The 94904-nt window shown below is 58.9% G+C and carries 88 protein-coding genes and 2 pseudogenes (1 of these 90 cut by a window edge); 40 read left to right on the forward strand and 50 right to left on the reverse strand.

Annotation, left to right across the window (positions count from 1 at the left end):
* Positions 1-29, forward strand: partial view of a helix-turn-helix domain-containing protein gene (locus tag HU755_RS03045; protein ID WP_186630561.1) — the final stretch only. It extends 760 nt beyond the left edge of the window; only the last 29 of its 789 coding nucleotides appear in the window; the start codon falls outside the window, past its left edge; its stop codon occupies positions 27-29.
* 256 nt (positions 30-285) lie between these two features.
* Positions 286-1260, forward strand: coding sequence for a TerC family protein (locus HU755_RS03050; protein ID WP_186630562.1), 975 nt, complete (start codon positions 286-288; stop codon positions 1258-1260).
* A gap of 123 nt (positions 1261-1383) precedes the next feature.
* Here the strand turns inward: HU755_RS03050 and HU755_RS03055 are convergent, their stop codons facing one another.
* Entirely contained in the window at positions 1384-2484 is a 1101-nt protein-coding gene (locus HU755_RS03055; protein ID WP_186630563.1) for a polyamine ABC transporter substrate-binding protein, read from the reverse strand.
* Between the two features lie 331 nt (positions 2485-2815).
* On the reverse strand, positions 2816-4222 hold the full coding sequence (locus HU755_RS03060; RefSeq protein ID WP_186630564.1) for a cytosine permease: 1407 nt from the start codon (positions 4220-4222) through the stop codon (positions 2816-2818).
* A 324-nt stretch (positions 4223-4546) separates the two neighbouring features.
* On the opposite strand from HU755_RS03060, the gene HU755_RS03065 reads away from it, so the two are divergent.
* Together HU755_RS03065 and HU755_RS03070 are read left to right on the forward strand one after the other, a co-directional pair.
* Positions 4547-5032, forward strand: a complete 486-nt coding sequence (locus tag HU755_RS03065; protein ID WP_186630565.1) for a flavin reductase family protein — start codon at positions 4547-4549, stop codon at positions 5030-5032.
* Positions 5033-5181: 149 nt separating this feature from the next.
* Positions 5182-6225: an LLM class flavin-dependent oxidoreductase gene (locus HU755_RS03070; protein ID WP_186630566.1), complete on the forward strand. Its 1044-nt coding sequence runs from the start codon at positions 5182-5184 to the stop codon at positions 6223-6225.
* Positions 6226-6541: 316 nt separating this feature from the next.
* Here the strand turns inward: HU755_RS03070 and HU755_RS03075 are convergent, their stop codons facing one another.
* The 10 genes and pseudogenes from HU755_RS03075 to HU755_RS03120 all read right to left on the reverse strand — a co-directional run bounded on the left by HU755_RS03075 (position 6542) and on the right by HU755_RS03120 (position 25146).
* Positions 6542-7189: a hypothetical protein gene (locus HU755_RS03075; protein ID WP_186630567.1), complete on the reverse strand. Its 648-nt coding sequence runs from the start codon at positions 7187-7189 to the stop codon at positions 6542-6544.
* On the reverse strand, positions 7179-7283 hold the full coding sequence (locus HU755_RS27830; protein ID WP_369408042.1) for an HNH/endonuclease VII fold putative polymorphic toxin: 105 nt from the start codon (positions 7281-7283) through the stop codon (positions 7179-7181). The genes HU755_RS03075 and HU755_RS27830 overlap by 11 nt, the downstream gene beginning before the upstream one ends.
* A gap of 338 nt (positions 7284-7621) precedes the next feature.
* On the reverse strand, positions 7622-7807 hold the full coding sequence (locus HU755_RS03085) for a hypothetical protein (protein ID WP_186630568.1): 186 nt from the start codon (positions 7805-7807) through the stop codon (positions 7622-7624).
* A gap of 134 nt (positions 7808-7941) precedes the next feature.
* Positions 7942-8256 (reverse strand): hypothetical protein, encoded by a 315-nt coding sequence (locus HU755_RS03090; RefSeq protein ID WP_186630569.1) that lies wholly within the window; start codon positions 8254-8256, stop codon positions 7942-7944.
* A 468-nt stretch (positions 8257-8724) separates the two neighbouring features.
* Positions 8725-9039 carry a hypothetical protein gene (locus HU755_RS03095; RefSeq protein ID WP_186630570.1) on the reverse strand — a complete coding sequence of 105 codons (315 nt, stop codon included), beginning with the start codon at positions 9037-9039 and terminating at the stop codon, positions 8725-8727.
* A gap of 580 nt (positions 9040-9619) precedes the next feature.
* Positions 9620-10114 (reverse strand): hypothetical protein, encoded by a 495-nt coding sequence (locus tag HU755_RS03100; RefSeq protein ID WP_186630571.1) that lies wholly within the window; start codon positions 10112-10114, stop codon positions 9620-9622.
* A 132-nt stretch (positions 10115-10246) separates the two neighbouring features.
* Positions 10247-10912: pseudogene (locus HU755_RS03105) on the reverse strand (transposase); the annotation flags it as partial.
* A gap of 664 nt (positions 10913-11576) precedes the next feature.
* Positions 11577-12038, reverse strand: coding sequence for a hypothetical protein (locus tag HU755_RS03110; protein ID WP_186630572.1), 462 nt, complete (start codon positions 12036-12038; stop codon positions 11577-11579).
* Entirely contained in the window at positions 12035-23413 is an 11379-nt protein-coding gene (locus tag HU755_RS03115; RefSeq protein WP_186630573.1) for a filamentous hemagglutinin N-terminal domain-containing protein, read from the reverse strand. The genes HU755_RS03110 and HU755_RS03115 overlap by 4 nt, the downstream gene beginning before the upstream one ends.
* 26 nt (positions 23414-23439) lie before the next feature.
* On the reverse strand, positions 23440-25146 hold the full coding sequence (locus HU755_RS03120; RefSeq protein WP_186630574.1) for a ShlB/FhaC/HecB family hemolysin secretion/activation protein: 1707 nt from the start codon (positions 25144-25146) through the stop codon (positions 23440-23442).
* A gap of 224 nt (positions 25147-25370) precedes the next feature.
* Here HU755_RS03120 and HU755_RS03125 point away from each other — a divergent pair, with 224 nt between their 5' ends.
* A complete protein-coding gene (locus HU755_RS03125) occupies positions 25371-26189 on the forward strand; it encodes an alpha/beta fold hydrolase (protein WP_186547721.1) in 819 nt (272 codons plus the stop codon).
* Between the two features lie 114 nt (positions 26190-26303).
* Positions 26304-26927, forward strand: a complete 624-nt coding sequence (locus tag HU755_RS03130) for a glutathione S-transferase family protein (protein ID WP_186630575.1) — start codon at positions 26304-26306, stop codon at positions 26925-26927.
* Between the two features lies 1 nt (position 26928).
* Here HU755_RS03130 and HU755_RS03135 read toward each other — a convergent pair whose 3' ends face one another.
* Positions 26929-27426, reverse strand: coding sequence for a helix-turn-helix domain-containing protein (locus tag HU755_RS03135; RefSeq protein ID WP_186630576.1), 498 nt, complete (start codon positions 27424-27426; stop codon positions 26929-26931).
* Positions 27427-27525: 99 nt separating this feature from the next.
* Between HU755_RS03135 and HU755_RS03140 the strand changes: the two genes are divergently transcribed.
* Entirely contained in the window at positions 27526-28161 is a 636-nt protein-coding gene (locus tag HU755_RS03140) for an isochorismatase family cysteine hydrolase (RefSeq protein ID WP_186547727.1), read from the forward strand.
* On the opposite strand, the gene HU755_RS03145 is transcribed toward HU755_RS03140, so the two are convergent.
* Positions 28139-29056: a LysR substrate-binding domain-containing protein gene (locus HU755_RS03145; RefSeq protein ID WP_186630642.1), complete on the reverse strand. Its 918-nt coding sequence runs from the start codon at positions 29054-29056 to the stop codon at positions 28139-28141. The two genes, HU755_RS03140 and HU755_RS03145, sit on opposite strands and share 23 nt — an antisense overlap.
* Before the next feature lie 103 nt (positions 29057-29159).
* On the opposite strand from HU755_RS03145, the gene HU755_RS03150 reads away from it, so the two are divergent.
* Positions 29160-30551 carry an aldehyde dehydrogenase family protein gene (locus HU755_RS03150; protein ID WP_186630577.1) on the forward strand — a complete coding sequence of 464 codons (1392 nt, stop codon included), beginning with the start codon at positions 29160-29162 and terminating at the stop codon, positions 30549-30551.
* A 252-nt stretch (positions 30552-30803) separates the two neighbouring features.
* On the opposite strand, the gene HU755_RS03155 is transcribed toward HU755_RS03150, so the two are convergent.
* Positions 30804-31973: a DUF1624 domain-containing protein gene (locus tag HU755_RS03155; RefSeq protein ID WP_186630578.1), complete on the reverse strand. Its 1170-nt coding sequence runs from the start codon at positions 31971-31973 to the stop codon at positions 30804-30806.
* 209 nt (positions 31974-32182) lie between these two features.
* Here HU755_RS03155 and HU755_RS03160 point away from each other — a divergent pair, with 209 nt between their 5' ends.
* On the forward strand, positions 32183-32779 hold the full coding sequence (locus HU755_RS03160) for a paraquat-inducible protein A (protein WP_186630579.1): 597 nt from the start codon (positions 32183-32185) through the stop codon (positions 32777-32779).
* The gene (locus HU755_RS03165) at positions 32776-33462 is read left to right on the forward strand and encodes a paraquat-inducible protein A (protein WP_186630580.1); all 687 of its coding nucleotides are present in this window, start codon (positions 32776-32778) and stop codon (positions 33460-33462) included. The genes HU755_RS03160 and HU755_RS03165 overlap by 4 nt, the downstream gene beginning before the upstream one ends.
* On the opposite strand, the gene HU755_RS03170 is transcribed toward HU755_RS03165, so the two are convergent.
* Complete coding sequence (locus tag HU755_RS03170) at positions 33395-36421, reverse strand: FAD-binding and (Fe-S)-binding domain-containing protein (RefSeq protein ID WP_186630581.1); 3027 nt, start codon at positions 36419-36421, stop codon at positions 33395-33397. The two genes, HU755_RS03165 and HU755_RS03170, sit on opposite strands and share 68 nt — an antisense overlap.
* 157 nt (positions 36422-36578) lie before the next feature.
* Between HU755_RS03170 and HU755_RS03175 the strand changes: the two genes are divergently transcribed.
* Positions 36579-37463, forward strand: coding sequence for a LysR substrate-binding domain-containing protein (locus HU755_RS03175; protein ID WP_186630582.1), 885 nt, complete (start codon positions 36579-36581; stop codon positions 37461-37463).
* A gap of 96 nt (positions 37464-37559) precedes the next feature.
* On the opposite strand, the gene HU755_RS03180 is transcribed toward HU755_RS03175, so the two are convergent.
* Both HU755_RS03180 and HU755_RS03185 read right to left on the reverse strand, forming a co-directional pair.
* Positions 37560-38834, reverse strand: coding sequence for a glucarate dehydratase family protein (locus tag HU755_RS03180; protein WP_186630583.1), 1275 nt, complete (start codon positions 38832-38834; stop codon positions 37560-37562).
* Positions 38835-38864: 30 nt separating this feature from the next.
* Entirely contained in the window at positions 38865-40232 is a 1368-nt protein-coding gene (locus HU755_RS03185; RefSeq protein ID WP_186630584.1) for an MFS transporter, read from the reverse strand.
* Between the two features lie 119 nt (positions 40233-40351).
* On the opposite strand from HU755_RS03185, the gene HU755_RS03190 reads away from it, so the two are divergent.
* Positions 40352-41251 carry a LysR family transcriptional regulator gene (locus tag HU755_RS03190; protein WP_186630585.1) on the forward strand — a complete coding sequence of 300 codons (900 nt, stop codon included), beginning with the start codon at positions 40352-40354 and terminating at the stop codon, positions 41249-41251.
* Positions 41252-41255: 4 nt separating this feature from the next.
* Here HU755_RS03190 and HU755_RS03195 read toward each other — a convergent pair whose 3' ends face one another.
* The 3 genes from HU755_RS03195 to HU755_RS03205 all read right to left on the reverse strand — a co-directional run bounded on the left by HU755_RS03195 (position 41256) and on the right by HU755_RS03205 (position 42662).
* Complete coding sequence (locus HU755_RS03195) at positions 41256-41396, reverse strand: hypothetical protein (RefSeq protein WP_186630586.1); 141 nt, start codon at positions 41394-41396, stop codon at positions 41256-41258.
* Complete coding sequence (locus HU755_RS03200; protein ID WP_186630587.1) at positions 41393-41998, reverse strand: DUF6338 family protein; 606 nt, start codon at positions 41996-41998, stop codon at positions 41393-41395. The genes HU755_RS03195 and HU755_RS03200 overlap by 4 nt, the downstream gene beginning before the upstream one ends.
* A gap of 328 nt (positions 41999-42326) precedes the next feature.
* Complete coding sequence (locus HU755_RS03205; protein WP_186547750.1) at positions 42327-42662, reverse strand: hypothetical protein; 336 nt, start codon at positions 42660-42662, stop codon at positions 42327-42329.
* A gap of 184 nt (positions 42663-42846) precedes the next feature.
* Here HU755_RS03205 and HU755_RS03210 point away from each other — a divergent pair, with 184 nt between their 5' ends.
* Positions 42847-43086: a hypothetical protein gene (locus HU755_RS03210; protein WP_186630588.1), complete on the forward strand. Its 240-nt coding sequence runs from the start codon at positions 42847-42849 to the stop codon at positions 43084-43086.
* A 62-nt stretch (positions 43087-43148) separates the two neighbouring features.
* On the opposite strand, the gene HU755_RS03215 is transcribed toward HU755_RS03210, so the two are convergent.
* Positions 43149-43346 carry a DUF2188 domain-containing protein gene (locus HU755_RS03215; RefSeq protein ID WP_186630589.1) on the reverse strand — a complete coding sequence of 66 codons (198 nt, stop codon included), beginning with the start codon at positions 43344-43346 and terminating at the stop codon, positions 43149-43151.
* A 222-nt stretch (positions 43347-43568) separates the two neighbouring features.
* On the opposite strand from HU755_RS03215, the gene HU755_RS03220 reads away from it, so the two are divergent.
* Positions 43569-43931 carry an NUDIX hydrolase gene (locus HU755_RS03220; protein ID WP_186621348.1) on the forward strand — a complete coding sequence of 121 codons (363 nt, stop codon included), beginning with the start codon at positions 43569-43571 and terminating at the stop codon, positions 43929-43931.
* Positions 43932-43935: 4 nt separating this feature from the next.
* Here the strand turns inward: HU755_RS03220 and HU755_RS03225 are convergent, their stop codons facing one another.
* The 3 genes from HU755_RS03225 to HU755_RS03235 form a co-directional block, all read right to left on the reverse strand.
* On the reverse strand, positions 43936-44178 hold the full coding sequence (locus HU755_RS03225) for a DUF1652 domain-containing protein (protein ID WP_186621350.1): 243 nt from the start codon (positions 44176-44178) through the stop codon (positions 43936-43938).
* 103 nt (positions 44179-44281) lie between these two features.
* A complete protein-coding gene (locus tag HU755_RS03230; RefSeq protein ID WP_186630590.1) occupies positions 44282-45181 on the reverse strand; it encodes a polysaccharide deacetylase family protein in 900 nt (299 codons plus the stop codon).
* Positions 45182-45311: 130 nt separating this feature from the next.
* On the reverse strand, positions 45312-46259 hold the full coding sequence (locus tag HU755_RS03235) for an ABC transporter substrate-binding protein (RefSeq protein ID WP_186630591.1): 948 nt from the start codon (positions 46257-46259) through the stop codon (positions 45312-45314).
* A gap of 382 nt (positions 46260-46641) precedes the next feature.
* Between HU755_RS03235 and HU755_RS03240 the strand changes: the two genes are divergently transcribed.
* Positions 46642-46914, forward strand: coding sequence for a hypothetical protein (locus HU755_RS03240; RefSeq protein ID WP_186630592.1), 273 nt, complete (start codon positions 46642-46644; stop codon positions 46912-46914).
* A gap of 46 nt (positions 46915-46960) precedes the next feature.
* Here HU755_RS03240 and HU755_RS03245 read toward each other — a convergent pair whose 3' ends face one another.
* Positions 46961-47107 (reverse strand): hypothetical protein, encoded by a 147-nt coding sequence (locus tag HU755_RS03245; RefSeq protein ID WP_186621358.1) that lies wholly within the window; start codon positions 47105-47107, stop codon positions 46961-46963.
* Between the two features lie 109 nt (positions 47108-47216).
* On the opposite strand from HU755_RS03245, the gene HU755_RS03250 reads away from it, so the two are divergent.
* Entirely contained in the window at positions 47217-47603 is a 387-nt protein-coding gene (locus HU755_RS03250; protein ID WP_186547768.1) for a DUF2784 domain-containing protein, read from the forward strand.
* On the opposite strand, the gene HU755_RS03255 is transcribed toward HU755_RS03250, so the two are convergent.
* On the reverse strand, positions 47600-48127 hold the full coding sequence (locus HU755_RS03255) for a DUF3087 family protein (protein WP_186630593.1): 528 nt from the start codon (positions 48125-48127) through the stop codon (positions 47600-47602). The genes HU755_RS03250 and HU755_RS03255 overlap by 4 nt on opposite strands.
* A gap of 223 nt (positions 48128-48350) precedes the next feature.
* Between HU755_RS03255 and ppnN the strand changes: the two genes are divergently transcribed.
* The gene (ppnN, locus tag HU755_RS03260) at positions 48351-49724 is read left to right on the forward strand and encodes a nucleotide 5'-monophosphate nucleosidase PpnN (protein ID WP_186621363.1); all 1374 of its coding nucleotides are present in this window, start codon (positions 48351-48353) and stop codon (positions 49722-49724) included.
* Positions 49725-49924: 200 nt separating this feature from the next.
* Here the strand turns inward: ppnN and HU755_RS03265 are convergent, their stop codons facing one another.
* Complete coding sequence (locus HU755_RS03265) at positions 49925-51328, reverse strand: FAD/NAD(P)-binding protein (RefSeq protein WP_186630594.1); 1404 nt, start codon at positions 51326-51328, stop codon at positions 49925-49927.
* Complete coding sequence (locus tag HU755_RS03270) at positions 51329-51892, reverse strand: helix-turn-helix domain-containing protein (RefSeq protein WP_186630595.1); 564 nt, start codon at positions 51890-51892, stop codon at positions 51329-51331.
* Between the two features lie 85 nt (positions 51893-51977).
* On the opposite strand from HU755_RS03270, the gene HU755_RS03275 reads away from it, so the two are divergent.
* From HU755_RS03275 to HU755_RS03305, 7 genes are all read left to right on the forward strand, one after another.
* Positions 51978-52913, forward strand: coding sequence for a DMT family transporter (locus HU755_RS03275; protein ID WP_186630596.1), 936 nt, complete (start codon positions 51978-51980; stop codon positions 52911-52913).
* A 236-nt stretch (positions 52914-53149) separates the two neighbouring features.
* Positions 53150-56068 (forward strand): monovalent cation/H+ antiporter subunit A, encoded by a 2919-nt coding sequence (locus HU755_RS03280; RefSeq protein WP_186630597.1) that lies wholly within the window; start codon positions 53150-53152, stop codon positions 56066-56068.
* The gene (locus HU755_RS03285; protein WP_150647313.1) at positions 56068-56412 is read left to right on the forward strand and encodes a Na+/H+ antiporter subunit C; all 345 of its coding nucleotides are present in this window, start codon (positions 56068-56070) and stop codon (positions 56410-56412) included. Before HU755_RS03280 ends, HU755_RS03285 begins: the two co-directional genes overlap by 1 nt.
* On the forward strand, positions 56409-58088 hold the full coding sequence (locus tag HU755_RS03290) for a monovalent cation/H+ antiporter subunit D (protein ID WP_186630598.1): 1680 nt from the start codon (positions 56409-56411) through the stop codon (positions 58086-58088). Before HU755_RS03285 ends, HU755_RS03290 begins: the two co-directional genes overlap by 4 nt.
* Positions 58085-58573 (forward strand): Na+/H+ antiporter subunit E, encoded by a 489-nt coding sequence (locus tag HU755_RS03295; RefSeq protein ID WP_186630599.1) that lies wholly within the window; start codon positions 58085-58087, stop codon positions 58571-58573. Before HU755_RS03290 ends, HU755_RS03295 begins: the two co-directional genes overlap by 4 nt.
* Positions 58570-58848, forward strand: coding sequence for a K+/H+ antiporter subunit F (locus tag HU755_RS03300; protein WP_003225959.1), 279 nt, complete (start codon positions 58570-58572; stop codon positions 58846-58848). The genes HU755_RS03295 and HU755_RS03300 overlap by 4 nt, the downstream gene beginning before the upstream one ends.
* Entirely contained in the window at positions 58845-59207 is a 363-nt protein-coding gene (locus HU755_RS03305; protein ID WP_186621373.1) for a Na+/H+ antiporter subunit G, read from the forward strand. Before HU755_RS03300 ends, HU755_RS03305 begins: the two co-directional genes overlap by 4 nt.
* A gap of 159 nt (positions 59208-59366) precedes the next feature.
* Here HU755_RS03305 and HU755_RS03310 read toward each other — a convergent pair whose 3' ends face one another.
* From HU755_RS03310 to HU755_RS03325, 4 genes are all read right to left on the reverse strand, one after another.
* Positions 59367-59807, reverse strand: coding sequence for a DUF3995 domain-containing protein (locus HU755_RS03310; protein ID WP_186630600.1), 441 nt, complete (start codon positions 59805-59807; stop codon positions 59367-59369).
* Positions 59808-59951: 144 nt separating this feature from the next.
* Positions 59952-60968 (reverse strand): ABC transporter substrate-binding protein, encoded by a 1017-nt coding sequence (locus HU755_RS03315; RefSeq protein ID WP_186547791.1) that lies wholly within the window; start codon positions 60966-60968, stop codon positions 59952-59954.
* A gap of 124 nt (positions 60969-61092) precedes the next feature.
* The gene (locus HU755_RS03320; RefSeq protein ID WP_186547793.1) at positions 61093-61290 is read right to left on the reverse strand and encodes a hypothetical protein; all 198 of its coding nucleotides are present in this window, start codon (positions 61288-61290) and stop codon (positions 61093-61095) included.
* Positions 61287-61736, reverse strand: coding sequence for a hypothetical protein (locus tag HU755_RS03325; RefSeq protein ID WP_186630643.1), 450 nt, complete (start codon positions 61734-61736; stop codon positions 61287-61289). Before HU755_RS03325 ends, HU755_RS03320 begins: the two co-directional genes overlap by 4 nt.
* Before the next feature lie 475 nt (positions 61737-62211).
* Here HU755_RS03325 and HU755_RS03330 point away from each other — a divergent pair, with 475 nt between their 5' ends.
* Entirely contained in the window at positions 62212-62433 is a 222-nt protein-coding gene (locus tag HU755_RS03330; RefSeq protein ID WP_238344709.1) for a hypothetical protein, read from the forward strand.
* A gap of 44 nt (positions 62434-62477) precedes the next feature.
* Positions 62478-62717, forward strand: a complete 240-nt coding sequence (locus HU755_RS03335; RefSeq protein WP_090284218.1) for a DUF2789 family protein — start codon at positions 62478-62480, stop codon at positions 62715-62717.
* A gap of 5 nt (positions 62718-62722) precedes the next feature.
* Here HU755_RS03335 and HU755_RS03340 read toward each other — a convergent pair whose 3' ends face one another.
* From HU755_RS03340 to HU755_RS03350, 3 genes are all read right to left on the reverse strand, one after another.
* The gene (locus HU755_RS03340; RefSeq protein WP_186547799.1) at positions 62723-62926 is read right to left on the reverse strand and encodes a hypothetical protein; all 204 of its coding nucleotides are present in this window, start codon (positions 62924-62926) and stop codon (positions 62723-62725) included.
* A gap of 114 nt (positions 62927-63040) precedes the next feature.
* Positions 63041-64645: a methyl-accepting chemotaxis protein gene (locus HU755_RS03345; protein ID WP_186630644.1), complete on the reverse strand. Its 1605-nt coding sequence runs from the start codon at positions 64643-64645 to the stop codon at positions 63041-63043.
* A gap of 225 nt (positions 64646-64870) precedes the next feature.
* Complete coding sequence (locus HU755_RS03350) at positions 64871-65275, reverse strand: TraR/DksA family transcriptional regulator (RefSeq protein WP_016775095.1); 405 nt, start codon at positions 65273-65275, stop codon at positions 64871-64873.
* A 403-nt stretch (positions 65276-65678) separates the two neighbouring features.
* Between HU755_RS03350 and HU755_RS03355 the strand changes: the two genes are divergently transcribed.
* The 3 genes from HU755_RS03355 to HU755_RS03365 are packed head-to-tail and all read left to right on the forward strand — an operon-like array spanning position 65679 to position 68359.
* Entirely contained in the window at positions 65679-66587 is a 909-nt protein-coding gene (locus HU755_RS03355) for a MurR/RpiR family transcriptional regulator (protein ID WP_186630601.1), read from the forward strand.
* Positions 66588-66647: 60 nt separating this feature from the next.
* Positions 66648-67253 (forward strand): glutathione S-transferase, encoded by a 606-nt coding sequence (locus tag HU755_RS03360; RefSeq protein WP_186630602.1) that lies wholly within the window; start codon positions 66648-66650, stop codon positions 67251-67253.
* Positions 67254-67255: 2 nt separating this feature from the next.
* The gene (locus HU755_RS03365; protein WP_186630603.1) at positions 67256-68359 is read left to right on the forward strand and encodes a DNA alkylation repair protein; all 1104 of its coding nucleotides are present in this window, start codon (positions 67256-67258) and stop codon (positions 68357-68359) included.
* A 44-nt stretch (positions 68360-68403) separates the two neighbouring features.
* On the opposite strand, the gene HU755_RS03370 is transcribed toward HU755_RS03365, so the two are convergent.
* On the reverse strand, positions 68404-69570 hold the full coding sequence (locus tag HU755_RS03370; RefSeq protein WP_186630604.1) for an MFS transporter: 1167 nt from the start codon (positions 69568-69570) through the stop codon (positions 68404-68406).
* A gap of 94 nt (positions 69571-69664) precedes the next feature.
* On the opposite strand from HU755_RS03370, the gene HU755_RS03375 reads away from it, so the two are divergent.
* Positions 69665-70558 carry a LysR family transcriptional regulator gene (locus tag HU755_RS03375; RefSeq protein WP_186630605.1) on the forward strand — a complete coding sequence of 298 codons (894 nt, stop codon included), beginning with the start codon at positions 69665-69667 and terminating at the stop codon, positions 70556-70558.
* A gap of 53 nt (positions 70559-70611) precedes the next feature.
* Here the strand turns inward: HU755_RS03375 and HU755_RS03380 are convergent, their stop codons facing one another.
* Complete coding sequence (locus HU755_RS03380) at positions 70612-71079, reverse strand: GNAT family N-acetyltransferase (protein ID WP_186630606.1); 468 nt, start codon at positions 71077-71079, stop codon at positions 70612-70614.
* Positions 71080-71245: 166 nt separating this feature from the next.
* Here HU755_RS03380 and HU755_RS03385 point away from each other — a divergent pair, with 166 nt between their 5' ends.
* On the forward strand, positions 71246-71659 hold the full coding sequence (locus tag HU755_RS03385; protein WP_186621390.1) for a PaaI family thioesterase: 414 nt from the start codon (positions 71246-71248) through the stop codon (positions 71657-71659).
* A gap of 70 nt (positions 71660-71729) precedes the next feature.
* Here the strand turns inward: HU755_RS03385 and HU755_RS03390 are convergent, their stop codons facing one another.
* From HU755_RS03390 to HU755_RS03420, 7 genes and pseudogenes are all read right to left on the reverse strand, one after another.
* Positions 71730-72383 (reverse strand): DUF2931 family protein, encoded by a 654-nt coding sequence (locus HU755_RS03390; RefSeq protein WP_186630607.1) that lies wholly within the window; start codon positions 72381-72383, stop codon positions 71730-71732.
* Positions 72383-73923: pseudogene (locus tag HU755_RS03395) on the reverse strand (DUF2235 domain-containing protein). Before HU755_RS03395 ends, HU755_RS03390 begins: the two are co-directional and overlap by 1 nt.
* Positions 73924-74061: 138 nt before the next feature.
* Positions 74062-74421: a DUF6124 family protein gene (locus tag HU755_RS03400; RefSeq protein WP_186630608.1), complete on the reverse strand. Its 360-nt coding sequence runs from the start codon at positions 74419-74421 to the stop codon at positions 74062-74064.
* 437 nt (positions 74422-74858) lie between these two features.
* Positions 74859-75557 carry an arsenical resistance protein ArsH gene (gene arsH, locus HU755_RS03405; protein ID WP_186630609.1) on the reverse strand — a complete coding sequence of 233 codons (699 nt, stop codon included), beginning with the start codon at positions 75555-75557 and terminating at the stop codon, positions 74859-74861.
* 9 nt (positions 75558-75566) lie between these two features.
* On the reverse strand, positions 75567-76037 hold the full coding sequence (locus HU755_RS03410) for an arsenate reductase ArsC (protein ID WP_186621398.1): 471 nt from the start codon (positions 76035-76037) through the stop codon (positions 75567-75569).
* Positions 76038-76063: 26 nt separating this feature from the next.
* Entirely contained in the window at positions 76064-76411 is a 348-nt protein-coding gene (locus tag HU755_RS03415; protein ID WP_186630610.1) for a metalloregulator ArsR/SmtB family transcription factor, read from the reverse strand.
* 198 nt (positions 76412-76609) lie between these two features.
* Complete coding sequence (locus HU755_RS03420; RefSeq protein WP_186547830.1) at positions 76610-77494, reverse strand: LysR family transcriptional regulator; 885 nt, start codon at positions 77492-77494, stop codon at positions 76610-76612.
* A 132-nt stretch (positions 77495-77626) separates the two neighbouring features.
* On the opposite strand from HU755_RS03420, the gene HU755_RS03425 reads away from it, so the two are divergent.
* Together HU755_RS03425 and HU755_RS03430 are read left to right on the forward strand one after the other, a co-directional pair.
* Positions 77627-79294 (forward strand): GMC family oxidoreductase, encoded by a 1668-nt coding sequence (locus tag HU755_RS03425; protein ID WP_186630611.1) that lies wholly within the window; start codon positions 77627-77629, stop codon positions 79292-79294.
* Between the two features lie 124 nt (positions 79295-79418).
* Positions 79419-81041 (forward strand): MFS transporter, encoded by a 1623-nt coding sequence (locus HU755_RS03430; RefSeq protein ID WP_186547835.1) that lies wholly within the window; start codon positions 79419-79421, stop codon positions 81039-81041.
* Between the two features lie 57 nt (positions 81042-81098).
* On the opposite strand, the gene HU755_RS03435 is transcribed toward HU755_RS03430, so the two are convergent.
* Positions 81099-81467, reverse strand: coding sequence for a DUF427 domain-containing protein (locus tag HU755_RS03435; RefSeq protein ID WP_186630612.1), 369 nt, complete (start codon positions 81465-81467; stop codon positions 81099-81101).
* 186 nt (positions 81468-81653) lie between these two features.
* Here HU755_RS03435 and HU755_RS03440 point away from each other — a divergent pair, with 186 nt between their 5' ends.
* A complete protein-coding gene (locus HU755_RS03440; protein ID WP_186630613.1) occupies positions 81654-83597 on the forward strand; it encodes a DNA topoisomerase III in 1944 nt (647 codons plus the stop codon).
* Positions 83598-84139: 542 nt separating this feature from the next.
* Positions 84140-84469 carry a hypothetical protein gene (locus HU755_RS03445; protein WP_186547845.1) on the forward strand — a complete coding sequence of 110 codons (330 nt, stop codon included), beginning with the start codon at positions 84140-84142 and terminating at the stop codon, positions 84467-84469.
* Between the two features lie 191 nt (positions 84470-84660).
* Here HU755_RS03445 and cynR read toward each other — a convergent pair whose 3' ends face one another.
* Positions 84661-85533, reverse strand: coding sequence for a transcriptional regulator CynR (gene cynR / locus HU755_RS03450; protein WP_186630614.1), 873 nt, complete (start codon positions 85531-85533; stop codon positions 84661-84663).
* 120 nt (positions 85534-85653) lie between these two features.
* Here cynR and cynS point away from each other — a divergent pair, with 120 nt between their 5' ends.
* Together cynS and HU755_RS03460 are read left to right on the forward strand one after the other, a co-directional pair.
* Positions 85654-86121 (forward strand): cyanase, encoded by a 468-nt coding sequence (gene cynS / locus HU755_RS03455; protein ID WP_186547849.1) that lies wholly within the window; start codon positions 85654-85656, stop codon positions 86119-86121.
* 64 nt (positions 86122-86185) lie between these two features.
* Positions 86186-86845 (forward strand): carbonic anhydrase, encoded by a 660-nt coding sequence (locus HU755_RS03460; protein ID WP_186630615.1) that lies wholly within the window; start codon positions 86186-86188, stop codon positions 86843-86845.
* Positions 86846-86972: 127 nt separating this feature from the next.
* Here HU755_RS03460 and HU755_RS03465 read toward each other — a convergent pair whose 3' ends face one another.
* From HU755_RS03465 to ppk2, 3 genes are all read right to left on the reverse strand, one after another.
* Complete coding sequence (locus HU755_RS03465) at positions 86973-88475, reverse strand: aldehyde dehydrogenase family protein (RefSeq protein ID WP_186630616.1); 1503 nt, start codon at positions 88473-88475, stop codon at positions 86973-86975.
* Positions 88476-88652: 177 nt separating this feature from the next.
* Positions 88653-89561, reverse strand: a complete 909-nt coding sequence (gene glsB, locus HU755_RS03470) for a glutaminase B (protein WP_186630617.1) — start codon at positions 89559-89561, stop codon at positions 88653-88655.
* A 160-nt stretch (positions 89562-89721) separates the two neighbouring features.
* Entirely contained in the window at positions 89722-90537 is an 816-nt protein-coding gene (gene ppk2, locus HU755_RS03475; RefSeq protein WP_186630618.1) for a polyphosphate kinase 2, read from the reverse strand.
* Between the two features lie 188 nt (positions 90538-90725).
* On the opposite strand from ppk2, the gene HU755_RS03480 reads away from it, so the two are divergent.
* The 3 genes from HU755_RS03480 (at position 90726) to msrA (ending at position 94571) form a co-directional block, all read left to right on the forward strand.
* Complete coding sequence (locus HU755_RS03480) at positions 90726-92852, forward strand: TonB-dependent receptor (RefSeq protein WP_186630619.1); 2127 nt, start codon at positions 90726-90728, stop codon at positions 92850-92852.
* A 69-nt stretch (positions 92853-92921) separates the two neighbouring features.
* A complete protein-coding gene (locus tag HU755_RS03485) occupies positions 92922-93974 on the forward strand; it encodes an alpha/beta fold hydrolase (RefSeq protein WP_186630620.1) in 1053 nt (350 codons plus the stop codon).
* 90 nt (positions 93975-94064) lie between these two features.
* A complete protein-coding gene (gene msrA, locus HU755_RS03490; protein WP_186630621.1) occupies positions 94065-94571 on the forward strand; it encodes a peptide-methionine (S)-S-oxide reductase MsrA in 507 nt (168 codons plus the stop codon).
* Positions 94572-94904 lie beyond the last annotated feature (333 nt).

The raw sequence follows: 94904 nt of genomic DNA on the forward strand, positions 1-94904 counted from the left end.
GCGAAACACCGGGGGAGTTTTTCCGCTGAAACTTCGGTTCTGCCGAACTATCAGTCAGAAATAAACGATTTTTCTTTCCGGTAAGCCCGTCGTTAGCATGGCCCTGTCTGACTTGATCCAGAGGCAACGGTGATCCCTGTGGGAGCGGGCTTGCTCGCGAATGCGGTGGAACAGTGACGTTGAGGTTGCCTGACACACCGCATTCGCGAGCAAGCCCGCTCCCACAGGGGAATTTGCTTGCCGTTGGATCAGCGATAACGCAGCCACTAAGACAGGGAGCGTGCCATGCCTGCCACGAACCTCAATATCGGCGAACCCTGGATGTGGGGCGCCTTCATCGTCTTTGTTCTGTCCATGCTGGCTCTGGACTTGTTTGTCTTCGGCGGGCGCAAGGTGCACCGGGTATCAGTGCGAGAAGCGCTGGCCTGGGTGATTGCCTGGTGTCTGTTGGCCCTGAGCTTCGCCGGTTTGCTCTGGTGGTATCTGCACGGCGAATTCGGCGGCGAAATCGCCCGGCAGAAATCCCTGGAATTCCTCACCGGTTATCTCATCGAGCAGTCGCTGTCGATCGACAACATGTTCGTCTTCGTCATGATCTTCAGTTACTTCGCCGTGCCGCCAGAATTGCAACGGCGAGTGCTGTTGTACGGTGTACTCGGGGCGATCGTGATGCGCGCGGTGATGATCTTCGCCGGCGTGTGGCTGGTCTCGCAGTTCGAGTGGCTACTGTATGCGTTCGGGGTGTTCCTGATCTTCACCGGGATCAAAATGCTGGTGTTCGCCGATCAGCAACCTGATCTCGACAACAACCCGTTGCTACGCTGGGTGCGCGGGCATCTGCGGATTACCAGCGGTTTTCATGGCGAGAAGTTTTTCATCCTGCAGAACGGCGTGCGCTGGGCGACGCCGATGTTCCTGGTGCTGGTGCTGATCGAGGCCAGCGACTTGATGTTCGCCGTCGACAGCATCCCGGCGATCTTCGCCGTGACCACCGACCCGTTTATTGTGTTCACCTCGAACATCTTCGCGATCATGGGCCTGCGCGCGCTGTACTTCCTGCTGGCGGACATGGCCGACCGCTTCCACCTGCTCAAGTATGGCTTGGCGATTGTGCTGGTATTTATCGGCGGCAAGATGGTCGCGATGCCGTGGTTCCACATGCCGGTGGATTGGTCGCTGGTGATAGTCGGGTCAGTGATTCTGGGGTCGGTGCTGTTGAGTCTGGTGACGACGCGCGAGGCTGAACGCAGCCCTGAATGACACCACACACCCCAACTGTGGGAGCGGGCTTGCTCGCGAAAGCGCCGGGTCAGCCAACATTCACGTCGACTGAGACACCGCTTTCGCGAGCAGGCTCGCTCCCACATTGGATATGCGGTGTTCTTATTTATCGGATTTGATACTGGTCCACACTCGCGTGCGCACGCGCTCCATCTTCTGCGGCAATGGCTGCACCACATACAGGGTCTTCAGCGCCTCGCTGGTCGGCGTCAGGTTGGGGTTGTCGGTAATCTCCTTGTTGACCAGCGGCATCGAGTCCTTGTTGGCATTCGGGTAACCGAGGAAATCGCTGATCGGCGCGATCACTTTCGGCTCAAGCAGATGGTTGAGAAATTCGTGGGCCTCGGCGACGTTCTTCGCGCTCTTTGGGATGGCGAACGTATCGAACCAGATCGGCGCGCCCTCCTTCGGCAAGCGCCAGTCGACCACCACGCCGTTGCCTGCCTCTTTGGCGCGATTGCCGAATTGGTAGAAGCTGCCGGAGTAACCGATGGCCACGCAGATGTCGCCGTTGGCGATGTCGGTCATGTACTTGGCCGAGTTGAAGTAGGTCACGTAAGGGCGGATCTTCATCATCAAGGCCTTGGCCTTTTCATAGTCCGCCGGGTTCTGGCTATTCGGATCGAGACCGAGGTAATGCAGGGCCAGCGGCAGAATCTCCGAAGGCGAATCGAGCATCGCCACGCCACAGGCCTTGAGCTTTTCCATGTTCTCGGGCTTGAACACCAGGTCCCAACTGTCCACCGGCGCGTTGTCACCCAGTGCTGCCTTGACCTTGGCCGGGTTGAAGCCGATCAGCACCGTGCCGTACATGTAAGGCATGCCGTACTGGTTGCCGGGGTCGTTGGCATCAAGCAGCTTCAGCAACGCCGGATCCTGATGCTGCCAGTTCGGCAGTTTCGATTTGTCGAGTTTCTGAAACACGCCTGCCTTGATCTGAGTTTCGAGGAACTGGTTGGACGGCACCACCAGGTCGTAACCGGAGTTGCCGGTGAGCAGTTTGGCTTCCAGCGACTCGTTGGTGTCGAAGGTGTCCCAGGTCACTTTGATCTTGCTTTGCTCGGCGAAGTTTTTGGGCACCGCAGGCAGGATGTAATCCGCCCAGTTGTACACCCGCAGTTCGCGCTGCTCGGCCTGGACCGCGCTGGCCAGCAGCGTCAGCCCACACACGGTGGCACCCAGAATACCTTTCATCGTGACCATGGTTGTTTCCCCATAATGCGGCGTGAGTCGATGGTTTTTATGTTCTGTACACGGCAGCGGCTGTAACGACAGCCAAGGGCAAAGAAAATCGAGCGTCTGGTTATGGCCTCGATTCTTGCTGACAGCGTAGCGGGATCACAGTGGCGGATCGGCCAAAAGGGGATCGATATGGCCAATTTGAGTGACCGCTGAAATACGCAGGAATCACAAAATCAAGTATGGCGAGGGAGCTTGCGCCCGCTGGGGCGCGCAGCAACCCCGCTCTTCGCTTGTAAAAGCGGGGCCTGCTGCGCAGTCCAGCGGGAGCAAGCTCCCTCGCCACAGAAATCGGTTACGAGCGATAGCTCAGTTTTGCCGCCCTGCTCTGCTGCGCCTGATCACGGGTCGCCAGGCAGTAATACAGCGGAACCGTTATCACCAGGCCCACCAGCCATGACAAATCGGCTCCCTCCACAAGGTTGGCGTAAGGCCCGACGTACAGCGAGGTGTTGGCAAACGGCAGCTGCACGATGATGCCAATGAAGTAAGCGATGATCGCGTGCAGGTTGAAGCGTCCGTAAATCCCGCCATCGGCGCGGAAGATCGAGGTGATGTCGTAGTGGCCGCGCTTGATCAGGTAAAAGTCGATCAGGTTGATCGAGGCCCACGGTACAAGCACCAACAACAACGCGAGAATCAGGCCGATGAACTCGGCGATGAAGTCTTCCGACGCGCCGAGCGCCACCACGCAGCAACCCGCCAGAATCACGCTCGACAACACCACGCGCACCCTGATGCTCGGCGTCCATTGGCTGGCGAAGGTCTGGATCGAGGTGATGGTCGACAGCACCGCGCCATACAGATTCAGCGCGTTGTGGCTGATGATATTGAGCAGAAACAGCACCATCAGAATCGGCCCCAGCCAACCGGTCGATTGCTTGACCGCCGCCATGGCTTCGGTGCCTTCCGGAGTTGCCAGCACCGCAACGGCGCCGAAGGTGAACGACAGAATCGTGCCCAGCGTCGCGCCCAGGTAAGTCGCCCAGAACGGCTTGGCAATGCCGATGTCTGCCGGCAGATAACGCGAGTAATCGGACACGTAGGGCGAAAAGCTGATCTGCCAGATGATCCCCAGCGACACCGTCGCCAGCCATCCGGATAGATTGAAACTGCCGCGAGTGAAGAAGTCCGCCGGCAAGTCATGGGCGAAGATGTAAAGGAAGCCGGCGAGCAACGCGCCGCCCATCACCCAGGTGCCGATGCGGTTGAGCGTGTGGATGAAGTTGTAGCCGATCACGCCAATCGCCGTGGCCGCCAGGGCGCCGATCAGAATGCTCAGCGGCGCCGGCACCGACGGCGCAATGCCAACGATGGATTTGCCGGCCAGCACGATGTTGGAAATGAAGAAACCGATGTAGATGATCGCCGCGAAGAACACGATCAGCAGCGCGCCATAACGGCCGAACTGACCGCGACTCTGGACCATTTGCGGAATGCCCATGCGCGGGCCCTGGGCCGACGCCAGCGCAATCACCACGCCGCCGATCATGTGCCCCAGCGCAATCGCCAGCAGCCCCCAAAACAGATCGAGATGGAACACCTGGACCACCATGGCGCCGGTGACAATGGGCAGTGGCGCGATGTTAGTGCTGAACCAAAGGGTAAACAGGTCGCGGGCCTTCCCGTGGCGTTCCGCGAGTGGGACGTAGTCGACCGTATGATTCTCGATCAACGGATCTTGCCGGGACATCTGGGACATATGCATGAACTCGAGTTGGTCTGTTTTTATCGTTGTATGAAGCCAAACCGGGAGGACTCTCTGGTCGCCCCTCAGATGCAGACCATATTATGGTATTCCAAACTTTTCACAAGACTGATCCGTTGTTTGCAGCGCTATCTGATACGCCATCCTCGCTGATAGCGCGGCTGCTGGACCAGCCGTAAGCCCCGTAAATGCTGAGTTTCCGACGAACGCAGCACGTTTATCGGTTCAGCTTAAAAGCCCTTGCAAAGATTGAATACTGGTATACCATCAGACCAATAAACACATAAAAACAGCGTCACAACACCCGAGGACCGTCCAATGATCGATGCCACCCTCTACAAACAAGTCATGGGCTCGTTCCCGTCTGGCGTCACCGTCATTACCACCCTGGATGACGACGGCCAAATCGTCGGCCTGACCGCCAGCGCGTTCAGTTCGCTGTCGATGGATCCGGCGCTGGTGCTGTTCTGCCCCAACTACAGCTCCGACTCCTATCCCGTTCTGATCAAGAACAAGCGCTTTGCGATTCATCTGTTGTCCAGCGGCCAGCAAAGCGAAGCCTATGCCTTCGCCCGCAAAGGCAAGGACAAGGCGCAGGGCATCGAATGGACCTTGAGCGAACGGGGCAACCCGATCCTCGCCAACGCGACGGCTATCATCGAATGTGAACTGTGGCGCGAATACGAAGGCGGCGACCACGCCATCATGGTCGGCGCCGTACAGAACCTGATCGTCCCCGAGCAAGTCGCCGGGCCGCTGGTGTACTGCCACGGCAAGATGGGCGCCCTGCCCGTTCCGGCCTGAGCAAAATTTCAGCCCCCCACACACTGTGGGAGGGGGCTTGCTCCCGAATGCGATGTGTCAACCACCAGAGGTTTCAATTGACCGAGCGCCTTCGCGAGCAAGCTCGCTCCCACATGTAGCCACAACAACAAAAGATCCGAGGAAGCGTCATGAAATTTTCCCTGTTCATTCACATGGAACGCTGGGACGAAAGCGTCAGCCACCGCCAACTGTTCGAAGACCTCACCGAACTGACCCTGATGGCCGAGGCTGGCGGTTTCAGCACCGTGTGGATCGGCGAACACCACGCCATGGAATACACCATTTCCCCAAGCCCGATGCCACTGCTGGCCTACCTCGCGGCGAAAACCACCACCATTCACCTCGGCGCCGGCACCATCATCGCGCCGTTCTGGCACCCGCTGCGCGTCGCCGGTGAATGCGCATTGCTCGACGTGATCAGCAACGGCCGCATGGAAGTCGGCCTCGCCCGTGGCGCCTATCAGGTCGAGTTCGACCGCATGGCCGGCGGCATGCGCGCCTCCAGCGGCGGCCAGGCCCTGCGCGAAATGGTCCCGGTGGTTCGCGCCCTGTGGCAAGGCGACTACGCCCATGACGGCGACATCTGGAAATTCCCCACCTCCACCAGCGTGCCAAAACCGATCCAGAAGCCCAACCCACCGATGTGGATCGCCGCCCGCGACCCCGACTCGCACAACTTCGCCGTGGCCAACGGCTGCAACGTGATGGTCACGCCATTGATGAAAGGCGACGAAGAAGTCGTCGACCTGAAGAACAAATTCCAGACCGCGCTGGATAACAACCCGGATGTACCGCGCCCGCAATTGATGGTGCTGCGTCATACGCATGTGCACACCGCCGACGATCCGGATGGCTGGAAGGTCGGCGCCAAAGCCATTTCGCGTTTCTATCGCACGTTCGACGCGTGGTTTGGTAACAAGCAAACGCCGGTCAATGGCTTTCTTGCGCCGAGTCCTGAAGAGAAATTTGCCGGGCGTCCTGAGTTTGAGCTGGAGAGCCTGCACAAGACCGCGATGATTGGTACGCCGGAAGAGATCATTCCGCGGATCAAGTACTACCAGGAACTGGGCGTGGATGAGTTCAGTTTCTGGTGTGATAACAGCTTGCCCCATGCGGAGAAGAAGAAGTCGCTGGAGCTATTTATCAAGCATGTGGTGCCAGCGTTTCGCTGATAGCACGTTGGCCTGATGCTCAGCAAGCAAGAAAGGGGCGAATTCATTGACGTGAATTCGCCCCTTTTTTTAATTGGCAAAAAAAAGGGGACAGTCCCCTTTTGTCCCTTTTGTCCCTTTTGTCCTTTTGTCCTTTTGTCCTTTTGTCCTTTTGTCCTTTTGTCCTTTAAAAGATCATAAAACTCCTTCGCAACATCTTCTTCGGGCATTGAGTCCGGAAGCAAGCGATAATAAGAAATATTCTTCATTATTTAAAGTTCACCGTGGGTCAGCGCCCTGCGCGGATGTCAGAGGGAGAAGGGGGAAATCCCCTTTACTAATCATTTAAGGCTAATAAAAGATTGTCCAGTACCTGTCGTCCTCCAACACCGACAACTCCATTATCAAGATCATCAAATTCACCAAATTTCGCCATTAATAACCCGTTCCCTTCCGCCACGTACTCGCACAGGACCAGATCCTCCGAAAGCATTCCAGACCAGCCAATGAACAACGCTTTTTCCATATCTAAATCTATGGGCACAATGGCTACATAAGAACATCGCTCAGATAAGATAGCTTCTAAGATTGTCCCGTCTGACAGGTCCGATAGGCGAACACCTCCAAAAAACTTTAACTTCCCATCGTGTTCCACGGTATGCATTATCGAATGAATTCCCCGAGGGACCTCAATTCCCCGAGATTTTAACCCACCCCATAGCCCTAGGTATTTGACGATCTTCGTGCCTGGCTGCCAAGCCGAATTACTCAAAAGAAACCAGACTGCATATCCCGGCATATTTCTGACAACGCATTGATGTATGAAATCGAATATTATTCTTAATGACTCATAAGGCTCCGCCGACGCGACAAAACTAGCTGCCGATAATTTTAACCTGCAATTTCCGTTGCCCCCATTCAGATTGAGTATTTGATTGGAAACTGATACGTCATTTTCTCTCAAAATTTTGATTTCAGTAGTCATAATGATTTCCCGCTTCGTCGTTAAAATGCGCCCCCCGATTTTGCGGATCACCCTCGCCGTAATCATGTCCCGCTATATCGTCACGAATTCTCACTGTCCGCGTACCGCCACCTGAAGCAGGAACTTCAAACTCATAAATAAAAAAGGGGACAGCCCCCTTTTACCCCAAACCTTAAATATCAATCTTTTCCAAATCATATAAATCTATGGAATTTTTTGGCGAGAATGGTGCTTTACTAATAATATTCCGAACCCTTTCAGGGAGCTCCGAAAACACTAGCGGCGCCACAGGCCTTGCTATTAATTTATACTTTTTGTCTTGTGAAAAATCGTAACTAAAAACACCTTTTCGAGCCACATCGCAAAAAGTCCGCAAATAGCGCTCCCGCTCCACCTCACCAATTAATAGAAGCAAGTTACTTTCAACAATTTCTACATCAGAGTCAGCAACTCTGGAAAAAAAATAATCGTAATCACTTCGTAATCTTCGATCGACCGTCTTATTGCTTCGGGAACGAACCCTTTTCCCGCCGTAGCAAAATGCAACACCACATCTCCTCGGCACGACGTAAACCAATCAAGATCGTTGAGCTCTAAAAACTCTTCATCCATATTCATATTCCAACTTCAGATACATTAGTGCAGTTTTCACAGCGAGGGACTACTTCCCCGTTCTGGGTCGGATTGCAGCAAAAAAGGGGACAGTCCCCTTTTTACCTGAAGTGAATTCGCCCTTGTTTGTTTTCTTCCAATTAATCAAAGATTTCTTTCCGACGATATACAACCCTATCGGCTTCCGAGTTAACAGGTAGCTCGCCATCTCCAAACAAGATTTCCCACTTGCACTTTAAGCTAGAGTCCTGATACGCGGAATACTGACAGATAATGTCATTAACCTCCTCTACATCCTCTTCAACATCATGTTGAAGGTAAAACTTTATCACCCATACTTCACTATCTCGAGAGAGCACCACCATCCTAAAATTTGGAGTAATGGCACCTAGCATCGACTGCACTAGCATCAACACTTGAAAATTCCAGTCTTTCAACTCCGCATCAGCATTCATCTTTGCGTCCAATTAGGATTTGTAAGAAGAAAGGGGACAGTCCGCTTTGGCACGTCCACTTTTGCCCTCCCGCCCCTTTCGTCCAGCAACAAACTTCGGCGAGTTGCCAGGCAATAGCATTTTCTCGGTAAAACAAGCCTTAGATTATCGTTTCAACCCCACCAAATATTTAAACGGTCCGACACCCCCATCAAACCCTAGAGCCGATATCAACTTTAACGTCTCTAAATACTCTTCTTCCGATATCAAAAAAGGGCAAAAAAGGGGACAGTCCCCTTTTGTCATAGCAAGAAACTGCTCTCATCTCTGAATTCTCAAAGTTCCCACCCACCGCATAGAAAGGGGAACAGCGAATACCGGGAAAAATCGGCGAAAGCTTGACGCGATGAGGTGCATCATCAGGCGCAGGGCCTGGAGTAGATTTATGGGGCAACTCAGGATCTGTCCCATGCCCCCTCATTTGCCCCATCAAACGGTGACTAAAATAAATTCTAAAAATATATCTTTGTTTGAAATCGTATCAAGAAAGTGCCTAGCGGATCTTCTAGACAAAGCGGCGAACTCCTCACCAGCAGTCGTCAGCTTAGAAAAATCCGCTATACAATCCAAGTCAGGAATTCTTTTATCTGCGATAATTTTAAACCCTTCAACTCCGAGTACGACCGCATCGTGCTCGTCGCAATAGTCCAGCAACTTACGGCCATCGATCAAATTAAATAAAGGCGTACTGCCCCAGACCCTAGTAGGCTCAGGACCGCCACCTAAAGGTACGAATTCTTTCATTGCATTACTTCCATGGTGCAAACCAGCTTTTAAAAAATGACCGCAATCCTCTTCGCTCCAGGATGCGCAGACTTTGCCAACTTCATCAACAAGTCGTAACCGGAAAGCCCAGCTTCTGAATTCAGATGAAGACTTTACACATAAACGTATTCACGTAGACAGCCGTTCAGTGCTTGGACATTGCTCAATGGTTGATCCTCGTTTGCTGTAAACCCCAGACACTTCACCTAACAACTTACCCTGATTTTTATTTACACCTTATTATCGGCAGCTCTCATCAGGATACGTACAACTTCATCAAACTGTTGATCCGGCATACCTCTCAACGATCTGAAACCTTGCCAATGCCAAATTGCGGGCAAGATCCTACTATCCAAACGATCAAATTTTGCCTGAAACACATTAGCTACAGAATATTTATCCAACTCAGGGTCCCGCTCCAGTCATATTCAAAACTATACTAGGAGGTTTCCCATCCAGAATCCCGTCCAGCAAATGTTCATTTTCCGAAGGTGACATAAGTAATCCCGTCAAGAAAGAAAAGTGAAAAAGGGGAACGTCTCCTTTTGTCCACAGATTACTACTGAAAGATCGCACCGTTATTTTCTATCTGCGTCAGAAGCTCAATTAGGTCCGCACTATCTGACCTGGCGAGCAATACTGGGTCGTCGTATTCATCCAAATTTTCCCGCAACCAGGATTCGCCAGCCCGAATAACATGAGCTTTCACCATAGCGCCGAATTCATCGCAAGAGACAATGACTTGCAATACTTCGGGACTGGAGCGAGCTGACCAATGCTCGATCAGCCTATTAGCGAATAGCAAAGCCTCACCTAACCAGTTTAAATCAACATAGTCATCGATATGAATTGAATTGACGTAGCATTCATAGCCCGTGCGATCTTGAAGATAATCCAAACCAACTGCAGTACTTGAAGACTTGAAAAAATTTAACAGTTCACAGCCATTACGCTGAAAGAAACCTTCTTCAGCAATTGAAGCCAAGTCATCAGAAAGCTTATCAGGCAGGCGTAGCATCGATAAGGCTGCAGTCATCACCGCATTGCATTTCATGGTCGCTCTCCTAGATATTTTGTCATGCCTTTCACTACGGTTTTCTTGAAATCAGGTCTCTTCAATAGTTTGTTTACGGACTTCGGAGCCCCCACAAAAGTATTGGCAACAGGATCATAAAGATATTTGGCGTTATCTACACCTTGATAGAGGGGGGGACAGGGGACAGACCACGTTTTCCACTAAATCGTCGGCTTTTTTTGGCCGTCCCGGGGTCCCTCGCTGCACACGACGACCGATCATTTCCTCGACATCAACGGCAAACTTTGAACCGCCAAAAACATTATTTCCATTGGTCGCGTCACGAATCTGGTCAACCAATTCTGACTCTAAGTCATTTTTGAATAGTTCGCGGTAAGCATCTGCCGGTTGTCCGCCCTGTCCTCCAAGCGCCAAATACTCAGCATGAGGGGTAACAATGTGTGATCGCTCTGATTGCACGTTAACACGGTAGCTTGACCAGCGATATTCTGCCGGATGATTTACCATTTTAGCTCTGACGGGATTCATTTCGATGTATCGATAACAGCACAACAAGTATCGTTCTTTTTCAACAAGGCATGAACGATACCTGCCGCCCCACAAACTCCCGCTGCGACTATACGTACGATTTATATATTGGGCATACCTCTGTCCGACACCTTTCATCAGCAGGCTTGCGCTATTGGAATTATGAGGACTGACTAACAAATGAATGTGATTGGTCATTAAGCACCACGCATGAATATCACAATCATTTTTAGAAGCCTGCTCGACCAAAAGCTCCAAATAAAAAAGGTAATCTTCCTCAGTAAAAAAACAGACAGATCTATTGTTTCCTCGCTAAATCAAGTGGAGTGGTACGCCTGGTATCAAAACTCGGGCTCTACGCGGCATCGATGAATCCTTTCAATTGGTCGAACTGAAAGCTTAGCGGGCCGCAAGGTAAATATGACGGCAAATTTTTACGTATTGTTGCAGTCAATTACATCAAACGTGGTCTGTCCCCCTCCCCCCTTTACTCCGTTCAACTCACGCATTTCATTCAAAACAATCAGAAGCCTCGAATAAATCAGTAGCGGAACCTCGACTACAACCTCATCACCCGACGCCTCTATACCTAACGGAAGTAATATATCAAAATTTCTTTCCTGAGAAGTCGCTGAGAATACCGACGCATCTAGATGACTCCTTATACTTATAACGCTTTTAAAATAAACGTTTTTTTCCAACTCTTTTGACGAAATCGAAAATCCACATTGAAAAACCCTGAAAATATCGATCCCAAATGTTAACTGATAAATCCCAACACCTAAAAATTCATGATTAATACCGGGGATAAAACATCCGTATCCGGACGAGTTAATACTATTTATTTGTTTCATAACCTTGATCAATGCAGCCCTCTCAAATATCGGGAACAGGCAGCAATGGGGAGAAACCACGTTTTTTGGAGCGCTTTCTAAACGTGGTCTGTCCTCATTTATCTTTCGGCAATCACCGAATCAATCTTTTTTAGCTCACCTACATCCATGAAAATCGTTGGTGATAACGGCGCCTTACTAATGATTCTCCGAACTCTTTCAGGAAGCTTCGAAAACACTAGCGGCGTAACAGGCCTTGCTATTAGTTTATATTTTTCGCCTTGCGAAAAGTCATAACTATAAACACCTTTTCTAGCCATATCACAAAAACATTGCAAATATCGGTCCCGCTCGAGCTGACCAGTGAAAAGAGGCAAGTTATTTTCGATTACTTCGACATCAGAGTCGGCCACCCTAGAGAAAAAATAATCGTAAATCTCTTCGTAATTTTCGATTGAAGCCCTTATCACTTGGGGTATGAAACCTTTTCCTGCCGTAGCAAAATGCAACACCCCACCTTCTTGGCATGACGTAAACCAATCAAGATCGTTGAGTTCTAAAAACTCTTCATCCATATTCATTTTTCAACTCCAAATATATTGATACAATTTTCACAGCGAGGGACTACCTCCCCGGTTCTGGGTCGAATTGCAGGAGTAAAAGCGATATCCTTTAGCCGCAGTTTTGGATTGTTCAAGAGCAGTTCGTTAGCTGCCCGGAATTCTGCACAGCGTCCAAGCGTATTGCCACATGCTGTCTTCACACCCAAGCCGCCTAAGCTGTCTGCATATGCCTTCAGTTCGGGAGCAATTGTAGTCGGCACCGTTCCGCTTGACGACGTGACAATTTTCCCCGTCCAAGGGTCAACCGCTCCGATCACGGTCGGTGGTTTGTACTTACCGAAGGTTCCAATGAACACGTCCAGTTGACTTCTAGCATCATCTAAAAGCCTCGACAATGGAGCGATGGCGGATTCGGTCTTACCAACTACACTTCCCGCTCCTCCCAAGCCCCCAGTAAGAACAGTCCCAGCGATCTCCGCATGATCACCAAGCATCGTCTTGTGGCCAGAGTTCAACTCGTCAGTGTGATTGGAATCTTGGAAATCCTGAACGATTCCCCGCTCATCAGGGTTCAGCCCGCCATTGGCGTCATAGTCCTCCAGTGCGAGCGTCCCGCCTTCAGCTGCTGTCGTTTGAGCATTACATTCAGCGAATCCTTCGCATTTGAATAGCTCAGAGCCACTGGTCTTGGCGCTAAGCTCGGCATAATGATCCTTGACTTTCTGTCGGCAGAATTCTGGGCTTTCACTCGTTCTACAGCCCTTCAACTCCTTGACGAGATCATCCGCTTGCTGGTGGTTCAGGAAGTTGAACTGCGTAGCATTGTTGGCAATCCACGAGGCCACCTCCAGCGATTCCTGATCTGTGTCGCCAAGCGCCGTCGCGGACAGCACTCCAACAATCTGTGACCCCATGAGCAACAGTTCGGGGTTGCCCTCGAACCATTTATTCATTTCCCCGACAAGAGCTTCATTCGCCCCAGCCGCCAATGCACCCGTCGCGAAATCTCCACCAGTCATTTCGGACAGCAGCCCACCAACCGCAGCGTGAATAATGACTTTCGTCGCAGAGCCATCATCCACAACACCCTTCGTAAGGTCACCGACCATGTTGAAGCTGAACGCTGCGACGGTGTTGAAAAGTGCGGTTTGCAGCAAATTGCCAAGGTCAGCATCGCCTCCCACTGCCTTGCTGATCAACGCAGACGTACTGCCTTGGATAATCTGGCTTCCTGCGAACTTACTCACTCCCTCCCACGTGGCCAATGACGGTCCGGCATATTTGCCATTGGGGTCAAATTTCACGCCAGTCAGCTTATTCAGATACTCCGACATCAAACCGGCCGTCAGCCCGGAAACCACATAACCCTGCAGCGCATCAGATGAAGTAACGTCCGCGAAAACCGCTCCAAGGTCCCCACCGTTATTAATAAAACTGGTCGTCGCATTCGTCGCTGCGCCGGTAGCCACTGCCGCGAAAGTTGCGGCCCAGAACGTGCCCATCCCACTCAATGCCGTCAACGCTGCCGGTCCAACAACCGCAGCCATCACGATCGCAATGATCATCTGCGAGGCTGGACCAAGCCCCGAATTGTTGTACTTGAACGATTCGTGAATTTCCTTCACGAGCCGCCAGTCGACGTCCCCGCGGGCCTCGGCTTCCTTCAACCACGCCAACTGCGGGTCAGCCTTGACCATGCTGTCGATGGTCTGGCTGACGGACTGCTGGTTCACATCCTTGATATCGATCTTCAAGCCATCGACGGCTTTGATAACGATGTTGCCCTTGGCAATCATCTGGGTCTGACGCAGAGTTTCGTCCGTGTTGCCCTTGCCCTTGGAGGACACCCACGCAGCGTTGTTGTCGGTTTTGGTGTGGCTTTCGTTGTGAAGGTCTTTCACTGCTTCAAAAGTGATCGAGCCACCGCTGTCCAGTGTGATGTTGTTGCCACTTTCAAGTTTCGCGACCTGATAAAGCTGGTCGCCTCCGCTCTTGAGCGTCAGATCGCCGCCAGACTTGATTTCGGAGCCGACGTACTTGTTGTCAGTGACCTCGTCGTGCTGCATTTTCAGCTTGCCGAAGCCACCCTTTTTCTTCATGTCATACAGCGAGTAATCAGTGTCCTGCAGCGCCAGGATCTGCAACTTGTCGCCCGCCGCCAAATACGCCTCATCCCCCGCCGTCACCCGGCTGGAAATCACACTCAGGTCTTTGCCCGCATCCAACCTGACGTCGCCGCCCGCGGTAATACCTGACATGACCTGGGTGACATGGTCCTCCTGGCGTTTCTCGTTCTTGTTTTTCGAGTTCGAGTGTTCTTCATCCGCCGCCGAGGTGATGACCAGGTTTTCAGTCGCCTTCATCGATATATCGCGCTTGGCGTCGATCTGGCTGGCGATGACGTTGATGTCGCGCTTGGCATCCGCCTTGAAGTCACGCCCTGCATCAATGTCAGCGCCCAGCTGAGTGATGTCACTGGCGCTCGCCCTGTCACCCAGTGACACACTGTTGCTGACCTGCACGGATGCCACGTTGACGTCGCGACCGGCGTTCAGCGTCATGTCCTGCCCGCTTTTCAGAACGCCGCCGATGACGTTGATGTCCTTCGCCGCTTTGATGGTCAGGTCATTCACGGCTTCGATGCGTGCTGCGTTGTCGGCAAAATCCTGATGACGAGTGACGGAGCCGTACTGGTCGTCCATCGAGGTGATGGTCCGCTCGTTGATCACATCGCCGGTGCGCGTGGTCAGGCTGACATCTTTGCCGGTGATGATGCCGCCGGCCTTGTTGATGATGTTGTTGGTCGCCAGCAGGTCCAGACGATTGCCCGCCTCGATCGAACCGCTGTTGACTAGGTCTTTGCCGGCTGTAGCGGAGAGGTTGTTGGTAGCCTTGAGCGTGCCGACGTTGTCGAGATTTTCCCCGGCGATCAGCGTCACGTCATTACCTGCAATCAACGCCCCGGTCGGGCCGAGGCGGCCATTGGCTTGCGCCAGATACACCACCGGCACCAGCACTTTTTCGCCGTTCACTTCGTGCTCTTCGAGCCAGACGATGTCGTGGGTCAGCGCTGCGACTTGCTGCGAGGTGAGGCCGACGCCCACCGACAAGTTGAGCGCGTCCTTGCTGGCGATGGCGTTGTTCATCAGGTACTTGAACATGCCCTCGTTGGAGGTCTGGCCGTCGAGGAACGCCTGGCCGGTGCGCGCGGTGACGGCTTGCTGGATCAGGCGTTGTTCGTAGAGGCCATCGCCCAGGCGTTTGGCGCTTTGGTCGGGGTCGTAGCCGAGTTTGTCGAGCAGGTAATCGGAGCTCATGAACGATTTGAGGTTGGTGAGCGCCGGGTTGGTTTCGATCAGGTATTTATGCGGGTTGGACGGTGCCTGGGTGTCGGGCAGGCCAGTCACGCGGGTGACCGGACGAGTGTCGATCGACTCCTTCATGTCGTTGCCACGGTCGTGCAGACCCGGCCCTGCAGAATCCACCGGAACTTTGGCGTCGACGCTGCTGGCAGCTGTTTTCATTACGCTCGGTTTGCGGTCGAAGGTGTCGACCACGCGCGTACTGTCGGAGACCGCAGCCGGCGCATCGATGAAGAGATTGCGCGGTCCACCGCTGGTGGCAGCGACTGCGTGCTCTTGGGTATCGACTGTCTCACTGCCAACCGTCCAGGTCGGTGCTGGCCCGATGTTGCCGGCGACAGCGTCGCTGCTGCCCTGCCCGCTCAAACGGAACAGACCGTTCTCACCCGTCGGCAAGGAAAACCCGGGCAGGCTCAGCGGATTGAGCTGCTGTTGAGCCAAGTCCGGCGGCAATTGACTGTTGATGCGCACCACGGTGGTGTTGCTGGTACCGACGCTGGTATCGGCGACTTTGTTGGTGCCGCCGGTTGCGCTGTAGTCCTGCTGGATAACGCTGTTTTCAATTTCCTTGGTGGCATTGATCGAGACCTTGCCACCGGCCTGAATCACCGCGTTGCGTCCGGTCGTTGTGCCGGGCGCACCCGCGCCATCGACGCTCACTTCAACCGAGTCGCCCTTCTGAAACTGCGTCAGTTCGGTCGGTATGGCCATCAGGTTATTCGGGTCGTACAACGATGGCGTCGACGTCTCGAACCCAGCGCTGTAACCCGACATGGCTCGGCCATATTTGCTGTTACCGACGTTGGCGCCGGTCTCGGCGTCAACGATGACAACGCTGTTGCCCACGGTTTTGGCAATCGCTTTACGGATCAGACCTTCAGGCGCGATCACGTAATACATGAACGGGAAATCAGGGTTGTTGCGCTGGTTGTACGGCATCATCACGTTGGCCATGAATTGCGCCGTGGTGCCAGTGCCCATTTCGAAGTTGTACTGACGGGTAACCTCGATGGTCCCGCTTTGGGTGCCTATGTTCTTCAGGCTGACCGCGGTGATGTCAATGCCACCACCCGCCGCTATCGTGCTTTTGCTGTTGAGGAACGTACCGCCGTGGAAGACGAAATCCTTACCAACGTTGAGGACGGCAGACGCGCTGTTATCGGTATCGATGAACTGGTACGTCTCGCGAGTCGCAAGGAAGTTGTTGAACGTACTGCCCACGCAGTCACCGCAGGTGGCCGCGATAAAACCAGAAATCAACTTGCGTTCAGCCGACGCCGTCGGGCCTTCGGTGCGGTTCTCGAACACATCGGCATCCAGCGTGAACCCGCCGCCGCTCTCCATCGAACCGGAAATGTTGTACACCCCCGCCGCTCGTGTGCCGCCGCTATAGCCGGCGATCACCACGTTGCCCAGACCGTAGAAATCGCCGTTCTGGTTGGTCAGCGTACCGACGCCGAGCGTCATGTCGTTGCCGCTGAAAATCAGTCCACGGTCGTTCAGCAAGACAGGCGCCTTGACGATCAGGTTTTGCGCCGCACCGAGGGTGCCGCGGTTGGTGAGGTTGCCAGCGTCGACGGTCAGGTCTTCGCCGGAAGTGATGCGACCGGCATTGACCAGTTGCCCGTCAATCTTGATGGTCGACGTCGCACCTGCGGCAAAACTGCCGGCTGCGCCGAGGTTCATCGAAGCCGCAGACAGATAGGTGTCGCGCAGGCTGGTCAAGCGCCCGTTGCCGCCATAGTTGCCGGACAAACGCATGTCGATCGATCCATCACTGGCGATCAAGCCATCGTTGGCCCAGTTGCCCCCGCGGATCTGCAACGAATCGGAAGCCAGCAATTTGCCGCTGGCGGTCTGGCTGAACTCGCGCACGTTGACGTTGAGGCGGCCGGCCTGAATGACGTTGGAGTTGCTCCACGTATCAGCGTTGAGTTCCAGCAGTCCACCGGTGACGATGCTGCCGCCAGCACCGATGACATTGGCGGTGGAGATGTCGAACTTGCCGCGCCCGACATGGTTGAGTTGCCCGCCGCCGTTGAGGAAGCCACCGAGGGCGAGGGTCATGTCGACGTTGGCGGTTTCCAATACGCCATTGCGGTTGTCGAGCAAACCACCAACCTGGAACAGGGTCTTGCCAGTGTTGCCCAGCGAACGCAGACGACCATTCTGGTTGTCGACACTGGCGGCTTTTACGCTCAATTGGGTGTCACTTTCGATGACGCCCGCGCCGTTGCGCAACGCACCGGTGAGGCCGAAATCAATGCGATTCGCGGCGATCTGTCCACTGGCGTTTTCCAGGTTTGAACCGGTGACGCCCAGCAATCCTTTCGCATACAGCACCCCACTGCTGTTATCCAGCGCTGTCGTGGTGATGCTGCTGTCAGCCGACTGCGCGGAAATCCGCCCGCCGTTGTTGCTCAGCCCGGCCAGTGCCGACAGGGTCAGGCCCTGCGCCTGAATGATGCCGCCCTGACGATTATTGTTGAGGTCGAAGCCGTTGCGCAGCACGCCGACCGTGCGTGCTTCCAGTGCGCCTTTGATGCTGGACAGCGTGCCGCCACGGTTGTCGATGTTGGCCGCTTTGACGAAAACATTGCCGTTTTGCGCGATGACCTTGCCGCTCTGGTTATCGAAATCGCCGCTGACGTCGAGTGTCAGTGCGCCTTCGCTCTGGATCGAACCTTTGCCGTTGCGCAGGCTCGCCGCTGCCAGTTGAACGCCGGCCTTCTGGCTGTAGATCAGACCATCGGCGCTGTTGTCGACGGCGCCCGTTGCGGTGATCTGCAACTGATCATTGGCAGCGACCGTGCCCTTGTTGCTGTTGTCCAGCGAACCGGTGTGCGCTTCCAGGGTTTTCTGACTGGCGATCTGGCCGTTCTGGTTGCGCAGAGCGGTCACGCCCTTGATGACCAGCGGCCCTGCGGAGGCCAGTTTGCCGGAGCCGTTGTTCAGCTCCCCGCTCAGGTTGAGAGTGACCGCCTCGTTACTGGCGATCTGTCCGCCGCTGTTGTCCAGACGGGTTGCTGTGGCAGTGAAAGCCTGTTTGGCATTGACTGAGCCGCTGGCATTGGTGAACGCCGTGCTGACCACATCCAGTGCCGCGCCGCTGAAAATCAGGCCCAGATTGTTATCCAGCGCACCGCCCAGCGTCAGGGTCTGCCCAGCGCCGCTGCTGAGATTGCCCTTGTTGCTATTGTCGAGACTTCCCGCTTTGACGATCAGGTTACCTTCGGCGACCAGCGCACCGCTGCCGCTGTTGAGCAGCGCCCCCTTGAGGTCAACGGTGACGTCGGCGAACTTGCTTGAGACCGTGCCGCTGTTGCGGTTATCCAGGCTGTCGCCGTTGACGGTGAGTCCTTGCCAGCCCGAAATCAGGCCGTTCTGGTTGTTCAACGTGGTGCCACGCAACAGTAGTTTTTCGCCGCTGATGATCTTGCCGGAAGTGTTGTTCAGCGCTTGTGCAATGAGATCAAAACCTGCGTTGCTGGAAATCTCGCCGCTCTGGTTGTTGAGGTCATGCAGACGTTTGAGCGTCAATGGACCTTTGGCGGTCAGCAATCCGCCCTGGTTGCTCAGATCTCCGCCGGCCAGATCCACGGAAACGCCTTGTTCACCCCGCAGGCGTCCGCCGTTCTGGGTCAAGGACGTCAGTTTCAGATCCATGTCACCACTGGCAGAGACTTCGCCGCCGTCGCTGGAGTCCAGGCCGGTGGCGGTCAGGGTCAGGTTGCCTTGGCTGTTGATCAGTCCACTGTCGCGGTTGTTCAACTCGGCACTGTTAATCTCCATGGATTGCGCCGAACTGATCAATCCTTTCGCATCGTTGCGCAGCAAACCGTCGACGGTCAGGTCGAGACCGCCACGGCTGACGATGTTGCCGGCGCTGTTGTTCAGGCTTGCCGCGCGTACATCAATCGACGCCGCGCCAATCAGGCCCTTGACGTTGTTCAGCGCCGCCGCAATACGCAAGGTCAGGCCCTGAGTGCCCAAGAGCCTGCCGTTGCTGTTATCCAGGCTTTGCGCGGTGAGGGTAAACGCCTCGGCGCTGGAAATCGTACCGCCCTGGTTGTTGACGCCGTTGAGCTGCTTGAGCAGCAGCGTACCCGGAGCGTTGATCAAACCACCGATGTTGTTCAGTTGGCCGTGGTTCAAATCCAGGCTCAGTTGCGTGTTGCTGAACAGCTTGCCGCCCTGTTGATCGAGTCCGCTGACCGACGCCGTCAGGGCGTTTTGACTGCCAATGCTGCCGTTGCCGCCATTGGTGACCTGACCGGCAGTCAGGTTCAACGTGTCGGCGCTGCTGAGCCGGCCATTGCTGTTATCGAATGCACCCGTGCTGATGCTGACGGCGCCTTTAGCGCTGAGGATGCCCTGCGAGCGGTTGTCGAGGCTGGCGCTGTTGAGCACAAGGGCGCCGTCGGTGACGATCTGGCCGCCCTGGTTGTCGACGCTACCGTCACTGTTGACGGTCAGATCGCCGGCGCTGGACAGACTGCCGCCGGTGTTGGTCAATTGCGCTGTTTTGACGGTCAGCGCCTGTTCGCTGCTGACCTTGCCCTGACTGTTATCGAAAGCGCCCGTGAGGGTCAGTTGCATGCCGTGCTGACTGAGCAATGATCCGCCATTGACCAGGGTGCGTCCGCGCAGATCCAACGACGTACCGGCGTCGATCAGGCCTTTGCTGCGGTTGATCACCTCATCGACGATCAGGGTCAGCGCCTTGCCGGTGAAGACCTTGCCGCCCTCGCTGTTGTCGAGTTTTGTAGCGCTGATGTGCAGATCACCGTTGGTACTGATTTCACCGCCACGGTTATCCAGATCAGCGATCGTCAGGGTCATGTCCTGGCTTGAACCGAGCAGACCGTTCTGCCGGTTATCGACTTGATCGGCGTCCAGTTTGAGTACGCCAGTGGCGATCAACTGACCTTTCTGGTTGTTGAAGGCGCGTGCCTCAACACTGACGTCCGCTTTACCGGCAATGCTGCCTTGGCCATTGACCAACTCATCGGCGGTAACCGTCAGTTGACCGTCAGCGATGACCGTGCCGAGTTGGTTGTTCAGAGCCTTGTCGGTGGTCAACAGCAATGCGCCGCGGCTGCTGATCAAGCCCTGCCCGTTGTCGAGGCTGGCGCTGTGGCTGTCCAGCGAAGCACCGGAGATTACACCTTTGACGTTGTTCAGCGCCGCTGCAATGCGCAGGGTCAAACCCTGTTGGCTGAGCAGTTTGCCGTTGCTGTTATCGAGGTTTTGCGCCGCGAGCGCGAACGCTAGCTGACTGGAAATCTCCCCGCCCTGGTTGTTTACGCCGTTGAGGTTTTTCAGCAGCAGCGTGCCGGGGGCATTGATCAAACCGTTCTGGTTGGTCAGCTGGCCGTTGTGCAGATCGAGGGTCAGAGCGGACTTGCTGAACAGTTCGCCGCCCTGCTGATCCAGCCCGGTCAGCGAAACGTCCAGCGCCTGTTGGCTGGCGATGCGTCCGCTGGCGTTGTTGACCTGCCCGGCCTTGAGCGTCATTGCCGCACCGCTGGTGAGCTTGCCGCCATCGCTGTTGTCGAACGCGCCGGTTTCGACGCGGCTGATGCCCTGGCCGAAGATCACGCCTTTGTGGCTGTTATCCAGGCTGGCGCTGTTGAGGGTCAGCGCGGAGTCAGTGCTGATCGAACCGCCCCAATTGAGCAACGCGCCAGTGCTCGTCAGTTTCAGGTTACCGGCACTGCCGAGGCTGCCGCTGCGGTTGTCGATACGCGCGGCGTTGACGCTCAGCGCGCCCTCGGTGCTGATGACCCCGGCGTTGATCAGCGCATCGTCCAGCGTAATCACCAGACCGTTGAGGCTGTTGAGCGTGCCGCCGCTGTTGTCCAGCGTCGTGCCACTGATGGTCGCCGCGCCTTTGACGGCGGAGATCAAGCCCTTGTTCTGGTTGATCAGTCTGGCGACGCTCAGCCCGAGATCGGTACCGGCAAGAATTTTGCCGCCGTCGCTGTTGTCCAGACGCAGGCCTTTGACGTTCAGCAACAGGCTGCTGGAGATCTCGCCGCTGCGGTTGTCGATGTCGTCAACGCTGAGTGTCAGCGCTTTAGTGGTGCCCACCAGACCGCCGTTACGGTTGTCGAGGGTTTTACCGCTGAGGGTCAGATTGCCTTGGGCGACCAGTTCGCCGCCCTGCTGTTGCAGCAGACCGATAGTCGCCAGAAGGTCGCCCTGACTGGAAATCCGCCCGGCAGCGTTTTGAATCTCGGCGGCAGTAAGATTGAAAGGCCCCGCTGCGCTGACCAGACCGCCGCTGTTGTCCAGACGGTTGCCGACGTAAGTCAGGCCGGCCTTGCCGCTGATCACGCCTTTGTCGCGGTTATCCATTTGCGCGATATTCACGCTCAACTGCTGATCAGCCTGAACCACCCCGGCCCGGTTATCGGCCACATCGCCGCGCAACGCCAGCGTGCTTTTGCCAATGATTTTGCCGTCGCGGTTGTCCAGCGTACCGGCCTGCACATCGATGGCACCTTTGGCCGAGATATCGCCCTTGTTGCGGTTGTCGAGCGTGCCGCTGATGCGTGCGGTCAGGCTGCCATCGCTGACCAGCGCACCGCCCTGGCGGTTATCCAGACTCGCGGCTTTAACGAACACCGCAGCGCCGGAACCGAGCACACCGTCACGGTTGTCCAGCGCACCGCGCAGATCGATCGACAGTCCCAGATCACCGAGAACCTGGCCGCTGAGATTGTTCAGCGCCCCGCCTGTTACGGTGATGTTTTTCGCGCTGAGCATGCCGCTCTGGTTGTTCAGGGTTTGCGTGGCGTTGACGCTCAGGTTGCGGCTGGCGGCAAGGCTGTTGCCGGCGTTATCAACGATCTGTGCGCTCAGGCTCAGATCGCCGCTGGCATTGCGGCTGCCGTCAGCATTGACGCCGGCCTCGATGGTGCCAGCGTTGGTCAATTGACCGCCGGCGCTGAGGCTGATGCTGTCGCGCGCGGCGAGGGTCTGGCGGTTGGTCAGGTTGCCCTGGGTTTGCACGGTGAGTGCGCTGCCAGCGTAAACCGTGCCACGTGCATCGAGGCTGGCGGCCTTGACGTTGACCGCGCCGGCCGCCGATGTATCGGCCAGGCTCAGCTGGCCGTTGGCATCGAGCTGAATATCACCGCCGCTGGCAATCAGTTTGCCGTCGAGTTTCACCCCGACGCCGGCTTCGGTGCCGACCAGTTTGATCGCCCCGGCATACATGCCGCCGAGCGCCGAGGAATCGATCGCCAGTTGCGGCTTGGCGCTGCCGTCATCGGCGCGGGCCGTCGCATTCAGGCTGTCTGCATTGACGTCGTTGCGACCGGCAACGATGGTCAGGTTCTGCGCCTGAATCTGCGCGTTGATCTTCGCGCTGCGGGTGATGATCTCGAAGCGATCGACATTGCTGGCGTTGATGCCCGCGCCTTCGATGGCCACCGAACCCTGATCGACTTGAAAGCGATCCAGTCGGCCGTTTTCGATCACCGGTTTGCCGGTGGTCAGGGTGACGCGCGGCGAGTTGATGAAACCGCAACCGTTGCAAGTAATGCCATACGGGTTGGCGACAATCACGCGCGCCGACTGCCCCGCCACTTCGGTGTAACCGCGCAGCTGACTCGGGTTACCGCTGATGACTTCGTTGAGAATCGCCTGCGCCGAACCGCTGTTCTTCAGGTTCGGGTTGCCAATGACGTGGCCGCCCAATTGCGTACTGGAGGTCTGGGTTGCTCCGTTGTTGAGGATAACGCCCTGCGCACCAACGTTGTAATCGTGAAATTGGTTATGCGACAGCCCGCTGGCATTGGGCGTAGCGATGTTGACGATCGGCACACCGTTGCCGGCGCGATCCAGTGTGGTGTTCGGGTTGGCGACGACAATGCCGTCGGCCTGCGCCCACATCGGTTGCCAGAACATGACGTTCGCCAGCAGAAAGGCCAGCCCGCGCTTGGGCATGCCAAGAAACGTTTCTTGGTTGTTTGCGGCTGCGCGGGGCTGGTCGGCGAGCGAGACGGGGTGACGAACGTCCATGTGGGCGGTTCTCTAAAAAGTCGTTATCAGATGAAAAAGTCGAGGCGGAAATAGATCGGTGCTTCGCGCTCGGGCAGCGCGTCCGGTCGTTCCAGGGAGTGCGCGAACGTCACGCTCGCGGCGACGTGCTGGCCGCGGGCGAACAGCTCCAGCGAGTTGCTCGACATGCGCCCATGCTGATCGCCGTTGTAGCGATCGCCACGAATCACGCCCTGGTCGTAGCCGAGACTGGTGCCGTATTCGGCGAACACCGGTTGCAGCCAGTCGGCGGTCACCGGACGGCTCCAGCGCAAATCGTTGCGCCAGTAACCACCGCTGTCGCCGGACAGCGACTGGTCCTTGTAGCCACGAATCGATGACGATCCGCCGAGGCTGGTGCGCTGTGAGCTGAACAGCACATCTTCACTGCGCTGACCGGTCATCAGGCTGCTGAAGCTGAACGACTCGCCCCACAGCTTGAACGGCTGCAGGTAGCTCAGGGTTGCGCCGTATTTGCGGTAGCGCGCTTCGGGTTCACCGGGGCCCGGATCGTGACTGCCCTGCGCATCGAAAGCGCCGATGCCTTCCTGCATGCCCGCGTCGAAGTTGACGAACGCGCTGCCGACACGACGGCCATGGTTGAAGCCGAACTGCGCTTCGCTGATGCGGTTGCTGCTCAGTTTGAGCTTGCTGTCTTCGATGAAGTTGTTGGTGCGCAGGTAGGACAGACCGGCATTCAGGGAGGTCTTGCTGACCGAGTCGCGATGGATCACGCGTTCGGCGCGCAGCTGATGGTTTTCGCTATCGCCGGTTTGCTTGAAGTTGTAGCCGTTGGCGGCGATCTGCGATCGGTATTCGCTCTGGCTGTAGGTGTAGCTGAACGTCCACCAGCCCCACGGCAGGTTGTAATTGAGCATGGCGTTGTTGGAGGTGTGCTGATGGTCGGTCATCGCATCGTGACCGCCGCGCAGGCTCAACTGATCGGCGAGGCCCAGCGGGCTGTCCCAATCGAAGGATGTGCCCCACTGTTGCTCGCCGGTGCTGCGCTGACCATCATTGCTGCGCGAAAGACCGGCGCGCCAGGGTTTCTGCGGGTTGTTGGTGACGCGCACTTCACTGCCGCCGACATTCTGCCCCGGTGCCAGCTCCATTTTTGCCTGGTTCGAAGGCAGGCGATTGAGCTGATCGACCATTTGCTCGATCTCGCGCAGGTTCACCAGCTCACCACTTTTGCCGGGAAAAGCCATGGCCAGTTCGCGATCCGAGAGCCGGCTGTTTTCCGCGCCTTTCATGCCTTCAAGCTTGCCTTCGACCACCAGCACTTTCAGGTGCCCGGCGGACAGATCCTGCTGCGGCAAGTAAGCGCGACTGGTGACCAGACCTTTCTCGATGTAGTGATCGGTGATGACTTTGAGCAGTTCGTTGAGCTGCGGCACGCCGAGGCATTCGCCGATATACGGTTTGAGCAGACGCGCCTTCTCGCGCTCCGACAGGCTGTCGGCGCCCTTGAGTTCGATGTCGTTGATGGTGAAGCAGCGCGTATCGGCGGGGGCCGTCGGTTGCGCCGGCCTGGCATCTTTGCCGGGCAGATCCTTGAGCTCTTCGAGACGCCGCTGCTGCTCTTCGAGCAGGCGGTTCTGGCGCTCGCGGATCAGATCGGTTTCACCGGGGGTGGGTGCAGCAAGGGCAGATTGAAGTGCAGAAAGACAGAGCAGAGCCAGGCACAACCTCGCCGTAAAGGCGGGTGAAAACATCTTCGATCCCTCGACATAAAAAGTGACATCAAAATAGTGGCGCGATATTAGATGGCCATCATTTTGACGTCAAACTTATGTTTCGACCGTTCATCGGGGTCTGCGGCGCTATTCACACGCATGAAACCAGCACTTGCGTACAAGTGCCCTGCGCGGTTTGCGCGGATAGTGGCCGTTGCCCATTCGGCATCCATGCATCCCACCAGCGATCACAAGGAGTTTTCATGAGCACCTTCAAAACCCAAGACGGCACCGAGATCTATTACAAGGACTGGGGCAGTGGCAAACCCGTGCTGTTCAGCCACGGCTGGCCGCTGGATGCCGACATGTGGGAATACCAGATGGAATATCTGAGCAGCCGCGGCTACCGCACCATCGCGTTCGACCGCCGTGGTTTCGGCCGCTCCGATCAGCCGTGGACCGGTTACGATTACGACACCTTTGCCGACGACATCGCCGGGCTGATCAACCACCTGGACCTGCGCGACGTAACCCTGGTCGGCTTTTCCATGGGTGGCGGTGACGTCAGCCGCTACATCGCCCGCCATGGTAGCGAGCGTGTTGCCGGTCTGGTGTTGCTGGGCGCGGTGACGCCGGTGTTCGGCAAGCAAGCCGATTTTGCCGAAGGCGTCGACAAGTCGGTGTTCGACGGGATCAAGGCCGGTCTGCTGAAAGATCGCGCGCAGTTTATCGCTGACTTCAATACGCCGTTCTTCGGTATCAATCAGGGCCAGAAAGTCTCTGACGGCGTACTCACGCAAACCCTCAACATTGCGCTGCTGGCCTCGCTCAAGGGCACCGTCGATTGCGTCACTGCGTTCTCGGAAACCGATTTCCGTCCCGACATGGCCGTGATTGATGTACCGACGCTGGTGATTCACGGCGACGGCGACCAGATCGTGCCGTTCGAAACCACTGGCAAGCAGGCGGCCGCGCAAATCAAGGGCGCCGAGTTGAAGGTTTACGCGGGCGCGCCGCACGGGTTTGCCGTGACCCACGCGCAGGCGCTGAACGAAGATCTGTTGGCGTTTCTTAATCGATAAATTGCGCACCAGCCGTCTTTAAATGCCGATGCACCAAGGCCCGCGCAATGCGGGCCTTGTGTTTTGCGCTATGGTATTTCTCTGCGTTCGAGACCACCAAGACAGGGAGACCCCATGCTGCGAATACTCGGAAAAGCCTCGTCGATCAACGTGCGCAAAGTGCTGTGGGCCTGTGCTGAGCTGGACATTCCATTTACGCGCGAAGACTGGGGTTCCGGCTTCAAATCACCCAACACCCCGGAATTTCTCGCGCTCAATCCCTGCGCCATGGTGCCGGTGATTCAGGACGGCGATTTCACTCTCTGGGAATCCAACACGATCATCCGTTACCTGGCGACACGTTACGCGGGCGTCCATCTGTACCCGCCTGAGCCGATCGCCCGGGCGCGGGTCGATCAGTGGATCGACTGGCAGGCTTCGGAGCTGAACCGATCGTGGTCGTATCCGTTGATGGCGCTGGTGCGCAAATCGCCGGATTACCAGGACCGCGACGCCCTCGCGCAGGGTTGCCGCGACTGGGCGCGGAACATGGAAATTCTCGACCGGCAGTTGGACAAGACCGGTGCTTACGTCAGTGGTGAGCAGTTTTCGCTGGCGGACATCCCCATCGGGCTGTCGGTGAATCGCTGGTTCGAAACGCCGCTCGAGCATGCGAATTTTGCTGCGGTGCGCGCCTACTATGATCGCTTGGATCAGCGCGACGGTTATCGTCTGTACGGGCGCAACGGCACGCCATGACTCACTTGCTCCGGAAGGCTTCGTGCCGCGCCTGTCGTTCGGCTGCGTAAGCCTCTTGTGGGTGGCTGCTCAAGTCCTCGCGGCGCAACGGTTCGCCGCAGTGCTCGCACAGCGGCCCGAGGCCGGCCGCATGGTTACAGCGTTTGTGCGTGAGGACCACCGCCAGACCTTCCTCAGGCGCCTTGCACCAGGTTTCGCCCCATGCCCGCAACGCCATGATCACCGGATAGAACGCCTGGCCCTTTGCCGTGAGGTGGTATTCGTAGCGCTTCGGTCGCTCGTTGTACAAACGACGCTCGACCAGTCCATCGGCCTCCAGGGTTTTGAGACGGGTCGCGATCATTTGCGGCGTACCGCCGGTCTGCGCCTGAATCTCGTCATAACGATGGCTACCCATGAACAACTCGCGCAGCACCAGCACTGTCCAGCGATCGCCAACGACCTCCTCGGCCCGGGAAATCGGACATAAGGTCTTCGCAGAACTATCGTTTACAGCCATCAACACTTGCCTCTTTTGTAGTTGCTATGATTATCATATTAACAAGTTTGCAGGACAAGCCCTGCACAACGATTCCATTTCCTGACCGGAGTTAACGTGATGTCGAAGCCCCTGTATCCGCTGGACAGAACCGCCTATCTGCTCGTCGACCCGTACAACGATTTCCTGTCCGAGGGCGGCAAGGTTTTCCCGATGATCCAACCGATGGCTGAGCAGAACGGCTTGCTCGACAACCTGCGCAAACTCGATCGCGCCGTGCGCAGCCTGAAAATTCCGGTAGTGATCGTACCCCATCACCGTTGGGAAAAAGGCGACTACGAAGGCTGGGATCATCCCACGCCCACTCAGTGCAAGATCATGCACATGCACCATTTCGCCCGGGGTGAATGGGGCGGCGACTGGCATCCGGACTTTGCCCCGCAAGAGGGCGACATCGTGGTGCAGGAGCACTGGGGTTCCAGCGGGTTCGCCAACACTGATCTGGATTTTCGTTTGAAGCAGCAAGGCATCACCCATGTGATCATCGTCGGCCTGCTCGCCAATACCTGCATCGAAGCCACCGCCCGCTACGCCTCGGAACTGGGCTACCACGTCACCTTGGTACGCGATGCGACAGCCGCCTTCAAAGCGGAAATGATGCACGCCGCCCATGAACTCAACGGACCGACCTTTGCGCATGCAATTGTCAGCACACAGGAGTTGATCGACAGCCTCAACCGGCAACCTGTCGCGTAGATCCGTTTGCGGCAGACTCGGCTTCCGCACGCACCACGCCGCGCTCCTCGAGCAACCGTACGAACATGCTCAAACTGCGCGACACCGTGCCCCGCCGCCACACTAGCCAGGTGGTCAGATAGCGGAAATCCGCGGCCAGCGGCCAGACGCTGACGGTCGCGCTGCCGGGCATGCTTTGCAGCATTTTGCGCGGCATCAGTGCCAGACCGGCACCGGCGCTGACGCAAGCGAGCATGCCGTGGTACGACTCCATTTCGAAGATCTTGCCCGGGACGGCGGCGTCAGCGCTGAACCATTTTTCGAAATGGTGACGGTAGGAACAGTTGGAACGAAAGGCATAGATATTCTCGCCGTTCACATCCGCCGCACGCTCGACCGACGCGTGATTGAGCGGTGCGATGATGACCATTTCCTCTTCGAACGCCGGCACGCCTTCCAGCGCCGGATGCAGCACCGGGCCGTCGACAAACGCCGCGGCCAGACGCCCGGAGAGCACACCGTCGATCATCGTCCCCGAAGGCCCGGTGGACAGGTCCAGGTCGACCTTGGGATGCTGCTGGTTGTACGCAGCCAGCAATTCGGGAATGCGCACCGCCGCGGTACTTTCCAGCGACCCCAAGGGAAATGCACCTTGCGGCTCCTCACCCGCGACGGTGGCGCGGGCTTCCTGCACCAGATCGAGAATACGCCGCGCGTACTCAAGAAAACTCCAACCCGCCGGCGACAGACGCAAACGGCTTTTCTCGCGGATGAACAGATCGACGCCGAGGTCCTGTTCGAGCTGCTTGATCCGCGTGGTCAGGTTCGACGGCACGCGGTGAATCTGCGCGGCGGCGGCGCTGATGCTGCCGTGTTCGGCCACGGCTTTGAACATTTCCAGTTGCACCAGATCCACAGTCATTCTCCAATCGTGAAAGAAACGCTCTGTATTATTCAGTTTCCATAAAATAAACGCCACCCTACTCTAGGCCCAATCCACCGAACAGCAGGACGACGCCATGAGCCAGATTTCCAGCCAGACCCACGCTATTTCGATCAACCCCGCCACTGGCGAGCAGATCGGCCACTATGCTTTTGAATCCGCCGCCGACCTCGACGCGGCGCTGACTCGCGCGGCCTTCGGTTTCAACAAATGGAAACGCCAGCCGCTGCAGGATCGCTCCCGCTTGTTGACCGCCCTGGCGGGTGCCCTGCGCGACGGCGCTGAAGCCATGGCAACGATGATCACTCAGGAAATGGGCAAGCCGATCGCCCAGGCCCGTGGCGAAGTCGAAAAATGCGCCCGACTCTGCGAGTGGTACGCCGAACACGGTCCGGCCATGCTTGATGCCGAAACCACTCAGGTCGAAGGCGGCAAGGCGCGCATCGAATACCGTCCGCTCGGGCCGATCCTCGCCGTGATGCCGTGGAATTTCCCGATCTGGCAAGTGCTGCGCGGCGCCGTCCCGACCCTGATCGCCGGCAACACCTACGTGCTCAAGCATGCGCCTAACGTCATGGGCAGCGCCTATCTGCTGCGCGATGCCTTCACCCGTGCCGGTTTCGCCGATGGTGTGTTTGAAGTAATCAACGTCACCCCCGAAGGCGTATCCACAGCCATCGCCGATCCGCGCATTGCTGCCGTGACACTGACTGGCAGTGTCCGTGCCGGGATGGCTATCGGTGCGCAGGCCGGTGCAGCCTTGAAGAAGTGCGTACTGGAACTGGGCGGTTCCGATCCGTTCATTGTGCTCAATGACGCCGATCTGGATGAGGCCGTGCAAGCGGCAGTGATCGGCCGCTATCAGAATTCCGGCCAGGTCTGCGCGGCCGCCAAACGTTTGATCATCGAACAGGGCGTGGTCGAGGAATTCACTCGCAAATTCGTTGAAGCGACACGTCAACTGAAGATGGGCGATCCACTGAACGCCGACACTTATATCGGGCCGATGGCACGTTTCGATCTGCGTGATGAACTCGATCAGCAAGTGCGCGACACCCTTGAAGAAGGCGCGACGCTGCTGCTGGGTGGCGGCAAGGTTGATGGAGCGGGTAACTACTACGAACCGACCGTGCTGGCCAACGTCACCGACCGCATGACCTCGTTCAAACAGGAGCTGTTCGGCCCGGTAGCGTCGATCATCACCGCCCGCGATTGCGCCCATGCTGTGGCGCTGGCGAACGACAGCGAGTTCGGCCTGACCGCCACGATCTACACCGCCAATGTGCCCTTGGCCCAGCAACTGACCAGTGAGCTGGAAACCGGCGGCGTGTTCATCAACGGCTACTCCGCCAGCGACCCACGGGTGACCTTCGGCGGTGTGAAGAAAAGCGGTTTCGGCCGCGAACTGTCGCACTTCGGCGTGCGTGAATTCTGCAATGCGCAGACCGTGTGGCTGGATCGCAAATAATCCAGGCAGTGTGAAACCTGTGGGAGCGAGCCTGCTCGCGAAAGCGGTGTGTCAGCTACAGACAAATCAGTTGACCCGACGCCTTCGTGAGCAAGCTCACTCCCACAGGGAATGCCGGCGCGTGCGATTCGGGGGCACAACACCTGTCCACTGTGGGAGCGAGCCTGCTCGCGAAAGCGGTGTGTCAGCTACAGACAAATCAGTTGACCCGACGCCTTCGTGAGCAGGCTCATTCCCACAAGTCCCCGCAATTTACAGATATTTCAGCCAGCTGATGTCGCGGCGCCGCGATTTCAGTGCCGAGAACCAGCGCACCGCCGGGAACAGCACTACGGCCAGAACCACTGCCGCCAGCCACACCGCCGCCACCGTCGAAAAGCCGAAATAGCTGCCGTGATTCAGCCCGAACAACGCCACGGCAATCAGGTACAAGACTTTCAGCACATACAGATGCAACAGGTAAAAGAACATCGGCGCCGAACCAAAAACGGTCAGCCAACGGATCCAGCGGCGATCCTGAACACGCTCGAAAGCCAGTAGCAGCAACAGCCCGAGGCTGACGGTCAGCGCTAGAAACAGCAGCGACGGCGGGTATTTGGTGATATTGAAAAAACTCATCAGGGTCTGCACCAGCGAATCGCTGACGGTCCAGGTTTTTTCGCCGTAGCCATTGAGCAAGCGCAGCCCCACAAACCCCAGCAGTCCACCCACGCCGGCAACCAGCAAACGTTGCTGGCGCACAGCCGCGTCCATTCCCCGGGCAAACCACGGCCCCAGCGCATAGCCCAGACCGATCACGCCAATCCACGGCAACAGCGGATAGGAGGTGCGCAGCCGAAGGGTTTCGCTGATCTCGATCCAGCCACGGTCATGCAGAATTGCCCAAGGCACGTGCATGGCTGATTCGACCGGGAAATGCACTGCGTCGAGCAGGTTGTGCCCGGCGATGATCGCCACGCTCAGAGCGAGCAGTACGGCGCGCGGCAACCAGACCAGCAGCGACAAAGCGATCATGCTCAGGCCGATGGCCCAAATCACTTGCAGGTAGATCACGCTCGGTGGCAACTGGAACGTCCAGGCGAAATTGACCAGAGTGAATTCCAGCACCACCAGGAACAATCCGCGCTTGAACAGAAACGCGCTGACATCGGTTCTGCCGGCGTATTTTTCTCCATACAACCACGCAGACAACCCGGTCAGAAGTACAAACACCGGCGCACACAAATGCGCGAGGGTGCGGCTGAAAAACAACGCTGGCTCGGTGCTGGCGATGTCCATCGGATCGCTGACCTGACGGTGCAGCAAAAAAGTTTCGCGGACGTGATCAAGCAGCATGAACAGGATGACCAAGCCTCTGAGGGCATCGATGGACAACAGCCGGCCAGTCGTCAACGGGGCAGAACGGGGGAGCGCAATCGTCATGGGCATTTCGCAATCGAAGGGAAAAGCCAGGCTTCCTAACAAAGGCCCGGCAAAAAATTTGCGTTACCTTATAACAATATAAACACCGAATCGAGAGTAATTCTCAAAAAAATGCACGATCCGGCGGCTTCGCCGAGTTGCCCAATAGCGTCAGGCTTCTATAGTGATCAAGTCCCCCTGCCCTTGTGGCCAGCAGTCGAGCGTTGTCCATGGTCAACACCGAACACCTGATCATCTGCGAACACTGTGACTGCGTGTACGAAAAAGTCGCACTCGCCAAACATCAAAAAAACCTGTGCGTGCGCTGCAACGGCGTGCTTCAGCGCTACAACGGACTGACTATCGAACAGCGCCTGGCGCTGACGTTCACGGCGACGATGTTGTGGCTGTTCGCCAATTTCTATCCGGTGATGAGCATCAGCCTCAAAGGCCTGAAAAACAGTGCGACGCTGTGGGACTCGGTGCTGGCCTTGAGTCAGGGGCCGATCACGTTTATCGCGCTGGTCGCAGCAATCTCGATCATCATCGCCCCGGCGTTTCAACTGGTGCTGCTGACCTGGGTGCTGAGCTTCGCCCTAGGCGGACGCCGCGCACCGGGGTTCAAGTTATGCATGCGCTGGCTGGAAACCCTGCGGCCGTGGAGCATGCTTGAAGTGTGTCTGCTGGGAGCCATGGTGGCGGTGTTCAAGCTCGCCGGGCTACTCGATGTCTTGCCCGGCATCGGCCTGTTCGCGCTGGCGGTGCTGAGCCTGATGATGATCCGCATTGCCGGCCGCGACATCCGTGAACTCTGGGACATCCTATGAAGCGACCACCCACCGCCAGCGAGCTGAACCTGTGCCTGTGCCACAGCTGCGGCCTGGCCTGCGACATGACAGACGAGCCGCACCAATGCCCGCGCTGCGACGCGCCGCTGCACCGACGCAAAATCAATTCGCTGGCCCGCACCTGGGCCTACATGCTGGCGGCGCTGGCATTTTACGTGCCGGCCAATCTGCTGCCGGTGATGAACACCACCATGCTCGGCAGCGGCGCCGACAGCACGATCATGAGCGGCGTGCTGGAATTCTGGGAGGCCGGAGCGTGGGACATTGCCCTGATCATCTTCATCGCCAGCATCGCGGTGCCGGGGATCAAGTTTGTCGCCCTCACCTTGCTGCTGTTGACCGTGCAGCGCGACAGCGACTGGGCGCGCAAGGAGCGTTCGAAGCTGTACCGGTTCGTCGAGCTGATCGGCTACTGGTCGATGCTCGACGTGCTGGTCGTCGCGCTGGTCGCGGCCCTGGTGAAGTTTCAGGCCTTGGGTGATATCGAGCCACGACCGGGCATCCTGTTTTTTGGCCTGGTCGTGGTGTTTACCATGCTCGCGGCGATGAGTTTCGACCCGCGCCTGATCTGGGACAGCGACGCCGACGAGCGCCTCAGCGACGCAGCACCTCAAGCACCACCTGCAATGGATGGCGTAGCGCCTGATCCGACTGGCGCTTGACCTGACTGCGGCAGGAATAACCGGTGGCCAAGACCTCGCCCTGCTCCGCCGGCGCCTGCACCTGCCGCGCCCACGATTGCTCGTAAATCAGCGCCGACGTCTCGCGGTTGCGCGCCTCGTGGCCGTAAGTCCCTGACATGCCACAGCAACCGGTGGCCTGGGTGGCGAGGTTCAGGCCAGCGCGCTCAAACACCTGCTCCCATTGCCGGGTCGCGGCGCCAACGTTGGTTTTTTCGGTGCAGTGGGCGAGCAGTCGGTACTTTGCAGGTGCGTCCTGAGGCGCCTGCTGCGGCATGACCTTAAGCAGCCACTCTTGCACCAGCGCCACTTCCGGGCAGTGCTGCATGCCGGGAACCTTGAGGTACTCCTGGCGATAAACCAAAGTCATCGCCGGATCGAGCCCCAACAGCGGCACACCGACATCGGCCAGTTCGCGCAACTGCCGGGCGTTGCGCAGCGCCGCGCGATTGAACGCCGACAGAAATCCCTGCACGTGCAACGGCTTGCCGTTGGCACTGAACGGGGCCAGATAGACCTGATAACCCAAACGCGAAATCAGCTCGACCAGATCAGCCAGCAACGGCGCCTCGAAGTAGCGGGTAAAGGCGTCCTGAACGATCACCACGCTGCGCTCACGTTGCGCCGGCGTCAGCGCCGACAAGGCCGCGACCGTTGCCGACTGCACCTGCCAACGGCGCATCGCTGCGTGGAAATCAAAGCGGCTGAGCAGCGGCACATCGACCATACCCCCCAAGCGCTGCAACAGGCGGCGAACGAACGCAGCGCCCATCAATCCGTTATACAGCGTCGGAATCCGCGCCATGTAGGGGATGCTGTATTCCAGCGAAGCGATCAGATAATCCCGCGCCGGACGCAGGTAACGGCTGTGGTACAGCTCCAGAAACCGCGAACGGAACTCCGGCACATTGACCTTCACCGGGCACTGCCCTGCGCACGACTTGCACGCCAGGCAACCGGCCATGGCGTCGTAGACCTCATGGGAAAAGTCCTGGACCTTAGCGCGACTGTTGCGCCAACGCTGCCACAGCGTGCTGAAAAAAGCCGGGGTGCGCACGGCATCGGACAACACGTCGACGCCCGCCTCGCCCTGCAAACGCAGCCACTCGCGAATCAGCGAGGCGCGGCCCTTGGGCGACTGCGCGCGCTCGCGGGTGGCCTTCCACGACGGGCACATCGCATCGTCAGGATCGAAGTTGTAGCAGGCACCGTTGCCGTTGCAATGCATCGCCGCGCCGTAGTCCTGCCAGACTTTTTCGTCGATCTGCCGGTCGAGTTCGCCACGCAGCGTGACGCCATCGATTTTCAGCAACGCCGCCTCGCTGTTGGCCGGCGTGGCGATCTTGCCCGGGTTGAACTGGTTGAATGGGTCGAACGCAGCTTTCAGCGCTTGCAGCGCCGGATACAGTTCGCCGAAAAACTTTGGGGCATATTCCGAGCGCAACCCCTTGCCATGCTCGCCCCACAACAGGCCGCCGTAACGCTGGGTCAGCGCCGCGACGCCGTCGGAAACGGGACGCACCAAGGCCGCTTGTTGGGGATCCTTCATGTCGAGAATCGGCCGTACGTGCAAGACGCCCGCGTCAACGTGGCCAAACATGCCGTACTGCAAGCCATGGCTGTCGAGCAGCTCGCGCAGTTCGGCAATGTACTCGGCCAGGTGTTGCGGCGGCACCGCGGTGTCTTCGATAAACGGCTGCGGCCGCGCTTCACCGGCGACATTGCCGAGCAGGCCCACCGCCCGTTTGCGCATGCCGTAGACTTTGCTCACCGCCGCTTGCCCGATAGCGAGCGTGTGCCCCAGGCGCTCAACCGTCTGGTCATTTTTGAGGTGTTCGATGAAGGCTTCGACGCGGCGTTGCACATCCTCGGGATCATCGCCGCAAAACTCGACGAGGTTGATGCCCAAGGTTGGTCGTCCGGCGCTGTCTGGAAAATACTCGGCGACGCCGTGCCAGACGATGTCCTGCATCGCCAGCAGCAAAACCTTCGAATCGACGGTTTCAATCGACAGCGGTTTGAGCGCCATCAACGCCCGCGCATCGCGCAACGCATCCATGAACCCGGCATAGCGGATATTGACCAGCATCGTGTGTTTGGGAATCGGCAACACGTTCAGCCGCGCCTCGACAACAAACCCCAGCGAACCTTCAGCTCCGCAGAGCACGCTGTTGAGGTTGAAGCGGTTGTCGGCCTCGCGCAGGTGCGCCAGGTCATAGCCGGTCAGGCAGCGATTGAGATCGGGAAAACGCTCTTTGATCAACGCGCCTTGCTCATCGATGATCTTGCGTGCGCAACGATAGACCTCACCGACACGATCCTGACGGGCGCAGTGCGCTTGCAGTTCACCTTCCTCCAGCGGCGTGCTGTGCAGACGCTCGCCGCCGCGCAGGACCATGTCCAACGCGAGTACGTGGTCGCGGGTCTTGCCGTAGGTGCAACTGCCCTGGCCGCTGGCATCGGTGTTGATCATGCCGCCGACGGTGGCGCGGTTGGAGGTCGACAGTTCCGGCGCGAAAAACAGCCCTGCGGACTTCAGCGCCGCGTTCAACTGATCCTTCACGACGCCGGCCTGTACCCGCACCCAGCGCTCTTGCACGTTGATTTCGAGAATGCGGTTCATGTGCCGCGACAGGTCGACGACGATGCCGTCAGTCAGCGACTGGCCGTTAGTGCCAGTGCCGCCGCCACGCGGGGTGATCACCACCTGCGCATAAGCCGGCTCGGCGATCAGTCGCGCCACCCGCGCGACGTCATCGGCATCCATCGGAAACACCGCCGCTTGCGGCAGGCGCTGGTAGATCGAGTTGTCAGTAGCCAGTACCACGCGGCTGGCGTAATCGGCGCTGATTTCACCGCGGAATCCGCTGGTTTTCAGCGCTTTGAGAAATTGCTGGTAATCCGTGGTCAGGGCTTTGGCGGGCGACAGCTGGGCAATCATCGGTCAGGCATCTCGGTCAAAATCGGGCCGTGTGGCGGTGAACAGTTGTACGCAACGAATGATTGCGTCAGGCTCCGCCATCTCATGCCGTCCATGTTCATTGCCTGGCGCTGTGGGGACAACCGTAAATTCCACCCGCTAATCATGATAATTACGAATGAATCCGCGCATCCTCACGCCATCCATGTCGCTGCTGCTGGCTTTCGAAGCCGCCGCCCGCCACGAAAGCTACACCCGCGCCGCCCATGAGCTTTCGCTGACGCAAAGCGCGGTCAGCCGTCAGGTGCAGATTCTGGAAAAAATGCTTGGCATGCGCCTGTTCAACCGCGAGGGCCGCAAGGTCGTGCTGACCGATGTCGGCCGCATGTATCAACGCGAACTCGCCGAGGCACTGGGACAGATTCGAAGTGCAACCTTGCAGGCCATGGCATTTGGCTCAGGCATTCATAGCCTGCGCCTGGCGACGCTACCGACCTTCGGCTCGAAATGGTTGCTGCCGCGCCTGAAAGATTTCTACACGGCGCACCCGGGCATGACCGTGCATTTGCATTCACGCATCGAGAGCATCGATTTCGATACCAGCGAAATCGATGCCGCGATCTGCGTCGGGGGCGGTGAGTGGCCGGGGCTGAGCGCCCTGCCCCTGCACACCGAGGAACTGGTGGCGATCGCCAGCGCGCAGTTATCGGCCGCCGAGCGCGATGACGCCGAGCAGCACATCGCCGGACAGTTGCTGCTCAACGTCAGCAGCAACACGCAGGCCTGGGCCGAGTGGTTCAGCCAGCACGCACTGCCCCATCGCAGCATGCGCATCGGCCCCAGTTTCGAGATGACGGCCCATTTGATTCAAGCCGTACGGGCCAATATCGGCGTAGGCCTGGTGCCGCGGATTCTGGTCGAGGAGGAGTTGCTCAAGGGCGAGTTGCTGCAACTGGGCGAGGCGATTACCAGCCGCCGCCGCTACTATCTGGTGTATCCGCCGCGTAACGAGAATCTGCCGTCGTTGAAAGCGTTTCGGGACTGGTTGATAGATACGCTTTGACAGGTCGGGCCCATCGCGAGCAGGCTCACTCCTACAGGGGAACGCATTTCAAAATGTAGGAGTGAGCCTACTCGCGATGGGGCCCGACCCGGAACCTCAAAACCGCGGCTTGACCGCTTTCCAATCCGCCTTGTAACGCTGCATCTGCCGCACGTCATCACGCTGACGAATCCCGCAGCTCAGGTACTGGTCATGCAGTTTGCCTAATTGATCAGGGTCCAGTTCCAGCCCCAGCCCCGGCGCACGGGTGATCTTCACGCAGCCATCGACAATCGGCAATTTGCCGCCCCTGATCACTTCCTCGTCCGGCTCTTGCCACGGGTAATGGGTGTCGCAGGCGTAGTCGAGATTCGGCACTGCCGCCGCGACGTGAGCCATCGCCATCAGGCTGATGCCCAAGTGTGAATTGGAATGCATCGACACACCGAGACCAAACACATCACACATTTTCGCCAGCGTCTGGGTGTCGCGCAGGCCGCCCCAGTAATGGTGGTCGGCGAGGACGATCTGCACGCTGTCCTGCGCGATGCTGCGGCGTAGTTCATCGAAATCGGTGACCACCATATTGGTCGCCAGCGGCAACCCGGTGCGTTTGTGCAGTTCGGCCATGCCGCCGAGGCCCGGAGTCGGGTCTTCGTAATACTGCAAGTCATCGCCGAGCAGTTCGGCCATGCGAATCGCTGTCTCCAGCGACCAGTTGCCGTTCGGATCGATGCGCAGCGGATAGCCGGGAAAGGCTTTTTTCAGCGCCTTGACGCAAGCCACCTCATGCTCTGGCGGCAGGGTACCGGCCTTGAGCTTGATGCTCTTGAAACCGTACGCCTCGATCATCCGCGCCGCTTGCGCGACGATTTGCTGCGCGCTCAGCGCCTCGCCCCAGTTATCTGGCTTGTAGGGTGAATCGATATGTTCGGCATATTTGAAAAACAGGTAGGCGCTGAACGGCACTTCATCGCGTATCGCACCGCCGAGCAGATCCACCAGCGGCACATTCAGGTAATGCGCCTGCAAATCGAGGAAAGCCACCTCAAACGCCGAATAAGCGTTGCTCACCGCCTTGCTGGCATGGGAGCCGGGGGCCAGTTCGGCGCCAGCGATACTGGCGGGTTTATTTGCCGCAACTGTTGCCTGGACGACGGCGCGCAACTGGTTGAGGTTGAACGGATCAAGTCCGATCAATTGCGCCTGTAACTGCTGCTGGATCGCCAGCGCCGGGGCATCACCGTAGCTTTCGCCAAGGCCGATGTAGCCGTTGTCACTCTCGATCTCGATGATCGAGCGCAGGGCGAAGGGTTCGTGGATGCCGCTGGCATTGAGCAGCGGTGGATCACGAAAGGCGATTGGAGTGACGCTGACACGGGTGATTTTCAAGATAACGCTCCTGACAGATCAACAATCAATTCAATGGTTCGCCGCCGGACGGGCCGTCGCGACGACGGCGGCCACGTCAGCGGGCTTTGCCCCGGTGTTGCCTTTGGCCCCCGGCGCGGTGCGGGCGAAGAAGATCACCACGGCAGCGATCAGCGATGTCGCCGCCAAGCCATACAGGCCGCCCTCAATGGAGCCCGTGGTCTGCTCAAGAATGCCGAACGCGGTCGGCGCAACGAAGCCGCCGAGGTTGCCGATGGAATTGATCAACGCGATCACCGCCGCCGCGATTCGCGCATCCAGATAGCTCTGCGGAATCGGCCAGAACAGCGCAGATGCCGCTTTGAAACCGATCGCCGCGAAGCAGATGGCGACAAAGGCAAACACCGGCCCGCCGGTGGTCGACATGAACATGCCGATGGCCGCGATCACCAGGGTCAGCGCGACCCAGGCCTGCTGGAATTTCCACTTGCCGGCCATCGCCGCAAAACCGTACATGGCGACAATCGAAATGATCCACGGGATGGAGTTGAGCAGACCGACTTCAAAGTCGCCGAGATTGCCCATCTTCTTGATCATGCTCGGCAACCAAAAGGTCGCGCCGTAAATGGTCAGGGCGATGGAAAAATAGATAAAGCAGAACAGCGCAATCTGCCGGTCGGCCAACAGTTTGAACATCGATGGCTTGGCGGCCTGCACCGCTTCGCGGGCGCGCTGTTCCTCGGCAATCGCGGCCACCAGCGCCTCACGCTCCTCCTCGCTCAACCACTTGGCTTGCCGCGGATGCGACTGCAACCAGAACCAGACAAACGCGCACAGCACCACCGACGCCGCGCCCTCGATGAGGAACATCCACTGCCAGCCGTGCAGGCCCAGACCGCTGATGTGCAACAGCGCGCCGGACACCGGCCCGGAGATCACCGAAGCAATCGCCGAACCACTGAGAAACACCGCCATGGTTTTGCCGCGCTCGGAGGCCGGCAACCACTGGGTGAAGTAATAAATGATCCCCGGGAAGAACCCGGCCTCGGCGGCACCGAGAATAAAGCGCAGCACATAGAAACTGGTTTCACCCTGAACAAACGCCATCGCCATTGCAGCAGCGCCCCAGGTGAACATGATCCGCGTCAGCCAGACCCGCGCACCGTAGCGCTGCAGAAGCAGGTTGGACGGCACTTCGAACAGCGCATAGCCAATGAAAAACAAACCGGCACCCAGACCGTACGCCGCCGCACCGATACCAAGATCGGTCTCCAGGTGACTGCGCACGAAACCAATGTTGACCCGATCGATGTAGTTGACGATGAACATCACCACAAACAGCGGCAATACGTGGCGCTTGACCTTGGCGGCAGCGCGGGCCAGCACCGTGACGTCCGAGGGACTCTGGAGGGTTTTCAAGGGGCGACTCCCGATCTTGTTTTTTTAGGGATGACTTGAGGCGACGGATCGATCATGGACGCCGGGCATTGATCCCGTCTAATCTAAACTCGCACTCGATTGATACCCGGATTAGATCAATGTTTGAATTGACCCAACTGCGCTGCTTCACCACGGTGGCCACCGAACTGAACTTCCGCCGCGCCGCCGAGCGCCTGAACATGACCCAGCCACCGCTGAGCCGGCAGATTCAATTGCTGGAACATCATCTGGGTGTGGAGTTGTTCACCCGCAGTACCCGCAGCGTTGCACTGACGGCGGCTGGCCGGGCGTTTTTCGTTGAAGCGCAGAATCTGCTGGAGCGCGCCCAGCAGGCAGCGGTCACCGCTCGCCGGTTTGCCGAGGGCGACATCGGCACGGTGAACATCGCTTTTGTCGGGAGTGCGGTGTATGAGTTTTTGCCGAAGGTGATCGCCGAAGCACGCCTGAAACAGCCGCAGGTGAAAATCGATCTTTCAGAGATGAACACTTATCAGCAGCACGAGGCATTGCGTGCGCGCCGCATCGATCTGGGGATCGCCCGCGCGCCGTTACTGGAGCCGGGCTACGCCACCGAGTGCCTGGTGCGTGAACCGTTTGTGTTGGCGGTGCCACGTAAACACGCGCTGGCCACCGCGGTCGACGTTTCGGTCGCCGACCTCGACAAGCAGCCCTTCCTGATGTACTCCCACGCCGCGTATCCGCCGTTCAACGAACTGTTGACCGGCATGCTGCGCTCGGCGCGGGTCGCCCCCGATTACGTGCAATGGCTGGGCTCGTCACTGACGATTCTGGCGCTGGTCAACGCCGGCATGGGTCTGGCACTGGTGCCACGTTGCGCGACCAGTGTGGTGTTCAAGGATGTGGTGTTTCGCGAGGTCGACCTCGGCGAAGGGGTGCAAAGCGAACTGCACCTTATCTGGCGGGAGAACAACGACAACCCGGCGTTTGCGATGCTGCTGGAGGCGATTCGCCGGGCTGTGGCGCAGGGTTGGGGCTAAGGCGTTATCGTGGCGTCCAGTGCTTCAGCGGCGGCGGAGCACTGGGTGCTTTGATCAACGGCTGCTCCAGCGGTTTGCCGTCCGGCCCTACGAAAAGGCGTTCGTATTTCTTTGGCATTAGTTGCGGTGCTCTGGCAGTCGTCATGATAAACCCTCTGATACCGGGCTGAACTCAACCCATTTGACTTGCGCAGAATCTATCAGCAAAAGTTCGGCACCAAAAGGCGCAGACTCGCCATCCTCAGTGACCCAACGCGGATTCTGCATGACGAATTGCCCTCGGCTTGACTCGGATGGCCATTCGACAGGCCAGCCAAACACGCGCCTCTCGTCATGCAAATGCAGGGTTATGAACCGGTTGAATTGTGCAAAGGCGCAGAACCACTCACTCGGGTAAGAAGATTGTTTCGTGACGTTTCGCCGGCGCAGCCAGCCATGCATTTTGTCATTGGTCGCCAGATAACAGGCGAGCAATCCAAGCATCAATGAGAACACAAACGCCCACAGCGTTTGCGCTCGACCATCCCAAACGCCTATAGAGAATCCCTTCGAGCCGATCCACAGGCACAAGGTGCCAATCGCCAACACGGCGCCCTGAATCACAAACGTAAAAATCAATGCCTGCACAATCTGTCCGAACGTATCCGGTCGCTTGAACGCCGTGAGGGAATAAAAGATCCAGGTCGATAAAAACCCGGGGACGAGGCACTGCAACAACGGAATAATATCTTTGACCAGATCATCCATGATCCGAGGCTCCTTGAACGAAGTGCCGGGCAATTATCGACCGGCAATCAAAAGCCTAGTGCACTCAGGGAAAACCCTTGGCGGGTAACTGTCACCGCTCATTGCGAGCGTTTAACAGGGTCTATGGGTGCGCTAACCCTTTTCAGTGTCAACCCCACTTCGGCACAGTGAACCGCTCGAGTACACGCGCACCGCCATCGGCAAAAACAACATCTCACCTTCACACTGCGAGTCTGCGCATTGTTATGAATGCGAAAAGTTGCTCGATCTGAAAACGCAGACACCTTCGCTGCGGTCTCTGCTTTTTTTGCCGATCGCGGCGCGTTCATTACAAGCAATCACGTACCGACTGGCGCAGCGAACCTGATTTGGCCCACGGCGGCCCCTGATACAACGACACCTTGCTGCCGTTTTTGTATTTGACGATATCGAGAATTTCATCCGCAGTGATGATGCTCGGCGCGGTGATGCGATAGCCATTGGAAATCGATGTCTGCGAAGTCTTCGCGACATCCCGCTGCCACAACGGCAATACGCACGCGGCATAGTCCCTGGGGGTCTTGTCACTGGTCTTGCTGACGTTGGGTTCACCCGGTACCAGCGAGGCCGGTAAAGAGCAACCCGTCAACAGGGCCAGTGCCAGACTGCCGATCCATATCCGCATGTTATTTACCTGTTCGTAAAAACCGCGAATGTACCGTTAAACCGTCTGCACATCCATCGTGGCACCCCGCTGTTACGGGTGATTGGAGGTTTTTTTACATCCGTTCAGCCGGGCGTCAGACGATCGCGCACGACCGCCGTAAATGCGGCTACTCTTTTCTACCGACAATGTTTCGGAGGTGATCATGCGGCTTAATGAATACGAACACGAACTTCAACGCGACCTGCAAAGTGTTGCATCGGACTTGCGCTGGTCGGCCGTCGACCTCAAGCGAATCGCCGAGCAGTTGCGCAAATCAGGCAACGAAGCGGACGCCCAGGCCGTGCTCAGGTCTTGCGAGATCCTGCAAACCGACGAGGAAAGACTGCAGGTCTATGCCAAGGAGGTAAAAACCCGGGCCATCAGCCGAACCAAAGTCCACTGACATCTATCGATTTTTGCCAAACAAAAGCCCCGGAAAAACCGGGGCTTCTTTTTGACAGCCGGTCAACCGGCGTTGTGATCCTGCACACGCTTGTCGCGTTTTTTATAGCCGGGGAGCGCCGCCGCATACGCCATCGCCTCTTCCCGGCTCGAGAACGAAGCCAATCGATCGCCCTGGGTGCAGACCCGCCACGGGCCGTTGTTCACACTGAGCACGTCGTAACCGTTCATGTGCAGCTTGTTCAGCATTGGAATGCTCATGAGCACCTCCCTTTTGCCAACGGTAGTTTCAATCTTGCGCGATTACCTTACACCCGGTTCCGGCGCGGGTGTGGACCAGCTGTCGCGGCACCTGTCCGTCAATTCACTGGCACTTTTCGCTCAGGCCACAGTTCCCAACTCTAAGGGAACCTTTAAATCACCGCCCGGCTCGAATATTGCAGTTTAATTACAGTTTTATGACATGCATTCAATGAGTAATAGATGAAAGTACGCGCAACCGTCATTTGCGAACAGGATCGACATATTCTCTTGGTGCGCAAACCTCGCCATCACTGGTCGCTGCCCGGCGGCAAGGTCGAGCCTGGAGAAACCCGGGCAGATGCCGCCGTACGCGAACTGCAAGAAGAAACCGGGCTGGATGCCGAAGAGCTGCTGTACTTGATGGAGCTTGAGGCCGGCAGCACGCGGCATCACGTCTACGAAGCGTCAGTGGTGAATATCGATGAGGTGCGCCCGCAGAACGAAATCAGCGATTGCATCTGGTTTCCGCTGGATGCCGTACAGAACCTCAACACCAACGAAGCGACGCGGCGCATCGTTCAGGCTTTCCAGCGACGTTTATAAAAATTTAGCCGGCGAACGCCCTGCGACCCGCGCTGATCTCGGTGCGCAGCTCTGCGATGAAATTGGAGATATCACGTATCGTGACGAGGTGCTCGGGGGAGACGCCATCGAGCAGCAGTTCGACGCGCCCTGTCTTCGGGTCATAGATCTTGATGGACAACAGCCCTTGCCCGGTTGGCATGCAATCGCACTTATAAGCGGGAAACCCCGATTCGACGATGCGGCAAATGTCGGCAATGGCAAGCATGGACGGCCGCCTCGCAGGCGATGAGCTATCCAGCAAGCATAGGCGAGCCTACTGCACTTGCCTGCCCCGAAAACGCCAACTGGCTCACAAACTGCGCAAGCACTCAGTGGGCATCCTGGTCCCAGATCCAGTTCCACAGGCCCGGCAAATTGACCGGTTCGCTGCTTTGCTGAACCGTGCGCGCCAGCGCCGCCCTTTCCAGCGTAGCCCTTCCGTCATAGAAAGGCTTTGCGTCCAGCCTCACCCCGGTGGCCGCCGCACTGTCCAGCAGAATCTGCAAATACTCACGGGTGTGCCGTGCGGTATAGCGATTGAGATCATGAAACGTCACCACGACCGGAATCACCCCCTCCACCGTCGGGAACTGGCCAAGCGCAATACGCTCACGCACCTCGGCGAGCTGGCGCAGCATGTTCGCTCGGCGCCGCGGACTGGCGTTGAAGCCCCAGATCTTGCCGTCATTGGCACTCAAGTCGGTCAGCAAAACGTGCAAGCCATGCTGTTGATAGGCCGCGAAGGTGCGTTTGTCGTAGTTCCAGAATGGCGGGCGCAGCAGCGTCGGCGAGGCGCCGGTAATGGCGGCGATGTCTGCTGTGCCATCCGTCAGCGATTGTTCGAGTTCCTGCGGATCAAGCAAACGATGGTTGGTGTGCCAGTGGGTCGCCGTGTGGAAAGCCAGAATATGCCCCTCGTCGTGTTCGCGACGCATGAGGCTGCGGCCAATTTCGCTGTTGCCGGCCCTGGGCGCACGAGTCTGCACGAAAAACACCGCTTTGATGCCCGGTTGCACCGGATTGGACTTGAGGCTGTCAAGTACGGTCGCCGTGGGATTCCACCACCGGGACGCACTCGGGCCATCGTCAAATGTCAGCAGAAAACGCACAGGCGCCTGGGTTTGCAGGCGGCTTTCGGTTTGCGCGGTCATTTCGATGGGCGCCGCGATGCAGCCAGCCAGACCGAGGGCGATGAGCGCTGCACAAAGAACTTTGTATCCGGGGATCATGTTTTGCCTTGGGTCCGGCGCTAGCCGTCATGTTGTCGATTGGCAAAACTCCCTCGCCTTCGTCCATCCCTGCGCGGCGATGCGCGCGCAGGTTGGATAAGGTACACAGGGTTTGGTTCCGGCGCTCGTTTCAGTGCGTCAAGGCCTGTTGAAATGACGTGTCGATGATGCCTGCCGTGGCCAAGGGTGCCGGCAGCGCTTTGACTTTAAACAGAAAGTCCGCGGTGCTTTGCAGATCCGCTGCCGCCTGCTGGTCTACCGGCCCGACGGTCATGTGCGCCTGGCGCAGCCAATGCCGCGAGACTTGCTGATCGAGATTGGCCTTCTTCGCCCAGAGATCGGCGTATTCATCGGTGTGGCTGTCAACCCAGGCCCGTGCCTGTTTCAAGCGCCCGAGAAAATCGGCAATTGCTTCACGCTTGCTGTCGATGGCCGGCGAAGACGCGGCGATGGCGCTGAGCCCCGGCATCAGGTTTTTCGCGGTCAGAATCGGCCGGGCGCCAGAGAAAACGATCTGTTGCGAAATATACGGTTCCCAGACCGGAAACGCGTCAATGCCGCCTTGCGGCAGCGCCGCGGCCGCATCGATTGGCATCAGCTTGACGAACTCAACGTAGTCCTCCGCCAGCCCGCCCTGCTCCAACGCACGCAACGTCAACTGCTGGCTCCAGGCGCCGGGCCAATACGCAACTTTCTTGCCTTTAAGATCGGCAATGGTTTGCGCCGGAGAATCCTTTGGTACCAACAAGGCGATGGTGTCCGGATTCTGCCGCGACACACCGATCAACTTGACCGGGGCCTGTTTCGCCGCGAGGAACAGGAAGCCTGAGTCGCCGAGAAAGCCCAGGTCCAAGGCACCGGTCTGCAAGGCCTCGGCCAGCGGCGCTGCGGCCTGGAAATGCTTCCAGTCGACCGTATAAGGCGCGCCCTTCAACACGCCGGACGCTTCTATCGAGGCGCGGATGTTGTAGTAATTCTGATCTCCAACGTGCAGGACCAAAGGCTCGGCAGCGTAGGCAAATGGAGAGGTCAGCACGGCAGCGGTCAGCACGCTGCGCAGAAAACGAGAGAGCTTCATGGCGAGTCCTGAGAAGAGATTTCCATAGACCATAACGCTCTTGATTTTTATTTTTAAATTCTATTTGTGCATAACCTCAGCACCGAGTCGTCGATGGCGGCATCACGCAGGCCGGCTAAATAACGCTAGCACCAGCGCGTTATCCAGATACGCATTCTATTGAATCTGTCGCGTTACAGTCGCTGTATCAATGGCGTAACAACTTCCCACAAAACGATCGTTTGAGCGAACCAACCGCTTGTCTGACATTTGGATCGTCATACATACATTTTCCTGCGCTACGGATAGCATGCGCGCCGCCTTTCCGATTGGTATACCAGTTGACCAAAGCGTCAACAAATCAGGAATCCCCCAACAACTTTCAAGCCTTGCAGAGAAATAAGTGAGCGACGATTTTGCAATCAAACAGGTCAACGGCCTGGAGTGGATCCATCTGTCCAAGACAGAGCGCCTGGAACTCGACTGTTTTATCGGCCATTACATCAAGACCCGAAACCTGCACAGTGTTGCCGACATCGAACGCACCCTGCGCAACACCCTCGAAAGCTATCCTGGCCATCCGCCGGTGATGGTCAACGAACTCAATGCGTGGATCGACAAGACGCTGGGATATCGGGCAACACACCCGGACTTCACACAGCACGAAGACTTCTGAAATGCGAAAAGCCCCGCTCAGGCGGGGCTTTTTTCGTATCCGTGGTTCAGGGTTTCAGAGGGCGTTCCTGATCGCGGTCCGACAGTTCTCTGCTGTCGTCGTGCTTCCAGGTTTTCTCGTCCCGTTTCTTTTGCTGCTCGATCTCTTCTTCCGTAGGTTCATCATCGTCCGGTTGCGTTTGGTCGGTCCTCATATGCACCTCGCTTTCACGTTGCTCGCTTGGACAAACTTGCGCACTGGCGCCGAATTCCCCCCAGACCGGCGTACCATGGCGCTATCTAATCTTACGTCAGGGAAACGACATGCTGTACCGAATCGCAGCCGACGGCCTGGTGCTGTTCCATCTGGGTTTTATTGTCTTCGTACTGCTCGGCGGGCTGCTGGTGCTGAAGTGGCCACGGTTGCTGTGGCTGCATGTGCCGGCCGCTGCCTGGGGGGTCGCGGTCGAAGTGTTGCACCTGACCTGCCCGCTGACCTATTGGGAAAACCTGATGCGCCACGCTGCCGGGCAAACCGAATACGCCGGCGGTTTCATCGAGCATTACATTTGGCCGATCATTTACCCGGCGGGGCTGACCCCGCAAATTCAACTGGCACTGGGCAGCGTAGTGCTGGCAGTGAACCTGCTGGTGTATGGGCGCCTGTTTCGCTTATGGAAACTGCGCCGCGCCCGACGTATCCCGTTTTAACGCGAGGCCGGTTTCAGCGTCTCGAGCCATTGCGGATCGAGGCGCGGCTGGTCAAGCTCCAGACCCAGCGCCTGCATCCGCTCCTTATGGGCTTCGACTTCGCGAAACAGTTGCCCGTGGTCACTGGAGTTGCCGTCCAGCTCATGCATCTGCATCAACCCCAAGTGGTAGAAACGCAGCACCTTCATCGCCGTCGGATCGTTATTCTCCACCGCCGCCGTGACATGGTGCATCACATTGGTGATGCTCATGAGATTGCGTTTGAGCCGCCAGCCATACACCGCTGGCGCCATCCAGCTCTGGTGCCAGAAACGACCGCGCAGCAACGCCGCAGTCAGCAGAAACGCCAGGAACACCCCGCCGACATTGAAGCGCAGATTATCCCCGCCCGGCTCACCGAACAGCGCCACCGCCGCACTGGAAAACAACATCGCCAGCACCAGGAACAACACCGCAATGATCACCGTGCTGCGGCGGGTCTGCTGGCGAAAGCTTGTGGCGTCCATCGGCTGAATCTCGAACATCTGCTGTGACTTCCTTGAACGACAAAAGGGGCAACGGAAAAAACTCGCCGGCGCATTATCGCATCGAAGAGGGATTTAGCTATGCTGGGGCTCCTTTTCATCTTTTCAGCGTCCAACGGGGACATGGCGGTACAGCGCAGATCGTGCCATCTTCATTCATGGATACACACTATTCAGATGCCATCCGCCCGGTTCTGGATGACATCGTTTTAAGGATCATTGCATGACCCAACGACACGTAATCAATGCTTCGGTCAGCCCGAAAGGCAGCCTGGAAACGCTTTCTCAACGTGAAGTCCAGCAACTGAGCGAAGCCGGTTCCGGCAGCATCTACAACCTGTTCCGCCAGTGCGCCCTGGCCATCCTCAACACCGGCGCCCATGTCGACAACGCCAAGACCATCCTTGAAGCCTACAAGGACTTTGAAATCCGCATTCACCAGCAAGATCGCGGCGTACGCCTGGAGCTGCTGAACGCTCCGGCCGATGCTTTCGTTGACGGCGAAATGATCGCCAGCACCCGAGAGATGCTCTTCAGCGCCCTGCGCGACATCGTCTACACCGAAAACGAACTCGACAGCCAACGTATCGACCTGAGCAGTTCCCAAGGCATCAGCGACTACGTCTTCCACTTGCTACGCAACGCCCGCACCCTGCGCCCGGGCGTCGAGCCGAAGATCGTGGTGTGCTGGGGCGGCCACTCGATCAATACCGAAGAATACAAATACACCAAGAAAGTCGGTCACGAACTGGGACTGCGCAGCCTCGACATCTGCACCGGCTGCGGCCCCGGCGTGATGAAAGGCCCGATGAAAGGCGCAACCATCGCCCACGCCAAGCAGCGTATTCACGGCGGCCGCTACCTTGGCTTGACCGAGCCGGGCATCATCGCCGCCGAAGCGCCGAACCCGATCGTCAACGAGCTGGTGATCCTGCCTGACATCGAAAAGCGCCTGGAAGCCTTCGTCCGTGTCGGCCACGGCATCATCATCTTCCCGGGCGGCGCCGGCACGGCGGAGGAGTTCCTCTACTTGCTGGGCATCCTCATGCACCCGGACAACGAAGGCCTGCCGTTCCCGGTGGTACTGACGGGGCCGAAACATGCCGCGCCGTATCTGGAGCAGCTCGACGCGTTCGTCACCGCAACCCTCGGCGAAGCAGCGAAGCAGCATTACGAGATCATCATCGACGATCCGGCCGAAGTGGCACGGCAGATGACCCAGGGCCTGAAGGCGGTGAAGCAGTTCCGCCGCGAGCGCAACGACGCGTTCCACTTCAACTGGTTGTTGAAAATCGACGAAGGCTTCCAGCGCCCGTTCGATCCGACCCACGAAAACATGGCCAATCTCAAACTGCACCGCGACCAGCCACCGCACGAACTGGCGGCCAACCTGCGCCGGGCGTTCTCCGGGATCGTCGCCGGCAACGTCAAGGACAAAGGCATCCGCCTGATCGAAGAGCACGGGCCGTACCAGATCCGTGGCGATGCGGCGATCATGCAGCCGCTTGATGCACTGCTCAAAGCCTTCGTCGCCCAACACCGGATGAAACTGCCGGGTGGCGCGGCGTATGTGCCGTGTTATCGCGTGGTTGCATAATTCTTCCGACCACCACATAACAAATGTAGGCCTTCGCCTGCTCGCGATAACGGTACATCAGTCACCTTTCATATTGACTGAACCACCGTTATCGCGAGCAGGCGAAGGCCTACAGGGTTTGCGGTGTGGCGCAAGTTGTATTCACAACCTCGATCCCCTGTGGGAGCGAGCCTGCTCGCGAAGAAGCCCGAAAGAACGCATCAATCTGTCAGGCTATTCACCAACCGCCGAGCCAGCGCTTTAGCCTGCGCAGCGACATCCGTCACCGCCGTACTCTCCCACCACATCCCGCGCAACGGCGGGCCCATGGCAAACAGCTGACTACTCACTCGCCCATCGGCATCGACCACTGCACCGTCGATTGCTGCGATTCCTAAAGCCAACGGCCCCGGCTGCACCAGACCGCGCGCCAGCAACTGCTGTGGCAAAGGTCTGGCGACGCGTCGCCAGTCGTATTCGATACCGCTGGAATTGATCAATGCCGCGCCCTTAACGACCCGGCTGTCGGTTTCGCCACGGGGACGGACGCGAATGTTCACACCGTCATTGCAGCTGGCTTCAAGCCCCTTGAACGACGCCGCATGGATGCGCAAGCGCCCTTCACCGTGCAGGCGCTCGACCAGCGCCGCACTCAACGGCGGCGAACGATGGTGATGGCTCTCCCACCACGGCCGCACATGCCGTACGAATTGTCGACGCTGCACGTCAGTCGCCTGGCTCCATAACCGCGCGATATGCACGCGGACCGTGTCCAGCGGCGCCTGCCAGTCGATCCCTTGGGCGATGGCGTCGCGACAGTGCCGACGCAATTCGTGCAATAACTGGCGTGGCGTGCGGATGTTGTGATTCTCTGCCAGAAAATCCACCCAGGCCGGCGGTTGACGGCGCACATGCGGCAACAAACCGTGGCGCGAGAACACCTCGATCGGACCGCGATGCCCGGCCTGCTCCAGCGACACCACGGCATCGACCATGGTCAGGCCGGAACCGATAATCAGCACGGTGGATTGTGGATCAAGCTCGCGCATCGCAGCGACATCCCAAGGATCGAGCGCGGCGGCGTTGAGACCACTGGATTGCGTTTGCGGCGTACGAGCAGCGGGAAACATGCCGGTGGCAAGCACTGCGCGGTTGCCGCGTAACCGTTGGCCATCGCGCAAAGTCAGCAGCACCGAATCAGCGTCGTCTTGCAAATCGATGGCTTCGGCGCAGACATGCTCGAGCGTCGAACCGTGCTGCGCGCCGACAACCCGAGCCTCAGCGAGACGCTGCTGCACATACACACCGAACAAACCACGGGGCGCAAACAGCTCACTGACCGGGACCTTCTGCTCCCGGGATTGCGGCCAGCCGCCTGCGGCGATGTGTTTGGTCAGCCATTGCGTCAGATCATTGGGGTTATCCGGGTCGACACTCATTCGTGCCGCATTGCCGTTGAGCGTGTGGCCCAGTTCGACGGCACTGTAGGCCTCGCCACGGCCCAGTTCGGCATGCGGCTCGATGACCAGAATGCTGCGTTGTCCTGGTAACCGCAGCAACTGCACCGCCAGCATTGTGCCGCTGAGACCGCCACCGATGATCAGAATGTCCGCGCGCTGCTCCATTCAGCTCACCACATTACGCACAAACCACGCCGCGACATCACCATCGTTGCGATAGGAGTGCGGCTGATCGCTGGCAAACATAAAGAACTCGCCTTTGCCGATGTGTTGCGGCTGATCCCCGAGCATGAGCGTCAGACGCCCTTCAAATACATAGATTTGCTCGCTCCAGCCTGCGGCATCCGGTTGCGAGGGATACACCTCGCCCGGTTGCAGGCACCATTCCCATTGTTCGACCTCGCGAGTGGCGGTGGCTTTGGACAGCAAGACCGCTTTGCTGCCCGGGATCGCTCCCGCCCAGGCGACTTCGTTGATGCGGCTGGGATCGCGGGAATCTGCGGCCTGAATCAGGTCGCTGAACGCCACATCCAGCGCCTCGGCAACGCGGTCGAGGGTGGTCAGGCTGACATTTTTCTCGCCGGCCTCAATCGCCACCAGCATACGCCGACTGACCCCGGACTTTTCCGCCAGCGCGGTCTGGCTCATGTCCGCCGCGTGACGCAGGCGCCGCACGTTCTGGCTGACATGCTGAAGCACGGAAGTTCTTTGGCTGGAATCTTTGGGCACTATATTGCTCACTTGGTGGGATTGGGCAGTATACTGCCCAACGTTGGATGCATTGTGCGTCCTGCCTTTTATAGTGCGCAAGGTCATGACGTCGGCAAACAACTCCCCCACTTCCCTCCGTTTCTCCAGATTCAGCAAAGCCGAGTGCGTGCTGGTGCTGATCACCATGGTCTGGGGCGGCACCTTTTTGCTGGTGCAACACGCCATGACCGTCAGTGGGCCGATGTTTTTTGTCGGCCTGCGCTTTGCCGCTGCGGCGGCGATTGTCGCAATGTTTTCCTGGCGTCACCTGCGCGAGTTGACCTTGTTCGAAGTCAAGGCCGGGTCGTTCATCGGCGTCGCAATCATGCTCGGGTACGGACTGCAGACTGTCGGGCTACAGAGTATTCCGAGCAGTCAGTCGGCTTTTATTACCGCGCTGTACGTGCCGTTCGTGCCGCTGTTGCAGTGGCTGGTGCTGGGCCGCCGCCCCGGATTGATGCCGAGTATCGGCATCATGCTGGCGTTTACCGGACTGATGCTGTTGTCAGGCCCGTCGGGTGCCGCGTTGAATTTCAGCCCCGGTGAGATCGCTACGCTGATCAGCGCCGTCGCCATTGCGGCCGAAATCATCCTTATCAGTACGTTCGCCGGCCAGGTGGATGTGCGGCGAGTGACAGTGGTGCAACTGGCGGTGACAGCGGTGTTGTCGTTCCTGCTGGTAGTGCCGACCGGTGAAGTGATTCCGGATTTTTCCTGGCTGCTGCTTTCGAGCGCTCTGGGGCTGGGCGCGGCGAGTGCGGCGATCCAGGTGGCGATGAACTGGGCGCAGAAGAGCGTTTCGCCGACTCGGGCCACGTTGATCTATGCCGGTGAGCCGGTCTGGGCAGGGATCGTCGGGCGGATCGCCGGGGAGCGACTGCCGGCGATTGCGCTGGTCGGCGCGGGGTTGATTGTTGCGGCGGTGATTGTCAGCGAGTTGAAGGCCAAGGGGAAAGCTGCCGGGGCGGAGACTGAGCTGGAACGGGAGACGCTTGGTTAAGCCCGTGCCTGACATATGGCTATCGCGAGCAGGCTCACTCCTACAGGTGGATGCGTTTCAAATTGTAGGAGTGAGCCTGCTCGCGATGAGGCCATTGCACGCAACATCGATCTACCTGAAACAAGGCCAAACATAAAATCCCCGACTACTTTGTAGGATTCTGAGACATCCTCACGTTTGGTGATCGGGGAGCTGGCACGTATGATGCTTCACAAACTTCCGCAGATTAGAAGCCTATGTCCCTGATAGTTCTACTGCTTCTGCCATTCATTGGCAGCTGTCTGGCAGCGGTGCTGCCACACAACGCGCGTAATGCCGAATCCCTGCTGGCAGGCCTGGTCGCTCTGATCGGCACCGTTCAGGTCGCGCTGCTATATCCGCAGATCGCCCACGGTGGCGTCATTCGCGAAGAGTTCATGTGGTTGCCCAGCCTGGGCCTGAACTTCATCTTGCGCATGGACGGCTTCGCCTGGCTATTCTCGATGCTGGTGCTCGGCATCGGCACACTCGTGTCTTTATATGCCCGTTACTACATGTCGCCGGACGATCCGGTGCCGCGTTTCTTCGCGTTTTTTCTGGCCTTCATGGGCGCCATGCTCGGTCTGGTCATCTCTGGCAACCTGATCCAGATCGTGTTTTTCTGGGAGCTGACCAGCCTGTTCTCATTCCTGCTGATCGGCTACTGGCACCACCGCGCCGACGCCCGGCGTGGCGCCTACATGGCGTTGATGGTCACCGGTGCGGGTGGATTGTGCCTGCTGGCGGGGGTCATGATCCTCGGCCATGTCGTCGGCAGCTATGACCTGGACAAGGTCCTGGCCGCCGGCGAGTTGATTCACGCACATGCCCTCTACCCTATCCTGCTACCCCTGATCCTGATCGGCGCACTGAGCAAAAGCGCGCAATTTCCCTTCCACTTCTGGCTGCCCCACGCAATGGCGGCGCCCACCCCCGTTTCGGCGTATCTGCATTCGGCGACCATGGTCAAGGCGGGGGTCTTTCTGCTGGCACGTCTGTGGCCATCGCTGTCCGGCAGTGAAGAATGGTTCTACATCGTCAGCGGGGCCGGCGCCTGTACGCTGTTGCTTGGCGCGTACTGCGCGATGTTCCAGAACGACCTCAAAGGACTGCTGGCGTACTCGACCATCAGCCACCTCGGCCTGATTACTTTGCTGCTGGGTTTGAACAGTCCGCTGGCCGCCGTCGCGGCGGTGTTTCACATTCTTAACCATGCCACGTTCAAGGCCTCGCTGTTCATGGCCGCCGGCATCATCGACCACGAAAGCGGCACGCGTGACATCCGCAAGCTCAGTGGCCTGGTCAAACTGATTCCATTCACCGCGACCCTGGCCATGGTCGCCAGCGCCTCGATGGCCGGCGTACCGTTGCTCAATGGTTTCCTGTCGAAAGAGATGTTCTTCGCCGAAACGGTGTTTATCAACGCCACGGCCTGGGTCGAAACCAGCCTGCCGATCGTGGCGACCATCGCCGGCATGTTCAGCGTCGCCTATTCCTTGCGCTTCACCGTCGATGTGTTCTTCGGCCCAACCGCTACCGACCTGCCGCACACGCCGCACGAACCGCCGCGCTGGATGCGCGCACCGGTCGAACTGCTGGTGTTCACCTGCCTGTTGGTGGGGATTTTTCCGGCACAGATTGTCGGGCCGTTGCTCGCCGCTGCGGCGCTGCCTGTGGTCGGTAGCGAATTGCCGGAATACAGCCTCGCTATCTGGCACGGTCTGAACGCGCCGATGATCATGAGCCTGATCGCCATGTCTGGCGGCATCGTGCTTTATCTGTTGTTGCGCAACCAGTTCAAACTCGGCCGTTTCAAGTACCCGCCACTGGTGGGCCGCTTCAACGGCAAGCGCCTGTTCGAGCGCAGTCTGGTGATCATGATGCGCCTGGCCCGACGGGGCGAGCGGCGACTCGGCACCCGACGCCTGCAGATGCAGTTGTTCCTGATGGTCTCGGCAGCCGTGCTTGCCGGCCTGATCCCGATGTTGCACAGCAGCCTGAGCTGGGGCGACCGACCGAAGATACCCGGTTCCATCGTCTTCGTGACGCTCTGGCTACTGGCGATCGCCTGCGCCTTGGGCGCCGCTTGGCAGGCCAAGTATCACCGTCTCGCCGCCCTGACCATGGTCAGCGTCTGCGGGCTGATGACCTGCGTAACCTTCGTCTGGTTCTCCGCGCCGGATCTGGCCCTGACGCAACTGGCGGTCGAAGTGGTCACCACCGTGCTGATCCTGCTCGGCCTGCGCTGGCTGCCGCGGCGGATTGAAGAAGTCTCGCCACTGCCGAGCAGCTTGCGCAAGGCACGCATTCGTCGTCTGCGCGACTTGCTGCTGTCGATTGCCGTGGGCGCTGGCATGGCGCTGCTGTCCTATGCCATGCTCACCCGGCAGACGCCCAACGACATTTCCTCGTTCTACCTCAGCCGCGCCTTGCCCGAAGGCGGCGGCAGCAACGTGGTCAACGTGATGCTGGTGGACTTCCGTGGTTTCGACACCCTCGGCGAAATCACCGTGCTGGTTGCCGTGGCGCTGACCGTATTCGCCCTGCTGCGCCGCTTCCGCCCACCGAAAGAAAGCCTGCAGTTGCCGGCCCAGCAACGCCTGCTCGCACCCGATGTGGTCACCGACCTGGTCAACCCACGCTCGGCCAGCGACACGGCGCTGGGTTTCATGATGGTGCCGGCGGTGCTGGTGCGCCTGTTGCTGCCGATTGCGCTGGTGGTGTCGTGCTATCTGTTCATGCGCGGGCACAACCAGCCAGGTGGCGGTTTTGTCGCCGGGCTGGTGATGTCGGTGGCGTTCATCCTGCAATACATGGTCGCCGGCACGCAGTGGGTCGAGGCGCAAATGAGCCTGCGTCCGCTGCGCTGGATGGGCACCGGGCTGCTGTTTGCCACCGCCACCGGGCTGGGGGCAATGCTGGTCGGCTATCCGTTCCTGACCACCCATACCTGGCATTTCGCATTACCGCTGTTGGGTGATATTCACATCGCCAGTGCGCTGTTCTTCGACATCGGTGTGTACGGCGTGGTGGTGGGTTCAACGCTGTTGATCCTTACCGCCCTCGCCCACCAGTCGGTGCGTGGCCATAAAACCGCATCGCTGCCCAAATCCGTCGCCAGCAAAGGAGCCGTCTGATGGAAGAAGTCATCGCAATCGCCATCGGCATTCTGGCTGCGTCCGGCGTCTGGCTGATCCTGCGGCCACGGACCTTCCAGGTGGTCATGGGCCTGTGCCTGCTGTCGTACGCGGTCAATCTGTTCATCTTCAGCATGGGCAGCCTGTTCATCGGAAAAGAACCGGTGATCAAGGAGGGTGTGACCCAGGACCTGCTGCATTACACCGATCCCCTGCCCCAGGCACTGGTTTTGACTGCGATCGTTATCAGCTTCGCCATGACTGCCCTGTTCCTCGTCGTGCTGCTCGCCTCACGCGGGCTGACCGGCACCGACCACGTCGACGGCCGGGAGCCTAAGGAATGATGGCGATGACTCACCTGATCGCTGCGCCGATTCTGCTGCCGTTGCTGACGGCGGCGATCATGCTGATGCTCGGCGAGCGACACCGGCCGCTGAAAGCGAAAATCAACCTGTTCTCCAGCCTCGTCGGCCTGTTCATTTCGGTGATGCTGCTGCAATGGACGCAAACCACTGGCGTGCCCGGGAGCATCGGCGTGTACCTGCCGGGCAACTGGCAAGCGCCCTTCGGCATCGTCCTGGTGGTCGACCGGTTGTCAGCACTGATGCTGGTGCTGACCGGTATTATCGGTGTCAGCGCCCTGCTGTTTGCCATGGCGCGCTGGGACGGCGCGGGTTCGAGCTTCCACGCCCTGTTCCAGATTCAGCTGATGGGTCTGTATGGCGCGTTTCTGACGGCGGATCTGTTCAACCTGTTCGTGTTCTTCGAGGTACTGCTCGCGGCATCCTACGGTCTGTTGCTGCATGGTTCGGGCCGGGCACGGGTGTCGTCGGGGCTGCATTACATCTCGATCAACCTGCTGGCGTCGTCGCTGTTTCTGATCGGTGCGGCGCTCATCTATGGCGTCACCGGCACCCTGAACATGGCGGATCTGGCGCTGAAGATTCCTCTGGTGCCGGAAGCCGATCGGGGCTTGCTGCACGCGGGTGCAGGGATTCTGGCCGTCGCGTTCCTGGCCAAGGCCGGTATGTGGCCACTCAACTTCTGGCTGGTCCCGGCCTATTCGTCCGCCAGCGCCCCGGTCGCGGCGATGTTCGCAATCATGACCAAGGTCGGCGTCTACACCCTGCTGCGCCTGTGGACGCTGCTGTTCTCGGGACAGGCCGGCGCCTCGGCATTCTTCGGTGGCGACTGGTTGATCTATGGCGGCATGGCGACCATGGCTTGCGCAGCGCTGGCAATTCTCGCCGCACAACGGCTGGAGCGCATGGCCAGCCTGAGCATTCTGGTATCGGCAGGTATTCTGTTGTCAGCCGTCGGTTTCGCCCAACCGAACCTGATCGGCGCCGCGCTGTTCTATCTGGTCAGCTCGACCCTGGCGTTGAGCGCGCTGTTCCTGCTGGCCGAATTGATCGAACGCTCGCGTTCGGCCAACGAAATCCCGCTGGAAGACGAAAGCGAGCTGCTACCGCGCCCGCAGGAGTCGCTGCAACCGCCCAAGGGCATCAACCTCGACGACGAGCAGAAAGCCGTGGTCGGCCAGGTGATCCCATGGACCATGGCGTTTCTCGGCCTCAGCTTCATTGCTTGCGCGCTGTTGATCATCGGCATGCCACCCTTGTCGGGTTTCATTGGCAAGCTCAGCCTGATCGGTGCCCTGCTCAACCCGCAGGGACTGGGCATCGACGCACCGATCTCCAGCGCGGCATGGGCGCTGTTGGCACTGTTGATCCTGTCGGGTCTGGCCTCCTTGATGGCCTTCTCGCGCCTGGGCATCCAGCGTTTCTGGACACCGGAGGAGCGCCCGTCGCCGCTGCTGCGCAAATTCGAATGCGCGCCGATCTTCCTGCTGCTGGGGCTGAGCATTGCGCTGACCTTCAAGGCTGAGCCGCTGCTGCGCTATACCCAGGCCACCGCTGATGCCCTGAACAATCCACAGCAATACGTCATGGCAGTCCTCGGCACCCGCGCCGTACCCGGCCCGGATGCCGCAGACGCCACGCTGGAGGTGCAACCATGAGGCGTCTGTTTCCCGCGCCCTGGCTGTCGCTGGCGCTTTGGGTTCTGTGGCTGACATTGAACCTGTCGGTCAGTCCGGGCAATTTGCTGCTCGGCGCCGCGCTGGGTTTCGCGGCCCCGTTGATGATGCGCAAATTGCGCCCGAAACGCGCACGCATCCGTCGGCCGGGGACGGTTCTACGTTTGTTCTGTCTGGTTGGTCGTGATGTGGTGATGTCCAACCTGATCGTTGCCTGGGGCGTACTCAATGCCGGTCGCCAACCGCTGCGCCCGGGCTTTGTCAAAGTCCCGCTGGACCTGCGCGATGCCCACGGTCTGGCGACGCTGGCGATGATCTGCACGGTGGTGCCCGGTACGGTCTGGTCAGAGCTGGCACTGGATCGCAGCATCCTGTTGCTGCACGTCTGGGATCTCGATGACGAGGCGCAATTCATCGAACACTTCAAGACCACCTACGAGCGGCCGCTGATGGAGATTTTCGAATGAGCCCATTACTGTCGAACGCAATCCTGCTGACACTGTTCCTGTTTTCGCTGGCGATGGTGCTGACCCTGATCCGCCTGTTCAAAGGCCCTTCCGCCCAGGATCGGGTACTGGCCCTGGATTACCTGTATATCGTCGCCATGTTGATGATGCTGACCCTGGGCATTCGCTACTCCAGCGACACCTATTTCGAAGCAGCGCTGCTGATCGCGCTGTTCGGCTTCGTCGGCTCGTTTGCCCTGGCAAAATTCCTGTTGCGTGGCGAGGTGATCGAATGAGTGCGCCATTGTCTTTGTGGGTCGAGATCCCCGTGGCGATCCTGCTGGTGCTCAGCGGCGTTTTCGCGCTGATCGGCGCCACCGGGCTGTTGCGGATGAAAGACTTCTTCCAGCGCATGCACCCACCCGCCCTGGCTTCGACGCTGGGTGCCTGGTGCGTGGCGCTGGCCTCCATTATCTGCTTTTCCGCGCTGAAGTCCGGGCCAGTGCTACATGCCTGGCTGATTCCGATTCTGCTGGCAATCACCGTACCGGTAACCACACTGCTGCTGGCGCGAGCGGCGCTGTTTCGCAAGCGTATGGCGGGGGATGATGTGCCGGCGGAGGTCAGTAGCCGGCGTACCGAAAGTGGTAGCTAAGTCAGATTTTTGTGGTGTCGGTGCAGGCCTCTTCGCGGGCAAGCCCGCTCCCACAGTGATTGTGGGTTTACACAAATTCCGGGGGCAACCCAAGTCCCTGTGGGAGCGGGCTTGCCCGCGAAGAGGCCAGTTCAGCAACCACAAAAATCCGATCTGATCTCAAACCCAGGCAACCGCCAACAACCCCGCCCCCAGTGCCGCACACAGCGGCGAGTACACCCAGGTATCCAGCCGGGCGAACCGTGAATCCTTCACTTCCTTGAAAAAACCCACCAGATTGGAATCGCCAATCGCCCGGGCAAACATCAACAGCGCGATCGCGCTGATAAGCCATTGCAGCGCCTTGTGGCTGACCGCCGGTATTCCCCAGCCAACCCGCATACATACCAATACAGCAATCACCAGCAATGCAGCCGCGACTATCAGCGTGAGCCAGCCAGATGGATTGAAGGCCGGTCGCACGGTTTCCACAAAGCCCCTCACCGGCACTTGTGGCACCACCGCCGCTGCCGCCCATTGCCCACCCAGCGCCCAATACACATGCATCAGACTGATCGCCGCGAAAATACTCACCAGCCATTGAGCCAACACAAAGGTCATGGTTGAAATCCTTGAAAGGGATTTGAACAAACCATCGTAGTCGGATTTTTTGCGCCTGCACGACCGGTCGGCGGTACGCTGCCTTGCACCTCCTATCGCCGGGCGGCTGCACGACCGACGCTGATCATGCAGCCGGAACCACTGTCAGTTCAGACCAGCCGCCACCTTGTCAGCCACATCCTTGGGCAACCATGCCTGCCACACCTGCGGATGTTCCTTCATGAACGCCAGTGCGGCATCCCGAGGCGCGGTGTGCTTCTCACTCATCTGCGCCAGCGCCTTGTTCAGCGGCTCGATCGGGAAATCGACCTTGCTGAAGAATTCGGCTATTTGCGGGTATTGCTTCTGAAAAGGTGTTGAAACACCGATCGACAGCTTCGACGCCAGCGACCGCGTCGGTTTCGGATCGCGATTGTCGGCATCCGTCAGGGTCTTCCAAGCCTCGGCATCAAACGGCGGCTCTTGAAGTTGCACCAGTTTGAACTTCCCCAGCAACGGCGTCGGCGACCAGTAATAGAACAACACCGGTTTACCCCGACGAATCGATGAACTGATCTCGGCATCGAGCGCGGCACCCGAGCCGCTGCGAAAGTTGGTGAAATCGTTCTGCAAGCCATAAGCCGTCAACTTCTGCTTGTTGACCACCTCCGAGGTCCAGCCGATCGGGCTGTTGAGAAAGCGCCCCTTGCCTGGATTCTCCGGGTCCCTGAACACGTCCTTGTATTGTTTCAGATCACTGACACTGCGCAGCTCCGGCGCCAGCGGCTTGATGCCCTTGGCCGGGTCGCCCTTGATTACGTACTCCGGCACCCACCAGCCCTCGGTGGCGCCCTTCACGATATCGCCCAGGCTGACAACCTTGCCCTCGGCCTCGGCCTTGATCCACACCGGGCTGCGTCCGGCCCACTCTTCGCCGATGACCTGAATGTCATTGTTGGCCAGCGCGGTTTCCAGGGTGATGGTGGTGCCCGGCAAAGTGTCGGTGGGCAACCCGTAGCCCTTTTCGACGATGATGCGCAGTACATCGGTGATCAGGCTGCCGCTTTCCCAATTCAGATCGGCAAAATGGATCGGTGCCTGAGCGGCCATCAGCGTTGGCGTTGAAGCCAGCAATGTCCATGCAGCCACACTGGCGGCCAATAACCGTCGAATTCCGTTCATGCATTGCACCTCGTGCTGTCCACAGCAATGACAGGATGGCCTGCCAGACCGCAAGCCTCTGAGTACTCAGTCAACTCACTGTAGCCGAGGTTCCTGCATTTTCAGGGACATGCACTGCGTGACGCTACGATTCAGAATTTTCCTGCAGGATTTGCAGCTCGCGTCTGACCATGCTCGCGTACTCCGCCGGGCGCAATGTATAGATCTGCGCAGCCACCCAGTTCAGCCACGCCCCTTGCAGCTCAGCCTTGGCCGCCAGCAAACGCCGGGCTTCCTGGCGTGCCGTGTCGAGATTGTGCGAATGAAACTGCGCCCTGTTCACTCGCTGGCCTTGAACGTAATCAGCTCGCCCTTGCGCCACTTGGCTGCTTTGGCGGTGACAGCCTTCAAGGTTTTGGTCAGGCCTTCCTGCAATTGCTCATTTGCGGCGAATACGGTCACCACACTGTGGCCTTCCTTGAACAGGATCGCTTGGCCTTCGGCGGTCGTGACGAAGGCGTAGTCGCCCAGGCCGTAAACCGTCAGTTTGATATCGCGGAAACGAATGTCCAGCTTGCCGCCTTCACGACTGGGCAGGACCGAGGCGCTGAAATGATCGCCGACTTTAAGCTTGAGTCCCGGTTTGTCATCGACCACCAGGGCACTCTCGGTATCGATTTCGGCGACGTAAATGCCTTCGGCGTTTTGCTCGGTGATGTAAACAAAACGTGATTGAAACTGCTTGACCAGCTTTGCGCGTAAATCACCCAGCACGAACAAAGCATGCATATCGAGGTTACTGACTGCCAAAGAAACATCCCCACATCTGAAAAAGCGCGTACGGAAAACGCGCACGGCAAAGAAACGGCCAGGCCGATGGAACTGCCAGATAACTCAAAAATACCCGAAGTGAACAGAGCGCTCATTGATCGCGAGGTTCGTAGACTACTGGATTGTCAGTCATGAAACCCGCCCTGTAGTTCGACAAACCTTGAAGGAAAAAGCCTCAAGAGCGACCAGAGCAAAGCTGACTACAAACTTTAGGGAAATTTCTCACGAAAAAAAGCACTCTTCCGACATATCCCTCGCGAAAAATTGCTTTAGATAAGCCCGGTCGTCAACAAGTATTGGCGATTTTAGAGCAGCGTTCCTCATTACGACTACCCGAACCGACCGGTAAATGCCGGCCGACTGACGAAAAGGACTTCATATGTGCACACTGACTCACTTTGCCATGTTGCCCGACGAACGTGTCACTGCCTCGATGATCATGCAGGCGGCCGACATGGACAACCCGCCAACATCGACCTGGAGCCACCGAACGCCGCGCTTTCGGGTCGTACCCGCCGGCAACGCTTTTTTTCACATCAAGGAAACGTCTACCGGGCTTGTAAGAGGTTTCCGCGAAAACCACAACGAGGCCTGTGCCCTCGCGCGCTGGCTTGAATCAAAAATCGAACTCCATGGCGATGCTTGCCTCAGATAAAGAAGTATCGACAAGCCGTACCGGCGCCCACCGAGGAGTACATGATGGAACTGCCTACAGAACTGAATCTGACCACCCTTTTCGAACAGCTGGGCCTGCCTTCGGATGAGGCGTCCATTAATGATTTTGTCGAAGCACATCCGCTGGACCCGGATACTAAACTCATCGATGCGGACTTCTGGACACCACAACAGGCACAGTTACTAAAGGAATGGTTACGCGCCGACGGCGAGGAAGCGCCCATTGTCGATGAACTGAACGTACGCCTGCACCGCGGCAAATAGTACGCTCAGTGCAAGCGGTCGCCCGACTCGATGTTCAGTTGCTCGAGCCAGGCGGCCCTGCATTCCTCTGCTTCACCCCGGCTGGCGAACGCGGTCCCGCGACGCTCGCCGTTGAGCAACACCACCCAGCAGACGCTTTGCCCCCTCGCACGCAAGCCAGCGGGCACGCCGCTGCCAATCATCACTGCAACATCCACCCTGCACTGCACGCCGGCCTCCGAGAAATAATTAGCGACCTAACCAAGCGGGAAGATTAATGGTTTCCCCCGGACGGAAACAGCAACCGCCGTGCACAGCTTCATTGCGTCAACCGTAACAATCACTTAGCGCGGGTTCTCTGGCCTGTAGCCCAGACGCAAACCACCCCAATGCCTGCCCTTGATCATGATCGGTACCGACAGATCGTGCATCAGCTCGCCGGTATCGCGGGTGTACGTCTGCAACAGCACCGGTTGCTGGTGACTGCCGCAGCGGATCCCGGTGCGATCGGCAAATTTGCGCTTGGTGCGATTGTTTACCGTGTCGACGGACGCATCCCCGGTCAATGGCTGGCTGAAAACCTGGTTATGCGTAGGCACATACCCTTGCTGCGTACAGGCAATCGCAAACACCAGCCCTTCATGGCGCCGCAGCAATGGCTCCTGAATCGCAGGCAAGACCTGATCGGTGTAACGGTCGAAGCGGGTCTGGAACTTGGCCGGCTCCGTACCGGGAATCAGCTGGTAGTTGCGATCAAAAAGATCGTCCAGGCTGATTCGGCCCTGCTCGACATCCGCTTCGAACCGCGCCGCAATCTGACTCGCACCTTCGCGGGCCAGGTCGTAGACGCGCTGGTGATAGTCGTCCAGCCCCACTTCGGCGAGGCGCTCGCTGATGGTTTCGGCCTGGCCTTCCATTTGCACCGCCGCCTCGGCCAGGCGTCGGGTCTGTTGATCGCTGATCGCCAGATCACTGCGCATCTGCTCGACGGCCTTGAATAAACTGTCGAGCTGCTCGCGATTGGTTTGTGCGCCACGGGCGATCTCGCCGACTTGCCCTTCCACCCCGGCCGCCAGGCGAGCGATATTCTCCAAGTGCTGGCCGGTGCGCTCGACCTGTTCGACGCCGGTGTGCAAATCGCTCGACAACTGGCGAATCTGCTCGACCACCTGCGCAGTGCGCTGCTGGATGTCAGCGACCATTTCACCCACCTCACCCGTCGCCGACGCCGTGCGCGCCGCCAACCCGCGCACTTCATCCGCCACCACCGCAAAACCACGACCATGCTCGCCGGCCCGCGCCGCTTCTATCGCCGCGTTCAAGGCCAGCAGATTGGTCTGGCTGGCAATCGATTGAATCACCAGGGTCACTCGCTGGATATCGTCACTGCGCACGCTCAAGGCCTCGATCAGTTCGCGACTGGCATTGGCACGCTGGCTGAGCTGATGCATGCGCGAGATCGAATCAATCAGCTCGTTGCGCCCCGCCGCGCTGCTGTGATGCGCCTCGCTGGCCGCCTCCAGGGCTTCGCGGCTGAGCTGCGACGTCGCGTGCTCGGTGGCAATCATCACCTCGGCGTTACTGACGATCCGTGCTGCCGCATCGAGTTGCGATTGCAGCTTGCTCGCCAGCGCCTTGACCGAAAATGCGACACCGGCCGCCGACAGCGCGTTATGGCTGGTGGTGCAGGAAAGGTCTCGGGTCAGTTCGGCGATGGCACTGCCGGTATCGACAGGCGCGGCTTCGGGGGTGGCGCGGGAACGCAAGCGCGGCAGCCAGACAATCAGCATCGCCAGCGGCATGCCGACGTACAACGACCATTCAGCCAGCGTCGTGGCGGCCAGCAACAGCATCAGGGCGATGCTTTGCAAGGTCGGAGCGATCCAGCGGTTTTTCGGCAAAAGCACTGGTGCAGGCAGAGCCGCAACCAGAGATCCGTCTCTCGTCATCTTCATCACCCCACGCTTGTTCTCATTGTTGTGACTGCATTAAACGCCACTACAACGCCATTATCCATGGTCCGTTAGTCGTGGGGCTGTGGCAGGTCAATGGAACGACGCAGGATTGCTGCAGACGAGCAAAAGCAAAGATCGCAGCCGCCGGCAACCCATGTGGGGCTGCCGACGGCTGCGATCTTTTCGGGGTAGTCCCTATTCAGGGCCTACCGCACAGAATCAGGCCTGACGCTGGTGCTTGTCGATCTGCTCGTGACGCTCTTGAGCTTCGATGCAGTATTTGGTGGTCGGGCTGATCAGCAGGCGCTTCAGGCCGATGGCCTCGCCGCTGTCGTCGCACCAGCCAAAGCTGTCGTCCTTGATGCGCTCAAGGGCTTGTTCCAGTTGCGGCAGCATGCGCTGGTCGCGATCGATCGCGTTAACCAGCCAGGTGCGCTCTTCTTCAACCGAAGCCGCGTCCGCCGGGTCAGCCGGGGTGTCCAGGCTTTCGATGGCGATACGATTTTGCTCAATGCGCTCGTGGGTTTCGACTTTCATGTTCTGCAACAGCTCAGTGAAGAAAGCGTGTTGCTCTGCATTCATGTAGTCATCTGCCGGCATAGCCAGCAACTTGTCCTTTGTCATTGATATCTCTATAAAAAAACGTGCATTAAGGCGAATTAGGGAGCGTTTCGGCGATCCGTGTCCGGTCGACGAAAAGGCATCGTTTATTGCAAACGCCACCCGGCACTCAATTTACGAAGGGGCGGCAGTCTAAGGCCCGATTGAGGCCTCAGCAACTCTAAATACGGGAATTTGTCCGACACAGCCCGGAAACTGCTCTGACACTAGCGTCGCAGCGGTCATCGGAGTGCGTTTATAGCAAGAAATTCAGTCCAGCGGCGTTATATAGAAGACAAACGGCTAACTGCGCCGCGCCTGAGCGCGAAATTTTCCGCGGTCGGTGCATCGTTTCAGCACAGCAGACCCCGCACAGCCCCACTACTATCAGGCCCAACGTGCGATCAATCTGCCTGAAGGATGCCTTATGCCCCGCCCCGATCTGTCGGCCACCGACGAGGTTTCGCTCGCCAGCCCCCCGATCAATGCCGAGCGCTTGCTGCAACGGATCAGCGACGAATATGAAGCCCTCCCGCGTCAACTCAAACGCGTCGCCAGCTATATGAGCCAGCAGAGCGACCGGATCATGGTCGACCGCATCAGCGACATCGCGCGCGAGTGCGAAGTCCATCCGTCCGCCATCGTGCGATTCTCGCAACGCTTCGGTTTCAGCGGCTTCAGCGAAATGCAGTCGCTGTTTCGCAGTGCCTACACCAACAAAGCCTCGCCGGTGCAAAACTACCAGCAGCGCATTCGCAGCATGATCGCCAACCAGACACAAAAGGCCAGCGACGGCGACCTCGCCCGCGAGTGCATTGATGCCACTCGCTCAGGCATCGAGCGCCTGGGCCGCGAACTCGACGACAGCGCCTTCGAAAAAGCCGTCAACCTCATCACCCACGCCGAGAACATTTATGTGATTGGCGTGCGTCGCTCCTTCGCCGTGGCCGACTACCTCGTTTACAACCTGCAACACACCGAGAAACGCATCCACCTGGTTTCGGGCCTCGGCGGCAGCTATCGGGAGCAAATGCGCAGCGTACGCGCCAATGACCTGGTCATCGCCATCAGCTTCGTACCTTATGCCAAGGAAACCCGGCACTGCCTGCGCTTCGCCCGTCAGCAACAGGCCAACACGCTGATACTCACCGACAGCGCGCTCTCGCCGCTGGCAAAACTGGCCGACAGCGTGCTGCTGGTCAACGAAGGCAGCGCCCTCGCCTTTCGTTCACTGAGCGCGACGCTGTGCCTGTGTCAGGCATTGTTTGTCGCGGTGGCGTATCGGTTGGGACTGAATGTCGATGAGACTCACGAACAGGCTGGATTCGATGACTGACAATTGCCGCCGGCTCGGCTAGGTTATGTGTTCCACCGATTCGACTTGAAGGAACGCGTCATGAAACTGATCGGCATGCTCGACTCCCCTTACGTGCGCCGCGTGGCGATCTCAGCCAAATGCCTGGGCATCGACCTACAACACGAGTCGGTCTCGGTGTTCCGGCATTTTGAGCAATTCCAGCAGATCAACCCGGTGGTCAAAGCGCCAACGCTGGTCCTCGACGACGGCCTCGTGTTGATGGATTCCACCCTCATCCTCGACTACCTCGAAAGCGCTTGCGGCAAGAGCCTGTTGCCGACTGAATTGACCCGGCGCGCGCAAGCCTTGCGCCTGATCGGCCTGAGCCTCGCCGCGTGCGAAAAATCCGTGCAGCTCTACTACGAACGCAACCTGCGTCCGGCCGATATTCAGTATCAACCCTGGGTTGAACGGGTTGAAGGCCAACTCGCCGCCGCATTTACTGCACTGGAAAAAGAACTTGAGCACAGTGCCTTGCCCGAGGATGACTCGCTCGCCCAGGACGGCATCAGCCTGGCGGTCGCGTGGAGCTTCACCGCACTGGTCGTGCCAGATCAGATCGATGCCACGCGCTATCCGCGTATCGCCCATTACACCGCTTACGCTGAAGGCACCGGCGCGTTCATCAGCACGCCGATGAACTGAGCATGAGCGCCACCGACACCGCCGCCCCGGCGTTAAAAGAGATTTTCAACGCCGAACGTCTGCAGCACATCGCTACCGAGACGGCCGCCGTCTACCCGGCGTTTAAAACCGAGGCGTTCCTCAAGCATGCCAGTCACGGCCTGGCCGAGCTATCGGTAATGCAACGCATGGCCCGCGTCGCCGAAAGCCTGCACGCCGTGCTGCCGCTGAATTACGAAGACTCCCTCGATGTACTACGCGCACTCGCGCCACGGCTGAACAGCGGATTCGTCAGCATGTGCCTGCCGCACTACGTCGCCAGCTACGGCGGGCATGCGTTCGAAACGTCCATGCAAGCCCTGAAGTACTTCACCACCTTCGGCTCCTCTGAATTCGCCATCCGCCACTTTCTGCGCACGGACCTTGAACGCTCGCTGGAATTGATGCACGACTGGACCCGAGACGAAAACCACCACGTCCGCCGCCTCGCCAGCGAAGGCAGCCGCCCTCGCCTGCCCTGGTCGTTTCGCCTGGAGGCGGTGCAGGCGAATCCGCAATTGGCCGCCGGGATACTGGATCGACTGAAAGCGGATGAGAGTTTGTATGTGCGCAAGTCCGTGGCGAATCACTTGAATGACATAACCAAGGTGCATCCGGAGTGGGTGCTGAATGCGGTTGAAGGGTGGCCGCTGGAGAACAGGCACACGGCCTGGATCGCCAGGCATGCGTTGCGCAGTTTGATCAAGCAGGGCGACCTGCGGGCGCTGACGATCATTGGCGCGGGGGCGAAGGCCGAAGTTCAGTTGCTGGATTTTACGGTCACGCCGACGGCAGTTCGGTTGGGCGAGACAATTACTTTATCGCTCAGGGTCAAGTCGATGGTGGCGCATGAGCAGAAGTTGGTGATTGATTATGCGATTGACTATGTAAAGGCGAATGGCAGTGTTTCGAGGAAGGTGTTCAAGTTGAAGACGTTGGCGTTGCTGGGGTTTGGCGAGGAACGCGTGAAGCGCAGTCAGCAGATCAAGGACTTTACGACGCGCAAGCATTTTGCCGGGCGACATGCTGTGCAGGTGATGGTGAATGGCGAGGTATTGGCTAACGCCGCATTCAGCGTTCTGACCTGAGGCCTATCAGGAGGAGTGAAGGTTGCCCCCACTCCCCCTCGTCGTCACGCCACTGCCGCAGTGCGTGTTCTGGAGCGCCAGGCAAAAGCCAATACCATCAGCAGGCCCAGAGCCGCCATCGCCGCGCCGGCCAGGGAAATTGACGGATAACCCAACCCGGCGTTGATCACCGCTCCGCCCAGCGCCGCACCGATCGCGTTGCCAAAGTTGAAGGCACCGATATTCACCGCAGAGGCGAGATTGGGCGCGTCCTTGGCAGCGTCCATCACTCGCATCTGCAGCGGCGGCACCAGGGCGAAGCTGGCGATACCCCAGATCAGGATGGCAACAGCGGCTGGCAGCGGCCAGCGCATCAGGAGCGTAAACGCCAGCAAGACCACAATCAGCGCACTCAGCGAGACGATCAGGGTGCGATCGATCGAGCGGTCGGCAGCCTTGCCGCCCCACATGTTGCCCAGCGTCAACCCCACACCGAACAGCACCAGCATGGCGGTGATGTAAGCAGTGGAAGCGTGGGTCTCGCTGCTGAGAATCGGTGCGATGTAAGTGAAGACGGTAAACATGGCACTTGATCCGACGACGGTCAGGGCCAGCGCTGCCAGCACCGGCCCTCGGCCCAGTACGCGAATTTCCGCCAGCGCACCCACACTTTGTGGTGCCTTCAAGTTGGGCAGGGCGAACCACAAGGCAGCCATGGTCAACACGCCGAGGCCGGTAATCCCCCAAAATGCCGTGCGCCAACCGAACAGCTCGCCAAACCAGGCGGCCAGCGGTACACCGCCAATGGTCGCCAGGGTCAGGCCCATGAACATCGCCGCGACGGCGCCGGCACGTTTCTCTGGCGCGACCACACTGGCGGCGACAATGGAGCCAACGCCAAAGAACGCACCGTGGTTCAGTGAAGTCACCACCCTGGCGATCATGAGGCTGTAGTAATCGGTCGCCAGGGCTGACATCAGATTGCCCAGGGTGAAAATCGCCATGAGTCCGATCAGCAGGTAGCGCCGGGGAATCCTGCCGGTGGTCAGCGTCATCAGCGGCGCGCCGAGCAGTACGCCCAAGGCGTAAGCACTGACCAAAAGACCCGCAGCAGGAATGGAAACGCCGAGATCGGCCGCGATGCCGGGCAACATGCCCATGGGCGCGAACTCGGTCACGCCGATGCCAAAGGCACCGATGGCGAGTGCAACAAGGGGTGGATTGATATGCATGGAAATCTCCTCATCTATGCCGCCAATGCTACGATCCATCGTTTTCAGGCGGTAGATAGCGATTTTGGCAATCACCTTTGCGCAAGAGGCACAAATGGACTTCAACGGCAGGTCAGGTGAAATGAGCGTATTCGTAACCGTGGCCCGGGAAGGCAGCCTGTCGGCTGCTGCGCGTGCATTGGGGCTGACACCCTCTGCGGTCAGCCGGATCATTGCCCGCGCCGAACAACGTCTCGGCACGCGCTTGTTGTTGCGCACCACCCGCGCGCTCACGTTCACCGCCGAGGGCGAGGCGTTCCTGCGTGGCGCGCGGCGCATTCTGGCCGACATGGACGAGGTCGAAGAAGCCATCGCCGATCAGGGCGTGCCCAAGGGCCGGTTGCGGGTCAGCGCCGCACTTGGCCATGGCAGGCTGGCGATCGTTCCGCTGGTCGCCGACTTCAGCGCGCGCTACCCGAACATCGTCGTTGACCTCAGCCTCGGTGACGAAGTGGTCGACATTCTCGCAGGCCAGGCGGACGTGGCGGTGCGCTTTGGCCACCTGCCTGACAGCCCCCTAACCGCACGCCGGATCGGCCACACCGGCCAGGTCGTGGTGGCGTCGCCCGACTATCTGCGGCGGCACGGCACCCCAAACGAACCGGAGGACCTGCTCCAGCACAACTGCCTGCGCTTCAATTTCCGGCGTGCCGAACCCGACTGGCCGTTTGTCCGCGACGGAAAAGAATTCTCGCTGAAGGTCAATGGCAACATCGAATGCTCCAGTGGTGAAGCACTGGCCCAATTTGCCAGAGTTGGTGCCGGCATTGCGCGCATTGGCGAGTTCAGCGTGAGAGAGGATTTGCAGCGCGGCGACTTGATACCGCTGCTCGAAGACTGCAACCCCGGCGACCAGGAGCCGATTCACGCGGTGTTCGTGGGTGGCTTGGCAATGCCGGCGCGGGTGCGGTTGTTCGTGGATTTCTTGCTGGAACATCACCGAATGTAAGCGGTGACGGCCACGAGCCGACGTCACGGGTAGGCGCTTATAGCGATCATCATTCAAGCGTCGTCGCACCGTTTCAATGTCTTCGCCATGACGATCGTACGCTCCGATTGATGGAATTCGTCGCGGATCTTTTTAAAGCCAAGCGAAGCGTAGAAGCCTTCTGCCGTGATTGATGAGGGAACGTAAAGAACCTCTAGACCCGTGCCCCGGGCGATTGATTGAATCCTCTCCATCAGGTGCCTTCCAATCCCCCTTCCTTGATGAATCGGGTCGACAAACACGCTGCGAACAACGTTGTTATCGAGACTGGCCGTGGCGACGATACAACTGTCGGTAACAGCCACGAGCACGTGACGCCCAGCCATTCGGTGGAGGACCGCTGCTGGCGAAAAATCTTGAACCAGTTGATCGATGATGTCGGATGAATAGTCCTGGGCATTTGATTCACGCAGCGCGTCAACGATCGTTCTACTGATAGCCGGCGCATCCGCATTCGTCGCGTTTCGAATCTGAACTTCCATCACGTAGCTCCCTGCTTGCGCGCCGCCCATTCAGGGCACATGACTTATCGCTACCAATTCCCCATACGTATAGCGCTTGCGTCAGTGCGCGACTACCCATAAACCCGTGTTGAATCGACGTATTCCAGTCGATGAAACCAGCTAATCGCCAGCAGAGGGGACGATCATGAACACCACAGCAATTCCCGAGGGTTTCGCTCCGTTTACCCGCTCCAGTCCGTTGCTTGATTTGCTTGGCCCGATTTACGCGAAGGGCCATGGGTTGCAATTGGAGCTGGGATTGCTGACCGACTCACGACATGCCAATGGCCGGGGCACCTTGCATGGCGGTGTACTGGCGACGTTAGCGGATGTCGGCATGGGCTACGCCATGGCCTTTTCCAGCGACCCTCCGCAGCCATTGATCACGGCGAGCATGACGCTTGATTATCTTGGCGCAGTACAAATCGATGAGTGGCTGGTGGTGCGTCTTGAGTTTTCCAGGAAAGGACGTCAACTGGCGTTTGCCGCCGTCAGTTTGCATGTCGGTGAGCGAACAGTTGCGCGCGCCAGTGCGGTGTTTGCTGTGCCCGTGAGTTGAAAGGCTGGTCACTCAGGTATTTGTGATGATGAACGCCATGATGATGCTTATTCGCGGATTTGCCTGCGGCTCACCAACTCCCGTATGGGATGCCAAATTTCTCGATATACCGCTTGGATTTTTCACTGATCGGATATGCATATCGCCCTTGAGTTTCCCCCTGACTTGGCCCCAACGGTTCGATTTCGGCCTGAGCTCTGGCGACTTTCACCGGATGATGACAGGCGTCCCTTACCCAGACCTGAACGACACCACCAGGAGCCAGGCCCAAGTAAACCGAAGATATATAGGTAGCTCTTTTCTCCGGAGTTTTCGAGCAGCGTTGGCTGACTGAGGTCACCATTAATTGTCGGGCCTCTTCGGGTATATCGATCCAAACACTATAGGTCTGGGGCTCTACGATGGATTGCCACCGAACGAAGATTCGTTTAGGAAGATCAGCGCCTACCACCGCTTTCGCGGAGCTGCCCAAGCCGTGCCAGCCTCGCGCAGATTCTGTTCCGTCCTCTGGTTGCCCGCCTGAGGCGGATCCTTCGCCGGTGTGCAGGAGCGTCTTTCCTTTGATGTCTTCGACAGAGGTGTCCTCAACCCAGACTTTCATGTAGCGAGGCTCGGTAAAGCCAAGTTCCCACCATGGCGATTTGGGATCGTTTTTTGCCGAAAGCGGGTCGGCATGACAACCAGCCACAAACAATGTGCAAAGTAAGGTTGCGAATAATTTCATTACCAAAGCGTCCAGTCAGGTACGTGCGGGTGTTTTACTCGTATTGCATCTGCCGTAGGAGCGTTGATATATACCGCGCGCAATCCGCCGCCATCTCTTCGTCCAAGTGGGTGGTTCCAGTTGGCGGAAGTATGAATGTACTTGAGTTTGAGCATTTGCTCCTCTTGCAGCGTGGTGCTGTAGTCGCCAGAGACAAATCGATCGCACAAGGGTTTAAGCTCCGCCGGAATGGCAACCGCAGGAGTCTCGGGAATGTCATTGAAACGCACTCCCTTGGTCTTTGCCTGTTGATGCATCACGCGCAGGCAAACTCTTGCCAGCATTCCGCTCACCGGTCGTTTTAGCTGCACGGCGGCATAGACCCGCTTTACGCGTGGGCCTAATCGATCCTGTGGATTGATCGGCATAATGAGTGCGGGTGGTGTCACGATCTCCAACATTTCAGAGGGCCAGCCGTTGCTTAGCCACTGACTTCTCACCTTCATCGCATCCTGGTAGATCGATGTTGTGACGACGTCAGTATTCATGGGCACCTCCAGAGTTTGCATCGGACTGATGAGTACGCACTCTTCAGCGTCATCCAAGTAACCGCCTCCTATGTCGGAATGCACTCCGGGCAGGACAATTTCTGGATGATCCATCCCCACGCGATTGAGAGCGAAGTTAGCTCTGCATTCGTCACGCGCAACCAGATGGACAACGTTAGTAAAAAAACGTCGGTCCAGGTAAAGCCTGATACCTGTTGCGACAGGGCTTTTGATGTTGCCCAAATTGGACCATCCAGCAATTGACGGAACCGTGTCGAACAGGCCGATGAAGCCCATATTGATGTCGCGTTGGTATTGATCAATGAAGGACGAACTGAAGAGATCAGAATTGCTGCGCAAGATTTCGCCCAGAGGGCCTTGTTTGCCACGCACGATTTCATTGGCAAAGTGCCTGGCGGCTGCCGCGCCACGGCTGAAACCGAAGGTGTCGAAGGTCAACGAGATAATTTCACTATCCGGATTTTCGTTTAACACTTCATTGATACGTTGTTCGATGAATACAAACGAAGATTGAACGCGCCCGGCGACGCCTGTCTCGCCACGCCCGGCGCCAGCTCCCAAGGTACTGTCTTTTTCGCCTGATCGGGTGCCGATACCTTCGACGTACACCATACGAAATGCCTGCTTTCGCAGCCCCTCGCCTTCGGCAACTTCAGGAGCGTCATACAAATCACTGAGTCTTTTTACATTACTCACGTCATTACCGTAACTGCTATCCGGATCGCTCATATACGGCTTGCAGCTGGCATCAATGTCTTTGGGAGCAATCGGATGCTGCGCACCACACAACAACCCCGCAGCAGAGTTGTTCGCATTATTGCCCGTCCCATCAAAGAACACCCCGATCCTCAGCGCGATGCCAATTTTCTCAGGCGCGCGCGCAGGTTCTCTCCCATGCTTCTCATACTCCGCCCAACGCTGGGCATGAATATCGACGGGTTTGGCTTGTTCGTAGCGGTATTTTTCGGCGGGTTTGGAACGTAACCACTCAATCCTTGATTCCTTGTTCTGATCCTTGAAGAACGGCCCGAAGGGTGACAGCCGGAGCCGGGCGGTGCAAGCCGTGGCTGTGTGCCAGCCGTGGCAGCATTGTGGGTTGCAACGAGGGTTCGCCCTCGTCGCGTTAGCGGTTATTTGGCGATTTCGACGTTATCCAGTGCCTGATTCACGGCGATTTCGCCAAGCATCACGACCTGGGCGATGCCCAGCAGGGTTTTGCGGCGCGGGTTGTCGAGCAGCGCGGCGAAGTCGTAGAGCATGGTGGTGGCCGAGCCGAGTGATTCACTGGCGTTGGCGAGCAGTGATTCGGTGTCGTATTGCGGGTTGGCGAGAAACATCGGTTCCGGGGCGCGGGTGCTGGCGAGGATGTCGGCGGGGCCGAGGTGGTGGTCGAGGGCGCGTTCGGCGGCTTCGTGAAGTTTTTTTGAATCGAGGGATTCGTAGGGGGATGCCGGATCTGTTTGTGGCGGGTTGGGTGTGACTTTGAACATGGTGAAACTCCTGATTCTTCATATGAAGCGACCCCCATCACTTGCAGATGATGGGTGGCAGCTATGTGCGGGTCTGCAAGACCGGGAAATCAGGAACCCGGCAGACCCGAAGGTCTCCCGCACAGAGCCGCCATTAAGCGGACACGAACGAGCGTCCTATGGCAGGGCTATGCGTCTGATTTTCCGGCGGGCTTGCAGACCCGATCACTGATGGCAGTGACGGGAACCAAGTTACGGAGGGCGTGGCAGACGCACAAGCCGGCGGATTCTGGCTTAGTCGTAGGTAACGGCGCAAGGCGTTGTAGCCCGTTGCTGATTACTGGCACGCTGTTTAAACATGAAGGGGTGTTTTCTGTTTATCTGGCAGTGAATGGGCTGACGCATTCGCGAGCAGGCTCGCTCCCACAGGGGAACCGAGCCTGCCTGTGGTCTGGCAGTCAAATCGACCGCTGATTGACCCGCGCCATCAACTGCTCGGCACTTTCCTTGCGCTCGGAATAGCGATCTACCAGATGCGCCTGTTGCCCTCGCAGCAACACGGTGAACTTCACCAGTTCCTCCATCACATCCACCACACGGTCATAGAACGGCGACGGCTTCATCCGCCCCGCTTCGTCGAACTCCATGTAGGCCTTGGGCACCGAGGACTGGTTGGGGATGGTGAACATGCGCATCCAGCGGCCCAGCACGCGCAGCTGGTTGACCACGTTGAACGACTGCGAGCCGCCGCAGACTTGCATCACCGCGAGGGTTTTGCCCTGGGTCGGGCGCACGGCGCCGAGTTCCAGCGGGACCCAATCGATCTGCGCCTTGAACACCGCCGACATGGCGCCGTGGCGTTCTGGCGAGCACCACACCTGCCCCTCCGACCACAGCACCAGATTGCGCAGTTCCTGGACTTTCGGGTGGTCGACGGGAGCGTCATCGGGCAGGGGCAGACCGGACGGGTTGAAGATACGGGTTTCGGCGCCGAAGTGCTCAAGCAGGCGGGCGCTCTCCTCGACCAGCAAACGGCTGAACGAGCGTTCGCGGGTCGAGCCGTACAGCAGCAGGATGCGCGGTTTGTGTTCGCCCGGTGCCGATGGCTGGGTCGCGTCGAACAGGGTTGCGTCGAGGTTGGGCAAAGCGTCTGACATGGGGCCTCCTTAAAGCGTGCCGATGCGGTCGAGTTCGACCTTCAGTTGTTCGCGGCTGAGCGAGTGAAAAGGCAGATCGAGGAAGGCTTGGCAGCGTTGGCCGATGCGCATCAAGGTGGCGTGGAATGCTGCCTCGATTGCGGCCTCGTCACCGATGACATCAGACGGATCTTCGAGGCCCCAGTGCGCTTTCAGAGCCGGGCCGAAGTACACCGGGCAAGTCTCGCCAGCCGCTTTATCGCAGACGGTGATGACGATATCCGGCGGATTGTTTTCGAAGGCGTCATTGCCTTTGCTGTGCAGACCGTCGATGGCGATGCCGTTCTTTTGCAGCGTCAACAGACTGCGCGGCAGAACCTGGCCTTTGGGAAAACTGCCAGCACTCACCGCGGTGAACCCAGCGGGTGCCAGGTGATTGAACATGGCTTCGGAAAGAATGCTGCGGCAGCTGTTGGCCGTGCACATGAACAGAACTCGCATCGATGCGCTCCGTAAAAGTTAAAGATTCAGCAACAGGCGCGTTCGCGCACGGGACGGCCATCCATGTGTTGCAGGCGCGCGGCATTGTCCTTGAGCCAATCACCGTTGGCCTTTGATGTCACCCGCACGATCTCGCCGATCCACGCCGGCAGCTGCGGGTTGAGCCGGTAATAGACCCACTGGCCCTGACGGCGGTCGAGCAGCAAACCGTTGCTGCGCAATAGCGCGAGGTGGCGGCTGATTTTCGGCTGGCTGTCGTCGAGTGCACACATCAGCTCGCAGACGCACAGTTCACCTTGCTCGGCGATCAGCAGAATCGCGCGGGCGCGGGTTTCGTCGGCAAGGCTTTTGAAGACTTCGGTGGGGGTGATCATGGGGTGCGGCTCGCAATATGCGGGGAATCGAATATACGGATATCCATATATTAATCAACCCACGGAAGCAGCCACGACAGATAGCCCTGTGGGAGCGGGCTTGCTCGCGAAGGCGGTGGGTCAGACGACATTTACGTTTCAGACACACCGCTTTCGCGAGCAAGCCCGCTCCCACAGGGGGGATTTCGGTGTATCCGGTCAACCGCGTAACAGGCCCTGCTCCGCTTCGCACAGTCCCACCACATAATCCCAGACCACCCGCAGCCGTACCGACTTGTGCAGTTCGCGCCGCGTGCTGATCCAGTAACTGCGCTCGATGCTCTCATCCGGCAGCAAAGGCACCAGATCCGGGTCGGACGCGGCCATGTAGCACGGCAATACTGCGATCCCCAATCCCGAGCGCGCCGCTTCCTGCTGGGCGATGACGCTGGTGCTGTGAAACACCACGCGCGGGCTGCGGCAGAAACTGTTGAGGAACATCAGCTCCTGACTGAACAGCAGATCATCCACATAACCGATCCATGCATGCCGCGCGAGATCTTCGCGGCTTTGCAGCGGCGGCGCCTGATCGAGATAGGCCCGACTGGCGTACAGCGCCAGGCGATAGTCGGTGAGTTTGCGCGTGACCAGCATGTCGGCGGCGGGACGCTCAAGGTGAATGCTGATCTCGGCTTCGCGGTTGAGGATGCTGACAAACCGCGGCACGGCGACCAGTTCCACCTCCAGCCCAGGGTAGCGCTCGAACAGGCCGATCATGCGGCTGGCAAGGAACTTGATGCCCAGCCCTTCAGTCACGCCGACGCGAATCTTGCCCAGTGGCGCCGTCGACTGGGTGATCTCTTCCTGGGCCAGCAACGCGACGTTTTCCATCGCTTCGGCATGTTTGAGCAGCGCCTCCCCCGCCGGGGTCATTTCGTAGCCTTGCGCATGCTGGACGAACAGTGCGGTGCCGAGGCTTTTTTCGATGGCCTCGATATGCCGGGCGACAGTGGCGTGAGTGGTGTTGAGACGACGCGCTGCCGTCAGCAAGCGACCGCTGCGTTGCAGTTCGAGAAAAAACCTCAGGTCGTTCCAGTCGAACATGGCGTGTCCTTGTCGGCTATCGTCTGGGAGCGCTGTTTGAAAACGCACAGCGGCTGCGCAAAAACTAACATTCTTTTGACGAAAGCTAACAACTAGAGTGTCCGACAATAAAAACAAAAACGAGGTCAGGGCATGCAGACGTCCCTCGATGATTACGACTACATCGTAGTCGGCGCCGGCCCCGCCGGCTGTTTGCTGGCCAATCGGCTGTCCGCAGATGCAAGGCATCGCGTGTTGCTGCTCGAAGCCGGCGGGCGCGACAACTATGCGTGGATCCACATCCCGGTGGGTTACCTGTTCTGCATCGGTAATCCACGCACCGACTGGTGCTTCAAAACCGAAGAACAACCGGGCCTCAATGGTCGCGCCTTGAGCTATCCACGCGGCAAGGTGCTCGGCGGCTGCTCATCGATCAACGGCATGATCTACATGCGCGGCCAGGCCAGCGACTACGACGGTTGGGCCGCTGCGGGCAACCCGGGCTGGGCCTGGAAGGACGTGCTGCCGCTGTTCAAACAGAGCGAAAATCACTTTGCCGGCGCCGCTGAGTTTCACGGCGCCAACGGCGAGTGGCGCGTGGAACAACAGCGCCTGTCGTGGCCGATTCTCGATGCGTTTCGCAGTGCTGCCGAACAAAGCGGCATTGCCAGCATCGATGACTTCAATCAGGGCGACAACGAAGGCTGCGGCTACTTTCAGGTCAATCAGAAGGCTGGGGTGCGCTGGAACGCGGCGAAGGCATTTTTGAAACCCGTGCGTGGCCGGTCGAACCTGACCGTGCTGACGGGGGTTGAGGTTGATCGTGTCCTGTTGGAGAACGGCCGTGCTTCGAAAGTCAGCGCTCGTCACGAAGGCCAGATCAAGCAGTTCAAGGCGCGCAAGGAGATTGTCCTGTGCGCCGGTTCCGTCGGCTCCCCGAGCATTTTGCAACGCTCGGGGATTGGCCCCCGGCCGCTGCTCGAACGCCTCGGCATCGGCGTAATCCATGAGTTACCGGGGGTCGGCAGCAACCTGCAGGATCACCTGCAACTGCGCCTGATCTACCAGCTGGAAAACGCGCGTACGTTGAACCAGATTGCCGGCAGCGTGTGGGGCAAAATGGGCATGGGCCTGCGTTATCTGTACGACCGCAGCGGGCCGCTGTCGATGGCGCCAAGTCAGTTGGGCGCGTTCGCCCGCTCCGGGCCGGAGCAGTCATCGGCGAACCTGCAATATCACGTGCAGCCGCTGTCACTGGAGCGCTTTGGCGAGCCGCTGCACAGCTTTCCGGCGTTCACCGCGTCAGTGTGCGACCTGCGGCCGAAGAGCCGGGGCCGTATCGAGATTCGTTCGACGGACCCGCAAGCGGCGCCGTTGATTCAGCCCAACTACCTCAGCCATCCGGAAGACCTGCGCGTGGCAGCCGATGCGATTCGCCTGACCCGACGCATCGTCAGCGCCCCAGCCCTGCAACCGTTCAAACCGGTCGAGTATCTGCCGGGTGACAGCCTGCAAAGCGACGCCCAGTTGCAGGAAGCGGCGGCAAAAATCGGCACGACGATTTTTCATCCGGTCGGCACTTGTCGCATGGGCAATGACGGTGACGCCGTGGTCGACGCGCAACTGCGCGTGCACGGCGTGCCCGGTTTACGCATTGCCGATGCGTCGATCATGCCCACCATCACCTCGGGCAACACGTGTTCGCCTACGCTGATGATTGCCGAGAAGGCTGCACAACTCATATTGGCTAAACCTGTACACAGTTCCAATGTGGGAGCGGGCTTGCTCGCGAAAGCGGAGTGTCATTCACCTTTGATGTGACTGACACGGCCACTTCGGGAGCAAGCCCCCTCCCACAGTTTTTGCAGCAGATTCAAGGCATCGCATCACCCGGACACGCAACACCAGTGGAACAACAAAAACAATCACTGTGAGGGATACCGACATGTCAGAACACGCTCAGCCGCTGGACGCTGCAGGCAGCGCCGAGACCAGCAACGCGACGCAGAAAGTCATCTTCGCTTCATCACTCGGGACGGTGTTCGAGTGGTATGACTTCTTCCTCTACGGCGCGCTCGCGGCGGTGATCAGCAAGCAGTTCTTCGCCGGGGTCAACGACACCACGGCGTTCATCTTTGCGCTGATGGCCTTCGCCGCAGGTTTTATCGTGCGGCCATTCGGCGCGCTGGTGTTCGGCCGGTTGGGCGACATGATCGGGCGTAAATACACGTTTCTCGCGACGATTATTCTGATGGGCGTGGCGACGTTCTGCGTCGGCCTGCTACCGACTTACGCCAGCATCGGCATCGCCGCGCCCATCATTCTGGTGGTGCTGCGCATGCTCCAGGGCCTGGCCCTCGGCGGCGAATACGGCGGCGCGGCGACCTACGTGGCCGAGCACGCGCCGATCGGCAAACGCGGTTTCCACACCAGCTGGATTCAATCCACCGCCACCCTCGGCCTGTTGCTGTCGCTGCTCGTGGTGCTCGGTTGCCGCTACTTCACCGGCGATCAATTTGAAGTCTGGGGCTGGCGCATTCCGTTCCTGCTGTCGATTGTGCTGCTGGGCATTTCCACCTGGATTCGCCTGAGCCTGCACGAGTCGCCGGCCTACCTGAAAATGAAGGAAGAAGGCAAAACCTCGAAGGCGCCGATCCGTGAATCCTTCGGCAAATGGGAAAACCTCAAGGTCGTGCTGATCGCCCTGTTCAGTATCAACGCCGGGCAAGCGGTGACCTTTTACGCGGCGCAATTCTACGTGCTGTTCTTCCTCACTCAGTTCCTGAAAATGGACCCGGCGGTGGCCAACAGTCTGCTGATCGTCAGCGTGGTGATCGGTGCGCCGTTCTTCATCTTTTTCGGCTGGCTGTCGGACAAGGTCGGGCGTAAACCGGTGCTGATGCTCGGCCTGCTGCTGGCAACCGTGCTGTACTTTCCGATCTTCAAATCCCTGGCCCACTACGCCAACCCGGCGATCGACCTGGCCAGCCGTCAGGCACCCATCACCGTGCTGGCGGACCCGGCCACCTGCACCTTCCAGTTCGACCCGGTGGGCAAAGCCAAATTCGACAGTCCGTGCGACAAGGTCAAAACCTTCCTGGTCAAGCAAGGCCTGCCCTACTCCAGCGTCGCTGCGCCTGCGGGTAGCGGCGTGCAAGTGAGTGTCGGCGACGTGAAACTGGACGGTTTCGATGAGGCGGCACTGCGCGGCGCGATCACCTTGGCCGGCTATCCACAACAAGCTGACATGCAGCAGATCAACAAACCGATGATCGTCGCCCTCATCGTCGCGCTGATCATCATTTCGGCCATGTGCTACGGCCCGCTCGCGGCACTGATGGTCGAACTGTTCCCGACCCGCATCCGCTACACCTCGATGTCGCTGCCGTATCACATCGGCAATGGCTGGTTCGGCGGGTTCCTGCCGACCGTGTCGTTTGCCTTGGTGGTCTACACCGGCGATATCTTTTATGGGCTGTGGTACCCGGTGTTGATTACGGGGGTGAGCCTGGTGGTGGGGATGATCTGCTTGCGTGAGACGAAGAATATCGATCTGGACAAGAACTGAATCGGCGATAGCGCAAATCCTGTGGCGAGGGAGCAAGCTCTCTCGCCACAGTGATGTTTAGACCTCTGCTTTGATCACTTCAAATTTCACCTGATCCGGGTAAAACGCCACGTAGTCGCGGATCGGCGCGACTGACACTTTCGGATGTTCATACGTCCACACCGCATTCGCGGCTTCATGTCCCGGCACTTGTAGCGTGAAATAATTGGCGTCGCCCTTGTACGGGCAATAGCTGGTGTGATCCGTGCGGGCGAAGTACTTTTCCTCGATGTCTTCGCGGGGGACGTAATAAACCGGTGGATAATTGGCTTCGTTGAGGATCAGCACGTGGGCGGATGCGGCAATCTGGATGCCATGGAATTTTACCAGCAGGCAACCAGTGAGTTGTTCGAGGCTGATGACAGGGTTGAGTCCGGCGCTTTTCATCGGGGGTTCTCCTGAATACGGCGAAGAGACCGATTCAGGTATAGCTGATGCCTCGGCGTCTGGTTGGGTTTACAGCCGAACGGCTCACCGCGGCCGTCGCTGTATATCCATACAGATAAAAGTTGCCCCCAGCGCCAAGTCCGGCCATTCTGTGCCCTCCCCGGACAACGATTGACGATGGTGGCTATGCGGCTGTACCTCTGTGAAAAACCCTCCCAGGCCAAAGACATTGCGGCCGTGCTCGGCGCGAGACGCCGGGGCGATGGCTGCTGGCTGGGAACGGACGTCACAGTAACCTGGTGCATCGGCCACTTGCTCGAAACCGCGCCGCCGGATGCCTATGACGCACGCTACAAACGCTGGGTGCTGGCGGACCTGCCGATCATTCCGGACAAGTGGAAAATGACCGTCAAGCCGCGCACCGCCAGTCAGTACAAAGCGGTCAAGCGCCTGCTCGGCGAGGCCAGCGAACTGATCATCGCCACCGACGCCGACCGTGAGGGCGAGATGATCGCCCGGGAGCTGGTCGAACACTGCCGTTATCGCGGACCGATCCGCCGCTTGTGGCTGTCGGCGCTGGACGAGGCGTCGATTCGCAAGGCCCTGGCTGCGCTGAAGCCGGGCGCCGAAACGTTCAGCCTGTATCACTCGGCGCTGGGACGTTCGCGGGCGGACTGGCTGATCGGCATGAACATGAGTCGGTTGTTCACCTTGCTCGGCCGCCAGTCCGGCTATCAGGGCGTGTTGCCGGTGGGCCGAGTGCAGACGCCTACCCTGCGGCTGGTGGTCGATCGTGATCGCAGCATCGCCGATTTCGTACCGGTGCCGTTCTGGGCGATCGATGTGGAGTTGTCGCACAACGGCACGCGCTTTACCGCGCAGTGGCAAGCGCCGTCTGAAGTTTGTGATGATCAGGATCGCTGCCTGAATCAGGCGCTGGCTCAACAGGCCGCGGCGGCCATGAAAAGCGCTGACAGCGCACGGGTGGTCAAGCTGAAAACCGAGCGCCTGCGCGAAGTGGCGCCGCTGCCCTTCGACCTCGGCACGTTGCAGGAAGTCTGCTCGAAGAAACTCGGCCTCGGCGCCCAGGAAACCCTCGAGATCGCCCAGGCCCTCTACGAAACCTACAAAGTCATCACCTACCCGCGCAGTGATTGCGGCTTTCTGCCGCTGAGTCAGCACAGCGAGGCTCCGGCCATTCTCGCGGCGCTGCGTCAGGCTGATCCGGGCCTTGAAGCCTTGCAGGGGTATCTTGAACCGCAGCGTCGCTCGCGCGCGTGGAATGATGCCAAGGTCAGCGCTCACCACGGCATCATCCCCACTGCCGCGGCGAAAAACCTTGAACGCCTGACCGGCAAGCACCGTGCGGTCTATACATTGATTCGCGCGCGCTATCTGGCGCAGTTCCTGCCCAACCACGAATTCGATCGCACTCAGGCTGATTTCGATTGCAACGGGCAGGCGCTGCGCGCTGTGGGCAAGCAGATCATCGAACCGGGCTGGAAGCGCGCACTCCCCGAAGCCCTGGCACCGGCCAAGGGCCGCGAAGCGCCGGTGCCGCAAACCTTGCCAGCCTTGAGCCAAGGCGTCGAATGCGCGGTTGAAAAGGTCAATCTCAAGGATCTATGGACACAACCGCCCAAGCCCTACACCGAGGGCGACCTGATCAAGGCGATGAAGAACGTCGCCAGACTGGTCGAAGATCCGCTGCTCAAACAGAAACTCAAGGACACCACCGGCATCGGCACCGAGGCCACTCGCGCATCGATCATCCAGGGCTTGCTTGACCGTGGTTATCTGGTCAAGAACGGCAAGGCACTGGCGGCGACGCCCGCCGCTTTCAGTCTGATCGATGCGGTGCCCCGCGCCATTGCCGATCCCGGCACCACGGCGATCTGGGAGCAGGCGCTGGACATGGTGCAGAGCGGTGAAATGAGTCTGGAAGAGTTCGTCACCAAACAGGCCGCGTGGATGAGCAAGCAAGTCACCCGCTGCTCCGGCCTGAGCCTGACCATCAGCGGCCCGCCTCCCGCCGGCAAGGCCGCAGCGCCATGGAAGAAAAAACGCAAGGCGACGGCAGGTAAAACCCCCACCACGCGTAAACGCGCGGCCCGGCCGGCGACCCGATAAATCCCTCGCGGTTCCCGCTTCCCGGTGGCGAAACAGATTTTTTCTCATTCCAAAACAGCTTTGTCGGACAATATGTAGTGCCTGAAAATAATCACTACAAAACCGTTGACGGCGTCGTTTTGCTTTTGCATGATGAAGACGTTCCCTGATCGGGAGCGCTGGTAACACGCTTGAGCAAACTCGTCTGACCGCCGAGTTGTTTTTTCCGGATACACGCTGCCCACAAGGCAGATTGAAGAAGCTGACCTGGCCTGAACGTCCAGTACAAGGACGAGAAGCGCTGGCGAAAATTCTCAAGACGCTTGTGGTCGACACTGGATATGTCGTCAAGGAGCCTCCCGGTTTTCGCTGCTTCTCCTCGTTGTGACGCTATTGCGTAGCAGTTATTCAACACGACTACATGCAACAGATGCACGACCCCGTTCTTCAAACGGGCGAACGCTGACGTCCTGGTTTCGGTGCCAGGGATCAACTAACCGATGGGCTACCTGTATTAGCGAATCAACTTTGAAAGATCACCAGACTGGTCAAGGGGCATAACAATGAATCTGAACAATCAACCTACCGTCGAAGAACTGGCTCGTATGTTCGCTGCGCAGAAAGACAGCCACGACAGCCACATTCTGTGGATCAGCAAGTCGGGCCAGGTGCACATCGACTGCCTGTCGCCCCACGCTGGCGAAGAAGAATTCGATCGCAACAACCAGAACCTGCTGGCCCGCCTGAAGATGTACCGCCGCGGCCACGGTTATGTCGGCAAGAAGGCCGCGGCCGACAAGGACTTCATCGGTAATGTTCTGCAAACGCTGAAACAGGCGTGGGACTCGATGCAGAACAACAATGAAGTTCGGGTGATTGATCGGTTTTATTGAGTTGTAACTTCGATAATGAAAAGGGCCTGTTTCCGATTAGGACCAGGCCCTTTTTGCATCCAGAGTTCGGCGCATCTCCCTGTAGGAGTGAGCCTGCTCGCGATCGCGGTGTGTCAGTTATATAGTCATGTCTGAATAAACGCTATCGCGAGCAGGCTCACTCCTACAGGGGACAGCGTCGCCTGGTAGTTTTATAGCTCTAGCACCAGCTCCACAAACGCCAGCGCCGCCGCACTGTGATAATTATTGCGCCGGCGCAACAACGCCGCGCCCCGCTGTGGCGCCTCGCCTTCAACCGCGAGCCTGCGCAAGGCGCGATCTTCGGTCGCAATCGCCTGCGGCAACATCGTCGCCATCGGCGAACAACGCACCACCTCAAGCAGCGTACTCACCGAATTCACCTCGATCCGCACCTTCGGCGTGATGCCGTTCTGGCGGAAATATTCATCCACCGATAACCGCGTGATGAAGTCCGGCGCCAGCAAGGCAAAATCAAGCTGTGCGATATCGTTCGGTTTCAGTACAGAGCGGCAGTCATACAGCGGATGCCCACGCCCGACCATGAGCCCCAGCGTCTCGGTGAACGCCGGGATGCACTCAATGTCGGCGTTGCGCACCGGCGCAAAGGCAATCGCCACATCCAGCGAGTCATCCGCCAGCCCGGCCTCGATGTCGTCCATCGACAATTCGAAGATCTGCAAGTGAATCCCCGGAAACTGCGCTGCATAGTCGCGCACCAGAGGCCCGACCAGGTACGCCATGAACGTCGGCGTCATCGCCAGACGCAGCGTGCCGCGAGACAAGTCTTTCACATCGTGCAGTGCGCGCTGCCCCGCCTGCAATTCCACCAGCACTCGCCGCGCGCATTCGATGTAGGCCGCGCCAGCATCCGTCGGTTTGACCGTGCGTGATGTGCGATCAAACAGACTCACGCCCAAGGTCTCTTCCAGTTGCCGAATCTGCTGCGACAGCGTCGGCTGCGACACGTGCAGCGCTTCGGCCGCGCGAGTGAAGCCGCCGTGATCGGCAACGGCCAGCAGATAACGCAAATGTCGCAGCAGCATGGGAAACACCATCTATAGGCAAGGCTTATGCGAAGCATTGTATATCGGTCTTGGACGCTATGGATCAATCGGCCGAACATGGTTGCCACACCGCAAGCCAACCCTGAAAGGAGTGACACCATGCAACAGTCCCACGCCTACAACGACAACAGCCTGGCCCTGACAACCCGCGTTCTTGACGCCAAAGCGAAGAAAGATCTGTCGTGGCAGGATCTGGCCGATGGCACAGGTCTGAGCCTCGCTTACGTCACCGCCGCCCTACTCGGCCAGCACCCGCTGCCGGACCACGCCGCTCAGGTAGTGGGTGACAAGCTTGAGCTGACCGCCGCCGACGTCGCCGCCCTGCAAATCATTCCGCTGCGTGGCAGCCTCAGCGGTGTGCCGACCGATCCGACCATCTACCGCTTCCACGAGATGATCCAGATCTACGGCACCACGCTCAAAGCGCTGGTTCATGAGCAGTTCGGCGACGGCATCATCAGCGCCATCAACTTCAAACTCGACATCAAGAAAGTCGAAGACCCGGAAGGCGGTTCCCGCGCCGTGGTCACCCTCGATGGCAAATTCCTGCCGCTGCGTCCGTTCTGATCCGCACCGGCCCGTACGCCTGGGGTGTGCGGGCCCACCGATCTGCATTGAAGAGGACACACCCATGAAAGCCCTGATTGATGGTTTCCTGAAATTTCAGAAAGAAGCCTTTCCGCAACGCAGCGCATTGTTCAAGCACCTGGCGACCACCCAGCAGCCCGGCACGCTGTTCATTACCTGTTCCGACAGCCGCGTGGTGCCGGAACTGCTGACCCAGCAAGAACCCGGTGAGCTGTTCGTGATCCGCAACGCTGGCAATATCGTGCCGTCCTACAGCCCGCATCCGGGTGGGGTATCGGCTACCGTGGAATATGCGGTAGCGGTGTTGGGGGTGACCGACATTGTGATTTGCGGCCACTCGGACTGCGGCGCGATGACGGCGATTGCCCAGTGCAAGTGCATGGACCATCTGCCCGCCGTCAGCGGCTGGCTGCAACACGCCGAGTCGGCGAAGGTGATGAATGAAGCGCGCGCGCATGGCAGCGATGCGGCGAAGCTGAGTTCGATGGTGCGCGAGAATGTGATCGCCCAACTGGCGAATATCCAGACCCACCCGAGCGTGCGCCTGGCCCAGGAACAAGGCCGACTGAACCTGCATGGCTGGGTGTATGACATCGAGACCGGCTCGATCGACGCGCTGTCTGCGGATCGCCGCACATTTGTAGCGCTGGCCGAGCAACCCGAGACTTGTGCGATCCATGCCAAGACTTCCAACGCAGCCTGACCCCGCGGTGATCGTTCCCACGCTCCGCGTGGGAATGCCTCTAGGGGCGCTCTGCGTCCAGTGACGCGGAGCGTCACGGGCTGCGTTACCACGCGGAGCGTGGGAACGATCAAGTACAAGTCTGGGGTCAGCGTTTTACCGTGAGATCAACCTGACTCATGCGGCTGCGCACGGTAAACACGCCATCACCCGACAGAATTGCACTGCGCGCAAACAACCGCCCGCTTTCCCAGTTCGAAAGCCCCAGTTCCGGCTTGTTCAGGGCGTATTGCCCATCGACCCAACGCGTAATGCCATTGCCTACAAACGGCGCATTCACCGCGTTGTAGAAGCGCTCCTGAACCGTCGCATCCTCACTGATCAACGACACCGTAAATTGCGGGCTGTAACGGTTGAACAAGGCAATCGCCTGAGCCAGGTCGTCGACAATCATCAGGCTGACTTCCGGTGTTTCTTCCCACTCCCACTCACGGCCCAGTTGTGCCTCTGCCAAAGGTTCGGCCAATGCTTCGGTCTGATAGCCCTCGGCGCGATAAACCTCGACCGTTGCGTTCTGCCATTCGGCCGGCAGGCAATGTTCGCTGCCTTCGACGATGTGCAACTTGCAGCTCTGGCCCCGTGCCGTCCCTGCGCCCTTCAATGCAGCGAGGAACAGCGGCACCAACTCGGCGGCACGGTCGCGCTGGATCAGGCAGACGTTCAGCGTGTTGCAGACCTTGCGATCCAGCGAGTTGCGCACCACCGCCGCAAAGCGTGTGGCGTCGGCGTCACGGTCGGCGATCAGCCACGCGCCACCGGTGCCGTGCAGGCTGACCGCAGTGCCGGCCTGCTGGGCAATGCTGCCCAATTGACTGACCGCACGCCCCGACCCGCGCGCCACAGCCAGTGACAGACGGCGGTCGGCGAACATCGCCCAACCGGCCGCATGGTTGACGCTCTCCACCAGCGACACCGCGCCCGCCGGCAGACCGGCATCGGCCAGCGCCGGGTTCAGTGCGTGGGTAACAATAGCCTGCGCGGTGCCCAGCGCATCGCTGCCGATACGCAATACGGCGGTGTTGCCCGTGCGCAGCACGCCGGCGGCGTCGGCGAACACGTTCGGCCGGCCCTCAAAAACAAACGCGACGATGCCCAGCGGCGAGACCACTTGCTCGACTTTCCAGCCGTCGTGCTCGACGCTGCTGATGACCTTGCCGCGCGTCGGCGGCGCGTCACGCCAGGCGCGCAGGCCGGCGATCATGTCACAGCGCATGCGGTCATCGGCGAGCAAGCGGGTGGTGGAGCGGCCACGGCCCCTGGCGCGCTCGATGTCGGCAAGATTGGCAGCTTCGATCTGCGCCCAGCATTCAGGGCTTTCGAGACGCTCGGCGAACCGGTCGAAGAACTGGCTGATGGCATCATCGGACACCGCCGACAACGCGGTGAAAGCTGCCGCCGCCCGCTCGATCGCCACCGACGCGGCCTGTTGATCCGCCACGGGGATCAGCAACAACTCGCCACTGACCTGCTCGACCAGCAAATGGTCACCGGGCTGAAACCGCGCCGCCAGTTCGGGGCTGACCACGGTGACGCGGTTACCGGCGAAAGGGATCGGCGTGCCAGCGACTAGACGTTCGAGCGCAAGAGACATGAAACGGATTCACCATGCAGGGGGCGGCCGGAAAATGTATAGAACGCGATCAGCCAAAGCAACAGTGAACCCTGTGGGAGCGAGCCTGCTCGCGATAGCGGTATGTCAGACGAGATGATGCCGACTGGTCCAGCGCTATCGCGAGCAGGCTCACTCCTACATGGGGCATTGGGTGTATCAGAACACCGACCAGCCAATCCGCGAACTGAGCAGTTCCAGCGCCGCCATGCCTGCCAGCGAATTGCCGGCCGCATTCAATTCCGGCGACCACACGCACACCGTGAACTGCCCCGGCACCACCGCAACAATCCCGCCGCCGACGCCGCTCTTGCCCGGCAAGCCGACGCGATAGGCGAAGTTGCCCGCTTCGTCGTACAAACCGCTGGTGGCCATGATCGAGTTGACCTGCTGGGTCTGCCGGCGCGTGAGGATCTGGTCGCCGCTGTGTTTGCAAAAACCATCGTTGGCCAGGAAACAAAACGCCCGGGCCAGATCGATGCAATTCATGCGCAGCGCGCAATGGCTGAAGTAGCTGCGCAGCACCGCCTCGACGTCGTTATGAAAATTGCCGAACGATTGCATCAGATAAGCCATCGCCGCATTGCGCGCACGGTGCTGGTATTCGGAGTCGGCCACTTTGCCGTCGATCATGATCTGTGGATTGCCGGAAAGACGTCTGACGAAATCACGCATCGACAGCGTCGGGGCGGCGAAGCGCGACTGGTTGATGTCGCAGATCACCAGCGCACCGGCATTGATAAACGGATTGCGCGGCCGACCTCGCTCGAACTCCAGTTGCACCAGCGAGTTGAACGGCTGCCCGGACGGCTCATGCCCGAGGCGCTCCCAGATCGCTTCGCCAGAGTGGTCGATGGCCTGCACCAGGCTGAACACCTTGGAAATGCTTTGCACCGAGAACGGCGTATCCGCGTCGCCGGCGCAGTACATTTCGCCGTCATTGCCATACACGGCGATGCCCAATTGATTGGCCGGCACAGTGCCGAGGGCAGGAATATAGTCAGCCACCTTGCCCTGCCCGATGAGGGGCCGGACAGCGTCAAGAATCTCGTTCAACAGCGCTTGCATGCCGGGTTCCGAAGTCTCGCCCCCATGGGATCGCGGGGACACTGGGGCTAGACGCTGCGCCCGTCGGTCGCATCACACCGGCAAGCGCTATGCGGCCTGTTCCAGGCTGAAGTGAACCGCCCACACCGCGGGACAGCGCCATGCTAGCTGACGCCGCGCCTCAAAACTGTTGAGCAACGTGTTTATACGGATAGTCCGGTTCACGGTACTTGCCCGGTTTCTGCCGTTTCGGCAGTTCGACTTTCTCGCGCTTGACCTCTTTATAAGGAATGCGACTGAGCAGGTCGGTAATGATGTTCAGCCGCGCCCGGCGCTTGTCGTTGGAGTCGGCCACCAGCCAGGGCGCCCGGTCGGTATCGGTGTACTTGAACATCTCGTCCCGCGCACGGGAATAGTCGTACCAGCGGCTGTAGGATTTCAGATCCATTGGCGTCAGCTTCCAGATCTTGCGGCCGTCGTTGATTCGCGCTTCGAGCCGGCGGGTCTGCTCCTCGGGGCTGACCTCCAGCCAATATTTGAGCAGGATCACGCCCGAATCGACGATGGCGTTCTCCACCCAGGGAATCGACTTCAGAAACTTGTCAGCCTGTTCATCGGTGCAAAAGCCCATGACACGCTCGACACCGGCGCGGTTGTACCAGCTGCGATCGAAGATCACCACTTCCCCGCCCGCCGGCAAATGTGGCAGGTAACGCTGCACGTGCATCTGGCTTTTTTCCCGATCGGTCGGTGCCGGCAGCGCCACGACCCGGAACACTCGCGGACTCACACGTTCGGTAATCGCCTTGATCGTCCCACCCTTGCCGGCGCCGTCGCGCCCTTCAAAAACGATACACACCTTGACGCCTTCGGCGATGACCCACTCCTGCAGCTTGACCAGTTCAACGTGCAGCTTGCGCAGCTGTTCGAGGTAGTCCTTGTTTTTCAAGCGGGGACTCGCCGCCGCCTTCACAGGTTTTTGCTTATCTTTCGCCATGCAACAGCCCTCACGAAATCAACAGCGCAACGAAATTGTTTATTGACCGGCCCCGTCTGATCCGTGAGGTTAGTTCAAGCCTTGCCGTTTGCCATTGCCGGGCGAAAAGGCCCCTTCGCCATGTGTTTCCTTCGTACTTTGCAACGTCGCACTGTTCATTGCCCGTTCCTGTCTGCTGGAGTTTCTCGATGCCGTCGTTCAAATCCGTGCCCACCGCCCTGCTCGGCCTGGCCCTGGCCTGCCCGGCACTGGCCGAGACTCAAGGTCTGGAGCTGGGGCAAGTGCTGATTTCGGCGGATGAACGCAACGCCACCGAGGCCTCCGTCGACGAGGCCAGGGGGCGACTGGAACAGGTGCCCGGCGCGACCAATGTGGTCGACATGCGTCAGCCGTTGCAGGGCCGCGTGGCGAGCAATCAGGATGTGCTGGCCTATCAGCCAGGCGTGTATGCGCAGTCTTCTGGTAATGAAGGCGTGAAGATTTCCATCCGCGGCTCCGGCATCAACCGCGCGCCGGGCGCCCACGCGTCGGGGCTGTACACCCAGCTCGACGGCTTGCCGCTGACCGGCCCCGGCGGCACGCCTTACGAACTACTCGAGCCGCTGTGGGTCGAGCACGTCGAAGTGCTGCGTGGGGCCAACGGTTTCGATCGCGGCTCACTCGCCTTGGGCGGCGCCATCGACTACGTCAGCCACACCGGCTACACCGCGCCAAAGTTGCAAGTGCGCTACGCCACCGGCAGCCATGGTTATCAGCAGCGTCAGGTCAGCTCCGGGCAAGTGCTGGGCGACTTCGACTATTACGTGTCGCTGACCAACGCCAACGCCGATGGCTATCAGGACCACACCGCCAGCGACAGCAAGGGTGTGATCGCCAACTTCGGCTATCGCTTCAACCCGAACCTGGAAACGCGCTTCTATATCCGCTACCGGGAAACCGACAACGACCTCGCCGGCCGCGTGACCAAGCATTCCATCGAACACAGCCCACGGGCGGCCAACCCGGCCTATGTCGCGCGCGACGACAGCCGCAAGCAACCGGGCAGCACCTTCATCGGCAACAAAACCACGTTCTACATCGACGACGATTCGAGCATTCAGACCGGCCTCGTCTACCACAATTACCCCATGGATCTGCGCGAAGGCCCGAATCGGCTGAAGGTGGCCTACACCGATGTCAGCGGCACCTTCGACTACAAGCGTCGCGACACTCTGTTCGGCATGGAAAGCCGCAGCAACGTCGGCCTGCGGGTGACCAAACACCTGCCCAACGACGGCGCCAGCGAATTCGTGCGCATCCCCACCGGCAATACCGCCGGCTATGTGCCGGGCACACGCATGCGCAACTTCACCTACCAAGGCTCGGACACCGTCCTGCACGTTGGCAACGACCTGGAAATCGCTGACGACCTCTGGCTGACCACCGGCCTCGCCGCCATCTACACCCGCCGCGAAAGCGCCGTGACCTACCCGCAGGGCGGCGGCAAAACCAGCCTCGGCGACTGGGACTACGCACCGCGTATCGGCCTGCGCTACCAGATCACCCCGGATGTGCAAGTGTTCGGCAACCTCAGCCGCTCCGTCGAAGCGCCGCACCCGTGGTCGCTGATCTACAGTTCGAACGTGCGCTTCCCCCCGGATAATGGCGCCGCGACCGGCGCCCAGCGCGACCCGATCGAGCTGCAAAACCAGACCGCGACCACCCTGGAACTTGGCGGTCGTGGCGACAGTAAACTGGGCGAATGGAGCCTGGCGTGGTACTACGCCCAGGTCCGCCACGAACTGCTCTCGGTCCTGCCAGACGCCAATGCCGTCACGCCTTACGAACTCAATGCCAGCCCGACCGTGCACCAAGGCATCGAAGCCAGCCTCAACAGCCAGCTTTGGCGCGCCGCTGATGGCCGCCGACTGAGCTTGCGTCAGGCCTATACCTTCAGTGACTTCCATTATCGCGACGACGATCGCTTCGGCGACAACCGGCTGCCGGGCCTGCCGATGCATTACTACCAGGGCGAGCTGCGTTACGACTGGCCGCAGGGCTTCTTTGCCGCCGTGAATACCCAGTGGGTGTCGAAGGTCGCCGTTGATTATGCGAACAGCTATTACGCCGACCCCTACGCCCTGTTCGGCGCCACGTTGGGCTACAACGCGCCAAAGGGCGATTGGCAAGGTTGGGTGGACATGCGCAACCTGACCAACAAGCGTTATGCCGCGACGGTGACGCCGGGCTATGACGACAAGGGAATGGATGCAGCGCGATCGACGCCGGGCGAAGGGATGGGCGTTTACGTCGGGGTTTCATGGAGTTTGTTGTAAGGCTACTCTGCGGCCAGCTTCGAGCCGGTGCTAATCTGTTGCGCTTTATTCATCAAGGACGATAACCCCATGAAAAAATCTTGCGGCGCGCTGCTTCTCGTCTTGCTGACAACTCAGGCTGTCGCTGGCGTCAGTGCGATCGGCTTCCACTCCTCCACCCTACCCGACCCGCACAACGAGCGCCCACTGGCCATGGTCGTCTGGTACCCAGGCGCCACGACCGCCGCGGCGCAGTTGATTGCCGACGATGTGGTATTTGCCGGCACGCCAGCCGTTCGCGATGCACCCGCCACTGCGGGCGAGCACCCGTTGGTCGTGCTCTCCCACGGATACCGAGGCAACTGGACCAATCAGGCCTGGCTGGCAAGCGCGTTGGCGCAGCAGGGCTATATCGTCGCTGCGGTGAACCACCCCGGCACCACCACCCATGACCGCAATCCGCAGGCGGCGGCGCAGTTGGCCCAGCGCACTGTCGACCTGAGCCGGGTGATTGATGCGGTCACGGCTCAACCCGATAGATTTGGCATCGTTGCCACGCACCGAATCGCTGTCGCAGGCCATTCCCTCGGCGGCTGGACCGCGATGGAAATCGCCGGTGCCCGCTTCGACCCGCAGCTGTTTGCCCGGGACTGCGCTACTCATCCGCAGCTTTCCAGTTGCAGCGTCTATCAACAGATCAACCCGGCCAGTACGTCAGCCGCGAAGGCCGCACTGGCGGATGACTTGCGCGACAAGCGCATCACCGCGGTGGTATCGCTGGACCTGGGCCTGTCACGCGGGATGACCGACGAAAGCCTTGCCGCATTGCCAGTACCAGCGCTGGTGATTGCCGCAGGGGCGCCGTCACAGGATCTGCCGGCGGCGCTGGAATCTGCCAACCTGGTCAGACGCCTGCCTAAGGCTTCCACACGTTATGTCGAGATTGGCGATGCCAGCCATTTCAGCTTCATGTCGCTCTGCAAACCGGGCGCGGTGGACTTGCTCGAAGAGGACAGTCCGGGCGATGGCATCATTTGCCGCGATGGCGAAAATGCGCGACCGCGTGCAGTGATTCAGCAGCAGGTCACCGCGCTGATCGCCGACTTCCTGACGCAGAGCATGAATAACCCGCACACCCCTTGATCAGATTCTCTTCGCGCATGACCTTGGAATCGCCCGCCCCGCCCACATAACCCTTAATACCCCCATCGTCTCCGAGAGGAAGGACACACCATGACCACCCAAACCGAAACTGCCATTCTTGCCGGCGGCTGCTTCTGGGGCATGCAGGATCTGTTGCGCCGTTACCCCGGTGTGCTCAAAACCCGTGTTGGCTACACCGGCGGCGATGTGCCAAATGCGACGTACCGCAATCATGGCAATCATGCTGAAGCCATCGAGATCGAGTTTGATCCGGCGGTGATCAGTTACCGGCAGATTCTCGAGCTCTTCTTCCAGATTCATGATCCGAGCACTCCCAACCGACAGGGCAACGACCGCGGCCCGAGTTATCGCTCGGCGATTTATTACCTCAACGCCGGGCAACGCGCTATTGCCGAAGACACCGCTGCCGACGTCGACGCATCTAAACTCTGGCCCGGCCGGGTGGTAACCGAAATCGAAGCGGCCGGACCGTTCTGGGAAGCAGAACCGGAGCATCAGGATTACCTGGAGCGAATTCCGAATGGCTATACCTGCCACTTCATCCGGCCGAACTGGAAACTGCCGAAGCGCGGGTGACCTGGGGGTTTCGCGCGCCAAACCTGACGATCGTGTGGGAGCTGGCTTGCCAGCGAAGGCGTCGGGTCAGTCAGACCAGCGGTGGCTGATAGTCCGCTTTCGCGAGCAGGCTCGCTCCCACAGTGAGTTTGTGTTTGGCCCGAATTTCACATGCGCCGCCAAACCCTGTGGGAGCTGGCTTGCCAGCGAAGGCGCCGGGTCAGTCAGAGCAGCTGTGGCTGATATTCCGCTTTCGCGAGCAGGCTCGCTCCCACAGTAAATATGTGTTTGGCCCGCAATTGCCCATGCACCGCCAAAACCTGTGGGAGCTGGCTTGCCAGCGAAGGCGTCGGG

This window comes from Pseudomonas sp. SWRI111 (assembly GCF_014268555.1).
Taxonomy (GTDB): domain Bacteria; phylum Pseudomonadota; class Gammaproteobacteria; order Pseudomonadales; family Pseudomonadaceae; genus Aquipseudomonas; species Aquipseudomonas hamedanensis.

Bases quoted from the DNA above. Each gene is read 5' to 3' on its own strand.
- HU755_RS03070 (WP_186630566.1), top strand. From the start codon at position 5,182: ATGAAATTTTCCCTGTTCATTCACATGGAACGCTGGGACGAAAGCGTC.
- HU755_RS03100 (WP_186630571.1), bottom strand. From the start codon at position 10,114: ATGAAATGCAATGCGGTGATGACTGCAGCCTTATCGATGCTACGCCTG.
- HU755_RS03110 (WP_186630572.1), bottom strand. From the start codon at position 12,038: ATGAATATGGATGAAGAGTTTTTAGAACTCAACGATCTTGATTGGTTT.
- HU755_RS03420 (WP_186547830.1), bottom strand. From the start codon at position 77,494: ATGTTCGACTGGAACGACCTGAGGTTTTTTCTCGAACTGCAACGCAGC.
- HU755_RS03230 (WP_186630590.1), bottom strand. From the start codon at position 45,181: ATGATCCCCGGATACAAAGTTCTTTGTGCAGCGCTCATCGCCCTCGGT.
- HU755_RS03400 (WP_186630608.1), bottom strand. From the start codon at position 74,421: ATGTTCAAAGTCACACCCAACCCGCCACAAACAGATCCGGCATCCCCC.
- glsB (WP_186630617.1), bottom strand. From the start codon at position 89,561: ATGCAAGCGCTGTTGAACGAGATTCTTGACGCTGTCCGGCCCCTCATC.
- HU755_RS03265 (WP_186630594.1), bottom strand. From the start codon at position 51,328: ATGGAGCAGCGCGCGGACATTCTGATCATCGGTGGCGGTCTCAGCGGC.
- cynR (WP_186630614.1), bottom strand. From the start codon at position 85,533: ATGCTGCTGCGACATTTGCGTTATCTGCTGGCCGTTGCCGATCACGGC.
- HU755_RS03195 (WP_186630586.1), bottom strand. From the start codon at position 41,396: ATGACGACTGCCAGAGCACCGCAACTAATGCCAAAGAAATACGAACGC.
- HU755_RS03135 (WP_186630576.1), bottom strand. From the start codon at position 27,426: ATGGCTGTAAACGATAGTTCTGCGAAGACCTTATGTCCGATTTCCCGG.
- HU755_RS03165 (WP_186630580.1), top strand. From the start codon at position 32,776: ATGAAGCGACCACCCACCGCCAGCGAGCTGAACCTGTGCCTGTGCCAC.
- HU755_RS03200 (WP_186630587.1), bottom strand. From the start codon at position 41,998: ATGGATGATCTGGTCAAAGATATTATTCCGTTGTTGCAGTGCCTCGTC.
- HU755_RS03415 (WP_186630610.1), bottom strand. From the start codon at position 76,411: ATGATCACCCCCACCGAAGTCTTCAAAAGCCTTGCCGACGAAACCCGC.
- HU755_RS03275 (WP_186630596.1), top strand. From the start codon at position 51,978: ATGACGTCGGCAAACAACTCCCCCACTTCCCTCCGTTTCTCCAGATTC.
- HU755_RS03350 (WP_016775095.1), bottom strand. From the start codon at position 65,275: ATGACAAAGGACAAGTTGCTGGCTATGCCGGCAGATGACTACATGAAT.
- HU755_RS03060 (WP_186630564.1), bottom strand. From the start codon at position 4,222: ATGTCCCAGATGTCCCGGCAAGATCCGTTGATCGAGAATCATACGGTC.
- HU755_RS03335 (WP_090284218.1), top strand. From the start codon at position 62,478: ATGGAACTGCCTACAGAACTGAATCTGACCACCCTTTTCGAACAGCTG.
- HU755_RS03285 (WP_150647313.1), top strand. From the start codon at position 56,068: ATGGAAGAAGTCATCGCAATCGCCATCGGCATTCTGGCTGCGTCCGGC.
- HU755_RS03210 (WP_186630588.1), top strand. From the start codon at position 42,847: ATGCGGCTTAATGAATACGAACACGAACTTCAACGCGACCTGCAAAGT.
- HU755_RS03175 (WP_186630582.1), top strand. From the start codon at position 36,579: ATGAATCCGCGCATCCTCACGCCATCCATGTCGCTGCTGCTGGCTTTC.
- HU755_RS03390 (WP_186630607.1), bottom strand. From the start codon at position 72,383: ATGAAATTATTCGCAACCTTACTTTGCACATTGTTTGTGGCTGGTTGT.
- HU755_RS03435 (WP_186630612.1), bottom strand. From the start codon at position 81,467: ATGAAAAGCGCCGGACTCAACCCTGTCATCAGCCTCGAACAACTCACT.
- HU755_RS03115 (WP_186630573.1), bottom strand. From the start codon at position 23,413: ATGGACGTTCGTCACCCCGTCTCGCTCGCCGACCAGCCCCGCGCAGCC.
- HU755_RS03480 (WP_186630619.1), top strand. From the start codon at position 90,726: ATGCCGTCGTTCAAATCCGTGCCCACCGCCCTGCTCGGCCTGGCCCTG.
- HU755_RS03485 (WP_186630620.1), top strand. From the start codon at position 92,922: ATGAAAAAATCTTGCGGCGCGCTGCTTCTCGTCTTGCTGACAACTCAG.
- HU755_RS03085 (WP_186630568.1), bottom strand. From the start codon at position 7,807: ATGAATATGGATGAAGAGTTTTTAGAGCTCAACGATCTTGATTGGTTT.
- HU755_RS03385 (WP_186621390.1), top strand. From the start codon at position 71,246: ATGAACACCACAGCAATTCCCGAGGGTTTCGCTCCGTTTACCCGCTCC.
- HU755_RS03215 (WP_186630589.1), bottom strand. From the start codon at position 43,346: ATGAGCATTCCAATGCTGAACAAGCTGCACATGAACGGTTACGACGTG.
- HU755_RS03355 (WP_186630601.1), top strand. From the start codon at position 65,679: ATGCCCCGCCCCGATCTGTCGGCCACCGACGAGGTTTCGCTCGCCAGC.
- HU755_RS03315 (WP_186547791.1), bottom strand. From the start codon at position 60,968: ATGAACGGAATTCGACGGTTATTGGCCGCCAGTGTGGCTGCATGGACA.
- HU755_RS03465 (WP_186630616.1), bottom strand. From the start codon at position 88,475: ATGTCTCTTGCGCTCGAACGTCTAGTCGCTGGCACGCCGATCCCTTTC.
- HU755_RS03235 (WP_186630591.1), bottom strand. From the start codon at position 46,259: ATGAAGCTCTCTCGTTTTCTGCGCAGCGTGCTGACCGCTGCCGTGCTG.
- ppnN (WP_186621363.1), top strand. From the start codon at position 48,351: ATGACCCAACGACACGTAATCAATGCTTCGGTCAGCCCGAAAGGCAGC.
- HU755_RS03295 (WP_186630599.1), top strand. From the start codon at position 58,085: ATGAGGCGTCTGTTTCCCGCGCCCTGGCTGTCGCTGGCGCTTTGGGTT.
- HU755_RS03075 (WP_186630567.1), bottom strand. From the start codon at position 7,189: ATGACTACTGAAATCAAAATTTTGAGAGAAAATGACGTATCAGTTTCC.
- HU755_RS03140 (WP_186547727.1), top strand. From the start codon at position 27,526: ATGTCGAAGCCCCTGTATCCGCTGGACAGAACCGCCTATCTGCTCGTC.
- HU755_RS03055 (WP_186630563.1), bottom strand. From the start codon at position 2,484: ATGGTCACGATGAAAGGTATTCTGGGTGCCACCGTGTGTGGGCTGACG.
- HU755_RS03360 (WP_186630602.1), top strand. From the start codon at position 66,648: ATGAAACTGATCGGCATGCTCGACTCCCCTTACGTGCGCCGCGTGGCG.
- HU755_RS03330 (WP_238344709.1), top strand. From the start codon at position 62,212: ATGATCATGCAGGCGGCCGACATGGACAACCCGCCAACATCGACCTGG.
- HU755_RS03255 (WP_186630593.1), bottom strand. From the start codon at position 48,127: ATGTTCGAGATTCAGCCGATGGACGCCACAAGCTTTCGCCAGCAGACC.
- HU755_RS03445 (WP_186547845.1), top strand. From the start codon at position 84,140: ATGAATCTGAACAATCAACCTACCGTCGAAGAACTGGCTCGTATGTTC.
- HU755_RS03250 (WP_186547768.1), top strand. From the start codon at position 47,217: ATGCTGTACCGAATCGCAGCCGACGGCCTGGTGCTGTTCCATCTGGGT.
- HU755_RS03225 (WP_186621350.1), bottom strand. From the start codon at position 44,178: ATGCTTGCCATTGCCGACATTTGCCGCATCGTCGAATCGGGGTTTCCC.
- HU755_RS03280 (WP_186630597.1), top strand. From the start codon at position 53,150: ATGTCCCTGATAGTTCTACTGCTTCTGCCATTCATTGGCAGCTGTCTG.
- HU755_RS03425 (WP_186630611.1), top strand. From the start codon at position 77,627: ATGCAGACGTCCCTCGATGATTACGACTACATCGTAGTCGGCGCCGGC.
- HU755_RS03170 (WP_186630581.1), bottom strand. From the start codon at position 36,421: ATGATTGCCCAGCTGTCGCCCGCCAAAGCCCTGACCACGGATTACCAG.
- HU755_RS03440 (WP_186630613.1), top strand. From the start codon at position 81,654: ATGCGGCTGTACCTCTGTGAAAAACCCTCCCAGGCCAAAGACATTGCG.
- HU755_RS03430 (WP_186547835.1), top strand. From the start codon at position 79,419: ATGTCAGAACACGCTCAGCCGCTGGACGCTGCAGGCAGCGCCGAGACC.
- HU755_RS03410 (WP_186621398.1), bottom strand. From the start codon at position 76,037: ATGCGAGTTCTGTTCATGTGCACGGCCAACAGCTGCCGCAGCATTCTT.
- HU755_RS03375 (WP_186630605.1), top strand. From the start codon at position 69,665: ATGGACTTCAACGGCAGGTCAGGTGAAATGAGCGTATTCGTAACCGTG.
- HU755_RS03095 (WP_186630570.1), bottom strand. From the start codon at position 9,039: ATGAAAGAATTCGTACCTTTAGGTGGCGGTCCTGAGCCTACTAGGGTC.
- arsH (WP_186630609.1), bottom strand. From the start codon at position 75,557: ATGTCAGACGCTTTGCCCAACCTCGACGCAACCCTGTTCGACGCGACC.
- cynS (WP_186547849.1), top strand. From the start codon at position 85,654: ATGCAACAGTCCCACGCCTACAACGACAACAGCCTGGCCCTGACAACC.
- HU755_RS03065 (WP_186630565.1), top strand. From the start codon at position 4,547: ATGATCGATGCCACCCTCTACAAACAAGTCATGGGCTCGTTCCCGTCT.
- HU755_RS03160 (WP_186630579.1), top strand. From the start codon at position 32,183: ATGGTCAACACCGAACACCTGATCATCTGCGAACACTGTGACTGCGTG.
- HU755_RS03245 (WP_186621358.1), bottom strand. From the start codon at position 47,107: ATGAGGACCGACCAAACGCAACCGGACGATGATGAACCTACGGAAGAA.
- HU755_RS03460 (WP_186630615.1), top strand. From the start codon at position 86,186: ATGAAAGCCCTGATTGATGGTTTCCTGAAATTTCAGAAAGAAGCCTTT.
- HU755_RS03345 (WP_186630644.1), bottom strand. From the start codon at position 64,645: ATGACGAGAGACGGATCTCTGGTTGCGGCTCTGCCTGCACCAGTGCTT.
- HU755_RS03150 (WP_186630577.1), top strand. From the start codon at position 29,160: ATGAGCCAGATTTCCAGCCAGACCCACGCTATTTCGATCAACCCCGCC.
- HU755_RS03050 (WP_186630562.1), top strand. From the start codon at position 286: ATGCCTGCCACGAACCTCAATATCGGCGAACCCTGGATGTGGGGCGCC.
- HU755_RS03290 (WP_186630598.1), top strand. From the start codon at position 56,409: ATGATGGCGATGACTCACCTGATCGCTGCGCCGATTCTGCTGCCGTTG.
- HU755_RS03220 (WP_186621348.1), top strand. From the start codon at position 43,569: ATGAAAGTACGCGCAACCGTCATTTGCGAACAGGATCGACATATTCTC.
- HU755_RS03300 (WP_003225959.1), top strand. From the start codon at position 58,570: ATGAGCCCATTACTGTCGAACGCAATCCTGCTGACACTGTTCCTGTTT.
- HU755_RS03130 (WP_186630575.1), top strand. From the start codon at position 26,304: ATGCTGCGAATACTCGGAAAAGCCTCGTCGATCAACGTGCGCAAAGTG.
- HU755_RS03305 (WP_186621373.1), top strand. From the start codon at position 58,845: ATGAGTGCGCCATTGTCTTTGTGGGTCGAGATCCCCGTGGCGATCCTG.
- HU755_RS03370 (WP_186630604.1), bottom strand. From the start codon at position 69,570: ATGCATATCAATCCACCCCTTGTTGCACTCGCCATCGGTGCCTTTGGC.
- HU755_RS03310 (WP_186630600.1), bottom strand. From the start codon at position 59,807: ATGACCTTTGTGTTGGCTCAATGGCTGGTGAGTATTTTCGCGGCGATC.
- HU755_RS03120 (WP_186630574.1), bottom strand. From the start codon at position 25,146: ATGTTTTCACCCGCCTTTACGGCGAGGTTGTGCCTGGCTCTGCTCTGT.
- HU755_RS03205 (WP_186547750.1), bottom strand. From the start codon at position 42,662: ATGCGGATATGGATCGGCAGTCTGGCACTGGCCCTGTTGACGGGTTGC.
- HU755_RS03155 (WP_186630578.1), bottom strand. From the start codon at position 31,973: ATGACGATTGCGCTCCCCCGTTCTGCCCCGTTGACGACTGGCCGGCTG.
- HU755_RS03190 (WP_186630585.1), top strand. From the start codon at position 40,352: ATGTTTGAATTGACCCAACTGCGCTGCTTCACCACGGTGGCCACCGAA.
- HU755_RS03125 (WP_186547721.1), top strand. From the start codon at position 25,371: ATGAGCACCTTCAAAACCCAAGACGGCACCGAGATCTATTACAAGGAC.
- HU755_RS03325 (WP_186630643.1), bottom strand. From the start codon at position 61,736: ATGCATGCTTTGTTCGTGCTGGGTGATTTACGCGCAAAGCTGGTCAAG.
- msrA (WP_186630621.1), top strand. From the start codon at position 94,065: ATGACCACCCAAACCGAAACTGCCATTCTTGCCGGCGGCTGCTTCTGG.
- ppk2 (WP_186630618.1), bottom strand. From the start codon at position 90,537: ATGGCGAAAGATAAGCAAAAACCTGTGAAGGCGGCGGCGAGTCCCCGC.
- HU755_RS03380 (WP_186630606.1), bottom strand. From the start codon at position 71,079: ATGGAAGTTCAGATTCGAAACGCGACGAATGCGGATGCGCCGGCTATC.
- HU755_RS03365 (WP_186630603.1), top strand. From the start codon at position 67,256: ATGAGCGCCACCGACACCGCCGCCCCGGCGTTAAAAGAGATTTTCAAC.
- HU755_RS03090 (WP_186630569.1), bottom strand. From the start codon at position 8,256: ATGAATGCTGATGCGGAGTTGAAAGACTGGAATTTTCAAGTGTTGATG.